Below are 115,343 nucleotides of genomic sequence, written 5' to 3' on the forward strand. Positions count from 1 at the left end.
GACGAAGAGACATCTGTCGATGGAGGAGCTGGCGATAGAGATTAAAGCTGTGCTCGGAGGTGGCGAACTATGATGGACAAGTTTATCATTGGACGCTATGTTCCATCGGATTCTGTCATACACCGCATGGACCCAAGGGCAAAGCTATTAATGGTATTGATCTATATCTGTATCGTCTTTCTGGCGAATAACTGGGTATCCTACGGGCTGTTGATTCTTTTCACGCTTATTGTTATTGCCCTGACAAAGATTAAACCCTCCTTCATCATACAAGGCTTAAAGCCGGTTATCCTCCTTATAATCCTGACGTTGATTATCCAGCTCTTCTTTACAAAGAGGGGAGAGGTTGTTTTCACGCTCTTTGGGATGGATATATATGATGAAGGGATTAAGATGGGGGTCTTTATCTCCCTGCGCTTTACCCTGCTCATTCTCATTACGAGCGTCATGACGCTGACAACCACACCGATTGAGATCACTGATGGGTTGGAGACCTTGCTGAACCCATTGAAGAAGGTTAAATTCCCTGTCCATGAGCTTGCACTTATGATGTCTATCTCCCTGCGCTTTATCCCAACCTTACTCGAGGAAACGGATAAGATCGTCAAGGCACAGACGTCAAGGGGTGTGGATTTCTCCAGCGGACCGCTGAAGGAGAGATTCCAGGCGGTTGTCCCATTGCTTGTGCCGCTGTTTGTAGGCTCATTTAAGCGTGCTGAAGAGCTTGCAGTTGCTATGGAAGCAAGGGGCTATCGCGGCGGAGAAGGGCGTACAAAGTACAGAGCGCTCTCCTGGCATATGAGGGATACTCTATTAATGGGCTCCCTTGTTATCTTAACGATACTACTAATATGGACGCGATCATAAATGGAAAAGACAATGCAAAGATATAAATGTACATTGGCTTATGATGGGACAGGCTTTGCCGGCTATCAAGTGCAGCCGGGCAAACGAACCGTCCAGCTTGAGGTTGAAGAAGCCTTGAGTAAGATTCATAAGGGACAGGCAATCCGGATAGCTGCGTCCGGACGAACGGACGCAGGTGTGCATGCACGCGGGCAGGTAGTGCATTTTGATTCTGCCCTCGGAATACCGGCTGAGCGCTGGAAGAAGGCCTTAAATGCGATGCTGCCTGATGATATCTCCATTCTGGATGTTATACCGGTTGATACGGCCTTCCATGCCCGTTTCAATAGCATCCGTAAAGAATACCGCTATCGAATCAGTCTTAAGGAAGAGCGTGATCCTTTCCTGCGCCACTATGCCTATCATTATCCATACCCGCTTGATTTAGAGGCAATGAAGGAAGCCGCTCAGCTTTTAACGGGCACGCATGACTTCACGAGCTTCTGTTCCGCCAAAACAGAGGTGATTGATAGGGTTCGAACGGTTGAGGAAATTATTTTCAACACCAACGATGATGAATTGGTGATACAATTCATAGGCGATGGCTTTTTGTACAATATGGTCCGTATCCTGACAGGGACTCTTCTAGAGGTTGGAAGCGGCAGAAGAGCTCCTGCTGAGATGGAGAAGATCCTTGCTGCAAAGGACCGTGTGCAGGCAGGAAAGACAGCGCCGGGGCATGGATTATATCTGTGGAAAGTGGATTATGCCATAACAACTAATCCAGGTGTAACATTTTCTTGACTTTAGGTCGAAAACGGTATATCATATCATTTGGTATGTTAAAACCACGAGAATAGCCCCGGAAACTATTTCGTGTTTAGATAGAGCCACAAGGATTTTTGAAATGTAAAACAAGGAATTATTTTTAGGAGGGTAAATTAATGCGTACGACGTATATGGCGAAAGCTAGTGATGTAGAACGTAAATGGTACGTTGTCGATGCTGAAGGTCAAACTTTGGGTCGTCTTGCATCAGAAGTAGCCTCAATTCTTAGAGGTAAACACAAACCAACTTATACTCCACATGTTGACACTGGTGATCATGTGATTATTATCAATGCATCTAAAATTGAATTGACTGGTAAGAAATTGACTGACAAAATTTACTACCGTCACAGCATGCACCCAGGTGGATTGAAAACAAGAACTGCTCTTGAAATGCGAACTAACTACCCTGAGAAAATGTTGGAGCAAGCAATCAAAGGCATGCTTCCAAAAGGATCTCTTGGTCGCCAAATGGGCAAAAAATTAAACGTTTATGCTGGAGCTGAACATCCGCACCAAGCACAAAAACCAGAAGTTCTAGAACTTCGCGGTTAATTTAAAAGGAGGATATAACATTGGCACAAGTACAATATTACGGTACTGGTCGACGTAAGAGCTCCGTTGCTCGTGTGCGTTTGATTCCAGGTGAAGGCCGCATCATTATCAACGATCGTAAAATCGAAGAATACATTCCATTTGAAGCACTTCGCGAAGTTGTGAAGCAGCCTCTAGTGGTAACTGAAACTACAAACAGCTATGACGTTTTAGTAAACGTTAAAGGCGGTGGCTACACAGGCCAAGCAGGCGCAATCCGTCACGGTATTGCTCGTGCATTGCTTGAAGTAGATCCAGAAAACCGTCCAGGACTTAAACGTGCTGGATTGTTAACTCGTGACTCTCGCATGAAAGAACGTAAAAAATACGGTCTTAAAGGCGCGCGTCGTGCACCACAATTCTCAAAACGTTAATATTGGTTATATACCAATGTTTACTGCCCTTCCTCAGAAAGAGGAAGGGTTTTTTATTTAAATTATCCCCCTTGAAAGACCCCCATACATATAAGCTGGTTTGTCTTTCGTCTTTTGATTAAATCATATTGTTATTCTTCATACGCCATAGATGCAGAAGCCTTATTATTCTCCTCTTTAAGCTGCTCTTTCATTACCGAAACATAACCCTATCAAATATCAAAATAATTTATTTTTATGTTAAATAATTTTAATACTTCCCCTTATAAAATAATTTAGACATTAATATTATTTTAATATAACATTATAAAGTGCTTAACTCATGTGATGTGAGGTGAGCATTCTTTTTGCATTTATCATACTCGGAGGGCAGTAAATGAAAAATAGGGTTTTAATTTTATCAATCATTTTTACTTTATTTATTTCCTGGTTGCCTGTACAAAGCTCTCAGGCAGCTAGATGTGACAATTTAGGAATTGCAAATGATTTTAATGTATTTGTATTTGGAAACCATACTCAAATGAGCTCTGATTCAGAAGGAAGAGTAGCGGTAGGAAAGAGAGCTGAATATACCAATTATGGTATAGGAGATAAATTAACGCCTTCTGCTGCTGGCCGAAATGACTTGATCGTTGGAGAGGAGCTCTATGCAGAAGGCGGTACAAACTTCAATGGGAATACAGTTATTGGCGTGAATGGGACAATTGAAAAATATACAATGACAAATAATAATGGGCAGAAAGAGCCTTTAAGAGAGGACGTAAGTGGTTTATTTGCGGATGCTAAAGCAGATTTAATTAACAAAACGTCTAAATGGTCACAATTGACCCCCAATGGTACATTTGAAAACCAGTATTCAACATTAACGTTAAAAGGGGATCATCCAGAATTAAATATTTTCACACTTAAAACGGAAGACTTCCAAGGGGTATCATTATTCAAATTAATTGTGCCAGAGGATGCAACCGTTCTAATAAATGTATTAGGTACTGATTTAAGATTATCAGGGTTTGCTTTAAAAAAAGGTGATCAAGATTTTTCTCCATCTGATGGGGGGAGAATACTCTGGAATTTTCCTGAACTAATTAACTTTGATTTGAGTAATATTGGTATGGTCGGTTCTATATTAGCACCATATGCTACATTAGCACCTACTGGCAGCGGTCAATTAAATGGAACGCTTATTGTAGAAAATTTCATTCATTCGCAGCATGGAGGAATCGAAACACATCATTATCCGTTTAACGCAAAGTTACCAATGGAGGATGAGGAAGACGAACCAATTAAGGACCCAAAAGGATCCATTCAATTCACGAAAGTGGAAAAGGGAACGAACAAAAAGCTTGAGGGGGCCATCTTCCGCCTGTATGTGGATAAAGAATGTACAAAGGAAGCGGACCATGCAGATGTACAATCAAGTGAAGATGGAATCGTAACATTTAAGGAACTATCCTATGGTACCTATTATGTAAAAGAGATCAAAGCGCCAATGGGCTATCAGTTATCATCGGAAATCCGAGAGGTGACCGTGGATAAGAAAGTTGTAGATGCGGGGACATTTGACAATGAATACGATAGCATAATCATCGAAGAACCAAAAGGATCTATCCAATTCACGAAAGTGGAAAAGGGAACAGATAAACCATTAGAGGGTGCTACTTTCCGTTTATATATGGATAAGGAATGTACAAAAGAAGCGGACCACGCAGATGTAAAATCAAGTGAAGATGGAATCGTAACATTTAAGGAACTATCCTATGGTACTTATTATGTGAAAGAAATCGCTGCGCCGGAGGGCTACCAGTTGTCCACGGAAATCCGGGAGGTGATCGTGGACAAGGATGATAATGAAGTAGATGCAGGGACATTCGAGAATGAATTGATTTTCGAGGACCCAAAAGGATCCATTCAGTTCACGAAGGTCGAAAAAGGTACGGATAAAAAACTAGAGGGAGCCACCTTCCGTCTGTATATGGATAAGGAATGTACAAAGGAAGCGGGCCATGCAGATGTGCAGTCTGATAAAGATGGAATCGTATCATTCACAGATCTCTCCTACGGGACTTATTATGTGAAAGAGGTCACTGCACCGAAAGGCTACGAGTTATCGACAGAAGTCCGAGAGGTGATTGTGGATAAGGAAGTAGTAGATGCAGGGACATTCGACAATGAATTAATTATCGTCGAAGAACCAAAAGGGTCTATCCAGTTTACGAAAGTGGAAAAGGGAACGAACAAAAAGCTTGAGGGAGCTACCTTCCGTCTGTATATGGATAAGGAATGTACAAAGGAAGCGGGCCATGCAGATGTGCAGTCTGATAAAGATGGAATGGTATCGTTCATGGATCTGCCATACGGCACCTATTATGTGAAAGAGGTCGCTGCGCCTGAGGGCTACGAGTTATCGACAGAAATCCGAGAGGTGACTGTGGATGGGGAAGTAGTAGATGCAGGGACATTCGACAATGAATTAATCATCGTCGAAGAACCAAAAGGATCTATCCAGTTTACGAAAATCGAAAAAGGAACGGGTAAACAATTAGAAGGAGCTACCTTCCGTCTGTATGTGGATAAGGAATGTACAAAGGAAGCGGGCCATGCAGATGTGCAGTCTGATAAAGATGGAATGGTATCGTTCATGGATCTGCCATACGGCACCTATTATGTGAAAGAGGTCGCTGCACCGGAGGGCTACCAGTTATCCACGGAAGTTCGAAAGGTGACTGTGGATAAGGAAGTGGTAGATGCAGGGACATTCGACAATGAATTAATCATCGTCGAAGAACCAAAAGGGTCTATCCAATTCATGAAAGTGGAAAAGGGAACGAACAAAAAGCTAGAGGGAGCCACCTTCCGCCTGTATGTGGATAAGGAATGTACAAAGGAAGCGGGCTATGCAGATGTGCAGTCTGATAAAGATGGAATGGTATCGTTCATGGATCTGCCATACGGCACCTATTATGTGAAAGAGGTCGCTGCACCGGAGGGCTACCAGTTATCCACGGAAGTTCGAGAGGTGACTGTGGATAAGGAAGTGGTAGATGCAGGGACATTCGACAATGAATTAATCATCGTCGAAGAACCAAAAGGGTCTATCCAGTTTACGAAAATCGAAAAAGGAACGGGTAAACAATTAGAAGGAGCTACCTTCCGTCTGTATGTGGATAAGGAATGTACAAAGGAAGCGGACCATGCAGATGTAAAATCTGATAAAGATGGAATCGTATCGTTCACCGAATTATCCTATGGTACTTATTATGTGAAAGAGATCGCTGCGCCGAAAGGCTACCAGTTATCCACGGAAGTTCGAGAGGTGACAGTGGATAAGGAGGTAGTAGATGCAGGGACATTCGAAAATGAAATAATCATCATCGAAGAACCAAAAGGGTCTATCCAGTTTACGAAAATCGAAAAAGGAACGGGTAAACAATTAGAAGGAGCTACCTTCCGTCTGTATGTGGATAAGGAATGTACAAAGGAAGCGGACCACACAGATGTGAAATCTAACGAAGATGGTATCGTTTCGTTTACGGATCTGCCATACGGCACCTATTATGTGAAAGAGGTTGCTGCGCCTGAGGGCTACAAGTTATCGACAGAAGTTCGAGAGGTGACTGTGGATGGGGAAGTAGTAGATGCAGGGACATTCGACAATGAATTAATCATCGTCGAAGAACCAAAAGGGTCCATTCAGTTCACGAAAGTGGAAAAGGGAACGAATAAAAAGCTTGAGGGAGCCATCTTCCGTCTGTATGTGGATAAGGAATGCACAAAGGAAGCGGGCCACGCAGATGTGAAATCTAACGAAGATGGTATCGTTTCGTTTACGGATCTGCCATACGGCACCTATTATGTGAAAGAAATCGTTGCACCGGAAGGCTACCAATTGTCGACTGAAATTAGAAAAGTGACCGTGGACAAGGAAAAGGTGGATGAAAAGAGATTCGATAATGTCCCAATCAAAGATGAAACAGAGCTAGGTTCCATTAAGATTATGAAAATCGACTCTAAAAATAAAGAGGTATTGGAAGGTGCCGAATTCGCCCTATATCAAGGGGAAAGGTTTATTTCTACAGGTAAAACAGATAAGCATGGAATTGTTACATTTGAAAAATTACCATATGGTACATATTATATTAAAGAAACGAAGGCACCAGAAGGCTATCAGCTTTCAGATGCAGTAATAACCATTGAAGTAAATGGTAACCAGACGGTGGAAGTTGAGTTTGAAAATCATTTAATCGAAAAAGAGGTAATAACTGATTCACCAGAAGATGATTCATCAAATATACAAGTACTTGTTCCAGAGGAACCGCTAGCTTCTAATCCTGCTGGGGGAGTAACGGAGGATTCCGAAGATCATAACAAGACAAATATAGATGTTATTGATAGGCTCCCGCAAACTGGGGATACTTCATCAAGAATTCTCATTACGTTGGGTATTGTTTTGATCATGGCAGGTATTTTATTACTAACAAAACGAGCAAAAAGATGAATTGGGCTTTATGAGAAAAATAGGTGGTTTATTATTTCTGGTTGGCGTTGTTTGTTTACTTTATTCTTATCATATTCAAGAGAAGCAAAAAGAAAGTATTAATCAATTGCAGTCTGTATTAGAAGCTATTCGCAATATGGATAATACCGGCAGGTCAGAATCCATTAAAGAAGAATTGAGCTCCTCTTTCAATATAGATAAGGCAGATATCAAAAGGCTTATTATACTGTCTATTCCATCAATTGAATTGGAGGCTCCTGTATTGCCTGAACCAACGCAGGAATATTTAAATGTCGCATTAACCCAGATAAGAAAGAATCAAGTACCCGGTCAGGGCAATTTCACCATTGCTGGACATAATAGCGTGGTATATGGAAGGCATTTTAATCGGTTGGATGAGATAAAGATAGGTGATCAAATCCAGTTGGAAGGCAAGCAGGGTAAATTTGTCTATCAAGTTGAGTCAAAAAAGATTATAAAGCCAACTGATGTAGATGTCCTAAATGAGACTCCAGGGAAAAGAGAAATCACTCTGATTACTTGTACGAAAAGCGGAGCAAAACGAATTGCTGTGAAAGGCCACATAATAGCGAATGAGTAACTATTTTGAGGGTCACTGGGAAGTTTACAACGAACAATAGAATAGATAAGAGGAGGACTCCCGTATGTTCGGGCGTCCTTTTATGTTATAAAACATTCCCATTTATCCCATGGCATGAGCGGCTCGTTTCCTTCAAACACTAATAAGCAAATAAGGCCAGTGACAGGCTTTAAAGTGAATTTGAGGTGTTTATATTGAATACAGTTTTGAATTTTACTGCCTTTCGGAAGGAGAAGCAGCAGCAATATGAGCGGGAAGCCTTGAAGGATTTCTCATTGGAGCTGCTTGGCCGGCATTACCGCCACTTAGCCAAAGGACTTAAGTCGCTTCCTGGTTATCCGCTGGAGCCGGCTGAAGAGCATTGTTATGATATGGCCGTTGAATCCTTCCTTTTAGGATCTGCCTACAGTAAGTTCGCTAAGTATGGCGAATCACCGGAGGAAATCATGCGGCGGTCCAAAAGGGAGCTGGATGCACTCGCTGCCCAGCTGTTTTATCATTTGAACCAGCCAATGGGAGAGGCTGCGCCTTTTCTTGAGGATACCCTGCGTTCACTTACGCGGGAATACGTGACAACGTGGTGGCTCGAGGGATATTCAAAGGGTATTCAGCGGCACAAAACGCGAATGAAGAAATAGTTCGGGTTCTATCCTCTAACCTTGTCCCATAAGATACAGTAAATAGGATTCTTGGGTAAAGGGGATTGAATATGAACTTACGGAAGAAGCTGATTGTAACTGGATTTCTATTAGGTGTGGCCGTTCTTTTTTTGTTGACGACTTACAAGATGAACCAGGATGCTTCTTTTAAGGCGTGGAATCTTCCGCTGGCAGGCAAAGTAATCATCATTGACCCAGGGCACGGGGGTATTGATGGCGGTGCAGCCTTTAAAGGGGTTATTGAGAAGAATATAACACTCCCTATATCCATGAAGCTGAGGGATTACCTGCAGGAACAGGGGGCCCTTGTTCTCATGACAAGAGAAGAGGATATAGACCTTGCTGATGAAAAGGCGGGTACGGTCAGGGAGCGGAAACGGACTGATCTAATCAATCGAACGAATTTTATTAATGAGTCTGAGGCTGATATGTTTATTAGTGTTCATGCCAATGCCTTCCCACAGAGCAAATCAAAGGGAGCCCAGACTTTTTATTCCCCAAAATTTAAGGAAAACAAACGGGCTGCTAAGCTGATTCAAGCAGAGCTTATCCGCACCTTGAACAACTCAACAAGGCATGCAAAGCCGCTTGAAAATGTTTATTTGGTTAAGTATGCTAAAAAACCTGGAGTGCTGGTGGAGGTCGGTTTTTTGTCTAATGACCAGGAGCGGAAGGACCTTCAGAATAAGGTGTATCAAGATGATATTGCACTCTCTATTTATACAGGGGTTATCCGCTATTTCTTAAAGGAAGATGTCGCTGATTGACGGGTAAAGGCAAATCCTGCTAAAGATATCTGGCGAGTATGGTATACTTAAAGCGTTTACTAATACATACAAGGTAGGTGTCGATAGTGCTGACAGAAGCAAGTGTGAAGGAATTGCTCAAAGATATTAAAGACCCATTTTTAAATAGAACCCTTGAAGAAACCAATGGAATCATTGAAATAAAGATAAAAGAAGAGAAGCAGCATGTAAGTGTGAAGGTCGCGATTGCTAAGACGGGAACCGCCGAACAGCTGCAAATTCAGCAGACTATTGTTAATGCGCTCAAAGAAGGCGGAGCCAATACAGTAGGAATTCGCTTTGCGGATCTGCCTGCAGAGGTGCTGGAGAAATTCCGTGCCTCCATGCCGAAAGAAGAGAAGGGGCTGCTTGATAGCAATACGACCTTTATCGCCATTGCGAGTGGTAAGGGCGGTGTTGGTAAATCAACTGTATCCGTTAATTTAGCTGTAGCATTGGCTCGTCTTGGTAAGAAGGTTGGCTTGGTCGATGCGGATATTTATGGCTTCAGTGTGCCTGATATGATGGGCATCCAAGAAAGACCAACCGTAAAGGGAGAACGTATCTATCCGGTGAATCGAATGGGTGTAAAAGTTATTTCTATGGGGATGTTTGTTGAGGATAATGCGCCAATTATTTGGAGGGGCCCTATGCTTGGCAAAATGCTCAATAATTTCTTCCAGGAGGTTGAGTGGGGAGAACTTGACTACCTCCTTCTTGATCTTCCGCCGGGAACAGGTGATGTAGCGCTTGATGTACACTCCATGCTTCCATCTTGTAAGGAGATTATCGTGACAACTCCACATCCAACAGCTGCCTTCGTAGCGGCTCGGGCAGGAGCAATGGCTCTTCGTACGAATCATGAAGTGATTGGTGTTATCGAGAATATGTCTTACTATGAAAGTAAAACGACTGGTGAGAAAGAGTATGTTTTCGGACGCGGCGGCGGAGAGAAGCTGGCAGATGAGCTCGAGGCAGAGCTGCTTGGCAAACTGCCATTAGGACAGCCGGATTGGAATGATGAGGAGTTTGCTCCTTCTATTTATGCTGAGGATCATCCAACAGGGGAGATCTTTACGGAAATGGCTGAGAAGATTACAAAGATTGTCGGCAAGTAAAGGAAAAGCAGGAGGCTGTCCCAAAAGGGGACAGCCTTTTTTTACTCCTGACTATCAAGAGATTATTGGGAGGGTTCGGATTGGCTTGATGAACTATCTTCGCTTTTCTTGGATGATTTTTCATCGGAAGCCTTCAGCAGGATATCACTGATTTGTTCCTGGTAGAGAGGGTTTTCGAGTGTTTCAGTGACAAGCTTCTTCAACTCCTTGCGCACGTCTTTCTCCTTTAGAATGCTGATAAATTCCTTCTGCATATCAGCACTCTTTAAGACATCTGTTAAAAGGGCAGTATATTCAGGGTCTTTCATTAAGTCCTTTAAAAGGTCAGTGTGAGAAGATTTCATCCCCTTGGCCAATGCTTTGACGAAATCATGATCACTGAAAGCCTTTTTCCAAAAATCCATTTCTTTCTCTGATGTCAGTGTCGTCTCAATTGTTTTTTTAATCGTCTCCTCATCCATGATAAGCTCGGCCTTCACATTCTTATCCGCAAGGGCATTTTGGATGGCTTTTTTACCTTCATCGGTCTCTAGGACATCGACAATCATCTTCTTCTCGTCTGAATAAGAGTCAGCATTCTTTTCGTCGCTGCCTTCGCTGCAGCCTGAGGCGAGGGCGATGCTGCAGCAGGCAATCGCGACACCTAGTGCTTTCTTATACATAGGGCTGTCCTCCTTATCATAAAAATCTACATAGATAGCATGAGACAGAACGTAAAAAATATACATGGTTGGCAGAAATGATAGATTTTTGAAAATCTGATTGGTACAATTTAGAAGAACATACATAGAGGGTGGGGAAGTATGAGTAGTCGATACTGGGTGAAATTATTTATGAATACATTGTTCATTGGCGGAATTACCGCAGGAGTCGTCGGCTTGATTGTTGCTTGGGAGGACTTTCGAGGTCAATCATTATTAGGCCTGTTCACAAGCTTCCTGTGGCTTATGGGTATAGGGTTTATCTTTAGTGTCATTAGTCAGATGTGTTTCTTTGCCTATTTGACTGTGCATCGGCTGGGTCTTTCTATTTTTAAATCAAGTTTCTTGTGGAATGCAGTTCAGCTTGTAATCGTCGTCATTGTTTTAGCCGACCTTGCTTACTTGCGCTTTGTCTTTTTTGCGGGAGAGAATGAGGCGCTTTCCTCCTTCATCGGCTATCCGATTCTGCTGCTGATTGTCGGACTCGTTGTTGGAGCTGCCAAGGTTAAGCAAACAAATCGTCATGCTTTTATTCCGGCGCTGTTCTTTATGATTGTCGTGACAGTCATTGAGTGGTTCCCGGTACTTAGAGTAAATGAGCAGGAATGGATGTATTATATGCTGATTCCGCTGCTTGTTTGTAATGCCTATCAATTATTGATTTTGCCAAGGTATCATGAGAAAAGTGAGCAGGCAGCTAAGGAAAGAGAAGAAAGAAAAAGACTGAACAAGAGAAAGACTGTGCAGTCTTGATAGAAAAAGCCCCCTCTAGAAATTAGGAGGGCACTGAAAAACTTCGTTTTTTTCATAAGTTAAGTCGACAAACATAAAAAAGACGGCTCAAGTTCAGAATATGAATTTTTGAGCCGTCTTTTATTATTTTTAAGGGATATATTCCATCCCTTTTAGTTCAATAGGGTCAATATCCGTTTCACATTTACGGCGAAAATAGCCATAGCCCCTTGTAATTGCATACCAATCAGACCCGAGGAATTGGCTACATCATACCCGTGTCTGTGTTTTAATTCACTATTCTTTGCCTCAATTTTATACCGTTCTTTCGATTTCTCTTTAAAATACTCACTTTCTTGGAATTGTATCTGTTCCGTGTGTACATTTGATTTGATGCTTACGGAATAACTCTTGGTTTTGGCTCCTTCCTTATAGCACCCGTCTCTAAAAGGACAGACTTTACATTTTTCCACATCAAAATAATAGGTATCAACTTGATTTTTGCTGCCCCCTTTTTTTCCTTGCCGAGCCTTTCGTATGGCCATATGACCAGCTTTACAGACATACATTCCAGCGTCTTTATTAAAATCAAAAACATCTTCGCTTTTACGCGTCCCTTGCGTTACCGCTGGATTTAACTTAGCCACAAGCATCATTTCACTTTTATTCGCATACTCGATATTTCCCTTTTCAGAATAGGCGGCATCACCAATGACGGTTTGAATGTCCATGCCGGCTTTTTGACTCTTCTCAATAAGCGATTTCAATTGCTTTCCATCGTTCTTTTCGCCAGTTGTAATAACGGCGGCCGTAATAATACGTTCTTCGCTCATGGCAAGATGTGTTTTGTAACCGAAAAAGGAAGAGTCAGCTGATTTATGCCCAACTCGTGCGTCTGGATCCTTGGATAATTGGAGCTGGTCATTTATATCCTCAATGGTTTCCTTCAGTACATTTATTTTTTCCTTGACTTTAGGATACTCTTGTAGGACTTCATTCTTTTCAATCACCTCGATAAGCTTTTGGCTATAGCTCACCTCATCCTCTAAGACCTCTGTCTTGGACTTGGCTGGCAGTTGATTTTTTATCTGTTCATCCACTTGATAAACGGCTTTTCGAAGCAGCTTTGATTTCTCTGCCAACAGCTCTTTAGGCGTCTTTTGGTTATATCTAGCCTTGGAATGGGTGGAATCAACGATGATAGAATGGCTTTTAATGATTTCCTTTTCAATGGCGATTTCGACCGTTTTATTGATAAGCAAGTCCAAAAGATTAAGATCTTTTAAACGGAGCTTACGGAATTTCGTTAAAGAACTAGGATCTATGACATCATCCTCAGGAGACAGGTCTAAAAAATATTTGAACGACATATCGTACCGTGAGCGTTCCACGATGTCCACATCTGATAAGTCATAAATGGCTTTTAGCAATAGATACTTAAACATTCGGATGGGGTGAACGGCATTCCGTCCATTGTCATGACAATAATGGTCTTTCAGTTCATCATATACGAAGGAAAAATCAATAAGCTCATTGATTCTTCGAAGAATATTATCGTTAGGAACTATTAAATCGTAAAGAGCCGAATAAGGACTTAAGTTCATAGACAGTTGACGTTGAATCATCGTTACACCCACTTTTTTGTGATAAGGTAAGAATTCGACAAAAAAGCCCCTGTTCCTTCCATAGATTGAAGGAACAGGGGCTTTAGTAAGATTTAAGGACTTTTTCAGTGCCCTCAGAAATTAGAGGGGGTATTTTTTAATATTCTACTTTTGTTACGTCAATGAGCATACCGGTACCTTTAAATAGATAAGACTTATTGGTGATTTCCTGACTTGTCGAATCGGAATTCGAAATCATTTCAGATACTGTGAGCAGTTTGAGGTGTTTCTTATCAATTTCCTTCTTAATGAGCGGGAGTGCCTTCGCTGTTTGCTTAGCTGCATCAGAGGCATGAAGAAGGACGATATCCCCCTTTTTGGCCTGCGAAACATTTTCAATAATGACAGAGGTGCCAGGGTTCTTCCAATCCATTGAATTAATACTCCAGTGAATGACGCTCATTTGCTGCTTTTCAGCAATTTTTAGAACACGCCGATCTACATCACCAGTTGGGGTGCGCAGTAAAACGGCGCGTTTGAGTCCGGCTTTCCGAAAGGCCTCCTGTCCCTTCTGGATATCGGCCTCAATTTCTCCTTCCTCAAGCTCCGTATAGTCCTTATAGGAATAGCCCAGCAAGCCAATTTCGTATCCTTGGTCAACGATTTGCTTGACGATATGAGGGTGTCTTTCAACCCAGGATCCAGAGAGAAAGAAGGTGGCGGCACTGACCTTCTCGTGCTTCAGTGTTTTGATTATGCCTTCCGCTTTTTCATCCCCCCAGCCAATGTTAAAGGTTAAGGCAAGTCCTTTTTCTCCTTTGTAGATGATTTTTGGGTCTCCTTTAATAGAGAAGGAAGGGGACACGGCCATAAACTCAACATAAAAGAACAGCGCGGTAAAGAATGCGATAATAATGAGAAGAAGCAATTGCTTTCCCTTGCGGATATTTGTGACAAAAAAGAAGGGCATCGTTTTCACCTCGTCCATATTTACTCATAATAATGTATTTGAAGAGGTGGACAAATATAACTGCATGCCTGTATAAAAGTCGGAGAAGAGTCGATGCTATAGAAAGTGATCAGAGAGAAAGGAATTAGGTATATGATTGGAATGCTGCTCACAGCAAAGGAAGCAGGCGAATTGGAGATGCTCTTAAAGGCAGAGCTTGATGAGCTCCTTTGTGACGTGATGCTGAAAAAGGAGCTGCCATTAGTGAAAAGGGCAATGGAGGAGCGGTATCGAATACTTTTTGGGGTATATGGCAGAATTGCTTCAGAGGGTGATAAATACAAGTATCAAACGGCTTTGAAAATGTTGAAATAAAAAATAAAAAAAAGCATTGACTCCTAGGTGGATAGCTGATATATTTATATACGTTGTCACGAAAGAAGTTATCCCAAAAGGATAAACGGCTTGAAAAAAACTTTAAAAAAGTTGTTGACAGCAAATAAGTTATCTTGATATAATACAAAAGTCGCTAACACGACAGATTGTTCTTTGAAAACTAAACAAAACGAAACGCTAAGCAAGTCTTAAAACTTGAGAGTTTAACTCTCGTCAATGTTTTATTTTTAATAGCTAGATCAAACATCTTTTGGAGAGTTTGATCCTGGCTCAGGACGAACGCTGGCGGCGTGCCTAATACATGCAAGTCGAGCGAATCAGATGGGAGCTTGCTCCCGGATGATTAGCGGCGGACGGGTGAGTAACACGTGGGCAACCTGCCCGTAAGATTGGGATAACTCCGGGAAACCGGTGCTAATACCGAATAGTTTCTGACACCTCATGGTGTCAGAGGGAAAGTTGGCTTTTAGCTAACACTTACGGATGGGCCCGCGGCGCATTAGCTAGTTGGTGAGGTAACGGCTCACCAAGGCGACGATGCGTAGCCGACCTGAGAGGGTGATCGGCCACACTGGGACTGAGACACGGCCCAGACTCCTACGGGAGGCAGCAGTAGGGAATCTTCCGCAATGGACGAAAGTCTGACGGAGCAACGCCGCGTGAGCGAAGAAGGCCTTCGGGTCGTAAAGCTCTGTTGTCAGGGAAGAACAAGTGCCATTCGAATAGGTTGGCACCTTGACGGTACCTGACCAGAAAGCCACGGCTAACTACGTGCCAGCAGCCGCGGTAATACGTAGGTGGCAAGCGTTGTCCGGAATTATTGGGCGTAAAGCGCGCGCAGGCGGTCCTTTAAGTCTGATGTGAAAGCCCACGGCTCAACCGTGGAGGGTCATTGGAAACTGGAGGACTTGAGTGCAGAAGAGAAGAGTGGAATTCCACGTGTAGCGGTGAAATGCGTAGAGATGTGGAGGAACACCAGTGGCGAAGGCGACTCTTTGGTCTGTAACTGACGCTGAGGCGCGAAAGCGTGGGGAGCAAACAGGATTAGATACCCTGGTAGTCCACGCCGTAAACGATGAGTGCTAAGTGTTAGGGGGTTTCCGCCCCTTAGTGCTGCAGCTAACGCATTAAGCACTCCGCCTGGGGAGTACGGCCGCAAGGCTGAAACTCAAAGGAATTGACGGGGGCCCGCACAAGCGGTGGAGCATGTGGTTTAATTCGAAGCAACGCGAAGAACCTTACCAGGTCTTGACATCCTCTGAAAACCCTAGAGATAGGGCGTTCCCCTTCGGGGGACAGAGTGACAGGTGGTGCATGGTTGTCGTCAGCTCGTGTCGTGAGATGTTGGGTTAAGTCCCGCAACGAGCGCAACCCTTGTCCTTAGTTGCCAGCATTCAGTTGGGCACTCTAGGGAGACTGCCGGTGACAAACCGGAGGAAGGTGGGGATGACGTCAAATCATCATGCCCCTTATGACCTGGGCTACACACGTGCTACAATGGGTGGTACAAAGGGCAGCAAGACCGCGAGGTTAAGCAAATCCCATAAAACCACTCTCAGTTCGGATTGCAGGCTGCAACTCGCCTGCATGAAGCTGGAATCGCTAGTAATCGCGGATCAGCATGCCGCGGTGAATACGTTCCCGGGCCTTGTACACACCGCCCGTCACACCACGAGAGTTTGTAACACCCGAAGTCGGTGGGGTAACCCTTACGGGAGCCAGCCGCCGAAGGTGGGACAGATGATTGGGGTGAAGTCGTAACAAGGTAGCCGTATCGGAAGGTGCGGCTGGATCACCTCCTTTCTAAGGAATATAGACTGCCTCAGCCAAGTAGTTTTGTTTAGTTTTGAAGGAGCAATCCTTCTGAAAATTGTTCTTTGAAAACTGGATAATGTAGTAAGGCAAAGTAATGCGTCATTAATGTATAAAAACCGAGTAAGAGTTTTTTAACGGTTAAGTTAATAAGGGCGCACGGTGGATGCCTTGGCACTAGGAGCCGATGAAGGACGGGACTAACACCGATATGCTTCGGGGAGCTGTAAGTAAGCTTTGATCCGGAGATTTCCGAATGGGGAAACCCACTGTTCGTAATGGAGCAGTATCTTACACTGAATTCATAGGTGTATGAAGGCACACCCGGGGAACTGAAACATCTAAGTACCCGGAGGAAGAGAAAGCAAACGCGATTTCCTGAGTAGCGGCGAGCGAAACGGAACCAGCCCAAACCAGAAGGCTTGCCTTCTGGGGTTGTAGGACACTCATTGTGGAGTTACAAAGGAACGGGGTAGGCGAAGCGACCTGGAAAGGTCCGTCAGAGAAGGTAACAACCCTGTAACCGAAACTTCGTTCCCTCCCGAGTGGATCCTGAGTACGGCGGAACACGAGGAATTCCGTCGGAATCCGGGAGGACCATCTCCCAAGGCTAAATACTCCCTAGTGACCGATAGTGAACCAGTACCGTGAGGGAAAGGTGAAAAGCACCCCGGAAGGGGAGTGAAAGAGATCCTGAAACCGTGTGCCTACAAGTAGTCAGAGCCCGTTAACGGGTGATGGCGTGCCTTTTGTAGAATGAACCGGCGAGTTACGATCCCATGCGAGGTTAAGTTGAAGAGACGGAGCCGCAGCGAAAGCGAGTCTGAATAGGGCGTATGAGTATGTGGTCGTAGACCCGAAACCAGGTGATCTACCCATGTCCAGGATGAAGTCCAGGTAACACTGGATGGAGGTCCGAACCCACGCACGTTGAAAAGTGCGGGGATGAGGTGTGGGTAGCGGAGAAATTCCAATCGAACCTGGAGATAGCTGGTTCTCTCCGAAATAGCTTTAGGGCTAGCCTCGAACTGAGAGTCTTGGAGGTAGAGCACTGTTTGGACTAGGGGCCCTCATCGGGTTACCGAATTCAGACAAACTCCGAATGCCAAAGACTTATGTTCGGGAGTCAGACTGCGAGTGATAAGATCCGTAGTCAAAAGGGAAACAGCCCAGACCGCCAGCTAAGGTCCCAAAGTATACGTTAAGTGGAAAAGGATGTGGAGTTGCCCAGACAACCAGGATGTTGGCTTAGAAGCAGCCACCATTTAAAGAGTGCGTAATAGCTCACTGGTCGAGTGACTCTGCGCCGAAAATGTACCGGGGCTAAACGTATCACCGAAGCTGCGGATGCATACCGTATGGTATGCGTGGTAGGAGAGCGTTCTAAGGGCTGTGAAGCATGACCGGAAGGACATGTGGAGCGCTTAGAAGTGAGAATGCCGGTATGAGTAGCGAAAGAAGGGTGAGAATCCCTTCCACCGAATGCCTAAGGTTTCCTGAGGAAGGCTCGTCCGCTCAGGGTTAGTCAGGACCTAAGCCGAGGCCGAAAGGCGTAGGCGATGGACAACAGGTTGATATTCCTGTACCACCTCTCTTCCATTTGAGTGATGGGGGGACGCAGTAGGATAGGGTAAGCGCGCTGTTGGATATGCGCGTCCAAGCAGTTAGGCCGATGAGTAGGCAAATCCGCTCATCACACAAGGCTGAGCTGTGATGGCGAGGGAACTAGAGTACCGAAGTTCCTGATTCCACACTGCCAAGAAAAGCCTCTAGCGAGGAAGAAGGTGCCTGTACCGCAAACCGACACAGGTAGGCGAGGAGAGAATCCTAAGGTGATCGAGAGAACTCTCGTTAAGGAACTCGGCAAAATGACCCCGTAACTTCGGGAGAAGGGGTGCTCACCAGGGTGTCAAAGCCCAGGTGAGCCGCAGTGAAAAGGCCCAGGCGACTGTTTAGCAAAAACACAGGTCTCTGCGAAGCCGCAAGGCGAAGTATAGGGGCTGACGCCTGCCCGGTGCTGGAAGGTTAAGAGGAGCGCTTAGCATTAGCGAAGGTGCGAATTGAAGCCCCAGTAAACGGCGGCCGTAACTATAACGGTCCTAAGGTAGCGAAATTCCTTGTCGGGTAAGTTCCGACCCGCACGAAAGGCGTAACGATCTGGGCACTGTCTCAACGAGAGACTCGGTGAAATTATAGTACCTGTGAAGATGCAGGTTACCCGCGACAGGACGGAAAGACCCCGTGGAGCTTTACTGCAGCCTGATATTGAATTTTGGTACAGCTTGTACAGGATAGGTAGGAGCCTTTGAAGCCGGAGCGCCAGCTTCGGTGGAGGCGTCGGTGGGATACTACCCCCGCTGTATTGAACTTCTAACCCGCACCCCTGAACCGGGGTGGGAGACAGTGTCAGGTGGGCAGTTTGACTGGGGCGGTCGCCTCCTAAAGAGTAACGGAGGCGCCCAAAGGTTCCCTCAGAATGGTTGGAAATCATTCGCAGAGTGTAAAGGCACAAGGGAGCTTGACTGCGAGACCTACAAGTCGAGCAGGGACGAAAGTCGGGCTTAGTGATCCGGTGGTTCCGCATGGAAGGGCCATCGCTCAACGGATAAAAGCTACCCCGGGGATAACAGGCTTATCTCCCCCAAGAGTCCACATCGACGGGGAGGTTTGGCACCTCGATGTCGGCTCATCGCATCCTGGGGCTGTAGTCGGTCCCAAGGGTTGGGCTGTTCGCCCATTAAAGCGGTACGCGAGCTGGGTTCAGAACGTCGTGAGACAGTTCGGTCCCTATCCGTCGTGGGCGCAGGAAATTTGAGAGGAGCTGTCCTTAGTACGAGAGGACCGGGATGGACGCACCGCTGGTGTACCAGTTGTTCCGCCAGGAGCATAGCTGGGTAGCTACGTGCGGACGGGATAAGTGCTGAAAGCATCTAAGCATGAAGCCCCCCTCGAGATGAGATTTCCCATAGCGCAAGCTAGTAAGAACCCTGAAAGATGATCAGGTAGATAGGTCCGAGGTGGAAGTGTGGCGACACATGGAGCTGACGGATACTAATCGTTCGAGGACTTAACCAAGAACAAAACGCATAGGCCAAACAAACATTATCCAGTTTTGAAAGAATGATTCAACATTCTTTTATAAGTCCGGTAACGATGGCGAAGAGGCCACACCCGTTCCCATTCCGAACACGGAAGTTAAGCTCTTCAGCGCCGATGGTAGTTGGGGCTCACGCCCCTGTGAGAGTAGGACGTTGCCGGGCACATACCTTATACTATTCCGCAGTAGCTCAGTGGTAGAGCATTCGGCTGTTAACCGAACGGTCGTAGGTTCGAATCCTACCTGCGGAGCCATTTCTTGCTCGATTGTGCTTCCATAGCTCAGCAGGTAGAGCACTTCCATGGTAAGGAAGAGGTCAGCGGTTCGAGCCCGCTTGGAAGCTCTCGATTGCAGTTATGAAAAAGAAAGAGGCCCCTTGGTCAAGCGGTTAAGACACCGCCCTTTCACGGCGGTAACACGGGTTCGAATCCCGTAGGGGTCACCATTATCTATATGGAGGATTAGCTCAGCTGGGAGAGCATCTGCCTTACAAGCAGAGGGTCGGCGGTTCGATCCCGTCATCCTCCACCATTAAAATTACCAAACATTTCTTGGTGAAAGTGAACGAAATATCGTTTATACTAATAAATGTCTTATGAAACGTTGATATTATGCCGGTGTAGCTCAATTGGTAGAGCAACTGACTTGTAATCAGTAGGTTGGGGGTTCAAGTCCTCTTGCCGGCACTCTTTAAAACGGAGGGGTAGCGAAGTGGCTAAACGCGGCGGACTGTAAATCCGCTCCTTCGGGTTCGGCAGTTCGAATCTGCCCCCCTCCACCATTTCTTATAAGAAACATCCAACGGACAAAAGAGATTGTCCCTTTTTCTTTTTATTGGGCTATAGCCAAGTGGTAAGGCAACGGACTTTGACTCCGTCATTCGTAGGTTCGAATCCTGCTAGCCCAGCCAATATGAGAGCCATTAGCTCAGTCGGTAGAGCATCTGACTTTTAATCAGAGGGTCGAAGGTTCGAGTCCTTCATGGCTCATTTTGCGGAAGTAGTTCAGTGGTAGAACACCACCTTGCCAAGGTGGGGGTCGCGGGTTCGAATCCCGTCTTCCGCTCCAATGAATAATAATAGTTAAACCTTAGTTGCAATGCAATTAAGGTTTTTTTGTGTGCATCCTGCATAGGCGAAAACTTGGTGGTACAAGTCCACTACAGGCTTGGCAATAGGAACGGTTAGCGAAAGGGAAGGCGGCTATTGTGAGGTAGTGGCTGAAAGAAGCTGGACGCAAACTCCCGGACGGACGAACAGAAACTAGATACAAGGCTGGCTTAGGTCAGATGAGCCTGCACAACAAGACGAAGTCCAATACTGCCCGAAACCTAATGGAGGAAAGTGTAAACTAGGCATTCCAACCGTTATCGACCGAATGCTTCAACAAGCTATCCATTTCCAAGAGTTACGTCCTTCACCGCTCCTTAACAGATAAAGAGCTGGCACGTCACGGATATGAAGACATATCTGTGACGTGCCAGCTCATTTACTCAAGCTATTGAACCGCCGTATACGGATCTGTACATACGGTGGTGTGAGAGGGGAAATTCAAGTGAATTTCCCCTTTACTCGATTTTTAAAGGGTACGAATATAAGAATAAATCATTTTATACATTGCTTGTCATATGAGGCAACAAAGCCTACAATTGAGGAGAATGGAGCAAGAGCGATTATTAGAGGACATGAAAAGAAGCAGCATCCTGTATATAGAGGACTACTGCTTTTTGTATACGTACCTTGTTTGATTTTGATACTGATTGATTAACGAATCAAGTTCAGTACTAGCCTTAATGACATCAGAATCGACCATTGAAGAGTGAGAAGCCAATGTAATCATCCGTTGGCGGTATTTCTCAATATCCTTCATTAATGTATGTAGTTCCAATTCGTCACTCCTTACTTACCATATATATTCCTTTTTTACCCAAAATTTTCAAAAAATAAACACTTTCTTTATTCATTTTTATAAAACATGCTAATAAATGAAACTTTTTTCTAGGGCCAGGCGTATATAAGCAAAAAGGCCGCTAATGCGGAGGATGGGAAATTTGGAAGGACTAATAAAAGAAAGAATCCAACAAGTGCGTGATGGAGACCAGCGTGCCTTTGAGGATATAGTTGAATTTTATAAAGACAAGGTATTCCAATTATGCTATCGCATGCTTGGAGACCGCTATGAGGCTGAGGACGTCGCACAGGAGGCCTTTCTTCGGGCATACGTAAATATCCATACATTCCAGATGAACCGTAAATTCTCGACTTGGTTATACCGGATTGCGACGAATCTTTGTATAGATCGAATTCGAAAGAAGAAGCCGGATTTCTACTTGGACGCTGAGGTGGCTGGAACGGAAGGGCTTGATATGTATTCTCAAATTCCCTCCGCTGAGAAACTGCCTGAGGAGGAGCTCGAGAACCTGGAGCTGAAGGAAAGGGTTCAGCTGGAGATTCAAAAGCTTCCAGAGAAGTATCGAGCAGCAATTGTGCTGAAGTATGTGGATGAGCTTTCCTTAAAGGAAATCAGCGAGATTCTCCATTTGCCGATTGGAACAGTCAAGACGCGAATTCATAGAGGAAGAGATGCATTGCGCAAATCAATGCAATCTTTATAATGAGGTGAATGATAATGAGACAATGTCCGGATGATATCGAGGAATATATCCATGATTATCTTGATGGAGAGATTGATAAGGAAAAAGCAAATATACTCCTGGCTCACATCGCGGACTGTGATGAGTGCATGCTGACATTTCAGGAGCTGAACAGAACGATTGCCTTGCTGCAAGGTTCTCATATAGAAGCACCCGCTGGCTTCACAAACAAGGTTATGGATTGCTTGCCAAAGCAATCTCGCAAGATAAATATGAAAAGATGGCTTCAGCGAAATCCTGTCTTGATTGCTGCCTCCATGTTCCTCATGCTGATGGGTGGAACGATGTTCTCCTATTGGGGAGAAGAACAGCAGTTTTCCTTCTCGAAGGATCCAGATATCGTCGTAATGGGTCAGACCGTTATTGTTCCAGAGGGCAAGACGATTGAAGGAGATATGGTCGTCAAAAATGGCAATATTAAGGTTGAAGGAACCGTCCAAGGTGATCTAACCGTTATTAACGGGGAGAAGTATCTTGCCGGAGCTGGAGAGGTAACAGGAGATATAGAAGAGATTGATCAATTATTTGAATGGGTTTGGTATAACATTAAAGAAACCGTGAAAAATATAATTGAATAAGACCTCGTGATAAATTGGTGGACCTTCCGGATGGAGGTCTGTTTTTTTGAACACACAGATTAGACTGAACTGTTAGAGTTTGTCCGACAGTATGTTATAATAATGGAGTTATATGTATGGACGGGCATAAGAATTAAAAGCCGTCAATGGGAAAGGACATGACTGGAGGACATGACATGCCGTTTCTAGAGAATTTTTCTTTATTAGATTATATAATCAGTATCGCAGATATATTTCTGGTCTGGCTGGTATTTTATAAATTATTGCAAATTATACAAGGAACAAAGGCTGTACAGCTATTAAGAGGGATCATCTTAATCATCGGCGTACGGTTTGCAAGTGAGATTATTGGGCTTAATACGCTGAGTTACCTTATGGAGCAAACGATGACATGGGGGGTACTCGCCATTATCATCATCTTCCAGCCTGAGCTTAGGAGAGCCCTTGAGCAGCTGGGAAGGGGCAAATGGTTCCGCTCCACGAGTATTGAAGATAATGAACATGAGCAAATGATTGAGGCCATTGTGAAGTCTACAAGCTATATGGCGAAAAGGCGGATTGGTGCTTTGATGTCCATTGAACGAGAAACAGGCCTGAATGACTATATTGAGACAGGAATTTCACTTGAATCAAAGGTGACCTCTGAATTGCTCATTAATATCTTTATTCCGAATACGCCGCTTCATGATGGTGCAGTGATTCTGAAAAATAATCAAGTTGCCGCGGCAGCATGTTATCTGCCTTTATCTGAGAGTCCATTTGTTTCAAAGGAGCTTGGAACACGACATAGGGCAGCACTTGGCATTAGTGAAGTAACAGACAGCATTACCATTGTTGTCTCAGAGGAGACAGGCAGTGTGTCTCTCACGAAGAATGGAGAGCTCTATCGGAATCTTTCTCTGGATGAGCTTCAAAACATGCTGGAAAATGAATTGACGATCAGCAATAAAACGACTTCTTCAAATCTTTGGAATTGGAGGTCGAAGAGAAATGGATAAAATCACATCGAGCGGATGGTTTATGAAGGTCGGCGCGTTTGTGATAGCGTTCCTGCTATTTATTTCTGTCAACAGTACTCCTGGAAATATTACAAGCACACAATCAAAGGAAGGGTCCACACTTATTAATGATGTACCTGTTGAAATATACTATGACACAGACAATTTGATTGTCAGCGGTGCTCCAGATACAGTGGGGATTACTCTTGAAGGTCCTGAAAGTATTGTAATGGCTACACGCAATAAGATGGACTTTGAGATCTATATAGATTTATCCAATGCAGAAATTGGCTCTCAAAGAGCGCCTATCGAAGTGAAGGGCTTGTCTGATAAGCTGAATTATCAGCTAACCCAAGCTTATGTGGATGTAGATGTCGAGGAGAAGGTGACAGAGGAATATAAAGTCGAGGCGGAGTTTGATAAGAGTGTTCTAGGTGAGGGCTATCAAGCCGGTTCACCGGTTATTGACCCTGCAAAGGTGCAAATCACGGGTGCGAAGAGCTTGGTTAATCAAATTGCCATAGTCAGAGCTGCAGTGAACACAGATGGCAATGTGACAAAGGATATTAATACTGAGGCGGCTGTTCAAGCATATGATGCCAATATGAATAAGCTGGATGTCATCATCAAGCCGGCTTCGGTCAATATTACAATCAATATTAGCAGCCCATCGAAGGAGGTTAACTTGAAGGCGGTTCAAAAAGGGACAGAGCCTAAGGGAGTCACCATCGAGGATGTAAAGCTGGATACCGATAAGGTCACCATTTATGGAGATGTATCTGTTCTGGATAAAGTGAAAGAAATTGAAGTACCGGTGGATATCAGCAGCATTAAAGAGGATACCACGCTAGAGCTGCCGGTCAGCCTCCCAGACGGGGTAGTTGGCTCATCAACTGATACGGTGAAGGTCACTATTGATGTTAAGGAAGACGAAAGTGAGGACAAAGCTGAAAAGGAAGAAGAGGCAGCTTCGACAGAGATAAAAGAAGCTACCGAGACACTCGCTGGCATTCCAATTGGCATCCTAGGGCTGGATGAGAATTTATATGAGGCCAATTTCATTAAGCCAGAGGGCGGGGCTGTATCAATAGAAGTAACAGGGGATGAATCAGTCCTCAAAACATTAAAGACGAGTGATATTACAGTCTCAGTGGATGTTACAGGTCTTGAGGCAGGGGAGCACCAGGTTACAATGAATGTGACAGCACCTGATGAGGTTCATTGGGAGCTTCCCAACGACAGCAAGACCGTAAACATAGAGTTATTAGAAAAGAATTCAGAAGGATAAAATCCATTTTCTTTCATGCCCGCGGGCTGAAAAGAGAGGATATCTAGAAGGAGAGATTTGAACATGGGTAAATATTTCGGTACAGATGGTGTGAGGGGTGTAGCGAATAGCGAACTGACACCTGAGCTTGCTTTTAGGCTAGGCCGATTTGGAGGATATGTATTAACCAAGCATACAGATGAGCGTCCTAAGGTGTTAATTGGACGTGATACCAGGATTTCCGGCTATATGCTGGAGAGTGCACTGGTAGCAGGTCTTCTCTCTATAGGAGCAGAGGTTATGCGTTTAGGCATCATCTCAACCCCAGGCGTAGCTTATTTAACAAAAGCTCTAGGTGCACAGGCCGGAGTCATGATTTCTGCCTCACATAATCCTGTAGCGGATAATGGTATCAAATTCTTCGGCTCTGATGGATTCAAGCTGTCTGATGAACAAGAGGGAGAAATCGAAGAGTTACTTGATATGGAAGCGGACGAACTTCCACGCCCAATCGGTGGTGACCTTGGTACAATCAATGACTTCTTTGAGGGTGGACAGAAGTATATTCAATACTTGAAGCAAACAGCTGATGAAGACTTTACAGGTATTCATGTGGCTCTTGATTGTGCACATGGTGCCACATCCTCTCTTGCGACGCATTTATTTGCTGACTTGGATGCAGATACCTCTACGATGGGGGCATCTCCGAACGGATTGAATATCAATGAGGGAGTTGGATCTACTCATCCTGAACAGCTGGCTCAATTCGTCCTTGAAAAGGGAGCAGATATTGGTCTTGCTTTTGATGGCGACGGCGACCGCTTGATTGCTGTTGATGAAAAAGGCCAAATCGTTGACGGTGATCAAATCATGTATATTTGTGCGAAATACATGAAGGAGCATAACCGCTTGAAGCAAGGCACAGTCGTGTCAACAGTCATGAGCAATATGGGCTTCTACAAGCAGCTTGAGGCTAATGAAATTAAGAGTGCTCAAACAGCTGTCGGTGACCGCTATGTAGTGGAGGAAATGAAAAAAGGCGGCTACAATCTCGGTGGAGAACAGTCCGGTCATATCATTTTCCTTGATTACAACACAACAGGAGACGGATTATTAACAGGTGTGCAGTTAATTAATATTATGAAGCTGACGAAGAAGCCATTGTCTGAGCTGGCTGCTGAGATGACCGTCTATCCGCAAAAGCTTGTGAATATCCGGGTTACAGATAAGCACCATGTAACAGATAATGAAAAGGTGAAGGCAATCATTGAGCAAGTCGAAGGGGAAATGAACGGAAACGGCCGTATCCTCGTTCGTCCTTCTGGAACAGAGCCGCTTGTTCGAGTCATGGCTGAAGCACCGACACAGGAGCAATGTGATGCGTATGTCGACCGTATCGCAGATGTCGTTCGAGCAGAAATGGGATTGGAAAATTAGGCAGAGTGAATGATGCATAAGCGGGGGCAAACCTCCTGCTTATGCATATTTTATATTGGAGCGGGTATACAAGGATTGTTTGACTATGTATTGGGTAGAATTCTGAATTGACTGATTGAGTTGAACCGTGTATGCTAGGAAGTGATTCTAAAAATAGAATGGAGGATAGAAGTCGGGTTTTCTGTATAAGCGCCAGAACTAAACCCATGTGGTGGGATTTAGTTGACGAGGTGGAGGTTATCGAAATGTTCGGCGGGAGCCTCCCAGCTTACATGTGCGGGCTGCAACTCTTTTTACCAAAACAGTTTGGCGACAAACTGGACAGAATAAAGAGAGAAGCACATAACAAATTTGCTGATCAGAGGTAAGGGGGCAAGAATGCCCCTTATTAATATAGAGAGCATTCTTGTTCCCTTCTTCTTATTATAGGAGGATAAACAAGTATGTGTGGAATTGTAGGATATATTGGACATCAAGATGCAAAAGACATTTTACTAAAAGGCTTGGAAAAGCTTGAATATAGAGGATATGATTCAGCGGGTATCGCGGTCATGAATGAAAACGGTGTACATGTCTTCAAAGAAAAGGGACGTATAGCGGATCTTCGCGAGGTTGTTGACAGCAATGTAAGTACAACAAAAGGAATTGGTCATACACGCTGGGCAACTCATGGGGAGCCTAGCTGCAGGAATGCCCACCCTCACCAAAGTGCCAACAAGCGTTTCACTATTGTGCATAACGGTGTAATCGAGAACTATGAGCAATTAAAGAAAGAATACCTGGAAGGCGTTGAACTTTTGAGCGACACGGATACGGAAATCATCGTGCAGCTTATTAGTAAGTTCGTCGAAGAAGGGTTATCTGTAGAAGCGGCTTTCTCTAAGACGCTTACTTTATTGCATGGTTCTTATGCGATTGGCTTATTGGATGAACAAGATGCAGATACAATTTATGTCGCGAAGAATAAGAGTCCGCTTTTAGTAGGTGTAGGACTTGGATTCAATGTTATTGCAAGTGATGCAATGGCGATGCTTCAAGTAACAGATCAATTCGTTGAGTTAATGGATAAAGAAATGGTTATCGTCACAAAGGATGACATCACCATTAAAGAACTTGACGGAAAAGTTGTTGAGCGTGAGCCATATACTGCAGAGCTGGATGCTAGTGACATTGAAAAAGGTACGTACCCTCACTATATGCTTAAAGAGATTGATGAGCAGCCATTGGTGATGCGCAAGATTATCCAGAACTATCAGGATGAGTCTGGCGATTTGACAATCGACCCGGCAATCATCAATGCCATCAATGAGGCAGATCGTCTCTATATCATTGCTTGCGGAACGAGCTATCATGCTGGTTTAGTTGGTAAGCAAATGTTTGAGAAAATGGCAAAGGTTCCAGTAGAAGTGCATGTAGCATCTGAATTCAGCTACAATATGCCTCTTCTCTCTGAAAAGCCATTGTTCATCTTCATCTCTCAAAGCGGTGAGACGGCAGACAGCCGTGCCGTATTGGTCCAAACCAAAGAGATGGGCTACAAAGCGCTTACTATCACGAATGTACCAGGCTCAACATTATCACGTGAAGCGGATTACACTTTGCTCCTTCATGCAGGCCCTGAAATTGCCGTTGCCTCAACAAAAGCTTATACAGCACAAATGGCTGTATTAACCATTCTTGCTTCTGTTGTCGGAAAAGCAAAAGGACAATTGGGAGACTTCCAGGTCGTGAAAGAACTCGGCATTGTTGCTAATGCAATGGAAGCTCTGTGTGATGATAAAGACCGCTTTGAAATGATCGCGCGTGAATATCTATCCGTAACACGCAACTGCTTCTTTATCGGTCGTTCAATCGACTACTATGTATGTCTAGAAGGAGCACTCAAGCTAAAAGAAATTTCTTACATTCAGGCAGAAGGATTTGCTGGCGGCGAATTGAAACACGGTACGATTGCCCTTATTGAAGAAGGCACGCCGGTAATCGCACTTGCAACACAAGAAGACGTTAACCTAAGCATCCGCGGCAACGTAAAAGAAGTTGCGGCACGTGGTGCACACACTTGCATCATCTCTATGCAGGGACTTGAGCAAGAGGGAGACGCTTATGTATTGCCTGAAATCAATCCAATGTTAACACCTCTTATCTCTGTAGTACCATTACAGTTAATTTCTTATTATGCTTCCCTTCACCGCGGCTGTGACGTAGATAAACCACGTAACTTGGCTAAATCGGTGACAGTGGAATAAGGTTAGATGTAAACCGACCAAAATTTTATTTTGGTCGGTTTTATTTTGTTCCTGTCATTACATAATCATATGTGAATATAGCGTGAACGATAGAAACCCCTATCAATAAAGGAGGTTGAGCCTGATTCTGCGTATGCCACAGAACTGTCATAATAAAGAGGTTGTTGCGTCTATTAATTTATTACTATAATAATATTTGAATATATTATATTTTTTGAATTTAATCCTTGGAGGCGATGTTGATTATGAAAGCTGCAGTATGGCATGGAAGAAAAGACATTCGTATTGAGGAAAGAGAATTAAGAGAGTTACGGGACAATGAAGTAACTGTACGTGTTGCATGGGCTGGTATATGTGGCAGTGACTTGCATGAATACGAAGAAGGGCCAGTATTCGTGCCAGCAGAAAAGCAGGATGACCTCACTGGAGAAACGGCTCCCCTTACTATGGGGCATGAATTTGCAGGGGTTATTGAGAAAGTGGGATCAAGTGTTACGAAATATAAAGTAGGAGACCGAGTAGCAATCAATCCTACACTTACATATGGCAATAAACCTGAGGATATGGATATTTATGATGGCTTCAGCTTTATCGGTCTCCATGGTGACGGCGGGTTCACGACATATGCTAATGTTCCGGAGAGTAATGTATATCTCCTCCCTGACACGTTAACCTTACAAGATGGTGCATTAGTCGAACCAATGGCTGTCGCTGTACAAGCTGTTAAAGAAGGTGACCTGCGATTTGGTGATACAGTTGCTGTATTTGGGGCAGGGCCCATTGGATTATTAACCATTATTGCCGCTAAAGCAGCCGGTGCCAGCAAGGTTATTGCCTTAGATTTATCTGAAAGCCGACTGGAGAAAGCAAAGGAACTCGGTGCTACTCATATTATTAACTCTGGGAAAGAAGATCCGGTTAAAGCTATTCGGGCGATTGTTCCAGATGGCGTCGATGTAACCTTTGAGGTAGCAGGTGTTACTCAAACCTATATTCAATCAATTGATGCTACGAGAGCGCGTGGCACAATGGTGATTGTCTCTATTTTTGCTAGGCCTATTGAATGGAATCCATTGCATTTAACCAATACAGGCGTGAAGATCACATCCTCCATTGCCTATTCGCCAACTTCCTTCCAGCAGACAGTAGACCTGATGGGCACTGGACAATTAAAGCCACAAGGAATCATTACCTCACAAATCGAGCTGGATGATATTGTTGAAAAGGGCTTTGAAGCTTTAACTACCGATAAATCGCAATCAAAAATATTAGTTAAGTTAAGCGGAGAAAAATAAAATAAATACATTCCTTCCCCGAGTGAGTATTTTCACTTGGGGATTTCTTTTTCCGGTAATTACGGCTCCAGCTGCAATCATATTCTAAATAACCCCCTTGCCAGGCTTAGCAAGGGGGTAAATGTTGTTAGTATTTAGCTATATCTGCTTCTGGTGTCATGATAATGACTGGGTTTTTCGCTGGTTTCACCCATGAGAGTATTTTGTTTACGTTGCTCTTGGAAGTGGCTACGCAGCCTGCTGTGTAGCCCGATTTTCCTTCTACATGAAAGAAGATGGCCGAGCCCTTATAGGGTGTTCGCTTTGTATTATAGTTAATGACAAAGCCTACGTCATATTGTGAGATGTTCATATTCTCTGCGCTGGTCCATTGACCTTTTGTTTTGCTTTTGGATTGCCATGTGTTGTAGAGCGGGCTTTTACTATCATCCACCCAAACGGAATCTGCGGTGATTTTTTTCTTGGATAGTTTCGTCGTTGGTACAGTGGAGCGATAGAAGGCGGTACCGAGAGTATACTTGCCGGTTGGTGTTTTCATGTCTCCTTCTTTTTTGGAACTGGTCATTCCCTTTTTCCCGATGACGCCGGACATGGTGTAGGTGCGTTTCCATTTGCCATTTGTTTTCTCAAATGCTTGGATGGTCGCTTTATTGGAGGCGGCCGTCTTGTTAGTGACTAGAATGACTTGCTCTGATTTCCCGAGGTTTTTCATCTTTTCAACATCGAGCTTAGCTTGGACCTTGGTTAAGTATTTGGAGCTGGCATAGCCGGTCTTTGTTTTGTATTTAACCTTATACCAAGTGCCTGATTTCGAGATGTATTGAACCGTTTTTCCTTTAGGGATGGTTAAGATAATCTTTCCCTTCGTTGAGGCTGAAGTTCTCAGGTTGAGGTTGGCGGTTGTTTTGTACTGGGTGACTGATGCAGCTTCTGCAGATTTCGTTTTCGGACTGAAGGGACCGGTAACGTAGGAATGGTGGAAACCAAAAGAAGATAAGAGTAGAATAAATGCTACACAAACGATGATTTTTCTATACATTTATACATATTCCTCCTGCCATGTTTTATCTTTTATTATACCGTTATATTGGCTGAAGTTTCATCTTTGAAAAGGTTAGCAGGGAATACATTCATTGCTGATCTGTTTCTAGATGCCCGTTCCTCCCAATGTTCTTAATATGCAGGCCCGCTCCATTCTAGTAGCACCTTAGCTTTCCTTATAAGAGATTGAGTTGCTGCTAGGGAGAGGGGGTTTGATGAACTTCTTCACTGCTCCATACCTCCAAGATATACACATCATTCATCATTCGACTTGCCTTCAGCTAGGCTCACGAGATTGTTTTCACACTCATCTAGATTCCTTATTGATTCAGCAGTTAAATGATCGTTCTGCTAGGGCATCCTGCTTCTCTTCCTGTACGGTGAATGTACCAAACAAGTTAAATGTAGTTGAATTTCATTTCGATATCATCTATTCCTGTCATTTAGGAAAATAAAATGGATAAGGCGGCGACTTGAATGACTAGTCATATTAGGGTAAAAGCATGCGCGCTCATTATTGAAAAGGGTGCCGTATTATTAGTCGAGTTTAAAGATGAACATGGCGTTCATTATAATTTGCCGGGAGGCGGGGTGAATCCTGGGGAAACGGTGAAAGAGGCTGCCTGCCGAGAAGCGTTTGAGGAAGCCTCTATTGAGGTCGAGGTCGGTCCGCTCGCTTTCGTGTATGAATATGTTCCCCATCTCTGTCATCATAAATATGGAGACACGGTTTCTTTACAGCTGATATTTGATTGTAAGCGCAAGGATGGCTCTATACCGAGGCGGCCAGAGTACCCAGACATGAACCAAACGGATGTGAAATGGATAAAGCTTAAGAACCTGAAGAATGTGGTTCTATATCCCGATGTGAAGGAAACCATCATCCTGTACAATGAATGTGGAACGGGAAGTAGATTGATTGAAGAACCTATAGAAAGGGGTTTTTCTGACTAGGTCCCCGCTTATGCCGCCGTTTTAATTCGTTTTTAGCTGGAATCATGATACAATTGGTTATTATGCTTTATAATCTTGGGTAAAGATGAAAAAAGTGGATATATAAGAAGCCTAATTGGGTAAGGATATTGTGGAGTAAAGGATAGTAAATAAAGAGTGAGGTATATATGAGACGAATACATGAACAATTAGAAGAAAGGATACGCAGTCAGTTTGGTGTCTTCTTCCTTATAGCCGTTGTGATGCTTTGGATGAAGACGTATTTGGTGCAAGTGACGCAGTTTGACTTAGGTGTGCAAGGGATACTTCAGCAATTCCTTCTGCTGATGAACCCTTTGGGCTCTGCACTCATTATACTTGGAATGGCCTGGCTGTTTAGGGGAAGACGGAGATACGCGGCCTTAATGGCGCTTTATTTCTTTCTATCATTCTTATTGTTTGCCAATGTGATGTATTATCGTTTCTTTAATGATTTCATAACCCTGCCAACCCTGTTTCAAACACAGAATTTCGGGGATGTGAGTGGGAGCATTACGGCGCTTTTGAATCCGTATGATTTCATGTTCTTCATTGACTTTGCCGTGCTGATGATCTTGCTGTTTAGTAAGCACATTAAGTCGGCCGAGGGAACTGTGAAGAGAAGAGCGGCTTTAACATTTATGGGAATCGGACTTGTCATCTCAGGATTGAATCTTGCGTTGGCAGAGAGCGACCGTCCACAGCTATTGACAAGAGGCTTTGACCGGAACTATATCGTGAAATATCTAGGGATGTACAATTATGCCGTTTATGATGCGGTGCAAAGCACGAAGGCATCGGCGCAACGTGTTTTGGCAGACAGCAATGATATTACAGAGGTCGTGAATTTTACGAATTCGAATCATGCAGAGCCTAATCCTAAATACTTCGGAAAGGCAGAAGGGATGAATGTGATTTTGATTCATCTCGAGTCGATCCAAGAGTTCCTGATTGATTATGAGCTGCACGGGGAGGAGGTCACTCCATTCCTCAATTCATTAACAAAAGATAAGAACATGATGTATTTCGATAACTTCTTCCATCAAACGGCTCAAGGGAAAACATCAGATGCAGAGTTCATCCTGTCAAATTCCTTGTATGGCTTGCCGCAAGGGTCAGCCTTCACAATGAAGGGAATGAATACGTATCAGGCTGCCCCGGCTATATTGGGTCAGGAAGGTTACACATCAGCAGTTTTTCATCCAAATACAGGAAGCTTTTGGAACCGTAATGAGATTTATAAATCATTTGGATACAACCATTTCTTTGATGCCAGCTCCTATGAAATGGACCCGGAGCAATTGGCGGATTACGGCTTGATGGATAAGCCTTTCTTTGAACAATCCATCCCGTACTTAGAGACCCTGCCGCAGCCATTCTATGCGAAGTTCATTAGTGTCACGCATCATTATCCATTCTCGATGGACCAGGATAAGACCACGATTGAACCGCATATAACAGGTGACCAGTCCGTTGATGACTACTTCCAAACGGCACGTTATGCAGATGAGGCATTGGAGCAATTCTTTGCATACCTGAAGGAATCAGGCCTGTATGATAACTCAATGATCATTATGTATGGAGACCATTACGGTATCTCACAAAATCACGATGCTGCAATGGAAGAAGTACTAGAGAAGGAAGTCACGCCGTTTGTCTCTAAATCAGAGCTGCAGCGTGTGCCATTCTTTATCAGGGTGCCTGGCATGGAAGGCGGTATTAACCATTCTTATGGCGGACAGATTGATATTCTGCCGACCATCCTTCATTTATTAGGCAAAGAGACAAAGGATTATATTCACTTTGGAACTGATTTGTTGTCTAAAGAGCATGATGAAGTTGTCCCATTCCGTAACGGAGATTTCGTCAGCCCGACGGTTACCGCGGTTGACGGGGATTATTATGACACAGAGACCGGGTTGCCGCTTGATGAGAGTAAAATAGAAGAAGCGAATAAGTATCATGAAGTCGTCGAATATAAATTACAACTATCTGACCGGGTGGTGAATGGAGATCTTCTCCGTTTCCATTCGCCGGATGCCTTTGAGCCGGTTGACCGTTCAGAGTATGATTACAGCCTGGATGCGAGCAGGCTGGATGATGAAGAAGTAGAGTGAACCTATAGGGAAATAGAAGCAAAAAAGCCATCCTTTGTGGATGGCTTTTTTGAATCTAAGAGACGTTCTTTCCATCTGACATTGACTTTTTTTTCTCGGGACCAACTGTCTCATAATCAAAGCGGGCCTAGGATGTTTCACGGGAAACATAGTGGAAAGAGGAGGTCGATTTTGTTGATTTACTTTTGCAGATGGACAAAAATGAAGTCTGGTAAGAATAAATCTCACCAGACTTCATAGTAAGTTATTTATGCGGCAATGATGCCTCTAGAAATTAGAGCCGATTTATCGGAATCATTTTCCGGAACATAGCCTTTTTCCATTAGGCTTTTAACATAGATTTTGTTATAAACAAATGAGAATATGATACCTGGTATCCAAGCTCCGACTCCTAATGTGAAGACACCCGCAACCCCGGCAAGAACAACCATAATTAATGCCCATTTTAAATCTCCTCTAATTAAAGCTGGAATGAAACCGAAGAAAAAGGTCGTCCAGCTAAAGCCAACTTTCACTTCCTTAACGACGCCTGCAGTATTTCTTAACCTAACCTTCATTCATTACACCCCCCTAATATTTCATAATTGGTTCATTTCACACGATTAATATCGGACTAAGAAAGCAGTTATTAACCTTTTTCTGGAAAATATATTGGTGTATCCTTTTTACACGATCATCGCAGTTTTAATTGATTATAATAATGAGAAATTTGTGAACATCAACCCGAGTCATATTCTATCTTAGATAGGGAAACCCGCATCACGCGTGCAAAACTGCGGTTTCTATGAGTAGAATGGAAGAGTAGGCCGAACTTTCTAAGTTTATATGAAATTTATATTGGTTTAGTATGCTAGCTTTGACATTATTTTAAGAGGAGGAAACAGAGTGAAAAGGTTTTTGCACGCAGTGACCGATTGGGTGTCAACCAAGAAGGGCATGCGTATTACGATAGTCGCTTGGTTGGTTATCATGATTGGTTTAAGCGCAGGTCCAAAATTAAATGATTATAAGGTGACGAACTTTCAATCGCTTCCTGATGAGGCGGAGTCAATTGTCGCCGAGAATAAGGTAGATGAATGGTTCCCGAGCGATACGGGGACCCCGGGGATTCTCGCCTTCAATAATCCGGATGGGGACGTTGATGTTGCTGAGGTAAAAGAAATCCTTAGCGGCATTATGGATGAGAATATAAAAGGTATTGAGGAGATTGTTGACATTTCTCAGATGCCGCCGCAGGCTGTGGCAGCTTTCACATCAGAGGATAAGACAACCATGATTGTCCCGATGAATCTTGAAGCGGGTTTGGGCAACTCAGATTACTCCCGTATCAATGATAAAGCATCTGAGATTGGCAATGATATTGCCAAGGATTTAGATACAGACTTCTATATTACGGGTCCAGCTGGAATTGCCGGCGATACGACAAAGCTGTTTGAATCAGCAGACCTAAAATTATTATTTGCGACCATTCTCATTATTTTAGTATTGCTGATTGCCATTTACCGCTCGCCGCTGCTGGCGTTCATTCCATTATTGGCTACGGTAATCGTGTATCAAGTAGCGAATCAATCTGTTGCTTTGCTAGGTGCAGGCGGGCTTGAGATTAATAATTCAACCACATCGATTATGAGCATTCTCTTGTTCGCAGCCGTCATAGATTATTCCTTATTCGTATTCTCGCGTTTCCGTGAGGAACTGAATCATTATGAGGATAAACATGAGGCGATGAAGCATGCAATGCGTGCGACGGGTGAACCGGTCTTCTTCGCGGGCGGAACGGTATTGGCAGCGATGCTTATCTTGTTCTTTGCTGATTTCCGCGATTATCAGAACTTTGCTCCGGTATTCGGTTTGGCTATATTCATTATCATGCTTGCCTCTATTACGCTTGTTCCAGCCTTGTTTACCTTATTTGGGAGAAAGGCGTTCTGGCCTAAAGTTCCGAAATATGGACAGGAATCAGAGGTTAAGCATGGCATTTGGGGACCAATTGCTAAGTTTGTCGTGAACAAGCCTGGGATCTCCGGCGGACTTGTCGCGATTTTCATGGTTGTAACAGCATTGAATGTGTTCAATCTTGATTTTGAATTCAACTCTGTTAAGAACTTCCCTGAAGATTTGCCATCACGTGTTGGCTACGAAATCGTGGAAGAGAAGTTTAATAAAGGAGATCTGGCACAGACGACCGTCTTGCTTGAGAGTGATGAGGCAATGACAGAGGAGCAGGTTGCTGCATTCGCAGGAAGGCTCTCTGAGTTTGATGAAATCAATTCAGCTAATCCGTCAGGCATAACAGATGACGGGAAAGCCGCGAAGGTAACTGTCTCCCTCACGATGAACCCTTACTCAACGGAGGCAATTGATTTCATTGGGGAATTGCGCGAGGAGAGTAATGAACTGCAAGAAGATGCGAATGTTGATGCAGACATCTCTTATACAGGCACAACGGCTAAGCTTGCCGATGAACGTGAGGTTAATAGCGGAGACATCATTAAGATTGTTGTTCTTGAGACATTACTGATCCTCGTGTTATTGTTCGCCATGACACGTTCATTCAAGATGCCGTGGTATATGATGGCGACAATTCTGCTCTCCTATGCTTCTGCATTAGGACTGGGACTGTTCCTAGTGGATGTGCTGTTCGGCTATGATGCTGTGAGTACAAGGGTTCCGGTCTATGCCTTTATCTTCCTTGTGGCTCTTGGAATCGACTATAACATTATTCTTGTTTCCAGATTCCTTGAGGAGCGCACGAAGCATTCGGTTAAGGAGGCACTGGAAATCTCGATACGTAACACGGGAGGGGTTATCTCGAGTGCTGGTATCATTCTAGCTGCGACCTTTGCTGCCCTAATGACGATGCCGATTGCAGACTTATTCGTATTCGGCTTTATGGTAGCAATAGGAATTATCTTGGATACATTCTTGGTGAGGGGCATGCTGCTTCCAGCCTTGATTCTTTTCTTCGAGAAGGATAAATAAGCTATAAAGCGTAAAGATGGAGGAATCGCAATGCGCATATTAGTGGTAGATGATGACCGGGATATATTGCAATTGGTTTCCATTCATTTGAAGCGTGAAGGATATACCGTTTATCAAGCGAGTGATGCTGAGGCAGCACTCGCTTTACTTGAACATCAGGATGTTGATTTAGCTATTGTAGACGTCATGATGCCGGGCATGAATGGATTTGAGCTTACAAGAATCCTGGCGAGTGATATGGAGGTACCCGTTATTTTATTAACAGCGAAGGGTCAGCTTGCTGATAAGGAGAAGGGATTTCTTGCCGGGTCGGAGGATTACTTAGTAAAGCCGTTTGAACCGAAGGAGTTATTGTTCCGGATTGCTGTTGTCCTGCGTCGTTTCGAGCGTTCGATGGAGATGATTATTGAGATCGGCAATATGAGAATTGATCGGGAGAACTATGAGGTAGCGGTAGACGGTCACACCTTCATGCTGCCTATGAAGGAATTTGAACTGCTCTCTCTCTTAGCTTCAAAAGCCAGCAAGGTGCTTTCTAGAGCCTATTTGCTTGAGCAGACATGGGGCTATGATTATGAGGGCAATGAATTAACCCTTAACACTCATATCAATCGACTGCGAGAGCGGCTGAAGCGTTATCGTGCCGGGGTTGAGATACAGACAATCCGCGGGGTCGGGTATAAACTCGAGGTGTGCGATGAGAACACTGTATAAGGAGTTTATCGTAGCGACGTTGTTTATTCTTTTGAGCAGTATGATTATTGCCTTTGCCCTGGCCAATACGGTTTATTTTGCCTTTACAAAGGAAAAGATTGATCGTCAGAATGTCGCGGTTGCTGAAGAGATTATCTCAAGTGTTGAACAAACCCATGATTCGAAGAAGGCGGCAGAAGGATATTTAGATACGATTGCTAAGCTTGGATATCAAATGGTTTTAGTAGATAGGTTGGGAAACATGAAATCATTTGGTGATGATTTTGCAGATTCTACTCTTTCTGATGAAGCGGTGCAAACGGTACTGAATGGGGAAGTCTTTCATGGCATGCGGAATTTCTCAGACCGCTTCCTTATGATGAGTCATTTCTCCAATAAGCTGGAAAATACGGTCGGCGCTCCGCTTCAGTTGGAAGGGGAATCGTATGGATTATTCTTGAGACCGACGAATAAAATGCTTTTCTCGGACATGCATATGGTTATTGCAGGCTTTGTCTTCACCATTGCGATTGTCAGCATAGTCGGGGTCATTCTAATGACAAGAAAGCTGATTCGCCCGATTACGCAGCTAACAGAGGCTACAAAAGCCGTCGCGAATGAAAACTATGATTATGAGCTTAGAATATCAAGAAGGGATGAGCTTGGACAGCTCGCTCAAAGCTTTCACTCGATGCAAAAGCAGCTCGCCCATAATGATAAGGCAAGGAAGACATTTATCAATAATGTTTCTCATGATTTCCAATCACCGCTTATGAACATCCAAGGCTATGCAGAGCTCCTCCAAAGTGGTCAGCCGAATGAGGAAGACTATCAGGAATATGCCAGTATCATAGACAGGGAAGCAAGGCATCTGTCTAGCTTGACGAAGCAGCTCTTGCTGTTAACCTCACTGGACCAGGGCGCCTACCCGCTCAAGAAAAAAAGGGTCTGCATTAATCAGCAGTTAAAAGAAGTCATCCGTAAAATCCAATGGCTTCTTGAGGAGAAAGGAATTGAACTCTCGTATCAGCTTGATGAATGCTATATAACGGCAGACGAAGAGCTTCTCTTGAACGTATGGGAAAACCTTCTCTCTAATGCGATTAAATATACGAATGAGAGCGGCCGCATCCAAATTATATGCAGAGCTGCGAAAGGAAATATTGAAGTCCTTATCAAGGATACAGGCATTGGTATCGAGAAGGCTCATCAAGAAGAAATATTTGAGCGCTTCTACCGAGTTGATGAGGCTCGGAAGAAGAAGGATGGAACCGGACTCGGTCTCTCCATAGTAAAAGAAATCGTTGAGCTCCATGGAGGAAAAATCAGTCTAGAAAGTGAGTCTGGGGAAGGAAGCAGCTTCAAGGTCTTCCTCCCGAAATGAAGCTTTAAGGGCAAAAAAAAGAGCTCTTAACAGAGCCTTGTGGGAGTCAAAATAGCAGGAGGGTGATGCAAATCATAAGCCCTTCTGCTTTTTATTTATAGATTGGACTCTTCCAATCTTTGTTTCTTGATTTCTAGCAATTCTGAGACGGTTACAAATTCATAGCCTTGCCGTGAAAGCTCGCGAATGATGGCAACAGCTGCTTCTGCAGTAGAGGAGTATATATCGTGCATTAAAATAATATTGCCCTCTTTAACCGTACTTAAAGCATTTGGAACGACTAAGTCAGCATTGCGGAGTTTCCAATCCAGTGTGTCAACATCCCATAAGACGAGGTTCTCTTTGCCGACATAGCTGCTGACACGTTCATCATACAATCCATAGGGAGGGCGGAATAATGTCGGTGCTGTACCGGTAATCTGCTTAACAATCTCATTTGTACGATCAATCTGCTTAACAATTCCGCTTGCGCCCTCTGATGTCATCTTAGGATGATCCCAAGTATGATTGCCAATCTCATGGCCCTCATCTGCCATTCTCTTAAGAAGGTCAGCACCTGCTTCACATCTTGAGCCGAGGACAAAGAAGGTAGCCTTTGCGTCATACTTCTTTAACGCATCAAGAATCACATTTGTCACACCTGCTCTTGGCCCATCATCAAAGGTAAGGGCAATGACCTTTTCATCAATTGACAATGTGTTTTCCTTTGTTGAGCGTTCCGTAATGATATTGGCAGGCTCGTAGTTTCCTGAAAGATCATCATGGTTCTCTCCAGCCTTATAGGTATCTGCAAGATGATCATTGAGTAATTCCTTACTGATGGCTAGTTGATAATTTTCCTTTTCATCATTGAGCAGCAAATCAAAGACAATTGCTTGGTTATAAATAATAAATTGATTATAGTTTTCCGCAATTGGGGCCGTCATTTTTTTAATCTCTTTATCCGAGAGGGCAGAGGAATTATTTTTTTTGATTTCAGCAAAAGCTATATCGGAAAGCAAGTCCAAGCAATCGCTGTCAGGCTCATCCTTGATAAGGTCATCAAAGGTGATGACTTTTCCCTTCTTTAAATCAATCGTCAGAAGGTTTATTGGCCGTTTTGATTCCAGAAAAGAGATGGATAAGGTTTGGTTGCTGTAATGATGAATCTTATAGGAGAGGGTGACCTTTTCCTTGTCCATTGTATTCTCGATTGTTTCCAGAAGAGAATCGAGATAAATCTTGATTTGCTGGTCTACGCTGTCTAGATGAAAGAGAGGATATTCAACTGAAACATGTCCTTTTGATAGGGTTGAAATTTCCACTTGCTTATACATTTCATCGGTTTTGCCAGAAGGTACAGTGGTAGTGGCCGTTTTGGACCAAGATAATTTAATGGCAAAGCTGATTGCCACTATGCTTATGAGTAAACCAAAGATTCGAAGCTGCTTTTTTCGTTTCAGTATTTTGAGTCTGCTCTTTCCCATTTGATGTCTCTCCCAGATTTAATTTGCAAGTAATAGACGGCTATCCCAGCCTAAAAGTTTGCATCTCCCCAAAAATATAACCCCTTTATGCTAGATAGGTAGTCTATTATGTAACGTATCTATTATTTACGAACCTGTCTATGAAGTCAAAAGGAGATTCTATGCAAATGAATGGAGAGAACATCCACCAAGGGTTAATTTCTTTTGTTACAGCACAAGGATGGCTTTTAGCGCTTTGCTTAAAATTATGCTAGAAACGAACAAGCTGCGTGCGATTTATTGATAAAGCTTTGTCATTAATAGGAATGCTTCACTACTCCGATGCGCCGAAAAGCTGATTCTACAAAATAGTGGTACGCACATCTATGGATTTATTGCGGAAAAGAAAAAGAAGGCTCCCGACAGAAAATGAGCTGATTGAAGCAGCTAATAAAGGCAGAAAAATGACCACCGGACGATTTCATGGGTGGCCACTTTAGGTATTTTTAGGTCAACAATTGAGGAGATGTATTCAACATATTATTTGCCTGAATGGTATAATTAAGAGATAATGAACGGGATTTACTACTTGAGGAAAATTATAGAATGTCCTAGTTGTACTAGCCATTCAATTGACCCCATATAAATAAATTGAGCGACTAAATGTATATGCAGTAAGGGAGTTTAAGAATGGAAAATTGGATTATCGATATAATGGATCAGTTTGGCTACATAGGAATCTTGTTTTTGATTGCGGTTGAAAACATATTTCCGCCGATTCCTTCTGAGGTGATTTTAACATTCGGGGGATACTTGACTACCAAGACGAGCATGACCGTGACCGGAGTGGTCGCTGTCTCCACAGCTGGGTCTGTCATTGGAGCGATTATCCTTTATGGTCTTGGCATGCTCCTCGGCAAGGAGAGAATAGAAAAGATTGTGAACCGTTATGGACATATCCTGCGTGTAACAGTTGAGGATGTGGAGAAGGCTGATAATTGGTTTCATAAGTACGGACTTTGGACGATATTCTTCTGTCGGTTCGTCCCATTGATTCGGAGCTTAATATCCATACCAGCTGGAATGGCACGCATTAATTTCGTGACCTTTCTCCTTCTGACAACGATTGGGACATTCATTTGGAATGTCGTACTTGTCTCCATCGGTGCGATACTAGGGGATTCGTGGGAGTCCATCGTACACTACATGGATTATTACTCCAATGTTGTCTATGTCTTGCTTGTAATCCTCTTCCTTGCGTTTGTGATCTGGTATGTCCGTAAGAAGTTCATTAAAGTAGAGAAATAAAAAGAAGCATTCCGCTAGGAATGCTTCTTTTTATTATTTGGCTTCAGATTGTTTTGTTACCGCCGTTTTCTTTCTGATTGGTGCCATGATGGCGGTTGCGATAATGATTAAGACGGCAATGACAACAGCGGTGTAGAAGAGGCCGCTGTACCCATTTTGTGCTGCCATCGTGGTTACCTCTTGCACGCTGGACAGGACGGCGTCCTTTAAGGCTGGGTCCTGAATTTGGCTGATGACCTGATTCATTTCAGCCTCTGTCATGCCGCTTGTACCGCCGGACATTTGAGAGGTGAGAGTGCCGAGCTCAGCAAGCCCCTCGGGTCCGAGATTAGCTGCCTTGATATTGTCCTGCAGGATTCCTGGGAATTCGGTTTTAAACAAGCTTGGAAGCTCATTGAACCCGCGGGCAATAAAGCCGGCATAAATGGTTGGCGCAATGGTCATCCCAATCTGGCGTGATAGGGATAAGGTAGAGATGGCTGTACCCTTATCCGAGTGCAGTCTTTCCGTTGCCAGAATATTGAGCGGCGCCCCAAGAATAATTCCCATCCCTAAACCAGCGATGCAGGAAGAGATGACAAATTGCCACTTAACGTCAATCCAGGCCGGGAATAAGAAGAAGCCAATCGCCGAGATGAGGCCGGATAGAACCACTGCGAGAATAGGTCCTCTCTTATCGACCAATCCGCCGCCAAATGCTGCTCCGACACCAGCTGCAAGTGCAAGCGGCGTCATCCAATAGCCGGCATTCTCTTGGGCAATGCCAAGTACCTGCTCTGAAAATGCTGGAATGAAAATCATTCCGGCCAGTAACGCTCCAGAAAAGGCGCCAATCAACAAGGTCAGCAAGTAGGTTGGCTGACGCAATAAACGAAACGGCAAGATCGGGTCTTTTCCCTGTTTCTCCGTCCGGCTTTCGTGTACGAGCAAGACTGCGAACAAGAAAAGGCCGCCAAGCAAGAATCCATATACATTCGGCTCAAGCAGGCTGTCAAAGAAATGAACACCCTCAATATTCGTTAAGCCATACATGATGCCAAGGATGGATAAGGAGAGCAGAACAGTCCCGAATAGGTCCAATCTTCCTGTAACCGGATCCTTTGTTTCTTCAAGCTTCATAAAGCCTAAAATGACAAGTGCGATGGCAATTGGCACGTTAATTAAGAATAAAACATGCCAATTGCCTGTTAAATCAAGAAGAAAGCTTCCGAGGTTTGGTCCGATGACGGAGGCAATCCCATTCATGCCGCCAAGCATTCCTAGTGCTTTCCCTTGCTTTTCAGCCGGCATAGTACTGAGAACATGCGAGCTCCCGATGATGAAAATTCCGCCGCCGCCCATCGCTTGGATGAAGCGGGCGATTAAATAGAATGTAAAGTTTGGGCTCAAGGCTACGAGCAAAGAACCAATTCCGAAGATGGCTATTTCAATAATGAATAATTTCTTTCGTCCATAACGGTCAGAAAGTTTCCCAATAATCGGTACGCTGATAGCCAGGCCCAATGTATACAATGTGACTCCCCAGGCTCCCCAGTTTGCGCTTACGCCAAAGTTACCGTTGATTGTCGTTAAAGCAGCGCTGATAATCCCGTTATCCAGAGCAGCCATGAACACCCCGATGGAGAAAAGGGTGAGGGCCCATGTCTGAGAGGATTGTTTCTCTGTCATTGTATTGTCCTCCCTATACTAGTGTTATACATATTATACCAGCGTTCTACCTTCAGAAGGAAGTGTGCTGTTCATCAAAATACTTGAAAAAAGATATGTAGAAAGCAGGAATAATATGTGTGGATAAAAAGGTATTACATGCTCTAAAGCAATAGAGATAGACAAGGCAAAGGCCGGTTTTCCCATTTTGTTTGTATCATTTTCTAGGTGCAATATCCTGAATTTTGTCATCCATTTATCACCTAAAATTCACCTATTCGCCATTTATTATTCATGTTCCTCTTTTACACTAAATATGGTTGGAAAATCGAAATGGGGAGTGGTGAAGTATGAGGAAGATGGCAGGATTAGTGATTGGGTTGTCCGCTGCATTATTATGGGCGCCAGAGCAGGAAACATTGGCAAAGGAACCGGCAGGTCATCACAAAACAGAGGTGGTTGCCCACCGCGGAGCGTCTGGCTATGCTCCTGAGAATACAATTGCCGCCTTTGATCGTGCAGTGAAGATGAAATCTGATTATATTGAAGTGGATGTTCAACGAACAAAGGATGGGAAGCTCGTTATTATCCATGACACTACCGTCGACCGTACGACCGACGGGACAGGGAAAGTCGGGAGCCTGACGTTTGAAGAAATCCGCTCCCTTGATGCAGGCAGCTGGATGTCAGAAACCTTTAAGGGAGAGAAGGTGCCGACATTTGAAGAGGTGCTGAAAAGGTATAAAGGGAAGATTGGCATCTTAATCGAATTGAAATCTCCAGAACTATATCCCGGAATTGAAGAAGAGGTTGCCAATCTCCTGAAGGCCTATCATCTTGACAAACCGCGCAATGAAAAAGTCATCGTTCAATCCTTTAATTTTGATTCGATGAAAAAAGCGGATCAATTACTGCCGCGCATGCCAATCGGTGTTCTCATCAATCGAGCCTCAGATACAACGGATACGGCCATTGAACAGTTTGCTGACTATGCCGAATACTTCAACCCAAGCTATGGCCTTGTCACCGAAGAGCTCGTGACGAAAGTCCATGAAGCAGGCATGAAGGTTCAGTCCTGGACAGCGAGAAGCAGGGATACCGTTCAATTCCTGCTTGATATGAAGGTGGATGGCATTATTACGGATTATCCGGATTATGTAAAATAATTGTATTGAGAATTGGAAGGGTAGCCGTCTTGTGCTACCCTTTTAGTATGAAGGGAGCGTGCTAGAAGTGGTTGTTACAATGAAACTCGATTATCCATCGCCGCTTGGCATTATTGAGATTGGTGGTACAGAAGAGGCAGTCACGTCCGTTTTGTTTAAGGAGCGGGAAGAGATCATTTACACGCAGCGGGAGGAGACACCAGCTGTGATGGTCGAGTGTGCCCGTCAGCTTGATGAATACTTTCGCGGCGAACGGCTTGATTTTTCGGTGCCTTACCTATTTGAAGGCACGGCTTTTCAGAAGAGAGTTTGGGAATCCCTTACGTCTGTTTCATACGGGGCGACTGCTTCTTATAAGGACATTGCTTCCTTAGCAGGCAACGAGAAGGCTGTGCGTGCTGTAGGCAGCGCCAATGGAAGGAACCCTGTCTGTGTATTGATTCCCTGTCACCGCATTATCGGGGCAAACGGTAAGATGGTCGGCTATGCATCCGGTGTTTGGCGAAAGGAATGGCTATTGAAGCATGAAAAGGACATTATCGCGAAACGCAGAATACAAACTCCTCAGCCTCTGTAAAAACAGGGGCTTTTTTATTTGGCTTAATGTATCATAGGAGAAATTGGTATAATGAATATCTACCATTTGGTGGAGAAAGGAACATCACCATGCTAAGAAAATTCTTTTCATACTATAAACCACATAAACGGCTGTTTATGATAGATTTTACCAGCGCTATCATTGTAGCTTTGCTGGAGCTTGCTTTCCCGGTGGCTGTTCAGCGATTTATTGATGAATTGCTCCCAACAGGGGATTGGGGAATGGTTGTGACGGTAGGAGTATTGCTTCTCTTCGTTTACCTGCTCAGCACATTCCTGCAGTTCATTGTGAATTATCTTGGCCATAAGCTTGGGACGAATATAGAGACGGATATGAGACAGGAGCTGTTTAACCATGTTCAGCGTCAGTCCTTCCGATTCTTTGATAATACGAAAACAGGACATGTCATGAGCCGGATTACGAATGATTTATTTGATATCGGCGAATTTGCCCACCATGGACCGGAGGATGCCTTTATTGCCATCATGACGTTCATTGGGGCCTTCCTGATTATGTTCAATATCAATCCGACCTTAGCCATCGTCGCCATTATCCTCGTGCCATTCTTAACGTGGCTCGTTGTCTTCAGTAATAAGAAGATGAATGCAGCATGGAAGGACATGTACGGGGAGATTGCGGATGTGAATGCTCGAGTGGAGGACAGTGTTTCTGGTGTACGTGTTGTGCAATCATTTACGAATCAATCCTACGAAATGAATCGTTTCAGGAAAAACAACGGGAAATTCCGCTTGGCGAAATTGCGTGCCTATAAGGTCATGGCATGGACGCATTCCTCCATCTACATGATGACGCGTCTTTTGACATTGCTTGTTCTGATTGTCGGGGCATGGCTGAGCTTTAATGGCAATCTTACCTATGGGGAATTGGTCAGCTTCGTCCTCTATACAAATGTCCTCGTGAAGCCAATTGATAAGATCAGCGCATTGCTTGAGCTGTATCCAAAAGGAATGGCCGGCTTCAAACGGTTCCTCGAGCTGATTGAACAAGAGCCTGATATTCAGGATAAGAAAAATGCCATCGTGGTCAATCATTTAAATGGGGATATACAATTTGATCATGTGGATTTCCGTTATGATGAATCTAAGTCAGTGTTAAGTGATATTTCCCTTTCGTTAAGAGCAGGAGAAACAACGGCTTTCGTAGGTCCTTCTGGGGCAGGGAAAACGACAATTTGCTCGTTAATACCTCGCTTTTATGATGTGGACGGAGGCGCAATCAAGATTGACGGTATTGATATTCGGGAGATGACACTTGAATCCTTGCGCAAGCAGATTGGGATTGTCCAGCAGGATGTGTTCCTCTTTACGGGTACGATTCGTGAGAATATTGCCTATGGAAAACTTGATGCGTCCTTTGAGGAAATCAAGGAGGCAGCGAGGAAGGCCCATCTTGAAAGCATGATTGAGGCATTGCCGGATGGCTATGAGACAGAAATCGGAGAACGCGGCTTAAAACTATCAGGCGGCCAGAAACAACGACTCGCGATTGCGAGGATGTTCCTGAAAAATCCGCCAATCTTAATCCTTGATGAAGCAACATCCGCTCTTGATACAGAGACAGAGAGGATTATCCAACAATCATTGGAGGAGCTTGCCGCAAATCGGACAACCTTGGTCATCGCCCACAGGCTTGCCACGATCCGCAATGCTGACCGACTAATTGTGGTTGGAGAAAAAGGAATTGAGGAAGACGGTACTTATGAGGAGCTCCTTGCCCATAATGGAGTATTTGCGAATCTACATCGGATTCAATTTGGAGAGAAAGCCATGGTGTAAACTATGGCTTTTTTCTATGAAAAAATATTGTTAAAATATTCTAAAATGATAAAATAATCATCATAGTAACAATCTCTCCTTAAATTGCACCTCAGTTCTCCTCATCATAGCCGCTTTATTTCAGCTATTAGATTTTATCAACTTGCCAATTAACATCTAGACGAACCTTACGGATAATAGATAACAAGTCAGGGGTGTTTGTATATTGGAAGAAACAGCTGTCAAGGAACCGGCAGAAAATTCCTCAAAAAAGAGCAGTATGAAAGACTTACTCCAAATTAGGAATTATCGCTATTTGCTTTTTGGGCAGGCAATCGCCATGCTGGGTGATGGGGTATATACCTTGGCCCTTGTTTGGTCGATGAAGGAATTGACAGGATCGTCTGTCCATATGGCGTATGTGCTTGCTGCTGGAGTGATTCCAACGATTATCCTTGGCATATTTGCAGGGGTCATTGTGGACCGTGGGAATCAAAAGAATATTATGCTTGCTGCCGACATATTCCGGTCGCTTGCCCTATTTGGGTTATTTACGTTATTCGTACTAGACCTGCTTGCACCATGGATGTTAATTGTCTCAGCGTTTATCGTCTCAAGTTTCAGTGCCTTTTTTACACCTGCAAGAGCAGTAGCGATTCGTTCAATCGTGCCTGATGAGCTCATGATTCGTGCTCAAAGCGCGTCCTCTACAGTACAGGTTGTCACCGGATTGGCAGCACCGGTTATCGCAGGTATATTGCTGGCCATAGGTCTCCGTTTTGCTTTCTTATTCAATGCGATTATGTTTCTTTTATCTTTTGTCTTTATCCGATTGATTAATCAGCCTGAACTATTGGCAAAGAAGCCAGAGAAGTTGAATAGAAGTGTCTTTATGACTGATTTGAAGGAAGGATTTCATACTATCATAAGGGCTCCGATATTACGTGCCATGATTATCTATCTCGTCTTGATTAACTTTATGTTTGCACCGGTCGAGCTTCTTTTGCCGGCTTATGTAAATAATCCGTCTCAACTTGCCATTATTGAAGTAGCCTTCTTTATCGGTATTCTAACAGGATCAATTGCCATCAATTTCTTTGCTGACCGACCGAAAATTTATCCCATTGTCATTGGGCTGCTCATGATACTATTGCCGTTTGCCGGCTTAGGGGTCATCACGAACTTTATCATCAGCTGCCTATTCATTGGGCTTGCCGGAGCAGGGAGTACACTCGTGAATATTACGCTAAGCACACTTTTCATGGTCAAGATTCCAAGAGAGGTTATTGGACGCTCGCAAAGTACGATGAGAGTACTGCTTGAGGGAGTGAATCCTGCTTCTCTCTTACTGGCAGGGATTCTTATGACATTTATCAGTGTACAGCAAATGTTCTTGGCGATTGCGGCATTCGGTATCATCATTGTCTTACTTATGGTGGCGAACCCTCTTGTTCGAAAAGCAGCATAGATGAATGTTGCTTTTTAGTGGACTTGAAAAGGTAATCCTAATTCCAATAAACGGGAAAAGCCAACCGCAAAAGGTTGGCTTTTCATGCTTTCATTAGGAAGGGGGCTTAAATTGTCACTGCCCACACGTTTATTTCGCTTTCGCTTTTGGCGAACGAACTGGTTTAAATATAGATAAAAGATACATAACAAGACCGGAAATCCCGATTCCTAAAATAATGTTAAAGGATTGTCCGGTATAGAATCCGCTGCCGAAGTAGAAAATCTCACGTAACCCTTCAGAAGCAAAACGGATTGGCACCCATGGACGAATGAAGTTGACAAAGAAATCTGGGAGCATCTCTTTTGGTGTCATTAAAACCCCCATCCCAAGCAACATGACAACCATGAATAATGTGATGGCTGGCTTTCCAATCCAGGAAGTGACTCCGGATACTAATAAGAAGAAACAGAATGCTGCAAACGATACGAATGATCCAACTAAGAAATAGCTTGGCATATTAATACCGGCGATTAAGCCAAGTGTTGCAACGGTGAACCCTGAGAACAGGGCGATGATTATACCGAATAAAGCTTGACCGCCCATTAGGCGTAAGGCTTGCTTCCGTGTTAATAATTCTTTCTTAAAGATGCCAGATGTAACAAGGAATAGTATGAAGCCGCCAATTAAGGCACCGACCCAGGCAGGTACGGCCATTAAGGTTGGCGCACTGCCGTTTGCTGTTGAAGCAGTAATGGCATTGAATATCTTTTCCTCTGAAACAATTGGGTCAACTAAAACGGCTGCTTTGTCTGCACCAATTTGCTGGTCGCCCATTTGTGCTACAAAGCTTGTGGAATATTGACTGCTCAATTGTGAAATCAAAGCATTTAAGGCCGTTTTCGCATAGTTGGCGCCTGTCGCGTTATACCCCTGGTTAATATACACTTGTAAAGTTGCTGCAGCATTGTTCTTCATCGCATTTTGCAATGAATCATTATACCCTTCTGGAATGACTAATGCCGCGTAATATTTTTTATCATCAAATAGTTCCTCGATATCTTCTTCCTTTTCATTTGTAAAAGCTAACATCGGTTCTTCGCTTTCTGTGCCTTTACTCATTTGTTCAACGGCTGTTTGAACAGCCTCTACATGTTCACCTTCATCATTGACAATGAGGGCAACCGGTAAATTTCGTACCTTTGGGTCTCCTTGTGCAAAGAGGTTCACGGAGAATAAGGCGATAATTAAAATGACCGCGAGGGGAGCTGCCCATGCTAATTTTTCTTTAAATAATCTCAAACAAAATCCATCCCTTTCAAATGTTCAACATGTTGTTTAGTAATTATTGCTTATTTTATAATCGAGAGAGAGAGGAAGCAATGAACAAAATGAACAATGTGTTCAATTTTGAGAAAAGGTGATTGTGATGGGCATATATGAGGAGAAAAATCGAAGAACGAAACAAACGATTCAACGTTCCTTTCTGCAACTATTAGAGAAGAAACCGTTTGAAGCCATTACTGTCGGAGATATTACAAAAAAGGCCCAAATAAACCGTGGAACATTCTATTTACATTATCTAGATAAGTATGATTTGCTCGATCGAATCGAGCAGCAATTGTTTAGAGATCTAGGAAATCATATTGATGAATTACAATTCCATTATTCATCTATGCAGACATATGAAAAGGGGCAAGAGCAATTAGCTGCTGCTTTATTCAGCTCGATTAAGATGCATGCGCCCTTATTGAAAATATTTCTGAGCAACCATGGAAGAGCAGGCTTTCATCTCCGATTTAGAGATGCCTTCACGGAAAAAGTGCGTGTTAATTTAGAGAAACATGAAAGCAGCCATGCAGGTTTAAATGTCCCGATGGAATACTATCTATCCTTTATTACCTCTGCCTTCTTAGGTTTAATTGAACAATGGGTGCGAAATGACCTAGACAAAACGCCTGAGGAAATAACTGCATTATATATTGATATTATTTCTTTTATTCAAAAGAGGGGAGAAGACTGAGCAGCGTATTGACGAAATAGATCATATTGAATGGTCTATTTTTTTTGCCTGCCACCTAAGGACTATCGAATGATTTTCCTTAAAAGGGTGTTTACCAGCCTCTCTCTTGGTTAATTTAGGTAAATAGAAACGAAGAGGAGGAGAAAAGTTGAAGAAATATATCTTTTTAATGCTCATGACATTTGTACTCGTCCTTGCAGGATGCTCTGAAAGTGAAGAATTAGATACGACAAGCGATAAGATTGAGCAAAACGAGAATAATGCGGATAACCAGGATGGCGATAATAAGGTGACAAACCGCAAGACAGTTGAATTGAAGAACAGTGATGATGAGAAAGCTGGTTCAGCTGTTCTTGAACAAGAGGAAAATGGTGTAAAGGTCACCTTGAAGGTAGAGGGAATGGAACCTGGCAAGCATGGTGTTCACTTCCATGAGACGGCTAAGTGTGAGGGTCCTGACTTTGAATCTGCCGGTGCTCACTTCAACCCTGATGATACCAAGCATGGGGTGGAAAATGACAATGGTCCGCATGCCGGGGATTTGCCGAATATTGAGGTAACAGAGGATGGCACTGGCGAATTTGAATTCACGACAGAGTATGTCTCTTTATTAGCGGATAAAGAAAACTCCTTATTGGATGAAGACGGAAGCGCACTTGTTGTTCATGATAAGGAGGATGATGGAAAGACAGACCCTTCAGGAGATTCAGGGGATCGAATAGCTTGCGGTGTCCTTGAATAAGTTTAGTAACGTAAGAACACTCGTATAACGATGTGGTGTACGGCAGTTCAATCAGTATAGAAGGGGATGGGAAAAGATGCTTGAAATTCTGCCATCAAAGGATATGATGACGGTTGCGGTCCGATTCAGCGGAAAGGCAACGCAGGCTGATGCGGATCAATTGGAGAGGTATGTGGCGAAGCATTATGGGAATAATCAAAAGTTTAATATCCTGGCGATTATCCGTGACGTGGATGGAACTAATTTGATGGGAATGATCAGTGGATTGAAATTCGATGCGAAGCGGATGAACCAATTCCATAAGATTGCGGCTGTATCAGACCTTCAGTGGGTACAATCCATGGCCAATCTTGGCAATATGATGCCCAATCTGGAAGTGAAGGCATTTGCAGAGAAAGACCTTGAAAAAGCCTGGGGCTGGGTGATTACATCAGGGAATGGAGGTATGTGAGCGCGAGTGAGAACCTGTTTTCATGCAGGTTCTTTTTTATGTACCAATGGGTGGAAGCATATTCATTTTTTTGAGTTAGACAAAGAAATCGCCTTCCTATATAGTGAATATGTACATTATTATTACCCTCATGGGAGGCCGGACTTTTATGACACAACCATTATTTTTAACACCAGTATTTCAGGAACGTATTTGGGGAGGTACAGCGCTTCGCGACCAATTCGGATACGAGATTCCTTCTGATCATACAGGAGAATGCTGGGCTATTTCAGGCCATCAAAACGGGCCATCTGTTGTTGAAAATGGACCATACAAAGGAAAGACATTAATCGAGCTGTGGGATCACCACCGTGAGTTATTTGGCGGTCTAGAAGGAAAGGTATTCCCATTATTAACGAAAATTCTCGATGCAAATGCAGACCTCTCTGTACAAGTGCATCCGAATGATGAATATGCCAATATCCATGAAAATGGCGAGCTTGGCAAGACAGAATGCTGGTACATCATTGACTGTAAGGAAGGAGCAGAAATGATCTACGGGCATAATGCCGGCTCCAAGGAAGAATTTGCCCAGATGATTGAAAAAGGAGAATGGAATGACCTTCTGCGCCGTGTGGCCATTAAGCCGGGCGACTTCTTCTATGTCCCAAGCGGAACTGTTCATGCGTTATGTGAAGGCACACTTGTGCTGGAAACGCAGCAAAGCTCTGATACGACATACCGTGTATATGATTACGACCGCAAGGACCAAAATGGCCAAACGCGGGAGCTTCATATTGAAAAATCCCTTGATGTAAGCATGGTTCCGCACAAGGATGCCAATGTAGACATTAAGGAGGAGCAAAGACCTGGTGTGATGGTGACGACATTTGTGGAAACAGAGTATTTCTCCGTTTATAAATGGGATGTAGCTGGCGCGGCAGAACTTACACAGGCAAAACCATTTATGCTGGCAAGCGTGATTGCGGGTGAAGGTACACTGAAGACAGCTGAAGGCACATTCCCAATCAAGAAGGGGACACATTTCATCCTCCCATCTGGTACTGGACAATTTGAAATCAGTGGAGATGCAAGCTTAATTGTTTCTCATCCTTAATGAATCAGCAAGGCGGACCAGGTTTATTAACCAGGTCCGCCATTTTTTTAGTCAGCCTTCATGCCGTCAATGAAGCGCTTTGTAATGAGCTGGGGTCTTGTAATAGCACCGCCGACGACAACGGCATGGGCCCCATGCTCAAGACATTTACGAGCCATATCAGGCGTTAGAATATTCCCTTCAGCAATGACCGGGATGCTGATGGTGGAGACGAGCTCACGCAGCAGCTCATAATCTTTGTGGTCAATGCATTGTCCCTTCGTGTACGGCGTATAGCCTACAAGGGTCGTTGAAATGCAGTCGAAGCCCAGTCTTTCAGCCTCAATGGCTTCTCCCATTGTGGAGATATCAGCCATAAGCAGGAGCTCAGGGAAATGAATCCTAATCGACTGGACGTACTCAGAAAGCGTAATATTATGCGGTCTGTCACGATAGGTGGCGTCTAAGGCAACCATATCTGCACCGGCAGAGGCAAGCTCGCTCACTTCCCTAAGGGTCGGAGTGATATAAATCGGGGAATCCGGATATTCCTTCTTCACAATTCCGATAACCGGCAGGGAAACCTGTTTCTTGATTTCCATCACGTCTTCCCGTGTGTTGGCACGAATGCCGACTGCTCCGCCTTCTTGTGCAGCAAGTGCCATTCTTCCCATAATCATGGAACTGTGAAGCGGCTCATCGGGAAGCGCCTGGCAGGATACGACTAAACCATTTTTAATCTCATCTAGCATCATCTGTTATGTACCTCCTATGAAGTGAAACTTCAATCAGTGAGCTTAACCCGACTGATTGTAAGCTGAATCAATTGGGCATGGAATGGGCTGCCCAACTAATGCAGGATAAAATCATGATAAAGTGAGGAATGACTCATATGAAATCCATACCACTCTATATGTATACTCTACTAAAAACTATACCACCGGTCCCAGCGGGCGTACAATTTCGTCTTTTTCAAGAGGGGGATGAAGCAAATTGGGCAAGAATCAATGTGGCGACAGGTGAATTTCTTGATACTGACGTCGCCCTGAACCGGTTTGAACGAGAATTCACCCCTCATCTAGCTGAGGTGAAAAAGCGGATGCTCTTCCTTCTGAATGAAGAGGGAACACCCATTGGCACCGCGACAGCTTGGTTCGGTGAATGGAATAGGCGGACAATCGGGCGTATGCACTGGGTAGAAATCATCCCGGAATATCAAGGGAAGGGGCTGGGGAAGGCGCTTATCTCTAAAGCAATGGAACTGCTTGCCCTCTACCATGATGAAGCGTATTTAAAGACACAAACAACGAGCGGGGCCGCGATTCATCTTTATGGAAAGCTTGGCTTTGAGCCAGCTATCCTCTCAGAGGAAGAAAGAGAAGGGTGGAGCATGCTTGGAAGCTGTTAATCAATCGATTGATTAATGATTATTCAATAAAACAGAGAGCCATTCGACTGGGAACGGCTCTCTGTCTTGTCTTTTTAGGCATTCATATCCTGGATTCCCGGGGCATGCTCATTTGGCATATCAGGCATTTGCGGGACAGGGAAGCCTTTTGGCGGAGGTACTACGGCCAATGTACCGCCATTACGGCTTGGTGTTTGTCCGCTGAAGACCTCGGCAATTCGTGTTGGGTCGAGGCGGAAATTGAACTGGGCATTATGGAAGCCCATGTCTACATATTTTTTGCACTCAGGATATTTATTGATGTCATAGTTGGGGACAGGGAAGAGCTTGCCCCAATCAACACCTAAAGTATTAAGTGCCTTGGCAAAAGCATTTTGGTGGGCGTTGTCCCGTACAATCAAGAAGCCAAGTGTTTCTCGGAATGTTTGGTTATTGCTCCATTTCGTAAATACGGGTTTTTTGTAATACACCAGTGGATTCCAATGTCACATTGTTAAGGAGGTTAGCAATGAGGTTGCCATGGTCATATACCCATGAGCCGTTCCAAGGGTTGCCGCCAGCATCAACAGGAATGGATGCCTGGGCACCCATAATATAGTGATGGGGATTGGCATGCTTAATGGCTTCATCAAGCGGGGCTCCATCTGTTCCGCCGTCACCCGGCTGATCAGATAGACCAGAACCGTTCAAAAGCTGGTTAATTGTGTTTTGAACGAGCTCAACATGGGCAATTTCCTCTAGGAAAATACCGCGAATTAAATCTCGGTATTGGGTAGCCTTGCCTCTGAAATTGCTGCTCTGGAAGAAAAATTGCATCATCGTGCGCATCTCGCCAAACTGGCCGCCTAAAGTTTCCTGCAGGACTTTCGCCGCGGCAGGGTCAGGTTTATCAGGCTTAATAATATTGATTAATTCCTCTTTATAGTAATACATAGATTTCGCCTCTTTCATGTAGAAGTAGTAAAGATGTCCACCTTGGCATTAATGTTTTAAGTTGGTTTATTCATGTATTACTATGGTATAGACCGGCTGATATTATGTAGAAAAGCTGCTGTAAAATAGCCAAGTATCCTTTGTTGGTTTTATATAGTCCTTTGATGAGAAGACAAAGTATGTATACCCAAAAGGTAAAAAGAATTAAAATAAAGTTATCGAAGGTCACACTGAAGCGGAAGGTTCAAAGGAATTTGGAGAAGCTAAAGAAATCCTGACGCATCATCTATAAATTCAGATGGTTTTTAGAGGGGAGACATCAATGATACAGACAGATCAGAGGCTTCTAGCAGCCATACAGCAACATGGATTAGCGTCCCTCCTATTAAAGGGCAAGTTTGGACTAGAGAAAGAGAATGTACGAGTCGACAAGAACGGGAGACTCGCTTTAAGTGAACATCCTTCAAGCTTTGGGCGAAGGGAGACACATCCCTATATCAAAACAGACTTTTCGGAAAGTCAGATCGAGATGGTAACGCCCGCATGCTCTTCCATTGAAGAGGCATATGATTTTCTCAGTAATCTGCAGGACATCATCAGCATTGAACTGGAGAAGAGAGGCGAGTATTTATGGACGAGCAGTAATCCGCCAATTGTCCCCAAGGAGGATAAGCTCATCCCGATTGCCCATATGCAGGACCCGGAGGAAGAGGAATATCGGGTAAGGCTAGGCGAGAAATATGGACGGAAAAAGCAACTGATGAGCGGAATTCATTATAATTTTTCTTTTTCAGAGGACTTGATTCACTCTTTACACAAGGAAATCGGAAAGGGCTGTGACTATCGAGAATTTAAAGATCAGCTGTATTTAAAGGTAGTTCGTCATTTACACCGTTATCTCGGACTAATCATTCAGATTATGGGAGCAAGTCCAGTTTTCCATGACTCCTACGGAGATTTTTGCCGAGAGAGGGCAATCCGGCTTGGAGAAGACTGTTATGTGAAGCATGATGTTCCTTCAGTCCGGAATAGCAAGTGCGGCTACCGAAACTTACGCGATTTCACCATTTCCTATCAATCCATCGACCGTTATATTCGAGGACTGCAGCAATTAATAGAAGAAAAAGAACTAATGAATGAGAAGGAGTTTTACAGCCCTGTCCGTCTAAAGGCTGGGAAGAAGGGCGACACCCTTCATCAGCTGGTGGAAACGGGCATTGAGTATATCGAGATTCGTTTATTTGATCTTAATCCTTTCTATAAGAATGGAATCAGCAAAGAGATGCTTTATTTCATCCATGCCTTTGTCTTATATATGTTCTTCCTTGAGGAGAAAGAGCAGGAAGTTAAAGAGGAGCAAATCCTTTTCGGTATGCAAGAGCTCTATCAGGAAATGGAGCTGGAGTGGGCGAAGAAAGCGGCAGATTGGGGAGCGGAAAGATATCAAAATCCATCTGAAAGCTATGCGGAGCAAATTATTCGAGCTGTTAAGGAAGATTCCTACATAATGTTTCATATGAAACAATCTTTTGCCTTTTTACAGGAGAGCAAGGCGACCTCCTATCGCCTTGCAGGATTTGAGGATATGGAGCTTTCAACTCAAATCCTGATGAAGGACGCTATCGCAAAGGGATTGGAGATAGAGGTCTTGGACCGCAGCGAGAATTTCATTCGCCTTTCAGACAGCCGTCATACTGAATTTGTGAAGCAAGCAACAAAGACATCCTTGGACAGCTATAGCACCGTGCTTATTATGGAGAATAAGCTGGTGACAAAGGAGGTCTTGAAGCGGGCTGGAATCAGGGTGCCTAAGGGGGATTCCTATGATGCAATTGAGGAAGCGGTAAAAGAGTACCCTAAGTACGGTGGTTCACCAATCGTCATCAAGCCGAAGAACACGAATTTCGGTATAGGGATTACCATCTTTACGGAAGGGTACCATTTGGAGGATTATCGCCGAGCCTGTGAAATAGCATTTGAACATGATCGTACCATCTTAATAGAGGAATTTATTCAAGGCGAAGAATACCGTTTTTTAATATTGGGCGATGAGGTTGCAGGCGTTTTACGCCGTGTACCAGCAAATGTTATGGGGGATGGCCGCTCAACCATTGCTGAATTGATTCAACGAAAGAATGAGGATCCATTACGCGGAAAAGGCTATCGGACTCCACTTGAGAAGATTCAAATGGGGGAGGCAGAGGAGATGCTTCTTCATCAGCAGGGCAGAAGCTTCTCAACTGTTCCAGCAAATGGTGAAGTCGTCTACTTACGTGAGAATTCCAATATCAGTACTGGCGGTGACAGCATCGATAAAACGGATGAAATCCCGGAGCTCTATAACCGAATGGCGCTGCAGGCTGCACAAGCAGCAGGCGCCGTCATTTGCGGTGTGGATATGATGATAAAGAGCTTGGACGGGAAAGGATCGGAGAAAGATGCGGCTATTATTGAATTGAATTTCAACCCGGCCATCCATATTCATTGCTATCCCTTTAAGGGGGAGAACCGCCGGATTGGGAAGAAAATTCTAGACCTTCTATTCTCATCTTAAAAAAGAACCCTCTGGAAATGAATGTCTTCGTTTCCAGAGGGTTCACTTACATTAAGCAGCCATTCTGCGGCATAAATCTGCACAGCTTAGGCAGGCTTCTGCACATACCTGGCAATGGTCCATATCATGCTTTTTGCATTCCTGTCCGCAGGCCTCGCAAATAGCTGCGCATAGTTTGCAGATATCCTTTGCAAAAGGGCTGTTGGATTGCATAGACTTTGCGGCAAAGGCGCAAATATCTGCACATTCACGATCCAGTCTGATGCACTCGCTCATCATCTTCACATCATCTTCTCTCAAGCATGCGTCAAAGCACATATTGCATGCATCCATGCAGGCAAGGCAGGCATCAATGCAATCTTGGTACATATTCTCCTTCATGCTTTATCCTCCTCTGTAGCTTTTATCCATTTGTTCTATTCCCTGATGAAATTTCATTAAACAAAACCATTGACCTTCACGTAGCGTCAGGCTGTACGATGAAGGAAAGGGAGGTGGTTAAAGGTGTATAGAATTAAGGAATTAGCTGATATGTCCGGCATCAGCATTCGCACCCTCCATTACTATGATGAAATTAATCTTCTAAAACCGAGCCAGCTGGAAGACAACGGATACCGTCTGTACAATGAACAGGATGCCGCCCGCCTTCAGCAAATTCTATTCCTAAAGGAACTGGACTTTCCGCTCAGCAAGATAAAAAGGATTCTTGATGATCCTCAATTCAATGAAGAGGAGGCCTTGCGGATGCACAGGAAAATCCTCATTGAAAAACGAGACCGCTTGATGCGTATTATTCAATCGGTAGATGAAACAATTGAAGCGATTAAAGGAGGAAAAGAGATGGATTCAAATAAACGGTTAAAGCCATTTGACCGAAGCAAGCTCGACCAATTCCAGAAGCAATATGAGCAAGAGGTTAAAGAAAAGTATGGTCAAACAGAGGCCTATGAACAATCAGAGAAAAAGCGAAAATCGTATAAGGACGATGATTTTGCACGAATCGAGCAAGAACGAACTGCCATCTTTGAGAGAATTGCGGCCGTCATGGACCGGAAGCCAGAGGAGGATGCCGTGCAGGAGCTTATCCATGAGTGGCGCATGCATATTACACGGTACCATTATAATTGCACAATAGAGATTTTCCGTGGACTCGGGGATATGTACACAGCCGATGAACGCTTTAAGGAAAACCTCGACAAAATTAAGAACGGACTCGCAGACTATATGAGCGAAGCCATTCGTATATACGGAAGCCGTCATAATGAATGAGAAGGAGAGCGCTGAAAGGCGCTTTTTTTATTGGGGTAAATTTTTTGCTATTTTTGCAGAAAATAAAAACATATTATTTTCAAGAATAAAATGTTGAAGTTTACCAATAATCCTGTATAATAATCAAGGTCAAAAGTAAACTAAAAGTTTGATGACAATAAACTTTCTCTATCACAGGTTTACTAATAATAAACCGATTTGAGGTTATAGAATGTTACAAGCGATTGGAAGCAAAATAAAAAACTTACGATTAAAAAAGGGGCTCACACAGGAAGAACTAGGTGAGAGGACGGACTTAAGCAAAGGCTATATATCACAGCTGGAGCGAGGACTCAGCTCCCCGTCAATTGAGACCTTCTTTGATATTTTGGAGGTTCTTGGGTGCACGCCAAAGCAATTCTTTGATGAAGAGGAAAGAATCCAGAAGGTCGTCTACGGAGAAGGAGACACGACAGATTTCGTTGATGAAGAGCGCGGTTATCAAATTCAATGGCTTGTCCCTGAATCCAACGAGAAGGAAATGGAGCCCATTCTTTTGACTCTGCAGGAAAAGGGCGAGTTCAAGAAGTTCGAGCCATCCCTGTCTGAAACATTTGCGTATGTATTAAAAGGAAGAATCATGATAACTCTGGGCAAGAAAGAATACTATGCCAAGGCTGGGGAAGCAATCTATTTCAGCGCGACAGAAGATCATCAAATCGTGAATGATCATGCTGGAGAGAGCGAATTATTGCTTGTAGCGACGGAGTCTTATCTGTAATTAATCGTCCATAGAAGGAGTAATGACCATGACTAATCAACCCATTATTCGTTTTGAGAACGTCACCAAGCAATATGATGACGATCCAGCCGTATTGAAGAATGTTAGCTTCGAGATTGAACGCGGGAAATTCTACACGCTTCTCGGTCCGTCCGGCTGTGGTAAAACGACTATCCTCCGTCTGATTGCTGGCTTCATGCAGCCATCAGAAGGAAATATTTATTTCGATGGAAAACGGATTAACGATGTTCCTGCCAATGAACGCCAAGTGAACACGGTCTTCCAGGACTATGCGTTATTCCCTCATTTGAACGTATTTGAAAACGTCGCCTTCGGTCTGCGTATCAAAAAGATGAAGGGTGCGGAGGTAGCAAAAAAGGTAACCGAGGCTCTGCGTTTCGTGAACTTAGCCGGTTATGAAAACCGTGAAATCAAAGAAATGTCCGGCGGTCAGCGCCAGCGTGTTGCTATCGCGCGTGCGATTGTGAATGAGCCGGAAATTATCCTTCTTGATGAACCGCTATCCGCCCTTGACTTGAAGCTTCGCACAGAAATGCAATATGAGCTCCGCGAGCTGCAGCGCCGCCTTGGTATTACCTTTATCTTCGTCACACATGACCAAGAAGAGGCACTTGCCATGAGTGATGAGATCTTTGTTCTGAACAAAGGGCGCATCGAACAAAGCGGAACACCAACAGATATTTATGACGAGCCGGTCAACCGCTTCGTTGCTGATTTCATCGGGGAATCTAATATCGTACCAGGTAAGATGATTGCGGACTTTAAGGTCAAATTTGGCGAAAAGGAATTTGACTGTGTCGACCAAGGCTTTAGACCAAACGAAACAGTGGAAGTTGTTATTCGTCCAGAGGACCTTGAGATTACATCCCGTGAGAAAGGGAAACTGCAAGTGCGCGTTGATTCTCAGTTGTTCCGCGGTGTCCACTACGAGATTTGCTGTTTTGATGAGGCAGGTAATGAATGGCTCGTTCACTCCACGAGAAAAGCGATTGTGGGAGATGAGATTGGCTTGAATTTCGATGAGGAAGCGATCCATGTCATGCTGCCGGGGGAAACGGAAGAAGAATTCGATAAACGTCTAGAAGCGTATGATGAGGCCGGCCATGAAGAATAGAGCCAAAACCTTATATCTCATCCCATACACACTTTGGATTGCGCTATTTGTCGTCTTCCCAATCCTTTTGGTTGTTTATTATTCCTTCATCGGCATTGATGGCGGATTCACGCTTCAGAACTATGCGAAGTTCTTTACGCCGGTATACTTAAGAATGACACTTAGCTCATTCTGGTACGCCTTTATTGTAACGGCACTCGCTTTATTGATTGCCTATCCAACGGCATTATTACTGACAAAAACAAAGCATAAGCAATTATGGCTTCTATTAATTATTTTACCGACTTGGATCAATTTGCTTTTAAAAGCATATGCCTTTATTGGCATATTCGGCACTTACGGTGCTGCCAACGCCTTCTTGGAGGTGCTCGGCATTGGAACGCAACAAATCCTGTTCACGGATTTCAGCTTTATCTTTGTTGCCACTTATATCTTTATCCCGTTCATGCTTCTGCCAATCTATAATGCGCTTGAAGAAATGAACCAATCCTATGTTGATGCGGCAAGAGACCTTGGAGCATCCAAATGGGTGACCTTCCGACGCGTCATCCTTCCGCTAACGATTGACGGGGTTAAATCAGGGGCACAAGCCGTCTTCATTCCTGCCTTGTCACTCTTCATGATCACACGCCTGATTGCGGGTAACCGTGTCATCACACTTGGTACCGCGATTGAACAGCATTTCCTCGTCACCCAGGACTGGGGAATGGGTGCAACGATTGCCGTGTTTTTGATTATTGCCATGGTGTTAATTATGATCCTGACAGGCAGAAGAAAGTGAGGGATGGGAAATGAAGAAATTTAAACTATCAAATCTATACTTAATTCTTGTGTTTGCCATCCTGTATGCGCCAATCTTCTATTTAATGTTTTACTCCTTCAATGCGGGTGGAACGATGCATAATTTTGATGGATTCACACTTGACTGGTATAAGGAAGTTTTCGCTGATACACGGCTTTTAATTATTGTTTTAAATACTCTGGTTATCGCTCTATTATCTGCCTTGATCTCCACCGTTCTAGGTGTGTTTGGCGCTTTGGCCATCCATGAAGTGAGGAAAAGAAGAACAAAAAATACGCTGTTATCATTAAACAACGTACTTATAGTCAGCCCTGATGTTATCATCGGTGCCTCTTTCCTTATTATGTTCACGATTATCGGTATCAAGCTTGGCTTCGTATCCGTGCTTCTGTCACATATTGCTTTCAGTGTGCCAATCGTCGTCATCATGGTGCTGCCAAAGCTGCAGGAAATGAGCCCGACCTTAATCGATGCTGCACGCGACCTTGGGGCAAGCCAATGGAATGTACTCACGAAGGTCATTCTGCCATTCATCACACCGGGAATCTTTGCCGGGTTCTTCATGGCATTGACCTACTCGCTCGATGATTTCGCCGTTACCTTCTTCGTAACAGGAAACGGCTTCAGTACCTTATCAGTCGAGATTTACTCTATGGCACGCCAAGGAATCTCGTTGACCATCAATGCCTTGAGTACATTGCTATTCCTGTTCACAATCCTATTGGTCATCGGGTATTACTTCATTACCAAACGCAGCGGTAGGCCACAAAAAATGGGGGTTAGAGAATGAGTAAATTAACCCGCTCACTTATCATCATCCTGGTTGTATCCTTCGGTCTTCTTTATTTAATCAATCGATTGAATAGTGCAGAAGGATACTCAGGTGACAATACATTGACCGTCTACAACTGGGGAGACTATATCGACCCGGATTTAATTGATAAATTTGAAGAAGAAACAGGCATCAAGGTCATCTATCAAACCTTTGATTCCAATGAAGCGATGATGACAAAAATCGAACAAGGCGGAACAAGCTATGATATCGCTGTTCCATCTGAATACGCCATCAGTAAGATGAAGGAAGAAGGCCTGCTCCATGAGCTTGACCATGACAAGCTGACAAACCTTCCATACATTGACGATCGATTTTTGAATCTATCCTTTGATGAAGATAATAAATACTCGATTCCTTACTTCTGGGGAACAGTCGGAATCGCCTATAATACAAAAATGCTCCCTGACATGAAATTCACCAGCTGGAACGACCTTTGGAGCGAAGAACTCGAAAATCAAATCCTCCTCGTAGACGGCGCCCGCGAAGTTATGGGAATGGGCTTAAACAGCCTGCATTACTCGCTCAACGACACAAATAAAGACCATCTCGTAGAAGCGAAAAACAAACTCGACACCCTGACACCAAATATCAAAGCCATCGTCGGGGATGAAATCAAAATGCTGCTTGCCCAAGAAGAAGCAGCCGTTGGTCTCGTCTGGTCAGGCGACGCCGCCGACATCATGTGGGAAAACGAAAACATCGACTACGTCGTCCCAGAAGAAGGATCTAACCTCTGGTTCGACAACATGGTCATCCCAAAAACAGCCACAAACATAGACGGGGCACACCAATTCATCAACTTCATGCTTGACCCTGAAAACGCCGCCCAAAACGCAGACTACGTCGGCTACTCAACGCCGAACACCGCTGCTTTGGACATCCTTGGCGAAGAAGTCTCAAGCGATGAACGCTTCTACCCATCCGAGGAACTAACCTCAAGACTCGAGGTCTACAACAACCTCGGAAAGAAAATGCTCGCCTACTATAACGAGCTATTCCTGGAATTTAAGATGCATAAGAAATAGGATGGATGAAAACCGGAGCCTTTGGCCTCCGGTTTTTATGTGTTTTTTGGAGGAAATGGGGATAGGGTGGGCGAATGAAAATAGGGTGGAGGGAATACTTTTGGAAAGGAGGAAAAAACATTGCCAATACCACGTTCATGGATTGATGATGCTATTTATCACATTACGAACCGAGGAGCTAGAAAGGAACCGATATTTTTGAACAATATAGATAAATATCGATTTCTTCTTATTCTCACAGAAGCCCATCATAAATATCAATTTAAACTTCACGCTTATTGTCTTATGAACAACCACTTTCATCTCCTCATTCAGTCCACCACACATTCTCCGAGTAAAATCATGCAAACCATCTTGCAGCGCTACTCCAGTTATTTCAATCGCACATATCAAACTCAAGGTCATGTCTTTCAAGATCGCTTTCATGCTATCCATGTAGATCAAGAGAATTATTTTCTCAATGTAAGCAAATATATTCATCTAAACCCAGTAGTAGCTGGGATGGTTGCAAAACCGGAAGACTACCAATGGAGCAGCTACAACTCTTTCATCAAGAACACGCAAAGAAATCACCCCTTCATTGAAACAACCAAGACCTATTCTTGCTACCAACATAATCCGCGTGAGATGTATCGGAAATTCGTAGAAAAATAGTTAAATAGTAAGGTTGAAGGCAAGGGAAACCCTTGCCTTTGAATTTGGTAGGAGGTGTGGGTGAAGGATGGGAGAGAGGTGGGAAGAGCCACGCAAGTCCCACCCTTCGCCCATGGAAGGGATAGGAAGAGTGGGTGAAGGATGGGAGAGAGGTGGGAAGAGCCACGCAAGTCCCACCCTTTGCCCATGCAAGGGGTAGGAAGAGCGGGTGAAGGATGGGAGAGAGAAGGGAAAAGCCACGCAAGTCCCACCCTTCGCCCATGCAAGGGGTAGGAAGAGTGGGTGAAGGATGGGAGAGAGGCGGGAAGAGCCACGCAAGTCCCACCCTTCGCCCATGGAAGGGGTAGGAGGTGTGGGGAAAGGATGGGAGAGAGGTGGGAAGAGCCACGCAAGTCCCACCCTTTGCCCATGCAAGGGATAGGAAGAGTGGGTGAAGGGTGGGAGAGAGAAGGGAAAAGCCACGCAAGTCCCACCCTTCGCCCATGCAAGGGGTAGGAGGTGTGGGTGAAGGATGGGAGAGAGGTGGGAAGAGCCATGCAAGTCCCACCCTTCGCCCATGTAAGGGATAGGAAGAGTGGGGAAAGGATGGGAGAGAGGTGGGAAAAGCCACGCAAGTCCCACCCTTCGCCCATGCAAGGAATAGGTAGAGTGGGTGAAGGGTGGTCGAAAGGTGGGCATCGTCAGAGAAAGCCCACACAAAGAGGGTAAAGGGTGGGCACAAGTATTGCCACCATCCTTTCATTACCCACCCACACCCAATAAAAAACGGTTCTTTTTCAAGTGTTGGGGTAGAGTCTTTTTGCTCTACTCCCTTATCCTAATGAATGACCGATGTTTTTATATTGATGGTGGAGGAGGATCCTCGCGCGGAATCGGGTGAAATTCCGATAGCCAAATCCATTCCGTTTCATCACCTTTGTTAAGTTGTTTAAGCCTTCCACAAACCCATTCGAGTAATTGAACTCGAAGCGATTTAAGATTTCTCTTTCCCAGTTTCGATACGTTTGGACTGTCTTGCTCAATTCAGGAATGCCACTCCCTTCTACCTTCTGATAGAACTGACGAAGTTCTTTCTGTGTCTCCAGAATCCCTTTTCCTCCATTTTCTTTTGCCTTATAAAACCAAGTATAAAAGGCCTCCTTGAGCTCATATGCTTTCTGGAGTTCAGGGGAAAAGCTGAAGTATCGCTGAAGAAGCCACTGGTCTTTCTCCGTTAATTTATGGGCGGCTTTATGAAAGATATAGCGGGCTTTCTTGCATTTCTTCCGGTCATATTCATGCCACCTGGCCTGTTCTCTCACTCGCACCCGATCCAGCGCCCAATTCATATATCGGACAAAGTGGAAGCTATCCGCCACAATGATGGGCCGCCCCAACGCCTCTTGAACTGCTCTCTTAAAGGCTAAACTCATATCCATGACAACCACTCGGACCTTCGCTCCGTGTTTACGCAGGTAATCCTTGATCGTATCCTTCCGGCGATTCGGAAGAATATCGATGGGCTCTCGTGTTTGGGCATCCGCAATGATAAGCTGAAACTTTTCCTTCCCGGTGTTCCCCTTGAATTCATCAATGGCGATCACTTCTGGCAAGGCAGCCGATCCCTTCATGGAGTCCGGGACAATGGCATCAAACCGGCGGATGATGGTACTGACGGATGTATGATATTGAGCGGCGATTTCGGTGAATGTCTTGGCTTTGACTGTACGTATCTGGACTTGTTGGTTCCATTCTTTTGAGAAGCGTTGATACCGATCGACAAACGGGTTCTGTTCGGCAAACCTCTTTCCACAAGGACAAACATACCGCCGTTTGCGGTATTGCAAAACCGTTGGTCATTCCGCCATTTTAAGATGCCGAACGGACTGAATCCGATAATCATGGACTTTCTGCGTTTCCTCGCCACATCTTGGACAGGTATGCGGTGCCATGGGCATCTCAACGGTTATTTCAAAAACACCATTATCCTTCACCTCGGACTTTGTCACCCTTACACCTTCTAAACCCGGCAATGTTATGATAAAATTCAAGAGCACACATCTCCTTTTCGACTTGTTTCTGGACAATTCAAGTATAAGAAAAGTGCAGCATGTGTGCTCTATTTTTTATGTCCATTTTTTTGGACACCCCAACATTTAGTATAGAACCTAAAAAACACCCCCAAAAACCTGGGGGTGCCTTCCTTCCTTCCTTCCTTCCTTCCTTCCTTCCTCAAAACTGGCTGCTGAAAAATTCTCGTGTCCGCTCCTCCTGCGGGTTGTCGAAGATTTGCTCGGGTGTGCCGCGTTCGAGGATGTTTCCTTCGTGCATGAAGAAGATCCAGTCGGCGACTTCGCGGGCGAAGGACATTTCATGGGTGACGATGATCATGGTCATGCCTTCTTCGGCGAGTTCTTTCATGGTGAGCAGTACTTCTCCGACGAGCTCTGGGTCGAGGGCGGAGGTGGGCTCATCGAAGAGCATAATGTCAGGTTTCATGGCGAGTGCCCTGGCGATGGCGACACGCTGTTTCTGGCCGCCGGATAGTTTGCTTGGGTAGACGTCGGCTTTGTCTTCTAGCCCAACTTTTTTCAAGAGTGCCTTGGCTTCTTGTTTAGCGGTTTCCTTTGGTACCTTCTTCACTTGGACCGGTGCTTCGATGACGTTTTCGAGTACGGTCATGTGCGGGAAGAGGTTGAAGTGCTGGAAGACCATGCCGATTTTTTGACGGACTTCATTGATGTTGTGGGTGGTGGTTTCGATTTGTTCCCCTTCGATGATGATTTTGCCGCTGTTCTTTTTTTCGAGATAGTTGATGCAGCGAAGCAGGGTGCTTTTGCCGGATCCGCTGGAGCCGACGAGGCAGACAACGTCGCTTTCGTGGATGGTCATGTCTATATTTTTTAGGACGTGAAGGTCCCCGAATGATTTGTTTAGGTTTTCAATTTTGATCATTTCTCGTGCCATGTTTTATTCCCCCTTACTGGTCGCTAATGGACATTTTCTTTTCTAGTGCGCGCAGGCCGAGTGTGAGAATGGCGACTAGGATTAGGTAGTAGACGGCGACGATGAGCAGGTAGTTCATCTCGTCGAAGTTGTTGGACCCGAGTGTGGTGGCAACGTTGAATAGTTCGTTCAACGAGATAAAGGCTGCCAAGGAGGAGTCCTTTAAGCCGATGATGAATTGGTTGCCAAGCGGCGGCAGGGCTCTGCGCAGTGCCTGCGGGAAGATAATTCGGCGCATGGCAAGTCCGCGGGTCATTCCGAGTGAGCGGCCGGCTTCCATTTGGCCTCTGTCGATGGATTGAATCGTTCCGCGGAAGATTTCTGCAATATAGGCACCGTTATGGAAGGCGAGTGCAAGTGAGGCAGCCCAGAAATCCGGTATGAGGAAGATGCCGCTGAATCCAAAGTACAGGATGAAGATTTGTACGATGAGCGGTGTACCGCGAACAAGGTAAATATAAGCATCAGAGACGTAGCCAAGAATTTTGATGCGAGATATCTTTAATAGGGCAACGACTAAACCGATAATGATTCCGATTAGGATAGAGACAACTGTTAATTCAAGCGTTAAAATCATGGCATCGAAAAAGACGCCGCGTGTATCAATTAATGTGTTAAAAAAATGCGAGAAACTCGGCAATCGAAACAACTTCCTTTCTATCTATTATTCTGGTTTTGTTGTAATATCTTCTCCAAAGTATTTCATGCTGATTTCCTTTAAGGTACCGTCTTCGCGGAGTGAATCAAGGGCATTATTGACTTCCTCGAGCAAAATGGGATTATCCTTTGGAATGACGACTGCCTGTTCGCTTCGTTCAATCAGCTGCTGGCCGATAATTTCGAAGCCTTCTTTGGCAGCGGTTGCTCCTGTGACAAAGTCGGTGATGACAGCATCATGGCGCCCGTTACTGAGTGCCTTTAAAGCGGTTATGTCACTGTCATACATTTTTATGTTGGATGTATATTGGCTTGCGGTATCTGCATATGTAGATCCTTTGGCAACAGCGACTTCTTTTCCTTTTAAGTCTTCGACCGTTTTAATTTTGCTGTCAGGCCGGGTGAATATTTGGGGACCTGAGTAGTAGTAGGGGGTGGAGAATAAGACATGCTTGGCTCGTGCGTCATTGATGGTGTGGCTGGCTACGGCAACATCGGCGCGGCCGGTTTTGACTCCTTCTACGATTCCCTTAAATTTCATTTGTTTCTGGACAGGCTCGAGGCCAAGCTCTTTGGCAATGGCTGCTCCGACTTCAATGTCAAAGCCTGTCATGGTCATATCGTCATTCATATAGCTGAATGGCCGGAATTCACCAGAAGCCGTATAAATGAATTTGCCTTCTTCAATTAGTTCAGCGCCGCTTTCCATTTTGTCCTTTTCAGCACAGGCTGATAGGATACCGGCGCAGATGATGAGGATGGCAAGTGACATGGATCTCATTTTCATATGATAGAATCTCCTTTCGACAAAATGGCATATCATCTTTTACCCTAATACAGACACTCAATAACCATTTATTTCATTTTTATCCTATAAACAGGTAAAAAGATGGAGTTTATTGCTTGAGAAAATGGGAATGAATGCGTACAATGACATTCAATTAGATAAGGAATCGTTTTTCGGGTATAATCTTCTAAAGGAGTGAAACGGATGGAATATAATGACCAGGTTAAGAACCGTGTGAAGCGGATGGAAGGCCAGCTTCGCGGAATTTTAAAAATGATGGAAGAGGGCAAGGATTGTAAGAATGTCGTGACTCAATTGTCGGCTGTTCGTTCAGCTGTGGATCGAACAATCGGGGTGATTGTGAGTGAGAATCTTGTGGAATGCGTGAAGACAGCTGAGGGAAAAGAGCAGGAAGCCTTAGTGAATGAAGCCGTCAGTTTATTGGTGAAGAGCCGATAGTTCAATGATTGGCTTTTTTTAAGCTTATTTGTTATACCTAGAGGGGTAAAGAGATTTCGGGAGGAATGAAGAACGTGAAAACAATTGATCCACAAGAAGTGCAGTCTCGTCTTGAAGCAGGAGAGCAGCTGAATATCATTGACGTGCGTGAAGCGGATGAGGTGGCAGGAGGCAAGATTCCAGAGGCCTTGCATATTCCATTGGGGCTTGTTGAGTTTCGAATGAATGAATTGGATAAGAATAAAGAGTATTTCGTTGTGTGCCATGCAGGCGGACGAAGTGCCCGTGCTGTACAGTTTTTAGAGTCATATGGATATGATGTTACGAACATAAATGGCGGCATGCTTGCATGGGAAGGCGAAACAGAATAAAGCTGAAGAAGGCGGCAAATCGATGCCGCCTTCTTTTTTATCCAGCTTTCTTAATCTCGATATAAAGGATATGATATTCTTCGGCTTCTGTGATGGTGAAGATATAGCCTTCTTCCTCAATAGAATCACCGATAATCACGTCCATCTTACGGGTTAAGTACCAGCCCCCGATAGTGTCTATATCAGGGTTGTCGATATGAATGCCGAGCAGGTCATTCACCTCAGATAATAGCAATTTAGAATCAACAATATAATGGTTATCGCCTAGTTTCCGTATTTCCGGAAGCTCGTCATCATCAAATTCATCACGAATCTCACCGACGATTTCCTCAAGGATATCTTCTACTGTGACAAGTCCGGAGGTTCCGCCGTATTCATCGAGCAAGACCGCCATATGGGTTTGTTCTTTTTGCATCCTTACGAGCAGGTCATGAATAGGCACCGATTCAATGACTGTAATGATTGGCTTGATAAAGGGCTCGATGGGCATATCCATCTTCATGCCGGAACGAAGGCAGGCCGTCATAAGCTCCTTCGTGTTAATTAAGCCGATGATGGAGTCTTTGTCTCCATCTGCAACTGGAAAACGGGTGTATTGCAGGTCATAGAGCTCCTCAAGAATATCCTCAAGCTTATCATCCTTCTGGAAGACATGGATTTCAGTACGCGGTACCATGATCTCCCTTGCGAGACGCTCATCAAATTCAAAGATATTGTTTACATATTTATATTCAGATTGATTGATTTCGCCTTTTTGGTAGCTGTCGCTTAAGATCATGCGCAGTTCTTCCTCGGAGTGAGCAATATCTCCCTCAGATGAAGGCTTGATGCCAATCAGCCCAGTAATGAAACGTGCAGAGTGGTTCAGTGCCCATATGATTGGGAAGGTAATCCGGTAGAACATGATCAATGGTCCAGAGAAGTTTACGGTAATAGCTTCTGCCTTTTGGATGGCCACAGATTTAGGCGCTAGCTCCCCAACAACCACATGCAGGAATGTGATTAGCGAGAAGGCAATCACGAATGAAATCAAGGATGCTGCGGATTCCGGAATATGCAGTTTAACGAATAATGGATCAATAAGCGCTTTTACAGTCGGCTCACCTAACCACCCGATACCGAGAGAGGTGATGGTAATGCCGAGTTGTGTAGCGGATAAATATTCATCTAAATGAGTGATGACTCGTTTAGCATTAATCGCTTTTTTGTTGCCTTCCTCGATTAGTTGATTGATTCTCGTCGCGCGCACTTTGACAATGGCAAATTCGGATGCTACGAAGAACATAGTGCTCGCAAGCAGGATGAATAGTGCGATTAATTTAGCTGTGTACATTAGTCCTCTTCATCCCTGTATTAGGAGGATGAAGATTCACCGCCTTTCTGATAAAACCTCTATAATCATTTTACCATTCGTGCCAAACTTAAACACAATATAGAAAGATGGATAAAATCACCTATTGATAGAATCTCTCATGACAAGGGCTTCCATTTTATGATACCCTGATAATAAGAAATAGCCGTGAATGGTGGGCATTCACGGCTATTGAAGAATCCACATCCTGTCAGAGGACAGGGAAACAGGCCTCTATTTACACAGGGGGCCTATTTTTTTATCGTGATAATGCTGAGCAGCAGAGTAGCAAAGCCAAAAGTGACCATCAAGGTTTCAAAGACTGTCAAAATGTATCACCCCCATTCTGTGGGAGATTGTCTTCATCGTGGATGTGGTCTTGTTTGTCCATTATAGCAAACAATCGAACAAATAAGAACATACGTTCGTTAATTTAACCAAAAAATGACTTTTGACATGCAATGTAAGCATTTAATATCTCGTTGGAGAAGCGGCAGTAAAGTTTCGTCACCTCCATGGAATCAGCAGAAAAAAGGCATCCGGTTTAACCGAATGCCTTTTTGGCTGTATATAGATGACTCATGTGTGCACAGGCTTTTCTGCGAGCAGAATACCATCATCATCTGCATAAACGTACTGGCCAGGAATCCAATCTACTTCCCCAAAGGAGAGAGGGATATCTTTCGTTCCCTCGCCGCGTTTCTTGCTTTTGAAGGGGCATGTCCCGATTGCTTTGATACCGACCGGGATGGTCGCTAATTCAGCGGAGTCACGGACACAGCCGTTAATGATGATTCCATTTATTTGGCGGTCCCGGGCGATGCCGGCTAAAAGGTCACCAAGCAGGGCGCAATTTCTTGAGCCGGCCCCATCAACGACAAGAACAGTTCCAGGCTCAATCGTTTGCAGGCTTTCCTTCACTAAAGAATTATCCTCAAATACATCTACGGTTTGGATATAGCCATGGAACTCTCTCTTTCCTCCATATGAGGATAAGTCCATTCGGCATAGTTTAAGTTGATCAGCGTAGTCATCACATAAATCTGCGGTTTTCATCTATTTCCACCCCCCTCTGTTCAGAAAAATCAGTTTATTTTACAATTATAGTCAAAATGATACAGGCCTGCCAGAACAATGGTTTTGTTCCCATGTAAAAATGGGAAAATAAAGGGGGATAGAATACGGAAAAAATGAGGGGGAAGATGATGGATATGTATAACCGTGCACTGTTCATTTACAATCAAACGGCTGGACAGGCAGATACAGAGAAAGCACTGGCAGCTGTCTTGCCAGTTATAAGTGTGCATGTTAAACAATTAGAGGTCATACAGACAGAGCGTGAGGGAGAGACAACAGAACTATGCAGGGAATGGGGAGAGAAAGCTGACCTGATTATTATACTTGGCGGGGATGGCACCGTTCATGAGGCCATCAATGGTGTAGCAGAATTGGACAAGAGACCGGTTTTAGGGATACTACCTGGGGGTACATGCAATGATTTCAGCCGGATGCTTAGCATGCCGCAAAATCTTGCAAAGGCCGCTAAGAGCCTTATGGAGGGCAAGACACAGCTTTTAGATGTTGGGAAGGTTAATAACCACTATTTCTTGAACTTTTGGGGAGTCGGTCTTGTAGCAGCTACCTCAACGAATATAGATGATACTCAAAAGAAGGTAATCGGAAAACTGAGTTATTTCCTCAGTGCCTTGAAGACAGTGCAAATGACAGAGCCATTTCGATACACTCTTCGAGGGGATGATCATGAATTGGAGGGAGAGGCCGTAATGATTCTTGTCATGAACGGTCGGTATATAGGCACAAATTCAATTCCTTTTCCGAATATGAAGGTTGATGACGGTCTATTTGATGTGCTGATTGTTAAGGATTCCTCCTTTGGTGCCTTCATAGAAGTATTCAATCTGGAAGAGCTGCCGCCAAACGAGAAGGAAGCACAAGGGAATTTGCAGCATTTCCAAACATCATCGCTTTCTGTGAAGACGACACCGGTTCTAGCGGCAGACACAGATGGGGAAATATATTCTGAGACACCAGCTGAATTGACTGTTCTCCATAAACATATTGAAATGATTGTCGGCGCCTAGATGAAGCTCATGTCTTCCATCAAGTAGTATAATAGAGAAAAACGATGAAATGAGAGTGGGGCCATGAATAGTTTGATCGATCAAACGCCTTTCCCAAGGACGAGGGACCAACTGCGAAAAGATTTGCGTGAGCTTGGGGTAGATGCGGACATGACCTTGCTGGTTCATAGCTCACTATCCTCCATTGGGTGGATTAATGGGGGAGCCGTCGCACTTATCCAGGCGATAATGGATGCTGTGACAGAAGAGGGCACAATTATCATGCCGACTCAATCAGCTGATTTATCAGACCCGGCTGAGTGGCTGCTGCCACCGATTCCGTGGGAATGGTGGGAGACGGTTCGCAGTACGATGCCTGCCTATGATCCCGATGTCACACCGACCCGCGGGATGGGCAAGGTTCCAGAGCTGTTCAGAACCTTCAAGGGTGTCAAAAGAAGCAGTCATCCGCAGGTATCCTTTGCCGGCTGGGGGGCTAGGAAGGAAGAAATCCTGTCCGCCCACAGTCTTGAATATGGGCTTGGGGAGCAGTCACCGCTAAGGAAAATGTATGATTTAGATGCCTATGTCCTGTTTATTGGGACAACCTATGAAACGAATACATGCTTTCATCTGGCAGAGTACAGGGCCGGAAATCGAGCGGAAATTATGAAAGGAGCGCCAATCATAATAGACGGTGTCAGGAAGTGGGTGGAATTTCACGACCTGGATTATGATGATACCGACTTTGACGAGATTGGCGTGGAGTTTGAGAGGGAACATAAGATTATGCGCGGCAAGATTGGCAGTGCTCATTCCCGCTTATTCTCGATGAGAGAAGCAGTCGATTTCGCGGAGAAATGGATGAAGCATTCTACAAGATAAAAAATGCGGCTGGGATATAAGTATTTCAGCCAATGATAAACCCGAAGGATTAGACGATAAAGGTATCTATCGTCTAATCCTTCGGGTCTTTATTTGTTGTTTTCCATGCATTAGTTGATTGTGGCTTTCCATTATTAGTGACTAGTGGAACGAACTTGTCTTTCCAACTGCTATTTAACAGGAAGAATAATTAATTAGGTTTTGTCTCAGCTCTTTTTCGTAGTCATTATTCAACATGCTGCATATCGTTTTCAAAAATTAAGTTCAATTGGCCGTTTTCTACCTCTACTTTAGCTAGGCTTGTATTGCCGGGAGGTGTGGCTTTAAAGACATCAGAGAGCGGGATGTCCTTGATATACGTCATCAGAACACGAAGGAAGATGGAATGGGTAACGATAAGGATGGTTCCTTCTTTGTTCTCCTCAATAATGCGTTCAAATGCTTGAACAGCTCTTTTTCTAACATGTTCAAAGGTTTCGCCGGAATTGCGGTCATAAAGATGCGGTTTTTCCCAGAATGTCTTGAAATCCTCTGGGTATTCAGCCTCCACCTCTTCACGGATACGGCCGTCCCAATCTCCGAAGTTCATTTCGCGCAAATCATCCATTTGAATGAGACTGATTACACGGTCGCCAATAATATATTGGGCTGTCTCATATGCTCGTTTTGAGGAGCTGCTATACACTTTATCAATAGTGGTGTCAGCTAAGCGATTGCCAAGTGCTTTCGCATCCCTGATGCCCTTCTCCGTTAATTCTCCATTGCCCCAGCCTTGCATGCGGCGGTTTACGTTCCATTCGGTTAGTCCATGTCTTGTTAGATATATTGTAAGCAAAGCACATGTCTCCTTTTTTATTGTAGATACTGTTTATTATATCCCACAATAATGATGGATGAAAAAGATTGAAATATTGGCATTTCCCTAGTTTGAATCTATTGCATACCACTAGGGGGTATGTTAACGTAGAAGAGAACATTATGAAAGGGGGGCTTTAGATGACCGACGGCGATGAGAAAGTATTAGATTGCTGTGAGCATACAACGGCAAGAACAAGCCACCACTCAGAGGAAACAAAGCGTAATCTGGTCCATCGTCTTAATCGTATTGAGGGACAGATACGCGGAATCAAGGGCATGATCGAGAAGGACGTTTATTGCGATGATGTCATTACCCAAATTGCAGCAACACAGTCAGCACTGAATTCAGTTGGCAAGCTCCTGCTTGAGGGCCATATGAAGAGCTGTGTGCTCGAGAGAATACAGGATGGGGACACAGAGGTTCTGGATGAAGTCTTGATTACCATACAAAAATTAATGAAAAAATAGGAGGAATAAAGATGAAAACAGATGTATTGAAAGTAAGCGGTATGTCTTGCGGACATTGTGTAAAGGCAGTGGAGGAGAGTGTAGGAGGTCTTGCAGGAGTGAAAACGGTCGCTGTTGATTTAAACGGGGGCAAGGTTGAGGTTTCTTACGATGAAAGCGCGGTTACGCTTGATGCTATTAAGGAAACCATTGATGACCAAGGATATGAGGTAGAATAACCCCCCTTATAGGCCATTGGTTTCTTCCTTAGAGAGGTGAAAGGAATGAAGGAAGTTCATTTTCAAGTGACTGGAATGAGCTGTGCGGCTTGTTCAGCACGAATAGAGAAGGTTCTTGGCAAGATGGACGGAATCGAAGAGGCCAACGTTAATCTCGCTACCGAGACATCCACAGTAGTGTACGATCCTAAAAAGATAACTGTACAGGACATCAAGGATAAGGTGGAGAAAATCGGATATGGTGTGGCAACGAAGCAGACGAATCTCGTCATCTCAGGAATGAGTTGTGCTGCCTGTGCAACGAGAATTGAAAAAGGCTTATCAAAAATGGACGGTGTCATTGGGGCAAATGTGAATCTTGCCTTAGAAGAAGGTACGGTTGAATATGATGAAAGCCAGGTGTCTGAGAGGGACCTGATTGAGAGAGTCGAGAAGCTTGGCTATCATGCAGCGTTGAAAGAGGATGCAGAAGCAAAAGAGGATAACCCGCGCGAGAAGGCCATTAAGAAACAGCAGTGGAAGTTCATTATTTCGGCTATCCTGGCTTTTCCATTGCTATGGACGATGTTCGGACACTTTAGCTTTACGTCATGGATGTATGTGCCGGAGTTCTTGATGAACCCATGGGTGCAATTAGCCCTTGCGACACCAGTTCAGTTTATTATCGGCTGGCAATTCTATGAGGGGGCCTATAAGGCGCTTCGCAATGGAAGTGCCAATATGGATGTTTTGGTCGCACTCGGAACATCGGCTGCCTATTTCTACAGCTTATATGAAGCCATTAGAAGTGCAGGTCATGCTGGCCATCATCCAGCTCTCTATTTTGAAACGAGTGCCATCTTAATCACGTTGATTTTGCTGGGTAAATTGTTTGAAGCAAAAGCGAAGGGGCGTTCCTCAGAGGCTATTAAGAAGCTGATGGGCCTCCAGCCGAAAACTGCTGTTATTATTCGTGACAATGAGGAAGTGACCGTTCCGCTTGAGGAGGTCCGTGTGGATGATCTTATTTATGTGCGGCCAGGAGAGAAAATTCCGGTCGATGGAGAGGTCATAGAAGGATCCTCCAGTGTGGATGAATCCATGCTTACAGGAGAAAGTGTACCGATTGATAAACAAGCTGGAGATAGGGTGTATGGTGCAACACTCAATAAGAACAGCTTCCTCAAGATTAAGGCGGTTAAGGTTGGCAGAGATACAGCGCTCGCGCAAATTATTAAAGTGGTCGAGCAGGCCCAGGGCTCTAAAGCACCTATCCAGCGATTGGCTGATAAAATTTCCGGGATTTTCGTGCCAATCGTCGTCGGAATTGCCATCCTTACCTTTATTGCTTGGTATTTCATCGTTTCACCAGGCAATTTTAGTGAGGCATTGGAGAATACGATTGCTGTCCTCGTTATTGCCTGCCCGTGTGCATTAGGGCTTGCTACGCCGACCTCCATTATGGCAGGTTCCGGCAGGGCGGCTGAACATGGCATTCTATTTAAAGGTGGAGAGTATTTAGAAACATTCTATCAGATTGATACGGTTATTTTTGATAAAACGGGGACGCTTACCTATGGAAAGCCTGCCTTAACGGATATCAAGCTGCTGGGTCAATGGAGTGAGGAGGAAGTGCTGCAGATTGCGGCGGCTGTTGAAAAGCCCTCTGAGCATCCTCTGGCTGAAGCAATTGTGGAGGCGGCAAGAGAACGCCAGCTGCAATTAAAGGCAGTCTCGTCCTTTGAGGCTGTTCCGGGATATGGCGTTGTCGCTGAGCTTGATGGCCGGCAGATTCGTGTCGGTACAAGGCGCTTGGTCGAGCAGGCAGGCTTGCCCATTATGGACGTTGAACCATTGATGGCTGAATTAGAGAGTATGGGCAAAACGGCTATGATTGTGGCCGTTGATGAAGAGATTGCCGCAGTTGTGGCTGTTGCTGATACAATCAAAGAAGAATCCGCTCGTGCTGTCAAAGAACTGCAAACCCAGGGTATTGAAGTATGGATGATCAGCGGAGATAATCAGCGTACGGCGGAGGCGATTGCTAAGCAGGCAGGAATCACGCATGTCATCGGGGAAGTGCTCCCTGAAGGAAAAGCTAATGAGGTTCGCAATCTTCAAACGCAAGGCAGAAAGGTTGCCATGGTCGGTGACGGGATTAATGATGCCCCAGCGCTTGCATTGGCTGATGTCGGCATTGCAATCGGCACAGGCACTGATGTGGCGATGGAGGCAGCTGATATTACGCTGATGAAGGGTGATGTGCAAGGTGTTGCCGATGCTTTATATGTAAGCAGGCAGACCATGAGGAACATCAAACAGAATCTTTTTTGGGCATTTGGCTATAATGCATTAGGCATTCCGGTGGCTTTCTGCGGACTGCTTGCCCCATGGCTCGCAGGAGCAGCGATGGCGTTTAGCTCGGTCAGTGTTGTATTGAATGCTTTGCGTCTGCAAAGATTAAAACTCTAAAGAGCGAATGAGCGGTGGGGAACAAACTGATTGTTGCCCACCGCCCATTTTTGTACATATTATCTTGAAAAAGAAGGCAAGAATGTAGATTTCGGTCTTCCTGCCGATAATTAAGCCGATAGATGCTCCCTTCTCGACTTGGGGATTTCATCCTGATACGATAGGTTTATTATGGTTAAATGCCTTAAAAACAGGGCAAAATCTATCCATGTGTTTTACCAATGTTACAGCCATTTTACAATATGATTTTTTTCCCGATTTATGAATCTTTTTTACGTTTAATTCGTCTAAAATATAAGGGAAGAAAGAACGGACTTATTATTTGTCTAGAATAAGTATTTCGATGCGTTTAAATAGATTGGCAGTTGCGTGCTCAGACAGGTATTTCTGAATGGGTATATGTCGGAGGGGTTTGTAATAATGAGAAGTGTTAAGAGAGATTTCATCTATCTTCATAAACAAGAGGCAGAACATTTCGTTGCTTCGTTTGGGATTGATTTCTGCTCCTTCATGCAGGCAATGAAGGAGTTGCCTGAGAATTTATTGCTGCTTGACCATCCTTTCATGGATGTTGAATTTGACATGCATACACACTTTAATTATGTAACCTTTCCATCCTATAAGCGGTTTTGCAAGGAGAACGGCAAGGAAATCGAACAGCTGGTCTGGATGGACTTTGAGGATATTGACGGGCTGGAGGAGCTTGCTCCGTGGGAGATTGCCGAGATTTTATATGTGCGGCATACCTTTAATCATTTACGTTCCCCTTTTTATCAGAAAATGAATAATCGCTTTGTCTATTTAACGCAGGAGGATGGCCTCTATAATAAGATTTACTATCGCAGCTGGCAGGATTTCTATGAGATTCTATCCAGAATGATTCCTGAGCTGGCCGAATGGAGCAAGGCGGAGCGAAGCTTTTTTGGCACAAAGAAAAAGGTCAGTCTGCCTGATGTGCCGCAAGAAATGATCAAGCAATTGTCCCCAATCTTTAATGAAGGTGCCATTATCAGCTTCGAGAAATCTATTAATACGAGGCAGACAGCTGAAATACCAGTATGGTCTGTCGGGGACTTCTCCCATGAGGATGACCTTGAGCATGAGCTGAAAAATGTATATCGTACAAGGCAGACAGCGAAGCTTGTTTTCCAGAAGAAACAAAAAGAATGGACGCTTGTTCGTTAAATTAATTAACCTCCCTATAAAAAGGGAGGTTTTCTCTTTTAAAATATTCACAACCAGGATGAAAAAATGCATATAATAAGATGAATGTGTGATTTGCCCAGAATGGACTATTCAGCTCGCAGGATTCATTTCATGTTCTGAAGGGGAATGATACAATAGACTATGGATTAATTAACGGAGGTACGTTTAAATGAAAATTAGACTTGGGTTATTATATGGCGGAAAATCTGCTGAACATAAAGTGTCAATGCAAACAGCGCTTGCTGTGATTAAAGCATTGGATGCTTCTAAATTTGATATACATCCGATTTACATAAATGAAGAGGGTCAATGGATCAAGGGACCTCAGCTTGAAGGGCCGGTCGAATCCGTGAAACAATTGGAATTTGGCACGAATGAGGGAGCCATTGAAGCAACTGGATTTAATAGCATTGTCGCACAAGAATCTGGTGAAGGCTTTGACGTTGTCTTCCCGCTTCTGCATGGGCCAAACGGGGAAGATGGAACGGTTCAAGGATTATTAGAATTGTTGAATATCCCTTATGTTGGAAATGGTGTGCTTGCTTCCTCTGCAGGGATGGATAAGGTTGTTATGAAGAATATCTTTGCACAGGCAGGACTTACACAAGTGGGATATTCATCCTATCTTCGTTCAGAATATACAGGCAATGAAGAAACGATTTGTGACGAAGTCGAAAAAGAAATCGGCTATCCTTGCTTTGTGAAACCAGCTAATCTTGGCTCAAGTGTTGGAATCAGCAAGGCAGACAATCGCGAGGAGCTTCTGGCAGCCTTTGCGGAGGCGTTCCAATTCGACCGCAAAGTCATCATTGAAGAAGGTGTCAAGGCGCGTGAGGTTGAGCTTGGCGTGATTGGCAATGATTATCCGGAAGTGTCTGTCGCAGGTGAGATTATCCCGAAAAAAGATTTCTATGATTATAAAGCGAAATATGAAGATGGTGATACGGCTTTAGTCATCCCGGCTGAGATCACTGAGGAAGAATATGCGAATCTAAAGGAAATGGCTATTAAAGCCTACAAAGCATTAGATTGTTCTGGACTAGTGCGAGCGGACTTCTTCTTGACTGCGGAAGGTAAAGCGTATATTAACGAAGTGAATACCATGCCTGGATTCACGCCGTTCAGTATGTTCCCACTGCTATGGAAGCATACGGGCGTAGAATACCCGCAGCTGATTGAAAAGCTTATCCAATTAGCTCTTGAACGCCATGCGGAAAAACAAAAAATTAAATACACCATCTAAGCCTATAGATGTATTGATAAGGGTAAGTACATGCTGAATGGTATGTACTTACCTGAATTTCAGGGACGAAAAAGTAATGGAGGATTAACATGATTAAACGTACACTAGCTGAAATTGCAGCCATGGTAGACGGACAAATTCACGATTCAATGAAAGAGGTCGTGGTAGCGGGCGTCACAACAGATACGAGAAAAATCACGAATGCCAATCTTTTCGTGCCGCTCCAAGGAGAGAAAAGCAATGGTCATGACCATGTCCAGCAGGCATTCGAGCAAGGAGCTTCAGCGAGCTTTTGGGAACATAATCAGCCGAATCCGCCAGAAGGGGCAGCCCTCGTCTTTGTTGATGACAGTCTAAAGGCCTTGCAGCAATTAGCAAAGGCCTATTTGAATGAGCTCGATACGAAGGTAATTGGCATCACAGGCTCAAACGGGAAGACGACGACAAAGGACATGACGGCGTCCATATTGGGAACGAAATATCGAGTCCACAAGACAAGCGGGAATTTCAATAATCATATTGGCCTGCCGCTGACTGTGTTATCGGCTCCTCAGGATACCGAGATGCTAATCCTGGAGATGGGGATGAGCAGCCGCGGGGAAATCTCGCTCTTATCCAAGATCGGACAACCTGATGCAGCCATCATCACGAATATCGGGGAATCCCATCTGCTTGACCTTGGCTCAAGAGAAGGAATCGCTGACGCGAAAATGGAGATTGTAGAAGGGCTCAAGCCGGACGGCGTCTTAATTTATAATGGTGACGAACCTCTGCTCATTAACAGAGTTACCGACCTGGAAATCCGTAAAATCTCGTTTGGAAGAAGCCTCACGAATGATTACTACCCGCTTAAGATTGAATCGGGGCAGGATGACATGAAATTCACGATTGAAAAGGAAGGTCAGCATGAATTCCTTCTGCCGGTGCTTGGTACACATAATGTATTAAATTCGATGGCAGCCATTGCTGTCGGCAGGGAAATGGGCGTTTCCTTTGATGAAATCGCAAAGGGTCTCAGTGAGCTGAAATTAACGAATATGCGGATGGAGGTAACCTTCGGTGCGAAGGGTGAGAAAATCATTAATGATGCCTATAACGCAAGTCCAACTTCCATGAAAGCAGCCATTGAGCTCGTGAAAGCCATGACAGATGCCACGAAGAAGATTCTCGTTCTAGGTGATATGCTCGAGTTAGGACCAGAAGAAGCTGCCTACCATTACAAAATGGGAGAACTCATAACAGAAGAAATTGATTATGTATTAGCATATGGGGAATTGTCTGCCAATCTAGCAGAAGGGGCGAAAGGGAACCTTGGCGCAGAACGCGTCTTCCACTTCGATGATAAACAGGCGCTCGTTCAGAAATTAAAAGAGCTTACAGAGCCTCACGCGCTGGTGCTTGTGAAGGCATCCCGCGGCATGAGACTTGAAGAGGTTGTTGGAGCTCTATAAGGGTTAATAAAAAGAGGTCATTTGTTTCATGCGGTAAAGCATAAATGAGTGACTTCTTTATTATTTTTATTCATAACCTTATAATAAAAATAAGGAAATGGGTAATATATTAAATAGACAGAATTAGGGGTATAAAATGATCGGATGCCTTTTTATTCATGGATTTACTGGTTCTCCGCTGGAAGTGGAGCCTTTAATGGAATATATAAAAGAGCGTACAGACTGGGTCACAGCCTGTCCGGTTCTCCCTGGACATGAAGAGGGAGGCAGTTTAAGAGGCATATCCTATACCGAATGGCTGGATGCAGCAAGCAAGGCGCTTGATGAACTGCAGTGTCAGTGTGATACAATTTATGTAGTTGGCTTTTCGATGGGAGGCATGATTGCATCCACATTAGCGGCTCATCAATCGATTGATAAATTGGTTTTGCTTTCACCAGCCGTTTTCTACTATTCGCCGAAACAGCTCTCCATCGAGATTGGGGAAATGTGGCGTGAAATGCTTCGCGGACAGCTTAAAGATAATGCTCTATATCTCCGCTATCATGCGAAGATTAAGCATACACCGCTTTCTGCAGCTATGCAGTTTAGAAGGCTGGTCAGACAATACCGGCCGCGTCTGCAGGATATTTCGGTACCCATCTTTATTGCTCACGGCCTCCAGGACGGCATTGTACCGTATAAGAGTACCCAATATGTATATGACACCGTAGCATCGAAGGAAAAAACAGCAGTGTGGCTTGATGAATGTCATCATTTGATTTGTCATTGTGAGAATAATCAATGGCTCTTTGGAAAAGTGTATGAGTTCTTGCACACATAAAAAGGCTCATGTATATTTTAGCAGTCCACAATATTTGCAATCCGGCTATGTATTTGATACCATAAAGTAATTACATGCGTTTCATGAACATTTTCCAAATGAATTGGACTTATGAACTCATGCTGCCGGGGGTATTTTCGGCCGCTTTTTTTTATGAGATCGAACCCTGTGCGACAGGAATATTGAACTGACACCTAATCCTGTTAGACAGGAATGAAAAATATATTGAAGCAATTGTTAAAAACACCTATTTGAAAAAGGGGTAGAAAAATTAATGGCATTATTTAGTGAATTAGGAATTAGCCGCAACACATTACGAGCAGTAGAAAAAATGGGGTTTGAAGAAGCAACTCCAATCCAATCTGAGACGATTCCTCTCGCATTAGAGGGCGGAGATCTAATTGGACAGGCTCAAACAGGAACTGGTAAAACAGCTGCTTTCGGAATTCCGATGATTGAAAAAATTGATGTAAAGAAAGACGAAATCCAAGGTTTGATTATTGCTCCAACACGTGAGCTGGCAATCCAGGTTTCAGAAGAGCTTTACAAAATTGGAGCAGGCAATCGCTCCCGCGTCCTTGCAGTATATGGCGGACAAGATATTTCTCGCCAAATCCGTGCGTTGAAAAAACGCCCGCATATCATCGTTGGTACACCTGGACGCCTTCTTGACCATATCAACAGAAAAACGATTCGTTTGAACAATGTTCATACAGTCGTTCTTGATGAAGCGGATGAAATGTTGAACATGGGCTTCATCGAGGATATCGAATCCATTTTGTCTTCTGTGCCTGATGATCACCAAACCTTGTTATTCTCTGCGACAATGCCGGATCCAATCCGTCGTATTGCCGAAAGATTCATGCATGAACCAAAAACTGTTCGTGTAAAAGCAAGAGAAATGACTGTACCGGCAATCAGCCAATACTATGTACGTGTTCCTGAAAGAGAGAAATTCGATACATTAACACGTCTTATCGACATTCATACACCAGAATTGGCTATCGTTTTCGGACGTACAAAACGCCGTGTTGACGAACTTGCAGAAGCACTGACTGTTCGCGGCTATACTGCTGAAGGAATCCATGGTGACTTGACTCAAGCACGCCGTATGTCTGTTCTTCGCAAATTCAAAGAAGGCACAATTGACGTATTGGTTGCAACAGACGTTGCTGCCCGCGGTCTTGATATCTCAGGCGTTACTCATGTATACAACTTTGATATTCCACAAGACCCAGAAAGCTATGTTCACCGTATCGGCCGTACAGGACGTGCCGGTAAAGAAGGTATGGCGATTACATTCGTCACACCGCGTGAAATGTCCTATCTTGAAGTCGTTGAACGCACAACGAAGAAGAAAATGGAGCGCATGAAAGCACCAACAGTAACAGATGCTCTTGAAGGTCAACAAAGAACAGCTAAAGAGAAGCTTTATAATGTAGCTTCCTCTGAAGATCTGACTGCATACCTTCCACTTGCGAAGGAAATGCTTGAAGATCAAACCGCTGAAGACCTAGTAGCAGCAGCATTGAAATTATTCGTTAAAGAGCCGGATGAGAAACCTGTAACGATCACTGAAGAAAGACCGTTGCCATTCCGCAAAGAAAGCTCCTACAAAGGAAAAGGCGGAGGCGGCAAACGTCCGTACAATCGCGACGGACGCTCTGGAGACAGAAGACGCAGCGGCGGCAATAATCAAGGCGGACGCAGAAAGTCTTACAGCAACTCCAAACCAAAGAACCAAAGCAAATAATCAATCGATTGATTGACATAAGCCAGCCCAAATAGGGGCTGGCTTTTTTATGCATTCAGGTTGTAGAAGCTTCGTGAGGTGAGAATTGAGAAGGGTGTAATGAGGGATATCGCCTTCAGTGTTCTGTGTCGTCTGCAGATATGGGTGAGGAGTTCAGGGTACGAATGCTTCCTAAGTCAGCTGCCTTACCAAAATTGGCGTAATGGAAGAAATTTTGAAAGGAATTAAGATGAAAACAGGCAAATTTACTTCAAAATGCCTGTCAGCTTGGGCCTTTTAACTTTTAAAGGATGAAGGAAGCTCACTTTTGAAGAGAGTAAAGGCTGATTTCATGTTTTAAGGGCGAAACAAAGGGAGTTAAGGGCGAAAACATCTCATTTAAGGGCGGAGAGGTTGATGTATGGGCGATGTGTTGAGGGTAAGGGCGAAAATCCAAGTTGTATGAATGTAAGGAGTGTTTCAGTAGGTCTCTCATAAACAAAAAAATCCTTGCTCATACTAAGGGCAAGGAGATGGTGTTTAAAATGACTTATATTCGATTAGGATATGTGGCGATGAGCGTGGAGCTGCAAAATGCTTCCCCGTCACAGACAATGACCTATGCTCAGTTCAGTAAGCTGAAAGACCGTGAGGCAGCTGTAAGGAAGCTTGAACGAATTGCACAATCGAACCTTCATAATTGCTTACGTTTACTGAAGCATAATGAAGCAAGTGGGATAGAGTTTTTCCGCTTTTCCTCTAAGCTTGTTCCGTTGGCCGACCATCCAGACCTAGCGGATTGGCCGTATATGAATGCGTTAAAACAAGAGGCCGCTGAGATTAAGCAGTACTTAATTGAGCATCCTTACATGAGAGTAGATTTCCATCCAGACCATTTTATCGTACTCAATAGTCAGGACAAGGAGGTGCTGAGGTCCTCCATCAAGGCGTTAACCTTCCATTACAGGATGCTGAAGGCGTTTGGTATATTCCCAAAGCATCGATGTGTGCTCCATGTCGGCGGGGGTTATAATGATAAGGAGCAGGCTCTGGAGCAATTCATTTTGAACTGGGCGCATGTGCCGGCGCCGATTCAGGAAATGATTATCTTAGAGAACGATGATACCCTTTTCGGTGCAGATGATGTTTTATATTTATGTGAAAAATTAGGGATACCCTTTGTATTTGACCTGCATCATCATAAAATGAATCCGCAAGGTGAGTTTGAAGAAAAGTGGGAGAGGATTGCTGAAACATGGGGGCATTCTCCGCTCCCGGTAAAGGTTCATTTATCCTCACCGAAGGATGCGAAAAATCCAAAGGCACATGCTGATTATGTGGAGGTTTCTGAAATTGTTGAGCTCATGAAGGGAAACAAGAGGGCTGCCGAACAGATTGATGTTATGCTTGAGGCGAAGCTGAAGGATGCTGCTGTGTTCCGTATGGCAGAAGAGCTGAAGCATACTCCTGGGTTTAAGCAAGTAAAAGGAGCGTGCTTCAACGTCAGCCTGCTGTGATTATTTCCTGTTCAAAAATAGAGGAGCGAGAAGGAATCCGGCTGCCAGTCCGCCAATATGGCCGACCAAGTTTACAGATGTCTGCATGAAGGATAGGACGACCGAAAGAACAATTAAGGCTAGAATGGTCTGTGAATTTTGGCGGGTCATCAGATGTTTCTTATATAATAAGATATAGGCATAGCAGCCAAATAGTCCGAAGATGGCGCCGCTTGCTCCCACATGGACATACATAGCTGGCATTGTCAGTAAAGTAATGACATTGGCCAGGATGCCGGACAGCAAGAAGAGCAGGCTGAAGCGCGCTGTTCCGGCCAGGGACTCAATTCCGGGGCCAATGATGATTAAGGTAAAGAGATTAAAGAGGATGTGCGGAAAGTTGGCATGCATGAAAATCGGTGTAACCAGCCGCCAGTATTCTCCCTCGCTGATGAGAAAGTTGACACCGCTGAGAGAGGTAAAGATATCAATGCTAGGCAGAATAGGCAGGGCAGTTGCCGCAAATAGAATGGCGCAGATAGCAGCGATAAGGCTTACGGCTGGGTAGAAGCGTATAAATTGTGAAAAGCTTTCTGATCTAGTGAACATAGGCATCATCCTATCGAATAAATATTTTGAATAAAAGGCGGGCGATTCATGATACAAGGAATAGGGTTGGATATAGTGGAGTTGGACAGGGTGCGTGATTTGCTTGAGCGCAAGCCGAAGTTTGCGAGCCGAATTTTGACTCCTGAAGAAATGGAGATCTTTGAGAGCTTAGGCGAGCGGAGGAGAATTGAGTGGTTTGCCGGTAGATTCTCCGCTAAGGAGGCCTTTTCAAAAGCTGTCGGCACAGGGATAGGCAAGGAGCTCTCGTTTCAGGATATTTCCATTATACAAGAAAAAAGCGGAAAACCAATCATTCGGCATTGCCTCTCCTATGCTGTTCATCTTAGCATCACGCATACGAGTGAGTATGCGGCTGCTCAGGTCATTCTCGAGGATAGGTCAAGATAGAAATTCAATGGGAAGGTACATAATTAGACGGGCTCTCTCATATATTCAATTAGCGAATAGGAGAGACAAGGCCTCATTCATTCCCATGCGCCGATTGATGTAATGTCAGACAGTAAGAGAGTAATAGAGTTTGCTGTTTAAGGTCGTGCTGATGGCGTGTTTGTGCCTTATCCTCTCCCTTTTACTTACTAATGTAAAAAGGGGATGAGAAGCTTTGAGGAGGTTACTAGTGCTGATGTTTGCATTGTGTTTGATGTTTGCATTGGCGGGCTGTGGTCAGAAATCACAAACAGATGTGGTCGATGCACTCGAGAAAAAGATGTCTGAGATAAAAGGGTACAAGGCTGATGCGAAAATGACGCTTAAGATGGGTTCAGAGCCGCAGGAGTATGATGTAGAGGTCTGGTATGAGGCTCCTTCTAATTACCGAGTTAATTTGAAGAATGCCCAGAAGGACCAAAGTCAAATTATTTTGCGTAATAAGGAAGGGGTATTTGTTTTGACGCCGGCACTTAATAAGAGCTTCCGCTTCCAAAGTGAATGGCCGAAGAACAGTTCCCAAGCGTACTTATATGAATCTCTTATCATGGATGTGAGCGATGATAAGGATGCGACCTTTAAGACAACAGATGATAGCTATGTATTTGAATCGAAGACCCGCTATCAGAATAATAAGATGCTTCCTTTGCAGATCGTGGAATTTGATAAGAAGACTCTAGCGCCTAAGCGTGTTGCAGTGATGGATTCGGACCGCAATACACTTGTAGAAGTAAGCTTTGAGAAAACGACCTTCAATCCGGATTATGAAAAAGGTGCCTTTGACGTCAGCAAGAATATGACAGGTGCCCAGCTGGAAGTTCCGGTCATGACAACTGAGGAGGATGTTGATCTTGAGGTTCAATATCCAACAGCTGAGATTGATGGAGTCGTATTGGCGGGTGAGAAGATGATTGAAACGGATGAGGGACAAAAGGCTGTTCTCACCTATGCTGGGAAAGAAAAGGAATATACCTTGATTGAAAATAATTCCAAAGTTGTGACAGAAGCAGCCGTGACGACGGTAACAGGCGAGCCGATAGACCTTGGCTTTACAGTTGGTTACATGACAGACAATTCTATCTCCTGGTCCTATGAAGGAACAGATTTCATGCTGGCAGGCAAGAACCTGACCATGGATGAATTACTGATGGTGGCCAAATCAGTGGCGCCAGTTGGAGAGAAATAATCATCATGAGATAGGTCCGCGCATATGCGGGCCTTTTATTTTGCCTATGAAAGATTGACTATCGTTTGAAATAGGAGAATAATGAAAACACAGAACTTCAAAAGGAAGGTACAGCAATCATGATGAGCAACCAATTTTACCGTGATACATGGGCTGAAGTGAATCTAGACCACGTTCAAGAGAACATAAAAGCAATTAAGGGACTATTGCCGGAGGAGACTTCTATAATGGCAGTCGTAAAGGCAAATGCTTATGGACATGGCGATATTCAAGTGGCCAAAGCCGCCCTTGGTGCAGGTGCGACTTCTTTGGCTGTGGCCTTTTTGGATGAGGGAATCCGTCTCCGTGAGCTTGGGGTAGAGGTACCGATTCTTGTCCTCGGTTCGACGCGTCCGAGTGATGCTCCTATAGCTGCAAAGTATGGCATCCGTGTAAATGTGCACAGCAAGTCCTATGTCGAGGAAGCGCTCAAGGTTCTTGATGGCAGCGAGCGTCCCTTATATATTCATATTAAGGTCGACACAGGGATGAGCAGACTCGGCATACGCACCAAAGAAGAAATGAAAGATCTTGAATATATTTTACAGAATCAAAATAAAATACAGGTAGAAGGTGTTTTCACTCACTTTGCCAAAGCAGATGAAATAGAACTGGACCATTCGCAAAATCAGCTTACAAAATTCATCTCCATTCTTCATAGTATGGACACTCTTCCGCCGATGATTCATACGAGCAACAGTGCCGCTTCGATGAGGATGCCTGAGGCCTATTTCAATATGGTTCGGGTTGGCATTGCTATGTATGGACTGAGCCCATCGCCGGAAATCAAGGATGAGCTTCCAGTTAATCTTAAGCCTGCCCTGTCTCTCTATACAAAGGTCAAGCAAGTGAAGCAAATCCATGAGGGTGACACGGTCAGCTACGGAGGCACCTATGAAGCAAAGGGTGAGGAGTGGATCGCCACACTGCCAATCGGCTATGCAGATGGGTGGATTCGCAAGCTTTCAGGACAAAATGTACTGATTAAAGGCAAGAAAGCGCCGATTGTAGGAAGAATATGCATGGACCAATGTATGGTGAAGCTCGATGAACCTGTTGAAGAGGATGCAGTCGTAACATTGATTGGGACGGATGGTAATGAAGCCATTACAGCGGATGAGCTTGCAGAGAAGCTTGAGACCATCAATTATGAAATAACATGCCAGCTTTCAAGCCGTATTCCAAGAGTCTATAAAGCAGGCGGAAAGGCAGTCGAAATTGTCAATATGTTATTTCGTAAATGATTTTTCAACACATTTTTGAATAAAATCCGTATAAACTGCGGGGAATTAGCTTCATAATAAGAAAGAAATGTACTAGACACCTTTCTTTGAGGTGGTATTGATGTTAAGATATAAAAAAAGGACTAAAGTGGTTTGTAGTGATGGTGGAGGTGTTTGCCTGTGTCTGAGTCCAGTGCAACAACAGAAATTCTAATACGCTTGCCCCAAAATTTGCTAAGTGAGTTGGATGGATACGTGCGAGAAGAAAATGTAAATCGAAGCGAATTTATTTATCAAGCAACGAAGATGTACTTGCAAGAACGTAAGAAGAAGGAATTTCGTGAATCTATGCGCCGTGGATATATGGAGATGGCTAATATCAACTTGACTATGGCAGCTGAAGCCTTTCAGGCCGAATATGAAGCTGAACATGCTGTGGAGCGTTTAGTCAGCGGTGAATAAGGGTTTAAATGTTAAACGTGGTGATGTATATTTCGCTGATTTGTCTCCAGTGGTAGGATCTGAGCAAGGCGGAGTCAGGCCTGTCCTAGTCATTCAAAATGACATAGGGAATCGATTCAGCCCAACCGTAATCATTGCGGCAATTACGGCTCAAATACAAAAAGCGAAACTGCCGACCCACGTAGAAATTGATGCCGAGAAGTATGGATTCGAACGAGATTCTGTTATTCTGCTCGAACAAATTCGGACAATTGATAAGCAACGATTAACTGACAAGATTACGCAGCTAGACGATGAAATGATGAAAAAAGTTGTGTATGCTCTTCAAATTAGTCTTGGTCTGGTGGACTTATAAAGTGAATATTCAGCAGTCAATTATGTTCTGCAGTAAAAAGCTATCAAGGGAATAATCTTGATGGCTTTTTTATTTGCCTAAAATTGGATTAAATATTACTGTTATATGTAAAATAAGGATTTTTTGAGTAAATGAAAAAAAAGCGGGAATAAAAGCATGTGGTTCAAAATTTAGGGTAAATAATTATGTTTTTGACTAGAAGAAGCCCCCGCATTCTGATTTCCCATTTTTCATCCTAGTGTTTATAATGTGGTTATATAGAACATTTGTAATTATCGAATTAATATTGTCATTGGCATAGAGGTTAAGCATTAGATAACTTTAAGGAGGAACTAATGAATAAGTTTGTGCAGAATTATATACAGGATCATAAAGGGGACATCCTTCAGAGCTGGGTTGACAAGATGAAGGAAAATGCGGATGAACGGGTAATCAATGTTGTATCTGATCAGGTATTTGTTCGGACAAGCAATGAGTTCATTGAGGTGCTGATATCCAATATTACGGACTCAAACGAAGAATTCCAATCTAAGCTTGGAGACTTCGCAGAGAAAATTATCCGTCTTGGCTGGCCTCTCACCTTTGTAAATGAAGGGATGAAATTATTTAATATCGTCGTCACAGAGGGTATGGTGAAAGAGGGCGTAATGACGAAGGACAACCAGTTGGAGATTGTCCTGGACTTTGATGAATGGATCACACCGTTGAATAATGAAATCATCAATGTGTATACATCTACTTGGGAAAGAACCGTTTCCCTGCAGCGTATAGCGCTTCAGGAACTCTCTGCACCGCTTATTCCGGTTTTTGAGGGAATTACGGTTATGCCTCTTATTGGCACCATTGATACAGAACGAGCCAAACAGATTATGGAGAATTTGTTAAGCGGGGCTGTTAGACACCGTTCAGAGGTTGTATTGATTGATATTACCGGAGTGCCTGTTGTAGACACCATGGTGGCGCATCACATTATACAAGCAGCTGAAGCTGTACGCCTCGTCGGAGCGAAATGTATGCTTGTAGGGATTCGCCCGGAAATTGCTCAAACAATTGTTAACTTAGGGATCAATTTAGATGAAATTATTACAAAAAATACACTAAAAAAGGGTGTGGAAGCGGCACTCCAGATTACGAATAGAAAAATTATAGAGATTACGGAGGAGTGACAATGAGAATTCCAATATTAAAGCTGCATGATTGCCTGCTAATCTCGATTCAATGGGAATTAGATGATGCGACAGCTCTTCAATTCCAGGAGGATTTATTACATAAGATCCATGAAACCAATGCGAATGGGGTCGTGATCGATTTAACGTCAATCGAGATTATTGATTCGTTCATTGCCAAGGTTCTAGGGGATGTCATTAATATGTCGAAGCTGATGGGTGCTAAAGTGGTGATTACAGGCATACAGCCGGCCGTCGCCATCACATTGGTCGAGCTTGGCATTACGTTATCTGATGTCATGACGGCAATTGACCTTGAAAAAGGATTGGAGAAATTACAGAAGGAACTGGGGGACTAGCATGATGAGTACCCAATCCTACGTAAAAATATTAAATGAGTGGGATATTGTTGCTGCCCGGCAAGTAGGGAGAAATGTGGCCAAGGAGTTAGGGTTTGGCACAGTGGACCAGGCGAGAATCACCACCACGATCAGTGAATTGGCGAGAAACATTTATTTATATGCAGGCCAGGGGGAAATCTGTATTGAGAAGCTATGGGATAACGGCAGAACAGGCTTGCGCATCATAGCAGAAGATAAAGGTCCTGGTATCAGTGATATCAGAAAAGTGATGGAGGACGGCTACACCACATCAGGCGGACTAGGTGCAGGGCTGCCTGGAGTAAAGCGTTTGATGGATGAATTTGATATTGACTCAGAAGTGGGAGTTGGGACGAAAATCACGACAACCAAATGGATTCGATAGGGGGGAGATGCGTGACGAAAAGAGAGTATTTGGAAAGAGATTACCGAGATGCTCTCTCGAAGTACTTAGCAGAGCAGACGGAACAGGCTCTATATTTGGGTCAGAAAATCAGCAAATCAGCCATGGAAAGTGACGTATCACCAGAAGAGATTATTAGTATCCATCAAAATGCGCTGAAACAAATCTTCCCTGACCTTTCGAGCGATGCGATGAATTCACTCGATTTCCTGCTTGAGGTGATGCTTGAATACGGCGTTGCTTTCCGTGAGCTCCAAAGCTTGAGGCACCAGCAGCGCGAGCTGAAAAGTGAAATGGAAATTGCGACAAATGTTCAGCAAACTTTGCTTGGCACAAATATTCCGGTTGTGGATAATCTCGATATCGGAGCAATCAGTGTGCCGGCCAAGCATATGAGCGGTGACTATTTTCACTTTGTAGAGGATGAACATAACCGGGTTGCTGTGGCGATTGCGGATATTATCGGGAAAGGGATTCCAGCAGCATTGTGTATGTCCATGATTAAATATGCGATGGATTCCCTGCCGGAGCACCGGACATCCCCAGCAAGTGTACTTGAGAGCATCAATAGAGTGGTTGAACAAAATGTGGACCCCAGTATGTTTATTACCATGTTTTATGGGTTATATGACCCTTCTAATCATATCTTTACATATGCATCAGCTGGACATGAGCCAGGGTTCTTCTATGATTATCAAGAAAATAAATTTACGGAGCTGACTGCAAGAGGGCTCCTGCTTGGGGTGGACAAACGGACGGTATACAAACAATATGAGCGGAAAATCGAAGTCGGCGACATGATTATCCTGCTCTCGGACGGCGTAACGGAATGCCGGACAAAGGAAGGGTTTATCGAGCGGGATACATTGGTTGAACTTATCCAAAAATCAATCCACCTTGATGCGCAGTGCATTGTAAATAATTTGTTTAAGAAGCTTGAAAAAATGCAGCATTTTCAGCTGCGTGATGACTTTACGTTAATCATTATCCGACGTAAGTTTTAGATTGGATAAAAACGGGTATTTATAAGAACGCTAAAGACATATTTTTTGAGGAGAGGGTCAATTAATGAATATATCTATTGATGTTCAAGATATAAATTCGGAAGTTCGTGTATACGTGAAGGGGGAGATTGATGCCTATACGGCACCTCGTTTAAGGGAGAAGCTTTTCCCGCTCTCTGATAAAGACAAAGTAGTAATGGTGGTCGATTTATCAGAAGTATCCTATATGGACAGCACGGGGCTGGGCGTATTTGTCGGTTTGTTTAAGAACGTCAGGGCACATAATGGTGATTTTAAGATCATCGGTTTATCCGAACGCTTGCATAGATTGTTTGAAATCACGGGACTTGCTGATATTATCCATATAAAAAGCCATGCAGAGGGTGGAGCACAATGACTGAGACATATGAATACATTGAGATGAAATTACCGGCCAAACCAGAATTTATCGGAATCATGCGATTGACGCTGTCAGGCATCGCCAGTCGGATGGGATTTTCCTATGATAGTATAGAAGATTTGAAGATTGCGACAAGTGAAGCTTGCACAAATGCTGTTCAACATGCTTATAAAGGTAAGAATGAAGGGGAAGTAGTGATCGGATTCGGCCTTTATGAAGATCGCTTGGAAGTGATGGTTGTTGATAATGGACAGAGCTGCAATTTTGACGAAGTAAGACAAGGATTAGGTCCATACGAGAGAGACCAGTCTGTGGAATTTCTAAGAGAAGGAGGATTGGGTCTATATCTGATTGAGACGCTCATGGATGAGGTTAAAATACACCAGAATGAGGGTGTGACAGTGTTCATGACGAAGTTTCTTGAGGGGGAGCAGGTGGAGAGTGATGCAGAGACAATCTCAAACTAACGAAGAAATCAGAGCTCAAACTAAGGAACAAGTCACCCAGTGGATTAAGGCATATCAAGAGAATGGAGACCAGGAAGCACAAAATCAACTCGTCCTCCATTACCAAGGTTTAGTCGAAACAATCGCAAGGAAATATTCCAAAGGGAAATCTTATCATGAGGATATCATTCAGGTGGGCATGATTGGCCTGCTCGGGGCAATTCGCCGGTATGATGATTCCTTTGGCAAAAGCTTTGAGGCATTCGCTGTTCCGACTATTATTGGGGAGATTAAACGCTTTCTACGTGATAAGACGTGGAGTGTTCATGTGCCGCGCAGAATTAAAGAACTAGGCCCCAAGATTAAGACAACCGTAGAAGAACTAACCTCAACATTACATCGTTCTCCAAAGATAGAAGAGATCGCCAGATACTTGGATGTTTCTGAAGAAGAAGTTCTTGAGGCAATGGAGATGAGCAAGAGCTATCAAGCCTTGTCTGTTGACCATTCTATAGAAGCGGACTCAGATGGAGGCACCGTGACGTTGTTAGATATCTTCGGGAACATAGATGAAGGGTATGAAAAGGTAAATCAACGCTTGGTGCTTGAGAAGGTCTTGCACGTTCTAAGTGACCGGGAGAAGAAAATCATCCAATATACGTACCTTGAGAACTTAAGTCAGAAAGAGGCTGGCGACAGGCTTGGCATCTCGCAAATGCATGTATCCCGCTTGCAGAGAAGAGCCATTAAGAAACTGCAAGAAGCAATTAACGCTGAGAACTCGGAGTATATTCAGTGAAACATGAAATCCTGCGGGATAGCAAGGTTGAGGCAATTGCCGCTCAATCGTCTAAGAACGGCAAGGCCTTATGTGGGGATGATTACTTTTTCTTGGCAACTGATGATTATTTCATTTGTGTATTGGCGGATGGTCTAGGGTCAGGTGAATTTGCTCATGAATCCTCGCGCGCAGTGACTGATGTAGTTCGTGACTGCCATGAGGAAGATGTGGACTCATTAATGGATCGGTGCAACCGAGTGCTCGTTCAGAAGAGGGGAGCGGCAGTTGCTATCTTTAAGGTTTATTTCAAGGAGAAGAGATTCCGCTACAGCTGTGTTGGGAATATCCGGTTTTATCTTTATCCGCCAAATGGCGGCAAATTGGTTTACCCTCTTCCGGTGACAGGCTATATGTCTGGGAGGAAGCAGCATTTTCATACACAGGAATTTTCCTATATACCTAATTCGAGATTCTTGATTCATTCAGATGGGTTTGAAATGAGGGGCACAAAGAACTTTTTCGGGCTCTCAGGATCCCTGGAAGTATCAGCTAAGCAGCTGGAACATACGAATTCAGCTGCCTCAGATGACATAACATTTATATTCGGAAGTCTACTTGAATGAAACAAGAGGCTTCTTTTTTTGTCTGAACTCCCCTTGTGATTCCAGTATAAGGAATGTGGTACTATTAAGAGAAAAGCCCTAATAGAAAGGTTAGATTGAATGAAATCCAAAGAGGAACTAATTCGCCTAATAGCCAATCAGGCTTCCGTCAAAGAAAAGCAGGCTGCTAATGTACTGACGCTTCTGGAAGAAGGAAATACCATTCCTTTCATTGCGCGTTACCGTAAAGAAATGACCGGCTCGCTCGATGAGGTGCAGATTAGGACAATCTCGGAGAAATGGACATACCTGGACAATCTGGAGAAGCGCAAGGAAGAGGTCCTGCGTATTATTGAAGAACAGGGAAAATTAACGCCTGAGCTGCGTAAGGAAATTGTGCAAGCAACGAAATTACAAATGGTAGAGGATCTATATCGTCCTTATAAACAAAAACGCCGTACGAAGGCGACTGTCGCGAAGGAAAAAGGACTTGAGCCGCTTGCTGAGTGGGCTATCGCAGGCCCTGTGTCCGGCAGCCCGCTTAAGGAGGCGGCGCATTATATCGATAGCGAAAAAGGAGTTGAATCCGCTGAGGAAGCCTTAGTGGGGGCGAGAGATATCATTGCTGAGATAATCGCAGATAACCCAGCCTTCCGGAAGTGGATTCGGGATGATACATACAAACACGGTATGATCAAATCAGTCGTGAAGGATGAGGAGAAAGACGAGAAGAATATTTTTGAAATGTACTATGATTACGAGGAAGCAGCTGGAAAGATTGTCCCTCACCGTATCCTCGCCCTTAATCGTGGAGAGAAGGAGGGTGTCCTAAGAGTCAGTGTTAAAGCAGACGTAGATAGAATTCTCGGCTATATCGAACGCCAAGTGATCAAAGGAAAAACAGTATGTGAAGATCTCTTGAAGGAAGCGATTGAAGACGGCTATAAACGTCTCATCCAGCCTTCCATTGAACGGGAGATTCGCAATGAGCTCACCGATAAGGCGGAAGATCAAGCTATTCATATCTTCTCTGAGAACCTTCGCAACCTATTGCTTCAGCCGCCCCTTAAAGGAAAAATGGTGCTGGGAGTGGATCCCGCTTACCGGACAGGTTGTAAATTTGCCGTTGTTGACCAAACTGGAAAAATGCTGGAGATTGGAGTTGTCTATCCGCATCCGCCTGTTTCAAAAAGAAAGGAAGCAACGGAAAAGATTTTGCGGATTCTTAAAGAATATGAAATCGAGCTTGTCGCGATTGGGAATGGTACAGCCTCACGTGAAACTGAGCAATTTATCGTCGATACATTAAAGGGACAGCCTAAAGACATTTATTATTTAATCGTCAATGAAGCCGGGGCGAGTGTCTACTCAGCTTCAGATATTGCTAGAGAAGAGTTCCCTTCACTTCAAGTAGAAGAGCGAAGTGCCGTTTCAATCGCCCGCCGTCTGCAGGACCCGCTGGCAGAGCTTGTTAAAATCGATCCGAAATCAGTCGGTGTTGGCCAATATCAGCATGATGTTTCAGAGAAGAAATTGAACGAATCTTTATCCTTTGTCGTAGAAACAGCCGTCAACCAAGTTGGTGTTAATGTTAACACGGCATCACCATCCCTTCTCCAATACGTCGCCGGCCTCTCAAAAACAGTTGCCCAAAATATTGTGAAGAAGCGAGAAGAGGAAGGGGCTTTCACGGACCGGAAGGAACTGAAGGCTATTCCTCGTCTGGGAGCGAAGACATATGAGCAGGCAATCGGATTCCTCCGTGTGCCGGATGGGGCAGAACCATTGGACCGGACGGCTATTCACCCTGAGAATTATGCGGCAGTACGCTCTCTGCTGAAAAGCCAGGGGCTATCAACAGATGATCTAGGCAGTGAAAAGCTGCGAAAGGCATTGGCGCATGTTGATGTTCGTACGCTGTCAGTGGAATTAGGAGTCGGTGAAATCACACTTCAGGATATCCTGGACTCTTTAATGCGTCCTGCCAGGGATCCGCGTGATGAACTTTCTGCTCCACTCTTGAAGAAGGATGTCCTTAAGCTTGAGGACTTGAAAGCGGGGATGGAACTCCAAGGAACCGTCCGTAACGTTGTAGATTTCGGAGCCTTCGTGGACATTGGCGTAAAGCAAGCGGGACTGGTGCACATTTCAAAGCTGAAAAACAGTTATGTAAAGCATCCGATGGATGTAGTCGCAGTAGGAGATGTTGTCACTGTCTGGGTAGAGAAAGTGGATGTGCCAAAAGAGCGTATTGCGCTAACGATGATTGCACCGAACTCTTGATCATAAAAGAAGCATTGCCTTGTTAGCTTTCTGAGGCAATGCTTTTCTTATAGAAATACCAGCATTGATTCAATAATAGGATTTGCTTGCTATCTTTTTCATAAAAGGCACGCTGGATTTGATTTTGCAGCCAAAGGGGCATAAAGGAACCCTCCTTTGCCGATTAGATAGTTTAGTGTATGTTATACTGGGTTCGTTTGATACTATTTGAAGGGGGAAGCTGAGTTGACGGAAGAAGAATTACAAGCGCTCGTCGAAGATATCTCAATTAAACAGTTCCATAGGCCGTTTCTTCACAAAGCACTTTTCAATGCAAGGCTTCGGACGACTGGCGGACGTTATTTGCTTTCCAGCCATAATATTGAAATCAACCGCAAATACCTCGATGAGCTCGGGATGAAAGAGCTTGAAGGGATTATCAAGCATGAGCTATGTCATTACCATCTTCACTTGCTCGGAAGAGGGTATAAGCATGGAGATGCAGATTTTAAAAGGTTGCTCCGGGAAACCGGATCGCCGCGATTCTGCTCGGTTCTCCAAAGTGCAAAACCCACTGTACACAAGATTAAGTGGGTGTACGAATGCCAATCCTGCCGTATGGAATACAGAAGAAAAAGGCGGATGAATACGAAGAAATATGTATGTGGAAAATGCCGCGGTAAAATAATTTTAAAAAAGTCATTGACATAACCCTTGCCCGCATGGTAACTTATTTGAGCGGCGTTAAAAAAGCCGAAACAACTAAAGAGCTGTTGATGAAAAACTTTTTTAAAAAAGTGTTGACATCGAAACAAACAGTCTTTATAATAGAAAAAGTCGACTGAGGCACTTAAGTTTCTGAAAAGATACGGGGAAGTACTCAAGAGGCTGAAGAGGCGCCCCTGCTAAGGGTGTAGGTCGGGCAACCGGCGCGAGGGTTCAAATCCCTCCTTCTCCGCCAGAACATCAGGCGGAAAACTTCTATAATATAAGGCCCCTTGGTCAAGCGGTTAAGACACCGCCCTTTCACGGCGGTAACACGGGTTCGAATCCCGTAGGGGTCACCATTCAACATCACAGACTTTTCAAGTAGTACGTTTTTATCGTCGCGGGGTGGAGCAGTCTGGTAGCTCGTCGGGCTCATAACCCGAAGGTCGCAGGTTCAAATCCTGTCCCCGCAATTAATAAGATTATATGGTCCGGTAGTTCAGTTGGTTAGAATGCCTGCCTGTCACGCAGGAGGTCGCGGGTTCGAGTCCCGTCCGGACCGCCATTTAAATTAAAAAAACACTTGACTTTTTGTCAGAAGTGATTATAATAAAAATGTTGCTTTTAAAAAACATTAATGGGCTATAGCCAAGCGGTAAGGCAACGGACTTTGACTCCGTCACGCGTAGGTTCGAATCCTGCTAGCCCAGCCATAAGAGCCATTAGCTCAGTCGGTAGAGCATCTGACTTTTAATCAGAGGGTCGAAGGTTCGAGTCCTTCATGGCTCACCATTTTCAATAAAAGAATAAATGCGGGTGTGGCGGAATTGGCAGACGCACCAGACTTAGGATCTGGCGCCTTACGGCGTGGGGGTTCGACTCCCTTCACCCGCACCATTTATTCCCACTTGAATAACTAGGTGTAACCAAGTAAAATAGATTAAGTCGCGTTACTTATAACTAACGCGGTCGTGGCGGAATGGCAGACGCGCTAGGTTGAGGGCCTAGTGGGGGTTAACCCCGTGGAGGTTCAAGTCCTCTCGGCCGCACCAATTGTATATTAAGCGCCCGTAGCTCAATTGGATAGAGCGTTTGACTACGGATCAAAAGGTTAGGGGTTCGACTCCTCTCGGGCGCGCCATTATTTACGGGAAGTAGCTCAGCTTGGTAGAGCACTTGGTTTGGGACCAAGGGGTCGCAGGTTCGAATCCTGTCTTCCCGACCATCAATCTTCAATTTAATCATGCGGGTGTAGTTTAGTGGTAAAACCTCAGCCTTCCAAGCTGATGATGAGGGTTCGATTCCCTTCACCCGCTCCAATATTTATGATTGTTCTTTGAAAACTAAACAAAACGAAACGCTAAGCAAGTCTTAAAAAAGAGAGTTTAACTCTCGTCAATGTTTTAAATTATAGCTAGATCAAACATCTTTTGGAGAGTTTGATCCTGGCTCAGGACGAACGCTGGCGGCGTGCCTAATACATGCAAGTCGAGCGAATCAGATGGGAGCTTGCTCCCGGATGATTAGCGGCGGACGGGTGAGTAACACGTGGGCAACCTGCCCGTAAGATTGGGATAACTCCGGGAAACCGGTGCTAATACCGAATAGTTTCTGACACCTCATGGTGTCAGAGGGAAAGTTGGCTTTTAGCTAACACTTACGGATGGGCCCGCGGCGCATTAGCTAGTTGGTGAGGTAACGGCTCACCAAGGCGACGATGCGTAGCCGACCTGAGAGGGTGATCGGCCACACTGGGACTGAGACACGGCCCAGACTCCTACGGGAGGCAGCAGTAGGGAATCTTCCGCAATGGACGAAAGTCTGACGGAGCAACGCCGCGTGAGCGAAGAAGGCCTTCGGGTCGTAAAGCTCTGTTGTCAGGGAAGAACAAGTGCCATTCGAATAGGTTGGCACCTTGACGGTACCTGACCAGAAAGCCACGGCTAACTACGTGCCAGCAGCCGCGGTAATACGTAGGTGGCAAGCGTTGTCCGGAATTATTGGGCGTAAAGCGCGCGCAGGCGGTCCTTTAAGTCTGATGTGAAAGCCCACGGCTCAACCGTGGAGGGTCATTGGAAACTGGAGGACTTGAGTGCAGAAGAGAAGAGTGGAATTCCACGTGTAGCGGTGAAATGCGTAGAGATGTGGAGGAACACCAGTGGCGAAGGCGACTCTTTGGTCTGTAACTGACGCTGAGGCGCGAAAGCGTGGGGAGCAAACAGGATTAGATACCCTGGTAGTCCACGCCGTAAACGATGAGTGCTAAGTGTTAGGGGGTTTCCGCCCCTTAGTGCTGCAGCTAACGCATTAAGCACTCCGCCTGGGGAGTACGGCCGCAAGGCTGAAACTCAAAGGAATTGACGGGGGCCCGCACAAGCGGTGGAGCATGTGGTTTAATTCGAAGCAACGCGAAGAACCTTACCAGGTCTTGACATCCTCTGAAAACCCTAGAGATAGGGCGTTCCCCTTCGGGGGACAGAGTGACAGGTGGTGCATGGTTGTCGTCAGCTCGTGTCGTGAGATGTTGGGTTAAGTCCCGCAACGAGCGCAACCCTTGTCCTTAGTTGCCAGCATTCAGTTGGGCACTCTAGGGAGACTGCCGGTGACAAACCGGAGGAAGGTGGGGATGACGTCAAATCATCATGCCCCTTATGACCTGGGCTACACACGTGCTACAATGGGTGGTACAAAGGGCAGCAAGACCGCGAGGTTAAGCAAATCCCATAAAACCACTCTCAGTTCGGATTGCAGGCTGCAACTCGCCTGCATGAAGCTGGAATCGCTAGTAATCGCGGATCAGCATGCCGCGGTGAATACGTTCCCGGGCCTTGTACACACCGCCCGTCACACCACGAGAGTTTGTAACACCCGAAGTCGGTGGGGTAACCCTTACGGGAGCCAGCCGCCGAAGGTGGGACAGATGATTGGGGTGAAGTCGTAACAAGGTAGCCGTATCGGAAGGTGCGGCTGGATCACCTCCTTTCTAAGGAATATAGACTGCCTCAGCCAAGTAGTTTTGTTTAGTTTTGAAGGAGCAATCCTTCTGAAAATTGTTCTTTGAAAACTGGATAATGTAGTAAGGCAAAGTAATGCGTCATTAATGTATAAAAACCGAGTAAGAGTTTTTTAACGGTTAAGTTAATAAGGGCGCACGGTGGATGCCTTGGCACTAGGAGCCGATGAAGGACGGGACTAACACCGATATGCTTCGGGGAGCTGTAAGTAAGCTTTGATCCGGAGATTTCCGAATGGGGAAACCCACTGTTCGTAATGGAGCAGTATCTTACACTGAATTCATAGGTGTATGAAGGCACACCCGGGGAACTGAAACATCTAAGTACCCGGAGGAAGAGAAAGCAAACGCGATTTCCTGAGTAGCGGCGAGCGAAACGGAACCAGCCCAAACCAGAAGGCTTGCCTTCTGGGGTTGTAGGACACTCATTGTGGAGTTACAAAGGAACGGGGTAGGCGAAGCGACCTGGAAAGGTCCGTCAGAGAAGGTAACAACCCTGTAACCGAAACTTCGTTCCCTCCCGAGTGGATCCTGAGTACGGCGGAACACGAGGAATTCCGTCGGAATCCGGGAGGACCATCTCCCAAGGCTAAATACTCCCTAGTGACCGATAGTGAACCAGTACCGTGAGGGAAAGGTGAAAAGCACCCCGGAAGGGGAGTGAAAGAGATCCTGAAACCGTGTGCCTACAAGTAGTCAGAGCCCGTTAACGGGTGATGGCGTGCCTTTTGTAGAATGAACCGGCGAGTTACGATCCCATGCGAGGTTAAGTTGAAGAGACGGAGCCGCAGCGAAAGCGAGTCTGAATAGGGCGTATGAGTATGTGGTCGTAGACCCGAAACCAGGTGATCTACCCATGTCCAGGATGAAGTCCAGGTAACACTGGATGGAGGTCCGAACCCACGCACGTTGAAAAGTGCGGGGATGAGGTGTGGGTAGCGGAGAAATTCCAATCGAACCTGGAGATAGCTGGTTCTCTCCGAAATAGCTTTAGGGCTAGCCTCGAACTGAGAGTCTTGGAGGTAGAGCACTGTTTGGACTAGGGGCCCTCATCGGGTTACCGAATTCAGACAAACTCCGAATGCCAAAGACTTATGTTCGGGAGTCAGACTGCGAGTGATAAGATCCGTAGTCAAAAGGGAAACAGCCCAGACCGCCAGCTAAGGTCCCAAAGTATACGTTAAGTGGAAAAGGATGTGGAGTTGCCCAGACAACCAGGATGTTGGCTTAGAAGCAGCCACCATTTAAAGAGTGCGTAATAGCTCACTGGTCGAGTGACTCTGCGCCGAAAATGTACCGGGGCTAAACGTATCACCGAAGCTGCGGATGCATACCGTATGGTATGCGTGGTAGGAGAGCGTTCTAAGGGCTGTGAAGCATGACCGGAAGGACATGTGGAGCGCTTAGAAGTGAGAATGCCGGTATGAGTAGCGAAAGAAGGGTGAGAATCCCTTCCACCGAATGCCTAAGGTTTCCTGAGGAAGGCTCGTCCGCTCAGGGTTAGTCAGGACCTAAGCCGAGGCCGAAAGGCGTAGGCGATGGACAACAGGTTGATATTCCTGTACCACCTCTCTTCCATTTGAGTGATGGGGGGACGCAGTAGGATAGGGTAAGCGCGCTGTTGGATATGCGCGTCCAAGCAGTTAGGCCGATGAGTAGGCAAATCCGCTCATCACACAAGGCTGAGCTGTGATGGCGAGGGAACTAGAGTACCGAAGTTCCTGATTCCACACTGCCAAGAAAAGCCTCTAGCGAGGAAGAAGGTGCCTGTACCGCAAACCGACACAGGTAGGCGAGGAGAGAATCCTAAGGTGATCGAGAGAACTCTCGTTAAGGAACTCGGCAAAATGACCCCGTAACTTCGGGAGAAGGGGTGCTCACCAGGGTGTCAAAGCCCAGGTGAGCCGCAGTGAAAAGGCCCAGGCGACTGTTTAGCAAAAACACAGGTCTCTGCGAAGCCGCAAGGCGAAGTATAGGGGCTGACGCCTGCCCGGTGCTGGAAGGTTAAGAGGAGCGCTTAGCATTAGCGAAGGTGCGAATTGAAGCCCCAGTAAACGGCGGCCGTAACTATAACGGTCCTAAGGTAGCGAAATTCCTTGTCGGGTAAGTTCCGACCCGCACGAAAGGCGTAACGATCTGGGCACTGTCTCAACGAGAGACTCGGTGAAATTATAGTACCTGTGAAGATGCAGGTTACCCGCGACAGGACGGAAAGACCCCGTGGAGCTTTACTGCAGCCTGATATTGAATTTTGGTACAGCTTGTACAGGATAGGTAGGAGCCTTTGAAGCCGGAGCGCCAGCTTCGGTGGAGGCGTCGGTGGGATACTACCCCCGCTGTATTGAACTTCTAACCCGCACCCCTGAACCGGGGTGGGAGACAGTGTCAGGTGGGCAGTTTGACTGGGGCGGTCGCCTCCTAAAGAGTAACGGAGGCGCCCAAAGGTTCCCTCAGAATGGTTGGAAATCATTCGCAGAGTGTAAAGGCACAAGGGAGCTTGACTGCGAGACCTACAAGTCGAGCAGGGACGAAAGTCGGGCTTAGTGATCCGGTGGTTCCGCATGGAAGGGCCATCGCTCAACGGATAAAAGCTACCCCGGGGATAACAGGCTTATCTCCCCCAAGAGTCCACATCGACGGGGAGGTTTGGCACCTCGATGTCGGCTCATCGCATCCTGGGGCTGTAGTCGGTCCCAAGGGTTGGGCTGTTCGCCCATTAAAGCGGTACGCGAGCTGGGTTCAGAACGTCGTGAGACAGTTCGGTCCCTATCCGTCGTGGGCGCAGGAAATTTGAGAGGAGCTGTCCTTAGTACGAGAGGACCGGGATGGACGCACCGCTGGTGTACCAGTTGTTCCGCCAGGAGCATAGCTGGGTAGCTACGTGCGGACGGGATAAGTGCTGAAAGCATCTAAGCATGAAGCCCCCCTCGAGATGAGATTTCCCATAGCGCAAGCTAGTAAGAACCCTGAAAGATGATCAGGTAGATAGGTCCGAGGTGGAAGTGTGGCGACACATGGAGCTGACGGATACTAATCGTTCGAGGACTTAACCAAGAACAAAACGCATAGGCCAAACAAACATTATCCAGTTTTGAAAGAATGATTCAACATTCTTGAATAAGTCCGGTAACGATGGCGAAGAGGCCACACCCGTTCCCATTCCGAACACGGAAGTTAAGCTCTTCAGCGCCGATGGTAGTTGGGGCTCACGCCCCTGTGAGAGTAGGACGTTGCCGGGCAAGTGAAACCAGTTCAGTAGTGAACTGGTTTTTTTGTGCTTTCATCTCGAAAGAGATTGTATCTATTAAAAGTGTAAAGGAAGCTCACCTGACTGACAGCAGGCATCTCCGATTGGGGAGAAGCAAGGAGGTCAAGGAGGCAAGTGAGGGAAGCACGGAATGTACGATGTACATGAGTACTGAGCGAGCGCGGCCGACGCCGAAATCCACCGCTTATCGCCGGTCGGGTTCCGAACACGGAAATTAAGCTCGCGCGCCGATGGTAGTTATGGCAGCGCGTCCCTTGTGAGAGTAGAACGTTGCCGGGCAAGCAGAAACCAGTTCAGTAGTGAGCTGGTTTTTTTGTGTTTTCAGGGCATCATGAAGATGCAAGAGAAATGAAAATGGCTTAACAGAGGGGTAGTTTTCAAAGATTTTGAGGAGAAAAAGCAAAATATATCCTAAAAAACTACGTTAGCTAGTCATTTTTGATGGGGAGGAGATAGATGGGCTTTATTTATTACCTACCAATCCGTGATTTTAAGATTTAAGGGCGAATTCTTTCTATTTAAGGGCGAACGGGTATTTTTAAGGGCGAACAACTAAGGTTATGGGCTAAATCCGAGGTCTATGGGCGATAAATCTCAGGTAAGGGCGAGAACTGCCTGCCGAGCAGATCCCCACTTAGGACCAAGCCTGTGATAACTCCAGCCTAGCTAATTCAAGCTAACCTACGAAGGAATCCGAGTTTACTAGAATCCCTTCTGCTTCTCCATATAATTCCGTCCTCCTGCCTATAAAGGTAAATTGGCTTTACGCACAAAAATAAGGTACACTTTAATAATAAAATATTAAAGCATGGTGAATGACTGTGACGGAGTATCAATTATTATGTAAGAACGAACAGGAGACGAGGCAGCTTGCTGAGGAGATTGGCAGACGTCTTGTTCCGGGTTCAGTAGTGGCGCTTGAGGGTGACCTTGGTGCTGGCAAGACAACCTTTACAAAGGGAATCGCTAAGAGTCTAGGCGTGACACGGACAGTGAATAGTCCAACGTTTACGATCATGAAACAATACAAAGGAAATATGCCGCTTTATCATATGGATGTATATAGAATTGAGAATGAGGATGAGGACTTCGGCTTTGAGGAGTTCTTCGAAGGCGATGGGGTGACCATTGTGGAATGGGCTCATTTAATTAAGACACAATTGCCGGATGAGCTGCTGACCTTGTATTTATATCATGAAGGGGATGAGCAGCGCAGGATCAAGGCTGTACCCCAAGGTGAATTTTATGAAAAGTTGTGTGAGGAGATTTTTTAAATGAATGTATTAGCCATTGATACATCGACGAATGTTCTTGGAGTGGCTGTTGCTAATGAGCAAGGAATTATCGGTGAGCAAATAACTTATACAAAGAGAAATCATTCTGTACGGGCGATGCCTACTGTGGAAGCACTGCTTAAAGAGTGCGGGATGAAGCCTGCTGACCTTAACAGGATTGTCGTCGCTAAGGGGCCTGGTTCCTATACAGGTGTGCGTATTGGCGTGACGATTGCGAAGTCACTAGCCTGGAGTCTGGGTATAGAGCTCGTCGGTATTTCAAGCCTTGAGGCGCTTGCGCTGAATGGGCGTTATTTTAACGGTTATGTGTGCCCGGTATTTGATGCACGACGAGGCCAGCTGTACACGGCGCTCTTTAAAGCGGAGAATGGGAAGATTACACGGATACAGGATGATCAAAATGTACTTGCGAAGGACTTCGCGGATGGATTGAGGAGGCTGGATGCACCGGTTCTCTTTGTTGGAAGTGATGCCTCCATTCATGAGGAAACATTCAAGGAGGCATTGGGAGACAGGGCGTTGCTTGCACCAGCGCCGCTTCATCATGCTCGCGCAGGTGAGCTTGCGATGCTGGGAATGCAAAGACCGGCAGAAGAGATTCATTCATTTGTACCGAATTATGTGCGTTTAGCGGAAGCAGAGGCGAAATGGTTAGAAGCTCAAGAGAAACAGAGGGAAGAATGATGACCAATCATACAGTGATGTTTCGGGCAATGACACTTGAGGATTTAGATGATGTGATGGAGGTTGAGCATGCCTCCTTTACTCTGCCATGGAGCAGGGAAGCCTTTTATAACGAGCTGGTGAACAACCAGTATGCCGTCTATCTTGTCGTGGAGGACAGAGGCCGTGTCATTGGTTATGGCGGACAATGGGTTATCCTAGATGAGGGGCATATCACGAATATCGCGCTTCTTCCTGCCTATCGCGGCTACGGCCTTGGCGAGGAGTTGATGATTCGTATGATGGGAACGGCGAAAAGCATGGGCGTTAAGCGAATGACCCTTGAAGTAAGGGTAACGAATCATGGTGCCCAGAAATTATATCGAAAAATGGGATTTCAAGAAGGCGGTATCCGAAAGAATTATTACACAGATAATATGGAGGATGCCTTAGTAATGTGGGTGGAATTATGGTAAAAAAGGATCAATTAATTTTAGCAATAGAAACAAGCTGTGATGAAACAGCAGCTGCAGTGATTAAGAATGGCCGGGAAATCCTTTCTAACGTGGTTGCCTCTCAAATTGAGAGTCATAAGCGCTTTGGCGGCGTCGTCCCGGAGATTGCCTCCAGACATCATGTAGAGGCTATTACGGTCGTCGTGGAGGAGGCCTTAGAGCAGGCAGGCATCACGTGGGATGAGATTGATGCAATTGCTGTGACAGAGGGACCAGGTCTGGTAGGTGCCCTCTTAATTGGCGTGAATGCAGCTAAGGCGATGGCATTTGCTCACGGCAAGCCGCTCGTGAATGTTCATCATATTGCCGGTCATATTTATGCGAATCGAATCTTGACAGAATTCCAATTCCCGCTGCTCTCTCTCGTCGTTTCAGGGGGACATACAGAGCTTGTGCTAATGAGGGAGCATGGTTCCTTTGAAGTGATAGGGGAAACACGTGATGATGCTGCGGGAGAGGCATATGATAAGGTCGCGCGCACGTTGAAGCTTCCATATCCGGGTGGTCCTCATATTGATCGCCTGGCCCATGAAGGGGAGTCGACGGTGAAATTACCGAGAGCATGGCTTGAAGAGGATTCTTATGATTTCAGCTTCAGCGGCCTGAAGTCTGCTGTCATCAATACACTTCATAATGCCTCCCAAAAGGGAGAAACCATTGCGCCTGAGGATCTCGCTTGCAGCTTCCAGGAGAGTGTGATTGATGTTCTTGTGACCAAGACATTGAAGGCAGCAGAGCAATACGGTGTGAAGCAAGTCTTACTTGCCGGCGGAGTAGCCGCCAACAAAGGATTGAGAGCAAGACTCGAAGAAGCCTTTGAAGGCAAGAAGGAGATTGAATTAATCATCCCGCCATTATATTTATGTACAGATAATGCGGTCATGATTGGGGCAGCCGGAAGCATTGCCTATGAGCAAGGCAGACGTGCTGGTATGGATTTAAATGCAAATCCAGGGTTAGATTTAGAATAATACACAAAAGAAGAGCCGCTGCTAAATCAGCGGCTCTTTCTTTATCCCTAAGTATTAGTGGTCAAAAAATGCAGAAAGTTCTAAAATGATTGTGGATAACTATGAGTTATGCACATTTTCTGTGGATAATACTTTCGATATCTGTGGATAATGTGGAAAAATAGGTTGAATACCTGATATAGTTATGAACTGTCTGTGGGTAAATATGTTGATAAAAAACGGGCCATGGACAGGCCCGTTTTAGGAGTCTTGGAGAATGGTCCATTCCTCCATTAATTCTTCCATGGTTGTTTCCGTCGTTGTGAGCTGTCCTTGGATTTCTAATGTTTTTTCGTGATCCTGATAAACCTCAGGGTCACAAAGCTGCTCATTATATTCAGCGATTTTTTCCTCGAGTGTTTCGATTGCTGCTTCAATTTCTTCAATGCGGCGCTGCCGCTTTCGGTTTTGCTTTTTTAATTCTTTATCCTCTTGATAGGAGGACTTTTCCACAGTCTGTTGATTGGCTTGCACCGCAGGTTTATTCTCAAGCTCTGCCAGTTCAGCAAGCTCCCGCTTTTTCTCGACGTAATAGTCGTAATCCCCAAGATATTCAACCGTGCCAGCTGGCCCCATCTCAATGACTTTGTCAGCAATTCGGTTGATGAAGTAGCGGTCATGGGAAACGAATAAAAGGGTGCCGGGATAGTCGACAAGAGCATTTTCTAAGACGAGCTTGCTGTCGAGGTCCAAATGGTTTGTCGGCTCATCGAGGATAAGCAGATTGGCCTTTTGCATCATCAGTTTTGAGAGGGCAAGCCTTGCCTTCTCACCGCCGCTCAGGGTGGAGACGGTCTTCATTACATCATCGCCGCTGAAGAGGAAGTTGCCGAGGATGGAGCGAATATCCTTTTCCTGGCTCATCGGGTAGTCATCCCACAGCTCATTGAGCACAGTCTTATTGGATGAAAGATTCGCCTGTTCCTGGTCATAGTAGCCGACCGTGACATTAGCGCCGAATTGGAACTCGCCGCTGATGGCAGGGAGCTTGTCCGTGATGGTCTTAAGAAGGGTTGATTTTCCGATTCCATTCGGACCGATGAGGGCAATGCTTTCACCGCGTGTGATGCGGAAATTAATCGATTTAGCTACAGGCTCTTCATAGCCAATAGCGATATCGTTTGCCTGTAATACCTCGTTTCCGCTTTGCTTCTCTATTTGGAAGGAGAAGTTAGCAGACTTTTCGTCACCTTGAGGGCGGTCAAGCAATTCCATGCGCTCAAGCTGCTTCTGACGGCTCTGTGCCCTCTTGGTTGTGGACGCACGTGCGATATTTCGCTGCACGAAATCCCTTAGCTTGGCAATCTCATCCTGCTGCTTTTCAAACAGCTTCTGGTTGCGCTCATATTCCTCTGCTTTTTGGACAAGGTATTTGCTATAATTGCCTGTATATTTACTGATGGACGTACGTGAAAGCTCCATGACCTGATTGACGACCTTATCGAGGAAGTAGCGATCATGGGAGACAATTAAGATAGCGCCAGGATAGGATTGCAAATATCCCTCAAGCCAGGATAGCGTATCGATATCAAGATGGTTAGTCGGCTCATCGAGAATCAATAAATCAGGCTTCGTCAGCAATAGTTTCCCAAGGGCAAGCCGTGTCTTCTGTCCGCCGCTCAATGAGCTGACAGGTGTAGCATAATCGTAATCGGCAAAATTAAGACCATGCAGGACGGAGCGGATATCATTTTCCATCTGATAGCCTCCGGCATTCTTGAATTGCTCCTGCAAATGATCATAATCCTTCAATATTCGCTCATAACGGGTGCTGTCATGATAGATATCAGGGTCAGACATGGATTTCTCCAAGGCGCGCAAGTCTTCCTCCTGCTTTTGCAGATTGGCGAACACCGTCAACATCTCATCCCAGATGGATAGGTCAGAATTCAAGCCTGTATGCTGGGCAAGATAGCCGATTGTAGTTCCCTTTGGCATGAAGATATTGCCGCCATCATGCGAAAGCTGACCAGCGATAATCTTCAGGAGGGTGGATTTCCCAGCGCCATTGCGGCCAACGAGAGCAATTCGGTCTTTCGATTGCACTTCAAGCTTAATACTGGACAAAATTGCTTCTGCACCATAATATTTGGATACATTGTTAACTTGTAAAATTATCATGATTCTCACCTCAAGAAGTACTAGCCTTAGTGTATCTTACGGAGTCTGGGAACCGCAACTGAATAGGACATATGTGAATATTTACACAAACGTTACCACGAAATTGAAATATATTATAAGATAAAGGTAGAGGGGGAATGGCGATGAGTGAATTCACTCATTTCAATGAGCAGGGAAGAGCGAAGATGGTTGATATTGCGCATAAGCCTGAGACAACCCGCATCGCGATAGCGGAATCAAGCATTTTAGTTAAGGAAGAGATTTATGAGAAAATCAGTTCCGGTGAAATGGAAAAGGGTGACGTCTTAGCTGTGGCCCAAGTGGCTGGCATTATGGCAGCGAAGAAAACATCTGATATAATTCCTATGTGCCATCCGATTTCCCTCAAAGGAATAGACATCCGTTTCTTTTGGGAAGCTGAACAAGAACAGAGGCGTCTGCGCATCCAGGTGTCTGTGAAGACGAAGGGAAGCACAGGTGTAGAAATGGAAGCCCTAACAGCGGCCTCGGTTACTGCGCTGACCGTTTATGACATGTGCAAGGCCATTGATAAGGGCATGGTTATCGGAGAAACATATCTAGTTAAGAAGACAGGCGGAGTATCCAGTCCGGATTTCCAAAAACAATTGGACGAGAATAAGCATAGGGGACTCTAATAGTAAGGGAGAAGGGAAAGAAATGTTGCAGGAGAATACAAAAATACCACAAGCGACAGCGAAGCGGCTGCCGCTGTACTACCGATTTATACAGAACTTACATGCCTCCGGGAAGCTGAGGGTGTCCTCAGCAGAGCTGAGTGAGGCCGTCAAAGTCGATTCCGCGACAATCAGGAGAGATTTCTCCTATTTCGGAGCGCTAGGAAAGAAAGGCTACGGCTATAATGTCAATTACTTGCTGTCCTTCTTCCGTAAGACACTAGACCAGGATGAGCTCACTCAAGTGGCCCTGATTGGTGTCGGGAACCTGGGGACTGCTTTCTTGAACTATAATTTCATGAAGAATAATAATACGAAGATTGAAATTGCCTTTGATGTATCGCCTGAGAAGGTGGGAACCTTCATCGGGGACGTGCCAATCTTTGATATGGATGCACTTGAGAGCAAGCTCGCAAACTCAAATATCAAGGTGGCTATTTTAACGGTACCAGCCCAAGCGGCTCAACCTATTACGGACAGGCTTGTGGCAGCAAATGTGAAAGCCATACTGAACTTTACGCCAGCACGTTTAAGTGTACCAGATTCCATTCGGGTCCATCATATTGACCTGGCTGTAGAGCTTCAATCGCTTGTTTATTTCTTAAAGCATTATCCTTCTGGTGGAAACGAAGAAATAAAAGAAGACGAAAAAGCAGAAAATCTCGAAGAATAAACTTCGAGATTTTCTGCTTTATTTGCTCTTTGGCTGCTGTTCGTTTTTCATTTGCTTGATCTTGCGGTGGATACCGATAAAGCGAATACCGGATCCAATATCAAGCGTTGCCAGGATGACCAGGAAGTAAGTAAAGAAATCCCAGCCGCTCCTTGTTACATTTTGGACTGCGAAAAAGATAAACACAGCCCCCAGGATGAAATAAATCGTTGCCATATACAACGGTGATCGTCTCATAATAAACCTCCGATAAAACTTTGTGCCTTCTCCATCTCTTTGATTAAATCACCTGAATAGGTGGAAAGGAGGACAACAAGTGTATTCATGCTAACGTGCGCAATGATTGGCACAATAATTCTGCCTGTTTTGACATAGAGATAGGCGAATGTGAAGCCCATCGCTGAATAAAGCAAGGTATGCTCAGGCTCGCCGTGTGCAAGTGAAAAGATAACTGAGCTGATTAAAGCGCTAAGGAAGAACCCAAACCGCTTATATAATAGTGCCCCGAATAGAATCTTCCGGAACACGATTTCCTCCAAAATGGGTCCAATGACAGAAGTAATTAGAATTACAACTGGAAACATCTCGATTAAGGCGAGGATATTCTTTGTGTTCTCAGATTCTCCCTTAATGTTGAAAATCTGCTGTTCAATCGTACCCGCAACAGCCTGGGCAATCAAGGCAAGGAAGATTCCTCCGACAGCCCATGCAAGAGAACTGCCAAGCGGCATACGCTCCCACCGTTCCATTTCATTACGCTCATTCCTCAAGAAGAATAACGTAATGATGAGGGCAATGAAGAAGCTGATAATAATCCAATAGACGACTGAATAGATGGCTACTTGATCCTCGGCCACGAAGTTCGGCAGAATCCATCCCATTAGAGGTAGACCGATAATGCTCGATAGCTGCATGGCAACGTATATAAGGACAATCAGCCAATAATTTTTCTTCAAAGACAAAACTCCTTTAATGACAAGTATCCAAATCAAGCGGGCTTAATGTCAGCCCAATACGAAAAAGCTACACCATCATTCTACCCGTTTTTCCCCCTTAGGTACAATTGCAAAACTTTTCCCTTTATATATAACATAATCTGCCCTGCAAAGGGGTATACTAGCCCAAGTGAAAGCGGAGAAAATGACCTTATAAAATTTTCTAAAATTTTCGCTCATATCTCTTGCAAATCAGATAGTCTTTATTTAATATATAAATTGTGTTAGCACTCATACCTAATGAGTGCTAATAAAAATGGAGATAACTTTAAGGAGGTAGTTTTACTTGTTAAAGCCACTAGGAGATCGCGTTGTGATTGAACTTGTCGCACAAGAGGAGAAAACTGCAAGCGGCATCGTGTTACCTGACACTGCCAAAGAAAAACCATCTGAAGGCAAAATCGTAGCGGTAGGCACAGGCCGTGTCCTTGAGAATGGGGAGCGTGTAGGATTGGAAGTATCCGAAGGCGACCACATTATCTTCTCTAAATACGCAGGTACTGAAGTGAAATACGAAGGCAACGAATACTTAATTTTACGTGAAAGCGACATTTTAGCTGTAATCGGATAAGCAAAGCTAATGTCGGTTAAAAAATATCATACTACAAAATTTTGAGGAGGTAATTTACGAATGGCTAAAGACATTAAATTTAGTGAAGAAGCACGCCGCGCTATGCTTCGCGGGGTTGACGCATTAGCTGATACAGTAAAAGTTACACTTGGACCGAAAGGACGCAATGTTGTACTTGAGAAGAAATTCGGTTCTCCGCTTATCACAAACGATGGTGTAACAATCGCGAAAGAAATTGAGCTTGAAGATGCATTCGAAAACATGGGTGCGAAGCTTGTTGCTGAAGTAGCAAGCAAAACAAACGAAATCGCTGGTGACGGTACGACAACTGCGACTGTTCTTGCTCAAGCGATGATTCGTGAAGGATTAAAGAACGTAACTGCTGGCGCTAACCCAATGGGCGTACGTAAAGGAATCGAGAAAGCTGTTTCTGTTGCAATCGAAGAATTACAAGCTATCTCTAAACCAATCGAAGGCAAAGCTTCTATCGCACAGGTTGCGGCAATCTCTTCTGCTGACGAAGAAGTAGGTCAATTGATTGCTGAAGCGATGGAACGCGTTGGCAACGACGGCGTTATCACAATCGAAGAATCTAAAGGATTCACAACTGAGCTAGATGTTGTTGAAGGTATGCAATTCGACCGCGGATATTCTTCTCCATACATGGTAACGGACTCTGACAAAATGGAAGCAGTCCTTGAAAATCCATACATCTTAATCACTGACAAGAAAATTTCCAACATCCAAGAAGTACTTCCTGTCCTTGAGCAAGTTGTTCAACAAGGCAAACCATTATTGTTGATCGCAGAAGATGTTGAAGGTGAAGCGCAAGCAACACTTGTTGTGAACAAACTTCGCGGAACATTCAATGCTGTAGCGGTTAAAGCTCCAGGATTCGGCGACCGTCGTAAAGCAATGCTTGAAGATATCGCTGCATTAACTGGCGGTGAAGTAATCACAGAAGAACTAGGACGCGACCTTAAATCCGCGACACTAGATTCTCTTGGACGCGCTGCAAAAGTTGTTGTAACGAAAGAAACAACAACAATCGTCGAAGGCGCTGGCGAAACAAGCGAAATCGGTGCTCGCATCAACCAAATCCGTTCACAATTAGAAGAAACAACTTCTGAATTCGATAAAGAAAAACTTCAAGAGCGTCTTGCTAAACTTGCTGGCGGTGTAGCCGTTATCAAAGTTGGCGCCGCTACTGAAACAGAACTAAAAGAACGCAAACTTCGTATCGAAGACGCACTTAACTCCACTCGTGCCGCTGTTGAAGAAGGTATCGTAGCTGGTGGTGGTACTGCACTTGTAAGTGTGTACAACAAAGTAGCTGAAATCGAACTAGAAGGCGACGCGCAAACAGGCGTAAACATCGTTCTTCGTGCACTAGAAGAACCAGTTCGCCAAATCGCATTCAATGCAGGCCTAGAAGGATCTGTTGTTGTAGACCGTTTAAAACGCGAAGAAATCGGCATCGGCTTCAACGCAGCTAACGGCCAATGGGTAAACATGATTGAAACTGGTATCGTTGACCCAACGAAAGTAACTCGTTCTGCACTTCAAAACGCAGCATCTGTTGCAGCTATGTTCTTAACAACTGAAGCAGTTGTTGCTGACAAGCCAGAAGAAAACGCTGGCGGCGGAATGCCTGACATGGGTGGCATGGGCGGAATGGGCGGCATGATGTAACTTCCACAGGACGTGGTGGCTAAAGTCTCGCGGCAGGACGCCGCGGTTTAAGCCTAAGTTCCTCTGTCTACCTCATTCAAAGAAGCATCTCACAAGTTGAAAAACTTGCGGGATGCTTCTTTAGGTTTGAAGGGGTATTCGACAAATATCGGGGAGTGACAGGCACCAAGCCAAAAGGTGTTAGGGATGGGGGAGCAGATTGGTTCGATTGAAGCAGGGAAACAAGCCGATTTCATCCTAGTAGAAACAGATGCTGTTAATATGTTTCCTATCTTTGACCTTTATTCAGCGTTGGTATACTCTGCGAATGCCGGCAATGCAAGAGATGTCTTCATCGCAGGGAAGCGATTGATCGATTTTGATATCAAGCAATTAAGAGAAGAGCTTGCTTTGGCCATGGAACAGTGCGGATTCAATAGCATGGCGTTAAGCAATGGGATAAGAGAGATAATCGAATGATCGTCCTCTCTCTTTGATTAGTTTCTCCAAATAAGAGCGTATATCCGAGGGGATATACGCTCTTGTTAATGTG

102 protein-coding genes, 20 tRNA genes, 6 rRNA genes and 2 pseudogenes (1 of these 130 cut by a window edge) are annotated in these 115,343 nt (G+C 44.7%); 105 read left to right on the top strand and 25 right to left on the bottom strand.

Going from position 1 to position 115,343, the window contains the following annotated elements; all coding sequences use genetic code 11:
* The 10 genes from ACY8DX_RS00820 to ACY8DX_RS00865 all read left to right on the top strand — a co-directional run.
* Positions 1–73: the 3' portion of an energy-coupling factor ABC transporter ATP-binding protein gene (locus ACY8DX_RS00820; protein ID WP_462406044.1), read on the top strand. 794 nt of this gene lie to the left of the window's left edge; the window shows 73 of its 867 coding nt (coding positions 795–867); its start codon lies beyond the left edge, outside the window; its stop codon occupies positions 71–73.
* Entirely contained in the window at positions 70–867 is a 798-nt protein-coding gene (locus ACY8DX_RS00825; RefSeq protein ID WP_462406045.1) for an energy-coupling factor transporter transmembrane component T family protein, read from the top strand. The genes ACY8DX_RS00820 and ACY8DX_RS00825 overlap by 4 nt, the downstream gene beginning before the upstream one ends.
* Before the next feature lie 12 nt (positions 868–879).
* Entirely contained in the window at positions 880–1,650 is a 771-nt protein-coding gene (gene truA / locus ACY8DX_RS00830; RefSeq protein ID WP_462406875.1) for a tRNA pseudouridine(38-40) synthase TruA, read from the top strand.
* A gap of 140 nt (positions 1,651–1,790) precedes the next feature.
* Entirely contained in the window at positions 1,791–2,228 is a 438-nt protein-coding gene (gene rplM / locus ACY8DX_RS00835; protein ID WP_049672515.1) for a 50S ribosomal protein L13, read from the top strand.
* Between the two features lie 20 nt (positions 2,229–2,248).
* Complete coding sequence (gene rpsI / locus ACY8DX_RS00840) at positions 2,249–2,641, top strand: 30S ribosomal protein S9 (RefSeq protein WP_049672514.1); 393 nt, start codon at positions 2,249–2,251, stop codon at positions 2,639–2,641.
* Positions 2,642–3,017: 376 nt separating this feature from the next.
* Positions 3,018–7,136, top strand: a complete 4,119-nt coding sequence (locus ACY8DX_RS00845) for a SpaA isopeptide-forming pilin-related protein (protein WP_462406046.1) — start codon at positions 3,018–3,020, stop codon at positions 7,134–7,136.
* Between the two features lie 10 nt (positions 7,137–7,146).
* Positions 7,147–7,737, top strand: a complete 591-nt coding sequence (locus ACY8DX_RS00850) for a class D sortase (protein ID WP_053103782.1) — start codon at positions 7,147–7,149, stop codon at positions 7,735–7,737.
* A gap of 194 nt (positions 7,738–7,931) precedes the next feature.
* Positions 7,932–8,375, top strand: a complete 444-nt coding sequence (locus ACY8DX_RS00855; RefSeq protein WP_049672512.1) for a DUF2521 family protein — start codon at positions 7,932–7,934, stop codon at positions 8,373–8,375.
* Between the two features lie 71 nt (positions 8,376–8,446).
* Positions 8,447–9,163, top strand: coding sequence for an N-acetylmuramoyl-L-alanine amidase CwlD (cwlD, locus tag ACY8DX_RS00860; RefSeq protein WP_049672511.1), 717 nt, complete (start codon positions 8,447–8,449; stop codon positions 9,161–9,163).
* Positions 9,164–9,525: 362 nt separating this feature from the next.
* Positions 9,526–10,299 (top strand): P-loop NTPase, encoded by a 774-nt coding sequence (locus ACY8DX_RS00865; protein ID WP_462406876.1) that lies wholly within the window; start codon positions 9,526–9,528, stop codon positions 10,297–10,299.
* Between the two features lie 62 nt (positions 10,300–10,361).
* Here ACY8DX_RS00865 and gerD read toward each other — a convergent pair whose 3' ends face one another.
* Positions 10,362–10,961, bottom strand: coding sequence for a spore germination lipoprotein GerD (gerD, locus tag ACY8DX_RS00870; RefSeq protein ID WP_462406047.1), 600 nt, complete (start codon positions 10,959–10,961; stop codon positions 10,362–10,364).
* 141 nt (positions 10,962–11,102) lie between these two features.
* Here gerD and ACY8DX_RS00875 point away from each other — a divergent pair, with 141 nt between their 5' ends.
* Positions 11,103–11,753: a KinB-signaling pathway activation protein gene (locus ACY8DX_RS00875; RefSeq protein WP_049672508.1), complete on the top strand. Its 651-nt coding sequence runs from the start codon at positions 11,103–11,105 to the stop codon at positions 11,751–11,753.
* 152 nt (positions 11,754–11,905) lie between these two features.
* Here ACY8DX_RS00875 and ACY8DX_RS00880 read toward each other — a convergent pair whose 3' ends face one another.
* The gene (locus ACY8DX_RS00880; RefSeq protein ID WP_049669787.1) at positions 11,906–13,357 is read right to left on the bottom strand and encodes an IS1182 family transposase; all 1,452 of its coding nucleotides are present in this window, start codon (positions 13,355–13,357) and stop codon (positions 11,906–11,908) included.
* Positions 13,358–13,493: 136 nt separating this feature from the next.
* Entirely contained in the window at positions 13,494–14,306 is an 813-nt protein-coding gene (locus ACY8DX_RS00885; protein ID WP_082197220.1) for a polysaccharide deacetylase family protein, read from the bottom strand.
* Positions 14,307–14,438: 132 nt separating this feature from the next.
* On the opposite strand from ACY8DX_RS00885, the gene ACY8DX_RS00890 reads away from it, so the two are divergent.
* From ACY8DX_RS00890 to ACY8DX_RS00950, 13 genes are all read left to right on the top strand, one after another.
* On the top strand, positions 14,439–14,660 hold the full coding sequence (locus ACY8DX_RS00890) for a hypothetical protein (RefSeq protein WP_049672507.1): 222 nt from the start codon (positions 14,439–14,441) through the stop codon (positions 14,658–14,660).
* Positions 14,661–14,928: 268 nt separating this feature from the next.
* A 16S ribosomal RNA gene (locus ACY8DX_RS00895) occupies positions 14,929–16,484 on the top strand.
* A gap of 148 nt (positions 16,485–16,632) precedes the next feature.
* Positions 16,633–19,568: ribosomal RNA gene (locus tag ACY8DX_RS00900) — 23S ribosomal RNA — on the top strand.
* Positions 19,569–19,636: 68 nt separating this feature from the next.
* A 5S ribosomal RNA gene (rrf, locus tag ACY8DX_RS00905) occupies positions 19,637–19,753 on the top strand.
* Together the 16S, 23S and 5S rRNA genes with 9 tRNA genes alongside form the textbook arrangement of a ribosomal RNA operon.
* 16 nt (positions 19,754–19,769) lie before the next feature.
* Positions 19,770–19,844: transfer RNA gene (locus ACY8DX_RS00910), tRNA-Asn, on the top strand.
* Positions 19,845–19,860: 16 nt separating this feature from the next.
* A tRNA-Thr gene (locus tag ACY8DX_RS00915) sits at positions 19,861–19,933 on the top strand.
* Between the two features lie 27 nt (positions 19,934–19,960).
* Positions 19,961–20,035, top strand: a tRNA-Glu gene (locus tag ACY8DX_RS00920).
* A 10-nt stretch (positions 20,036–20,045) separates the two neighbouring features.
* A tRNA-Val gene (locus ACY8DX_RS00925) sits at positions 20,046–20,121 on the top strand.
* Between the two features lie 82 nt (positions 20,122–20,203).
* Positions 20,204–20,276, top strand: a tRNA-Thr gene (locus ACY8DX_RS00930).
* Positions 20,277–20,287: 11 nt separating this feature from the next.
* Positions 20,288–20,371 (top strand) — tRNA-Tyr (locus ACY8DX_RS00935).
* A gap of 54 nt (positions 20,372–20,425) precedes the next feature.
* Positions 20,426–20,500, top strand: a tRNA-Gln gene (locus tag ACY8DX_RS00940).
* 6 nt (positions 20,501–20,506) lie between these two features.
* A tRNA-Lys gene (locus ACY8DX_RS00945) sits at positions 20,507–20,579 on the top strand.
* 4 nt (positions 20,580–20,583) lie between these two features.
* A tRNA-Gly gene (locus tag ACY8DX_RS00950) sits at positions 20,584–20,658 on the top strand.
* A gap of 648 nt (positions 20,659–21,306) precedes the next feature.
* Here ACY8DX_RS00950 and ACY8DX_RS00955 read toward each other — a convergent pair.
* The gene (locus ACY8DX_RS00955; RefSeq protein WP_082197219.1) at positions 21,307–21,477 is read right to left on the bottom strand and encodes an aspartyl-phosphate phosphatase Spo0E family protein; all 171 of its coding nucleotides are present in this window, start codon (positions 21,475–21,477) and stop codon (positions 21,307–21,309) included.
* A gap of 154 nt (positions 21,478–21,631) precedes the next feature.
* Here ACY8DX_RS00955 and sigW point away from each other — a divergent pair, with 154 nt between their 5' ends.
* From sigW to ACY8DX_RS00990, 7 genes are all read left to right on the top strand, one after another.
* On the top strand, positions 21,632–22,204 hold the full coding sequence (gene sigW, locus ACY8DX_RS00960; RefSeq protein WP_462406048.1) for an RNA polymerase sigma factor SigW: 573 nt from the start codon (positions 21,632–21,634) through the stop codon (positions 22,202–22,204).
* Between the two features lie 14 nt (positions 22,205–22,218).
* Positions 22,219–22,821 carry a zf-HC2 domain-containing protein gene (locus tag ACY8DX_RS00965; RefSeq protein WP_439802930.1) on the top strand — a complete coding sequence of 201 codons (603 nt, stop codon included), beginning with the start codon at positions 22,219–22,221 and terminating at the stop codon, positions 22,819–22,821.
* A 176-nt stretch (positions 22,822–22,997) separates the two neighbouring features.
* Entirely contained in the window at positions 22,998–23,819 is an 822-nt protein-coding gene (gene cdaA / locus ACY8DX_RS00970; RefSeq protein WP_049672504.1) for a diadenylate cyclase CdaA, read from the top strand.
* On the top strand, positions 23,812–25,107 hold the full coding sequence (locus ACY8DX_RS00975; RefSeq protein ID WP_049672503.1) for a CdaR family protein: 1,296 nt from the start codon (positions 23,812–23,814) through the stop codon (positions 25,105–25,107). Before cdaA ends, ACY8DX_RS00975 begins: the two co-directional genes overlap by 8 nt.
* A 63-nt stretch (positions 25,108–25,170) precedes the next feature.
* On the top strand, positions 25,171–26,523 hold the full coding sequence (glmM, locus tag ACY8DX_RS00980) for a phosphoglucosamine mutase (RefSeq protein ID WP_049672502.1): 1,353 nt from the start codon (positions 25,171–25,173) through the stop codon (positions 26,521–26,523).
* A 443-nt stretch (positions 26,524–26,966) separates the two neighbouring features.
* Entirely contained in the window at positions 26,967–28,769 is a 1,803-nt protein-coding gene (gene glmS / locus ACY8DX_RS00985; protein WP_049672500.1) for a glutamine--fructose-6-phosphate transaminase (isomerizing), read from the top strand.
* Positions 28,770–29,014: 245 nt separating this feature from the next.
* Positions 29,015–30,064: a 2,3-butanediol dehydrogenase gene (locus tag ACY8DX_RS00990; RefSeq protein WP_049672499.1), complete on the top strand. Its 1,050-nt coding sequence runs from the start codon at positions 29,015–29,017 to the stop codon at positions 30,062–30,064.
* A gap of 127 nt (positions 30,065–30,191) precedes the next feature.
* Here the strand turns inward: ACY8DX_RS00990 and ACY8DX_RS00995 are convergent, their stop codons facing one another.
* Entirely contained in the window at positions 30,192–31,103 is a 912-nt protein-coding gene (locus tag ACY8DX_RS00995; RefSeq protein WP_049672498.1) for an SH3 domain-containing protein, read from the bottom strand.
* Between the two features lie 479 nt (positions 31,104–31,582).
* Between ACY8DX_RS00995 and ACY8DX_RS01000 the strand changes: the two genes are divergently transcribed.
* Together ACY8DX_RS01000 and ACY8DX_RS01005 are read left to right on the top strand one after the other, a co-directional pair.
* The gene (locus ACY8DX_RS01000) at positions 31,583–32,059 is read left to right on the top strand and encodes an NUDIX domain-containing protein (protein ID WP_049672497.1); all 477 of its coding nucleotides are present in this window, start codon (positions 31,583–31,585) and stop codon (positions 32,057–32,059) included.
* A gap of 167 nt (positions 32,060–32,226) precedes the next feature.
* A complete protein-coding gene (locus ACY8DX_RS01005) occupies positions 32,227–34,194 on the top strand; it encodes a lipoteichoic acid synthase (protein WP_462406049.1) in 1,968 nt (655 codons plus the stop codon).
* Between the two features lie 248 nt (positions 34,195–34,442).
* Here the strand turns inward: ACY8DX_RS01005 and ACY8DX_RS01010 are convergent, their stop codons facing one another.
* A complete protein-coding gene (locus tag ACY8DX_RS01010) occupies positions 34,443–34,751 on the bottom strand; it encodes a hypothetical protein (RefSeq protein WP_049672495.1) in 309 nt (102 codons plus the stop codon).
* Positions 34,752–35,079: 328 nt separating this feature from the next.
* On the opposite strand from ACY8DX_RS01010, the gene ACY8DX_RS01015 reads away from it, so the two are divergent.
* Genes ACY8DX_RS01015 through ACY8DX_RS01025 form a run of 3 tightly spaced genes read left to right on the top strand, consistent with a single transcriptional unit; the run spans position 35,080 to position 39,253 of the window.
* Positions 35,080–37,176, top strand: a complete 2,097-nt coding sequence (locus ACY8DX_RS01015) for an MMPL family transporter (protein ID WP_462406050.1) — start codon at positions 35,080–35,082, stop codon at positions 37,174–37,176.
* Between the two features lie 30 nt (positions 37,177–37,206).
* Positions 37,207–37,890, top strand: a complete 684-nt coding sequence (locus ACY8DX_RS01020; RefSeq protein WP_439802589.1) for a response regulator transcription factor — start codon at positions 37,207–37,209, stop codon at positions 37,888–37,890.
* Positions 37,874–39,253 carry a sensor histidine kinase gene (locus tag ACY8DX_RS01025; RefSeq protein ID WP_462406051.1) on the top strand — a complete coding sequence of 460 codons (1,380 nt, stop codon included), beginning with the start codon at positions 37,874–37,876 and terminating at the stop codon, positions 39,251–39,253. The genes ACY8DX_RS01020 and ACY8DX_RS01025 overlap by 17 nt, the downstream gene beginning before the upstream one ends.
* Before the next feature lie 95 nt (positions 39,254–39,348).
* Here the strand turns inward: ACY8DX_RS01025 and ACY8DX_RS01030 are convergent, their stop codons facing one another.
* Positions 39,349–40,719, bottom strand: coding sequence for a polysaccharide deacetylase family protein (locus tag ACY8DX_RS01030; protein WP_462406052.1), 1,371 nt, complete (start codon positions 40,717–40,719; stop codon positions 39,349–39,351).
* A 669-nt stretch (positions 40,720–41,388) separates the two neighbouring features.
* Here ACY8DX_RS01030 and ACY8DX_RS01035 point away from each other — a divergent pair.
* Positions 41,389–42,006, top strand: coding sequence for a DedA family protein (locus ACY8DX_RS01035; RefSeq protein ID WP_462406053.1), 618 nt, complete (start codon positions 41,389–41,391; stop codon positions 42,004–42,006).
* Positions 42,007–42,039: 33 nt separating this feature from the next.
* Here ACY8DX_RS01035 and ACY8DX_RS01040 read toward each other — a convergent pair whose 3' ends face one another.
* Positions 42,040–43,674, bottom strand: a complete 1,635-nt coding sequence (locus ACY8DX_RS01040; protein WP_049672489.1) for an MFS transporter — start codon at positions 43,672–43,674, stop codon at positions 42,040–42,042.
* 329 nt (positions 43,675–44,003) lie between these two features.
* On the opposite strand from ACY8DX_RS01040, the gene ACY8DX_RS01045 reads away from it, so the two are divergent.
* The 4 genes from ACY8DX_RS01045 (at position 44,004) to ACY8DX_RS01060 (ending at position 48,660) form a co-directional block, all read left to right on the top strand.
* On the top strand, positions 44,004–44,819 hold the full coding sequence (locus ACY8DX_RS01045; RefSeq protein ID WP_439801950.1) for a glycerophosphodiester phosphodiesterase: 816 nt from the start codon (positions 44,004–44,006) through the stop codon (positions 44,817–44,819).
* A gap of 79 nt (positions 44,820–44,898) precedes the next feature.
* The gene (locus ACY8DX_RS01050; RefSeq protein WP_049672486.1) at positions 44,899–45,396 is read left to right on the top strand and encodes a methylated-DNA--[protein]-cysteine S-methyltransferase; all 498 of its coding nucleotides are present in this window, start codon (positions 44,899–44,901) and stop codon (positions 45,394–45,396) included.
* 89 nt (positions 45,397–45,485) lie between these two features.
* Complete coding sequence (locus ACY8DX_RS01055) at positions 45,486–47,213, top strand: ABC transporter ATP-binding protein (RefSeq protein ID WP_049672485.1); 1,728 nt, start codon at positions 45,486–45,488, stop codon at positions 47,211–47,213.
* Positions 47,214–47,418: 205 nt separating this feature from the next.
* The gene (locus ACY8DX_RS01060) at positions 47,419–48,660 is read left to right on the top strand and encodes an MFS transporter (RefSeq protein WP_462406054.1); all 1,242 of its coding nucleotides are present in this window, start codon (positions 47,419–47,421) and stop codon (positions 48,658–48,660) included.
* A 129-nt stretch (positions 48,661–48,789) separates the two neighbouring features.
* Here ACY8DX_RS01060 and ACY8DX_RS01065 read toward each other — a convergent pair whose 3' ends face one another.
* Complete coding sequence (locus ACY8DX_RS01065) at positions 48,790–49,941, bottom strand: YhgE/Pip domain-containing protein (protein ID WP_049672483.1); 1,152 nt, start codon at positions 49,939–49,941, stop codon at positions 48,790–48,792.
* 127 nt (positions 49,942–50,068) lie between these two features.
* On the opposite strand from ACY8DX_RS01065, the gene ACY8DX_RS01070 reads away from it, so the two are divergent.
* The 4 genes from ACY8DX_RS01070 (at position 50,069) to manA (ending at position 52,951) form a co-directional block, all read left to right on the top strand.
* Positions 50,069–50,662, top strand: a complete 594-nt coding sequence (locus ACY8DX_RS01070) for a TetR/AcrR family transcriptional regulator (RefSeq protein ID WP_439801952.1) — start codon at positions 50,069–50,071, stop codon at positions 50,660–50,662.
* Between the two features lie 148 nt (positions 50,663–50,810).
* A complete protein-coding gene (locus ACY8DX_RS01075; protein ID WP_462406055.1) occupies positions 50,811–51,404 on the top strand; it encodes a superoxide dismutase family protein in 594 nt (197 codons plus the stop codon).
* Positions 51,405–51,480: 76 nt separating this feature from the next.
* Positions 51,481–51,855 carry a SpoIIAA family protein gene (locus tag ACY8DX_RS01080; protein WP_049672480.1) on the top strand — a complete coding sequence of 125 codons (375 nt, stop codon included), beginning with the start codon at positions 51,481–51,483 and terminating at the stop codon, positions 51,853–51,855.
* 148 nt (positions 51,856–52,003) lie between these two features.
* Positions 52,004–52,951, top strand: a complete 948-nt coding sequence (gene manA / locus ACY8DX_RS01085) for a mannose-6-phosphate isomerase, class I (protein WP_462406056.1) — start codon at positions 52,004–52,006, stop codon at positions 52,949–52,951.
* 47 nt (positions 52,952–52,998) lie between these two features.
* Here manA and ACY8DX_RS01090 read toward each other — a convergent pair whose 3' ends face one another.
* Positions 52,999–53,682, bottom strand: coding sequence for an N-acetylmannosamine-6-phosphate 2-epimerase (locus tag ACY8DX_RS01090; RefSeq protein ID WP_197089998.1), 684 nt, complete (start codon positions 53,680–53,682; stop codon positions 52,999–53,001).
* Positions 53,683–53,843: 161 nt separating this feature from the next.
* Here ACY8DX_RS01090 and ACY8DX_RS01095 point away from each other — a divergent pair, with 161 nt between their 5' ends.
* Positions 53,844–54,338, top strand: coding sequence for a GNAT family N-acetyltransferase (locus ACY8DX_RS01095; protein ID WP_462406057.1), 495 nt, complete (start codon positions 53,844–53,846; stop codon positions 54,336–54,338).
* A gap of 74 nt (positions 54,339–54,412) precedes the next feature.
* Here ACY8DX_RS01095 and ACY8DX_RS01100 read toward each other — a convergent pair.
* Positions 54,413–55,271 (bottom strand): annotated as a pseudogene (locus ACY8DX_RS01100) (manganese catalase family protein).
* A gap of 322 nt (positions 55,272–55,593) precedes the next feature.
* Here ACY8DX_RS01100 and gshAB point away from each other — a divergent pair.
* Positions 55,594–57,825, top strand: coding sequence for a bifunctional glutamate--cysteine ligase GshA/glutathione synthetase GshB (gene gshAB, locus ACY8DX_RS01105; RefSeq protein ID WP_439801956.1), 2,232 nt, complete (start codon positions 55,594–55,596; stop codon positions 57,823–57,825).
* 51 nt (positions 57,826–57,876) lie between these two features.
* Here the strand turns inward: gshAB and ACY8DX_RS01110 are convergent, their stop codons facing one another.
* Positions 57,877–58,206 carry a four-helix bundle copper-binding protein gene (locus tag ACY8DX_RS01110; RefSeq protein ID WP_049672475.1) on the bottom strand — a complete coding sequence of 110 codons (330 nt, stop codon included), beginning with the start codon at positions 58,204–58,206 and terminating at the stop codon, positions 57,877–57,879.
* 123 nt (positions 58,207–58,329) lie between these two features.
* On the opposite strand from ACY8DX_RS01110, the gene ACY8DX_RS01115 reads away from it, so the two are divergent.
* The 7 genes from ACY8DX_RS01115 (at position 58,330) to ACY8DX_RS01145 (ending at position 64,305) form a co-directional block, all read left to right on the top strand.
* Positions 58,330–59,094, top strand: coding sequence for a MerR family transcriptional regulator (locus tag ACY8DX_RS01115; protein ID WP_082197217.1), 765 nt, complete (start codon positions 58,330–58,332; stop codon positions 59,092–59,094).
* Between the two features lie 211 nt (positions 59,095–59,305).
* Complete coding sequence (locus ACY8DX_RS01120) at positions 59,306–59,854, top strand: helix-turn-helix domain-containing protein (RefSeq protein WP_049672474.1); 549 nt, start codon at positions 59,306–59,308, stop codon at positions 59,852–59,854.
* A gap of 28 nt (positions 59,855–59,882) precedes the next feature.
* A complete protein-coding gene (locus ACY8DX_RS01125) occupies positions 59,883–60,989 on the top strand; it encodes an ABC transporter ATP-binding protein (protein WP_049672473.1) in 1,107 nt (368 codons plus the stop codon).
* On the top strand, positions 60,979–61,770 hold the full coding sequence (locus ACY8DX_RS01130; RefSeq protein ID WP_049672472.1) for an ABC transporter permease: 792 nt from the start codon (positions 60,979–60,981) through the stop codon (positions 61,768–61,770). The genes ACY8DX_RS01125 and ACY8DX_RS01130 overlap by 11 nt, the downstream gene beginning before the upstream one ends.
* Before the next feature lie 10 nt (positions 61,771–61,780).
* On the top strand, positions 61,781–62,581 hold the full coding sequence (locus ACY8DX_RS01135) for an ABC transporter permease (RefSeq protein ID WP_049672471.1): 801 nt from the start codon (positions 61,781–61,783) through the stop codon (positions 62,579–62,581).
* Positions 62,578–63,651 (top strand): ABC transporter substrate-binding protein, encoded by a 1,074-nt coding sequence (locus ACY8DX_RS01140; protein ID WP_049672470.1) that lies wholly within the window; start codon positions 62,578–62,580, stop codon positions 63,649–63,651. Before ACY8DX_RS01135 ends, ACY8DX_RS01140 begins: the two co-directional genes overlap by 4 nt.
* 120 nt (positions 63,652–63,771) lie before the next feature.
* Positions 63,772–64,305, top strand: a complete 534-nt coding sequence (locus ACY8DX_RS01145) for an REP-associated tyrosine transposase (protein WP_439801958.1) — start codon at positions 63,772–63,774, stop codon at positions 64,303–64,305.
* An 812-nt stretch (positions 64,306–65,117) separates the two neighbouring features.
* Here the strand turns inward: ACY8DX_RS01145 and ACY8DX_RS01150 are convergent.
* The 4 genes and pseudogenes from ACY8DX_RS01150 to ACY8DX_RS01165 form a co-directional block, all read right to left on the bottom strand.
* A pseudogene (locus tag ACY8DX_RS01150) lies at positions 65,118–66,335 on the bottom strand (ISL3 family transposase).
* Positions 66,336–66,516: 181 nt separating this feature from the next.
* A complete protein-coding gene (locus tag ACY8DX_RS01155) occupies positions 66,517–67,251 on the bottom strand; it encodes an amino acid ABC transporter ATP-binding protein (RefSeq protein ID WP_462406058.1) in 735 nt (244 codons plus the stop codon).
* A gap of 13 nt (positions 67,252–67,264) precedes the next feature.
* Positions 67,265–67,930, bottom strand: coding sequence for an amino acid ABC transporter permease (locus ACY8DX_RS01160; protein WP_049672466.1), 666 nt, complete (start codon positions 67,928–67,930; stop codon positions 67,265–67,267).
* Between the two features lie 24 nt (positions 67,931–67,954).
* Positions 67,955–68,734, bottom strand: a complete 780-nt coding sequence (locus ACY8DX_RS01165) for a transporter substrate-binding domain-containing protein (RefSeq protein WP_462406059.1) — start codon at positions 68,732–68,734, stop codon at positions 67,955–67,957.
* Between the two features lie 204 nt (positions 68,735–68,938).
* Here ACY8DX_RS01165 and ACY8DX_RS01170 point away from each other — a divergent pair, with 204 nt between their 5' ends.
* Positions 68,939–69,193, top strand: coding sequence for a metal-sensitive transcriptional regulator (locus ACY8DX_RS01170; RefSeq protein WP_049672465.1), 255 nt, complete (start codon positions 68,939–68,941; stop codon positions 69,191–69,193).
* Positions 69,194–69,267: 74 nt separating this feature from the next.
* Positions 69,268–69,564, top strand: a complete 297-nt coding sequence (locus ACY8DX_RS01175; protein WP_049672464.1) for a rhodanese-like domain-containing protein — start codon at positions 69,268–69,270, stop codon at positions 69,562–69,564.
* 37 nt (positions 69,565–69,601) lie between these two features.
* Here the strand turns inward: ACY8DX_RS01175 and ACY8DX_RS01180 are convergent, their stop codons facing one another.
* From ACY8DX_RS01180 to rraA, 3 genes are all read right to left on the bottom strand, one after another.
* Complete coding sequence (locus ACY8DX_RS01180) at positions 69,602–70,897, bottom strand: hemolysin family protein (RefSeq protein WP_049672463.1); 1,296 nt, start codon at positions 70,895–70,897, stop codon at positions 69,602–69,604.
* 269 nt (positions 70,898–71,166) lie between these two features.
* The gene (locus ACY8DX_RS01185; protein WP_462406877.1) at positions 71,167–71,223 is read right to left on the bottom strand and encodes a hypothetical protein; all 57 of its coding nucleotides are present in this window, start codon (positions 71,221–71,223) and stop codon (positions 71,167–71,169) included.
* A 271-nt stretch (positions 71,224–71,494) separates the two neighbouring features.
* The gene (gene rraA / locus ACY8DX_RS01190; RefSeq protein WP_049672462.1) at positions 71,495–71,971 is read right to left on the bottom strand and encodes a ribonuclease E activity regulator RraA; all 477 of its coding nucleotides are present in this window, start codon (positions 71,969–71,971) and stop codon (positions 71,495–71,497) included.
* 146 nt (positions 71,972–72,117) lie between these two features.
* On the opposite strand from rraA, the gene ACY8DX_RS01195 reads away from it, so the two are divergent.
* The gene (locus tag ACY8DX_RS01195; RefSeq protein WP_439802385.1) at positions 72,118–73,017 is read left to right on the top strand and encodes a diacylglycerol/lipid kinase family protein; all 900 of its coding nucleotides are present in this window, start codon (positions 72,118–72,120) and stop codon (positions 73,015–73,017) included.
* Between the two features lie 63 nt (positions 73,018–73,080).
* Positions 73,081–73,881 carry an AAC(3) family N-acetyltransferase gene (locus ACY8DX_RS01200; protein WP_462406060.1) on the top strand — a complete coding sequence of 267 codons (801 nt, stop codon included), beginning with the start codon at positions 73,081–73,083 and terminating at the stop codon, positions 73,879–73,881.
* A 226-nt stretch (positions 73,882–74,107) separates the two neighbouring features.
* On the opposite strand, the gene ACY8DX_RS01205 is transcribed toward ACY8DX_RS01200, so the two are convergent.
* The gene (locus ACY8DX_RS01205) at positions 74,108–74,716 is read right to left on the bottom strand and encodes a histidine phosphatase family protein (RefSeq protein ID WP_462406061.1); all 609 of its coding nucleotides are present in this window, start codon (positions 74,714–74,716) and stop codon (positions 74,108–74,110) included.
* Positions 74,717–74,877: 161 nt separating this feature from the next.
* Between ACY8DX_RS01205 and ACY8DX_RS01210 the strand changes: the two genes are divergently transcribed.
* From ACY8DX_RS01210 to uvsE, 9 genes are all read left to right on the top strand, one after another.
* On the top strand, positions 74,878–75,207 hold the full coding sequence (locus ACY8DX_RS01210; RefSeq protein WP_049672459.1) for a metal-sensitive transcriptional regulator: 330 nt from the start codon (positions 74,878–74,880) through the stop codon (positions 75,205–75,207).
* Between the two features lie 11 nt (positions 75,208–75,218).
* Positions 75,219–75,425, top strand: coding sequence for a copper chaperone CopZ (gene copZ / locus ACY8DX_RS01215; protein ID WP_049672458.1), 207 nt, complete (start codon positions 75,219–75,221; stop codon positions 75,423–75,425).
* Between the two features lie 45 nt (positions 75,426–75,470).
* Positions 75,471–77,876, top strand: a complete 2,406-nt coding sequence (locus tag ACY8DX_RS01220; protein WP_049672457.1) for a heavy metal translocating P-type ATPase — start codon at positions 75,471–75,473, stop codon at positions 77,874–77,876.
* Between the two features lie 420 nt (positions 77,877–78,296).
* Entirely contained in the window at positions 78,297–79,061 is a 765-nt protein-coding gene (locus tag ACY8DX_RS01225) for a hypothetical protein (RefSeq protein WP_049672456.1), read from the top strand.
* 190 nt (positions 79,062–79,251) lie between these two features.
* A complete protein-coding gene (locus tag ACY8DX_RS01230; RefSeq protein ID WP_462406062.1) occupies positions 79,252–80,325 on the top strand; it encodes a D-alanine--D-alanine ligase in 1,074 nt (357 codons plus the stop codon).
* Positions 80,326–80,414: 89 nt separating this feature from the next.
* A complete protein-coding gene (locus ACY8DX_RS01235) occupies positions 80,415–81,776 on the top strand; it encodes a UDP-N-acetylmuramoyl-tripeptide--D-alanyl-D-alanine ligase (RefSeq protein WP_462406063.1) in 1,362 nt (453 codons plus the stop codon).
* 136 nt (positions 81,777–81,912) lie between these two features.
* A complete protein-coding gene (locus ACY8DX_RS01240) occupies positions 81,913–82,599 on the top strand; it encodes an alpha/beta hydrolase (RefSeq protein ID WP_462406064.1) in 687 nt (228 codons plus the stop codon).
* Positions 82,600–82,873: 274 nt separating this feature from the next.
* A complete protein-coding gene (locus ACY8DX_RS01245) occupies positions 82,874–84,352 on the top strand; it encodes a degradosome RNA helicase CshA (RefSeq protein ID WP_049672452.1) in 1,479 nt (492 codons plus the stop codon).
* A 524-nt stretch (positions 84,353–84,876) separates the two neighbouring features.
* Complete coding sequence (gene uvsE / locus ACY8DX_RS01250) at positions 84,877–85,848, top strand: UV DNA damage repair endonuclease UvsE (protein WP_439802445.1); 972 nt, start codon at positions 84,877–84,879, stop codon at positions 85,846–85,848.
* Here uvsE and ACY8DX_RS01255 read toward each other — a convergent pair whose 3' ends face one another.
* On the bottom strand, positions 85,849–86,436 hold the full coding sequence (locus ACY8DX_RS01255; RefSeq protein ID WP_439802446.1) for a rhomboid family intramembrane serine protease: 588 nt from the start codon (positions 86,434–86,436) through the stop codon (positions 85,849–85,851). It lies immediately after the preceding gene.
* Between the two features lie 48 nt (positions 86,437–86,484).
* On the opposite strand from ACY8DX_RS01255, the gene acpS reads away from it, so the two are divergent.
* The 14 genes from acpS (at position 86,485) to ACY8DX_RS01325 (ending at position 97,613) form a co-directional block, all read left to right on the top strand.
* Positions 86,485–86,844, top strand: a complete 360-nt coding sequence (gene acpS, locus ACY8DX_RS01260) for a holo-ACP synthase (RefSeq protein ID WP_462406065.1) — start codon at positions 86,485–86,487, stop codon at positions 86,842–86,844.
* Between the two features lie 235 nt (positions 86,845–87,079).
* A complete protein-coding gene (locus tag ACY8DX_RS01265; RefSeq protein ID WP_049672448.1) occupies positions 87,080–88,069 on the top strand; it encodes a LolA family protein in 990 nt (329 codons plus the stop codon).
* Positions 88,070–88,188: 119 nt separating this feature from the next.
* The gene (alr, locus tag ACY8DX_RS01270) at positions 88,189–89,352 is read left to right on the top strand and encodes an alanine racemase (RefSeq protein WP_462406066.1); all 1,164 of its coding nucleotides are present in this window, start codon (positions 88,189–88,191) and stop codon (positions 89,350–89,352) included.
* A 159-nt stretch (positions 89,353–89,511) separates the two neighbouring features.
* Positions 89,512–89,793 carry a CopG family ribbon-helix-helix protein gene (locus tag ACY8DX_RS01275; RefSeq protein ID WP_049672447.1) on the top strand — a complete coding sequence of 94 codons (282 nt, stop codon included), beginning with the start codon at positions 89,512–89,514 and terminating at the stop codon, positions 89,791–89,793.
* Positions 89,786–90,148, top strand: a complete 363-nt coding sequence (locus tag ACY8DX_RS01280; RefSeq protein ID WP_049672446.1) for a type II toxin-antitoxin system PemK/MazF family toxin — start codon at positions 89,786–89,788, stop codon at positions 90,146–90,148. The genes ACY8DX_RS01275 and ACY8DX_RS01280 overlap by 8 nt, the downstream gene beginning before the upstream one ends.
* Before the next feature lie 335 nt (positions 90,149–90,483).
* Positions 90,484–91,314: an RsbT co-antagonist protein RsbRA gene (locus tag ACY8DX_RS01285; protein WP_049672445.1), complete on the top strand. Its 831-nt coding sequence runs from the start codon at positions 90,484–90,486 to the stop codon at positions 91,312–91,314.
* 2 nt (positions 91,315–91,316) lie between these two features.
* Entirely contained in the window at positions 91,317–91,673 is a 357-nt protein-coding gene (locus ACY8DX_RS01290) for an STAS domain-containing protein (protein ID WP_049672444.1), read from the top strand.
* Between the two features lie 4 nt (positions 91,674–91,677).
* Positions 91,678–92,079, top strand: coding sequence for an anti-sigma regulatory factor (locus ACY8DX_RS01295; RefSeq protein ID WP_049673079.1), 402 nt, complete (start codon positions 91,678–91,680; stop codon positions 92,077–92,079).
* A gap of 11 nt (positions 92,080–92,090) precedes the next feature.
* Positions 92,091–93,101: a PP2C family protein-serine/threonine phosphatase gene (locus ACY8DX_RS01300; RefSeq protein ID WP_049672443.1), complete on the top strand. Its 1,011-nt coding sequence runs from the start codon at positions 92,091–92,093 to the stop codon at positions 93,099–93,101.
* Between the two features lie 64 nt (positions 93,102–93,165).
* Positions 93,166–93,498, top strand: coding sequence for an anti-sigma factor antagonist (locus tag ACY8DX_RS01305; RefSeq protein WP_049672442.1), 333 nt, complete (start codon positions 93,166–93,168; stop codon positions 93,496–93,498).
* Positions 93,495–93,968: an anti-sigma B factor RsbW gene (rsbW, locus tag ACY8DX_RS01310; RefSeq protein WP_049672441.1), complete on the top strand. Its 474-nt coding sequence runs from the start codon at positions 93,495–93,497 to the stop codon at positions 93,966–93,968. Before ACY8DX_RS01305 ends, rsbW begins: the two co-directional genes overlap by 4 nt.
* Positions 93,946–94,746 carry an RNA polymerase sigma factor SigB gene (gene sigB, locus ACY8DX_RS01315; RefSeq protein WP_049672440.1) on the top strand — a complete coding sequence of 267 codons (801 nt, stop codon included), beginning with the start codon at positions 93,946–93,948 and terminating at the stop codon, positions 94,744–94,746. Before rsbW ends, sigB begins: the two co-directional genes overlap by 23 nt.
* The gene (locus ACY8DX_RS01320; RefSeq protein ID WP_049672439.1) at positions 94,743–95,351 is read left to right on the top strand and encodes a PP2C family serine/threonine-protein phosphatase; all 609 of its coding nucleotides are present in this window, start codon (positions 94,743–94,745) and stop codon (positions 95,349–95,351) included. The genes sigB and ACY8DX_RS01320 overlap by 4 nt, the downstream gene beginning before the upstream one ends.
* A 99-nt stretch (positions 95,352–95,450) precedes the next feature.
* Positions 95,451–97,613: a Tex family protein gene (locus tag ACY8DX_RS01325; protein ID WP_439802450.1), complete on the top strand. Its 2,163-nt coding sequence runs from the start codon at positions 95,451–95,453 to the stop codon at positions 97,611–97,613.
* A 22-nt stretch (positions 97,614–97,635) separates the two neighbouring features.
* Here the strand turns inward: ACY8DX_RS01325 and cmpA are convergent, their stop codons facing one another.
* Positions 97,636–97,755, bottom strand: coding sequence for a cortex morphogenetic protein CmpA (gene cmpA, locus ACY8DX_RS01330; protein ID WP_156185668.1), 120 nt, complete (start codon positions 97,753–97,755; stop codon positions 97,636–97,638).
* Positions 97,756–97,838: 83 nt separating this feature from the next.
* On the opposite strand from cmpA, the gene ACY8DX_RS01335 reads away from it, so the two are divergent.
* From ACY8DX_RS01335 to tsaD, 19 genes are all read left to right on the top strand, one after another.
* Positions 97,839–98,303 carry a SprT family protein gene (locus ACY8DX_RS01335; protein WP_439802451.1) on the top strand — a complete coding sequence of 155 codons (465 nt, stop codon included), beginning with the start codon at positions 97,839–97,841 and terminating at the stop codon, positions 98,301–98,303.
* A gap of 159 nt (positions 98,304–98,462) precedes the next feature.
* A tRNA-Ser gene (locus tag ACY8DX_RS01340) sits at positions 98,463–98,553 on the top strand.
* Between the two features lie 31 nt (positions 98,554–98,584).
* Positions 98,585–98,659, top strand: a tRNA-Glu gene (locus tag ACY8DX_RS01345).
* Positions 98,660–98,699: 40 nt separating this feature from the next.
* Positions 98,700–98,773 (top strand) — tRNA-Met (locus ACY8DX_RS01350).
* Between the two features lie 15 nt (positions 98,774–98,788).
* Positions 98,789–98,865: transfer RNA gene (locus ACY8DX_RS01355), tRNA-Asp, on the top strand.
* A gap of 73 nt (positions 98,866–98,938) precedes the next feature.
* Positions 98,939–99,013: transfer RNA gene (locus ACY8DX_RS01360), tRNA-Gln, on the top strand.
* 3 nt (positions 99,014–99,016) lie between these two features.
* Positions 99,017–99,092 (top strand) — tRNA-Lys (locus tag ACY8DX_RS01365).
* Between the two features lie 20 nt (positions 99,093–99,112).
* Positions 99,113–99,197, top strand: a tRNA-Leu gene (locus ACY8DX_RS01370).
* A gap of 68 nt (positions 99,198–99,265) precedes the next feature.
* Positions 99,266–99,352, top strand: a tRNA-Leu gene (locus ACY8DX_RS01375).
* A gap of 12 nt (positions 99,353–99,364) precedes the next feature.
* Positions 99,365–99,441 (top strand) — tRNA-Arg (locus ACY8DX_RS01380).
* Positions 99,442–99,448: 7 nt separating this feature from the next.
* A tRNA-Pro gene (locus ACY8DX_RS01385) sits at positions 99,449–99,525 on the top strand.
* 20 nt (positions 99,526–99,545) lie between these two features.
* Positions 99,546–99,619 (top strand) — tRNA-Gly (locus tag ACY8DX_RS01390).
* A gap of 108 nt (positions 99,620–99,727) precedes the next feature.
* A 16S ribosomal RNA gene (locus ACY8DX_RS01395) occupies positions 99,728–101,283 on the top strand.
* A gap of 148 nt (positions 101,284–101,431) precedes the next feature.
* Positions 101,432–104,367, top strand: a 23S ribosomal RNA gene (locus tag ACY8DX_RS01400).
* Between the two features lie 68 nt (positions 104,368–104,435).
* Positions 104,436–104,552: ribosomal RNA gene (gene rrf, locus ACY8DX_RS01405) — 5S ribosomal RNA — on the top strand.
* An 850-nt stretch (positions 104,553–105,402) separates the two neighbouring features.
* Positions 105,403–105,855, top strand: coding sequence for a tRNA (adenosine(37)-N6)-threonylcarbamoyltransferase complex ATPase subunit type 1 TsaE (gene tsaE, locus ACY8DX_RS01410; protein ID WP_049672437.1), 453 nt, complete (start codon positions 105,403–105,405; stop codon positions 105,853–105,855).
* Positions 105,856–106,560: a tRNA (adenosine(37)-N6)-threonylcarbamoyltransferase complex dimerization subunit type 1 TsaB gene (gene tsaB / locus ACY8DX_RS01415; protein ID WP_462406067.1), complete on the top strand. Its 705-nt coding sequence runs from the start codon at positions 105,856–105,858 to the stop codon at positions 106,558–106,560.
* The gene (gene rimI, locus ACY8DX_RS01420; RefSeq protein ID WP_231589557.1) at positions 106,557–107,015 is read left to right on the top strand and encodes a ribosomal protein S18-alanine N-acetyltransferase; all 459 of its coding nucleotides are present in this window, start codon (positions 106,557–106,559) and stop codon (positions 107,013–107,015) included. Before tsaB ends, rimI begins: the two co-directional genes overlap by 4 nt.
* Positions 107,009–108,025 carry a tRNA (adenosine(37)-N6)-threonylcarbamoyltransferase complex transferase subunit TsaD gene (tsaD, locus tag ACY8DX_RS01425; RefSeq protein WP_462406068.1) on the top strand — a complete coding sequence of 339 codons (1,017 nt, stop codon included), beginning with the start codon at positions 107,009–107,011 and terminating at the stop codon, positions 108,023–108,025. Before rimI ends, tsaD begins: the two co-directional genes overlap by 7 nt.
* A 240-nt stretch (positions 108,026–108,265) precedes the next feature.
* Here tsaD and ACY8DX_RS01430 read toward each other — a convergent pair whose 3' ends face one another.
* Positions 108,266–110,185, bottom strand: a complete 1,920-nt coding sequence (locus tag ACY8DX_RS01430) for an ABC-F family ATP-binding cassette domain-containing protein (protein ID WP_462406069.1) — start codon at positions 110,183–110,185, stop codon at positions 108,266–108,268.
* Positions 110,186–110,328: 143 nt separating this feature from the next.
* On the opposite strand from ACY8DX_RS01430, the gene moaC reads away from it, so the two are divergent.
* Complete coding sequence (moaC, locus tag ACY8DX_RS01435) at positions 110,329–110,841, top strand: cyclic pyranopterin monophosphate synthase MoaC (RefSeq protein ID WP_049672432.1); 513 nt, start codon at positions 110,329–110,331, stop codon at positions 110,839–110,841.
* A gap of 22 nt (positions 110,842–110,863) precedes the next feature.
* The gene (locus ACY8DX_RS01440; protein WP_049672431.1) at positions 110,864–111,553 is read left to right on the top strand and encodes a redox-sensing transcriptional repressor Rex; all 690 of its coding nucleotides are present in this window, start codon (positions 110,864–110,866) and stop codon (positions 111,551–111,553) included.
* Between the two features lie 18 nt (positions 111,554–111,571).
* Here ACY8DX_RS01440 and ACY8DX_RS01445 read toward each other — a convergent pair whose 3' ends face one another.
* Positions 111,572–111,790 carry a YdiK family protein gene (locus tag ACY8DX_RS01445; RefSeq protein ID WP_049672430.1) on the bottom strand — a complete coding sequence of 73 codons (219 nt, stop codon included), beginning with the start codon at positions 111,788–111,790 and terminating at the stop codon, positions 111,572–111,574.
* A complete protein-coding gene (locus ACY8DX_RS01450) occupies positions 111,787–112,509 on the bottom strand; it encodes a CPBP family intramembrane glutamic endopeptidase (protein WP_049672429.1) in 723 nt (240 codons plus the stop codon). Before ACY8DX_RS01450 ends, ACY8DX_RS01445 begins: the two co-directional genes overlap by 4 nt.
* A gap of 325 nt (positions 112,510–112,834) precedes the next feature.
* Here ACY8DX_RS01450 and groES point away from each other — a divergent pair, with 325 nt between their 5' ends.
* The 3 genes from groES (at position 112,835) to ACY8DX_RS01465 (ending at position 115,270) form a co-directional block, all read left to right on the top strand.
* On the top strand, positions 112,835–113,119 hold the full coding sequence (groES, locus tag ACY8DX_RS01455) for a co-chaperone GroES (protein WP_049672428.1): 285 nt from the start codon (positions 112,835–112,837) through the stop codon (positions 113,117–113,119).
* A 60-nt stretch (positions 113,120–113,179) separates the two neighbouring features.
* Entirely contained in the window at positions 113,180–114,811 is a 1,632-nt protein-coding gene (gene groL, locus ACY8DX_RS01460; RefSeq protein ID WP_462406070.1) for a chaperonin GroEL, read from the top strand.
* Between the two features lie 186 nt (positions 114,812–114,997).
* Positions 114,998–115,270 (top strand): amidohydrolase family protein, encoded by a 273-nt coding sequence (locus ACY8DX_RS01465; protein WP_462406071.1) that lies wholly within the window; start codon positions 114,998–115,000, stop codon positions 115,268–115,270.
* Positions 115,271–115,343 lie beyond the last annotated feature (73 nt).

The organism is Gracilibacillus sp. Marseille-QA3620, from assembly GCF_054950035.1.

What these genes read in the sequence shown, in the direction of transcription:
- ACY8DX_RS00825 (WP_462406045.1), top strand. Translation starts at nt 70, where the DNA reads ATGATGGACAAGTTTATCATTGGACGCTATGTTCCATCGGATTCTGTC.
- truA (WP_462406875.1), top strand. Translation starts at nt 880, where the DNA reads ATGCAAAGATATAAATGTACATTGGCTTATGATGGGACAGGCTTTGCC.
- rplM (WP_049672515.1), top strand. Translation starts at nt 1,791, where the DNA reads ATGCGTACGACGTATATGGCGAAAGCTAGTGATGTAGAACGTAAATGG.
- ACY8DX_RS00845 (WP_462406046.1), top strand. Translation starts at nt 3,018, where the DNA reads ATGAAAAATAGGGTTTTAATTTTATCAATCATTTTTACTTTATTTATT.
- ACY8DX_RS00850 (WP_053103782.1), top strand. Translation starts at nt 7,147, where the DNA reads ATGAGAAAAATAGGTGGTTTATTATTTCTGGTTGGCGTTGTTTGTTTA.
- cwlD (WP_049672511.1), top strand. Translation starts at nt 8,447, where the DNA reads ATGAACTTACGGAAGAAGCTGATTGTAACTGGATTTCTATTAGGTGTG.
- ACY8DX_RS00865 (WP_462406876.1), top strand. Translation starts at nt 9,526, where the DNA reads ATGCCGAAAGAAGAGAAGGGGCTGCTTGATAGCAATACGACCTTTATC.
- gerD (WP_462406047.1), bottom strand. Translation starts at nt 10,961, where the DNA reads ATGTATAAGAAAGCACTAGGTGTCGCGATTGCCTGCTGCAGCATCGCC.
- ACY8DX_RS00875 (WP_049672508.1), top strand. Translation starts at nt 11,103, where the DNA reads ATGAGTAGTCGATACTGGGTGAAATTATTTATGAATACATTGTTCATT.
- ACY8DX_RS00880 (WP_049669787.1), bottom strand. Translation starts at nt 13,357, where the DNA reads ATGATTCAACGTCAACTGTCTATGAACTTAAGTCCTTATTCGGCTCTT.
- ACY8DX_RS00885 (WP_082197220.1), bottom strand. Translation starts at nt 14,306, where the DNA reads ATGCCCTTCTTTTTTGTCACAAATATCCGCAAGGGAAAGCAATTGCTT.
- ACY8DX_RS00890 (WP_049672507.1), top strand. Translation starts at nt 14,439, where the DNA reads ATGATTGGAATGCTGCTCACAGCAAAGGAAGCAGGCGAATTGGAGATG.
- sigW (WP_462406048.1), top strand. Translation starts at nt 21,632, where the DNA reads ATGGGAAATTTGGAAGGACTAATAAAAGAAAGAATCCAACAAGTGCGT.
- ACY8DX_RS00965 (WP_439802930.1), top strand. Translation starts at nt 22,219, where the DNA reads ATGAGACAATGTCCGGATGATATCGAGGAATATATCCATGATTATCTT.
- cdaA (WP_049672504.1), top strand. Translation starts at nt 22,998, where the DNA reads ATGCCGTTTCTAGAGAATTTTTCTTTATTAGATTATATAATCAGTATC.
- ACY8DX_RS00975 (WP_049672503.1), top strand. Translation starts at nt 23,812, where the DNA reads ATGGATAAAATCACATCGAGCGGATGGTTTATGAAGGTCGGCGCGTTT.
- glmM (WP_049672502.1), top strand. Translation starts at nt 25,171, where the DNA reads ATGGGTAAATATTTCGGTACAGATGGTGTGAGGGGTGTAGCGAATAGC.
- glmS (WP_049672500.1), top strand. Translation starts at nt 26,967, where the DNA reads ATGTGTGGAATTGTAGGATATATTGGACATCAAGATGCAAAAGACATT.
- ACY8DX_RS00990 (WP_049672499.1), top strand. Translation starts at nt 29,015, where the DNA reads ATGAAAGCTGCAGTATGGCATGGAAGAAAAGACATTCGTATTGAGGAA.
- ACY8DX_RS00995 (WP_049672498.1), bottom strand. Translation starts at nt 31,103, where the DNA reads ATGTATAGAAAAATCATCGTTTGTGTAGCATTTATTCTACTCTTATCT.
- ACY8DX_RS01000 (WP_049672497.1), top strand. Translation starts at nt 31,583, where the DNA reads ATGACTAGTCATATTAGGGTAAAAGCATGCGCGCTCATTATTGAAAAG.
- ACY8DX_RS01005 (WP_462406049.1), top strand. Translation starts at nt 32,227, where the DNA reads ATGAGACGAATACATGAACAATTAGAAGAAAGGATACGCAGTCAGTTT.
- ACY8DX_RS01010 (WP_049672495.1), bottom strand. Translation starts at nt 34,751, where the DNA reads ATGAAGGTTAGGTTAAGAAATACTGCAGGCGTCGTTAAGGAAGTGAAA.
- ACY8DX_RS01020 (WP_439802589.1), top strand. Translation starts at nt 37,207, where the DNA reads ATGCGCATATTAGTGGTAGATGATGACCGGGATATATTGCAATTGGTT.
- ACY8DX_RS01025 (WP_462406051.1), top strand. Translation starts at nt 37,874, where the DNA reads ATGAGAACACTGTATAAGGAGTTTATCGTAGCGACGTTGTTTATTCTT.
- ACY8DX_RS01030 (WP_462406052.1), bottom strand. Translation starts at nt 40,719, where the DNA reads ATGGGAAAGAGCAGACTCAAAATACTGAAACGAAAAAAGCAGCTTCGA.
- ACY8DX_RS01035 (WP_462406053.1), top strand. Translation starts at nt 41,389, where the DNA reads ATGGAAAATTGGATTATCGATATAATGGATCAGTTTGGCTACATAGGA.
- ACY8DX_RS01040 (WP_049672489.1), bottom strand. Translation starts at nt 43,674, where the DNA reads ATGACAGAGAAACAATCCTCTCAGACATGGGCCCTCACCCTTTTCTCC.
- ACY8DX_RS01045 (WP_439801950.1), top strand. Translation starts at nt 44,004, where the DNA reads ATGAGGAAGATGGCAGGATTAGTGATTGGGTTGTCCGCTGCATTATTA.
- ACY8DX_RS01050 (WP_049672486.1), top strand. Translation starts at nt 44,899, where the DNA reads ATGAAACTCGATTATCCATCGCCGCTTGGCATTATTGAGATTGGTGGT.
- ACY8DX_RS01055 (WP_049672485.1), top strand. Translation starts at nt 45,486, where the DNA reads ATGCTAAGAAAATTCTTTTCATACTATAAACCACATAAACGGCTGTTT.
- ACY8DX_RS01070 (WP_439801952.1), top strand. Translation starts at nt 50,069, where the DNA reads ATGGGCATATATGAGGAGAAAAATCGAAGAACGAAACAAACGATTCAA.
- ACY8DX_RS01080 (WP_049672480.1), top strand. Translation starts at nt 51,481, where the DNA reads ATGCTTGAAATTCTGCCATCAAAGGATATGATGACGGTTGCGGTCCGA.
- manA (WP_462406056.1), top strand. Translation starts at nt 52,004, where the DNA reads ATGACACAACCATTATTTTTAACACCAGTATTTCAGGAACGTATTTGG.
- ACY8DX_RS01090 (WP_197089998.1), bottom strand. Translation starts at nt 53,682, where the DNA reads ATGCTAGATGAGATTAAAAATGGTTTAGTCGTATCCTGCCAGGCGCTT.
- ACY8DX_RS01095 (WP_462406057.1), top strand. Translation starts at nt 53,844, where the DNA reads ATGTATACTCTACTAAAAACTATACCACCGGTCCCAGCGGGCGTACAA.
- gshAB (WP_439801956.1), top strand. Translation starts at nt 55,594, where the DNA reads ATGATACAGACAGATCAGAGGCTTCTAGCAGCCATACAGCAACATGGA.
- ACY8DX_RS01110 (WP_049672475.1), bottom strand. Translation starts at nt 58,206, where the DNA reads ATGAAGGAGAATATGTACCAAGATTGCATTGATGCCTGCCTTGCCTGC.
- ACY8DX_RS01120 (WP_049672474.1), top strand. Translation starts at nt 59,306, where the DNA reads ATGTTACAAGCGATTGGAAGCAAAATAAAAAACTTACGATTAAAAAAG.
- ACY8DX_RS01125 (WP_049672473.1), top strand. Translation starts at nt 59,883, where the DNA reads ATGACTAATCAACCCATTATTCGTTTTGAGAACGTCACCAAGCAATAT.
- ACY8DX_RS01130 (WP_049672472.1), top strand. Translation starts at nt 60,979, where the DNA reads ATGAAGAATAGAGCCAAAACCTTATATCTCATCCCATACACACTTTGG.
- ACY8DX_RS01135 (WP_049672471.1), top strand. Translation starts at nt 61,781, where the DNA reads ATGAAGAAATTTAAACTATCAAATCTATACTTAATTCTTGTGTTTGCC.
- ACY8DX_RS01140 (WP_049672470.1), top strand. Translation starts at nt 62,578, where the DNA reads ATGAGTAAATTAACCCGCTCACTTATCATCATCCTGGTTGTATCCTTC.
- ACY8DX_RS01155 (WP_462406058.1), bottom strand. Translation starts at nt 67,251, where the DNA reads ATGGCACGAGAAATGATCAAAATTGAAAACCTAAACAAATCATTCGGG.
- ACY8DX_RS01165 (WP_462406059.1), bottom strand. Translation starts at nt 68,734, where the DNA reads ATGAAAATGAGATCCATGTCACTTGCCATCCTCATCATCTGCGCCGGT.
- ACY8DX_RS01170 (WP_049672465.1), top strand. Translation starts at nt 68,939, where the DNA reads ATGGAATATAATGACCAGGTTAAGAACCGTGTGAAGCGGATGGAAGGC.
- ACY8DX_RS01180 (WP_049672463.1), bottom strand. Translation starts at nt 70,897, where the DNA reads ATGTACACAGCTAAATTAATCGCACTATTCATCCTGCTTGCGAGCACT.
- rraA (WP_049672462.1), bottom strand. Translation starts at nt 71,971, where the DNA reads ATGAAAACCGCAGATTTATGTGATGACTACGCTGATCAACTTAAACTA.
- ACY8DX_RS01195 (WP_439802385.1), top strand. Translation starts at nt 72,118, where the DNA reads ATGATGGATATGTATAACCGTGCACTGTTCATTTACAATCAAACGGCT.
- ACY8DX_RS01200 (WP_462406060.1), top strand. Translation starts at nt 73,081, where the DNA reads ATGAATAGTTTGATCGATCAAACGCCTTTCCCAAGGACGAGGGACCAA.
- ACY8DX_RS01210 (WP_049672459.1), top strand. Translation starts at nt 74,878, where the DNA reads ATGACCGACGGCGATGAGAAAGTATTAGATTGCTGTGAGCATACAACG.
- copZ (WP_049672458.1), top strand. Translation starts at nt 75,219, where the DNA reads ATGAAAACAGATGTATTGAAAGTAAGCGGTATGTCTTGCGGACATTGT.
- ACY8DX_RS01220 (WP_049672457.1), top strand. Translation starts at nt 75,471, where the DNA reads ATGAAGGAAGTTCATTTTCAAGTGACTGGAATGAGCTGTGCGGCTTGT.
- ACY8DX_RS01225 (WP_049672456.1), top strand. Translation starts at nt 78,297, where the DNA reads ATGAGAAGTGTTAAGAGAGATTTCATCTATCTTCATAAACAAGAGGCA.
- ACY8DX_RS01230 (WP_462406062.1), top strand. Translation starts at nt 79,252, where the DNA reads ATGAAAATTAGACTTGGGTTATTATATGGCGGAAAATCTGCTGAACAT.
- ACY8DX_RS01235 (WP_462406063.1), top strand. Translation starts at nt 80,415, where the DNA reads ATGATTAAACGTACACTAGCTGAAATTGCAGCCATGGTAGACGGACAA.
- ACY8DX_RS01240 (WP_462406064.1), top strand. Translation starts at nt 81,913, where the DNA reads ATGATCGGATGCCTTTTTATTCATGGATTTACTGGTTCTCCGCTGGAA.
- ACY8DX_RS01245 (WP_049672452.1), top strand. Translation starts at nt 82,874, where the DNA reads ATGGCATTATTTAGTGAATTAGGAATTAGCCGCAACACATTACGAGCA.
- uvsE (WP_439802445.1), top strand. Translation starts at nt 84,877, where the DNA reads ATGACTTATATTCGATTAGGATATGTGGCGATGAGCGTGGAGCTGCAA.
- ACY8DX_RS01255 (WP_439802446.1), bottom strand. Translation starts at nt 86,436, where the DNA reads ATGTTCACTAGATCAGAAAGCTTTTCACAATTTATACGCTTCTACCCA.
- acpS (WP_462406065.1), top strand. Translation starts at nt 86,485, where the DNA reads ATGATACAAGGAATAGGGTTGGATATAGTGGAGTTGGACAGGGTGCGT.
- ACY8DX_RS01265 (WP_049672448.1), top strand. Translation starts at nt 87,080, where the DNA reads ATGTTTGCATTGTGTTTGATGTTTGCATTGGCGGGCTGTGGTCAGAAA.
- alr (WP_462406066.1), top strand. Translation starts at nt 88,189, where the DNA reads ATGATGAGCAACCAATTTTACCGTGATACATGGGCTGAAGTGAATCTA.
- ACY8DX_RS01285 (WP_049672445.1), top strand. Translation starts at nt 90,484, where the DNA reads ATGAATAAGTTTGTGCAGAATTATATACAGGATCATAAAGGGGACATC.
- ACY8DX_RS01290 (WP_049672444.1), top strand. Translation starts at nt 91,317, where the DNA reads ATGAGAATTCCAATATTAAAGCTGCATGATTGCCTGCTAATCTCGATT.
- ACY8DX_RS01295 (WP_049673079.1), top strand. Translation starts at nt 91,678, where the DNA reads ATGAGTACCCAATCCTACGTAAAAATATTAAATGAGTGGGATATTGTT.
- ACY8DX_RS01305 (WP_049672442.1), top strand. Translation starts at nt 93,166, where the DNA reads ATGAATATATCTATTGATGTTCAAGATATAAATTCGGAAGTTCGTGTA.
- rsbW (WP_049672441.1), top strand. Translation starts at nt 93,495, where the DNA reads ATGACTGAGACATATGAATACATTGAGATGAAATTACCGGCCAAACCA.
- sigB (WP_049672440.1), top strand. Translation starts at nt 93,946, where the DNA reads ATGCAGAGACAATCTCAAACTAACGAAGAAATCAGAGCTCAAACTAAG.
- ACY8DX_RS01325 (WP_439802450.1), top strand. Translation starts at nt 95,451, where the DNA reads ATGAAATCCAAAGAGGAACTAATTCGCCTAATAGCCAATCAGGCTTCC.
- cmpA (WP_156185668.1), bottom strand. Translation starts at nt 97,755, where the DNA reads ATGCCCCTTTGGCTGCAAAATCAAATCCAGCGTGCCTTTTATGAAAAA.
- tsaB (WP_462406067.1), top strand. Translation starts at nt 105,856, where the DNA reads ATGAATGTATTAGCCATTGATACATCGACGAATGTTCTTGGAGTGGCT.
- rimI (WP_231589557.1), top strand. Translation starts at nt 106,557, where the DNA reads ATGATGACCAATCATACAGTGATGTTTCGGGCAATGACACTTGAGGAT.
- tsaD (WP_462406068.1), top strand. Translation starts at nt 107,009, where the DNA reads ATGGTAAAAAAGGATCAATTAATTTTAGCAATAGAAACAAGCTGTGAT.
- ACY8DX_RS01430 (WP_462406069.1), bottom strand. Translation starts at nt 110,185, where the DNA reads ATGATAATTTTACAAGTTAACAATGTATCCAAATATTATGGTGCAGAA.
- moaC (WP_049672432.1), top strand. Translation starts at nt 110,329, where the DNA reads ATGAGTGAATTCACTCATTTCAATGAGCAGGGAAGAGCGAAGATGGTT.
- ACY8DX_RS01440 (WP_049672431.1), top strand. Translation starts at nt 110,864, where the DNA reads ATGTTGCAGGAGAATACAAAAATACCACAAGCGACAGCGAAGCGGCTG.
- ACY8DX_RS01445 (WP_049672430.1), bottom strand. Translation starts at nt 111,790, where the DNA reads ATGAGACGATCACCGTTGTATATGGCAACGATTTATTTCATCCTGGGG.
- groL (WP_462406070.1), top strand. Translation starts at nt 113,180, where the DNA reads ATGGCTAAAGACATTAAATTTAGTGAAGAAGCACGCCGCGCTATGCTT.
- ACY8DX_RS01465 (WP_462406071.1), top strand. Translation starts at nt 114,998, where the DNA reads ATGGGGGAGCAGATTGGTTCGATTGAAGCAGGGAAACAAGCCGATTTC.